Origin of the sequence: Streptomyces odontomachicola (genome assembly GCF_039605595.1) — a bacterium.
GTDB lineage: Bacteria > Actinomycetota > Actinomycetes > Streptomycetales > Streptomycetaceae > Streptomyces.
Map to the genome: position 1 here is coordinate 171,028 of NZ_JBCFOK010000009.1, position 114,340 is coordinate 285,367.

General features: G+C 72.6%; 98 protein-coding genes and 1 tRNA gene (1 of these 99 cut by a window edge). 38 read left to right on the forward strand and 61 right to left on the reverse strand.

Annotated elements, in window-relative coordinates; genetic code table 11:
• Nucleotides 1-41 precede the first annotated feature (41 nt).
• The gene (locus ABEE00_RS18530) at nt 42-341 is read right to left on the reverse strand and encodes a hypothetical protein (RefSeq protein WP_345746639.1); all 300 of its coding nucleotides are present in this window, start codon (nt 339-341) and stop codon (nt 42-44) included.
• Nucleotides 342-572: 231 nt separating this feature from the next.
• Here ABEE00_RS18530 and rpsF point away from each other — a divergent pair, with 231 nt between their 5' ends.
• The 4 genes from rpsF to rplI all read left to right on the forward strand — a co-directional run bounded on the left by rpsF (nt 573) and on the right by rplI (nt 2,308).
• Nucleotides 573-863, forward strand: a complete 291-nt coding sequence (gene rpsF / locus ABEE00_RS18535; RefSeq protein WP_345746640.1) for a 30S ribosomal protein S6 — start codon at nt 573-575, stop codon at nt 861-863.
• Between the two features lie 98 nt (nt 864-961).
• Nucleotides 962-1,534, forward strand: coding sequence for a single-stranded DNA-binding protein (locus tag ABEE00_RS18540; protein WP_345746641.1), 573 nt, complete (start codon nt 962-964; stop codon nt 1,532-1,534).
• A gap of 72 nt (nt 1,535-1,606) precedes the next feature.
• On the forward strand, nt 1,607-1,843 hold the full coding sequence (gene rpsR / locus ABEE00_RS18545) for a 30S ribosomal protein S18 (RefSeq protein ID WP_003978893.1): 237 nt from the start codon (nt 1,607-1,609) through the stop codon (nt 1,841-1,843).
• A gap of 18 nt (nt 1,844-1,861) precedes the next feature.
• Nucleotides 1,862-2,308: a 50S ribosomal protein L9 gene (gene rplI, locus ABEE00_RS18550; protein ID WP_345746642.1), complete on the forward strand. Its 447-nt coding sequence runs from the start codon at nt 1,862-1,864 to the stop codon at nt 2,306-2,308.
• A 188-nt stretch (nt 2,309-2,496) separates the two neighbouring features.
• On the opposite strand, the gene ABEE00_RS18555 is transcribed toward rplI, so the two are convergent.
• A complete protein-coding gene (locus ABEE00_RS18555; protein ID WP_345746765.1) occupies nt 2,497-3,807 on the reverse strand; it encodes an MATE family efflux transporter in 1,311 nt (436 codons plus the stop codon).
• 605 nt (nt 3,808-4,412) lie between these two features.
• Between ABEE00_RS18555 and dnaB the strand changes: the two genes are divergently transcribed.
• Complete coding sequence (gene dnaB / locus ABEE00_RS18560; protein ID WP_345746643.1) at nt 4,413-5,960, forward strand: replicative DNA helicase; 1,548 nt, start codon at nt 4,413-4,415, stop codon at nt 5,958-5,960.
• Nucleotides 5,961-6,049: 89 nt separating this feature from the next.
• Here the strand turns inward: dnaB and ABEE00_RS18565 are convergent, their stop codons facing one another.
• The 6 genes from ABEE00_RS18565 to ABEE00_RS18590 all read right to left on the reverse strand — a co-directional run bounded on the left by ABEE00_RS18565 (nt 6,050) and on the right by ABEE00_RS18590 (nt 11,151).
• Nucleotides 6,050-7,063, reverse strand: coding sequence for an NADPH:quinone reductase (locus ABEE00_RS18565; protein WP_345746644.1), 1,014 nt, complete (start codon nt 7,061-7,063; stop codon nt 6,050-6,052).
• 138 nt (nt 7,064-7,201) lie between these two features.
• Nucleotides 7,202-7,876: a nitroreductase gene (locus ABEE00_RS18570; RefSeq protein WP_345746766.1), complete on the reverse strand. Its 675-nt coding sequence runs from the start codon at nt 7,874-7,876 to the stop codon at nt 7,202-7,204.
• 94 nt (nt 7,877-7,970) lie between these two features.
• Nucleotides 7,971-8,705 carry a dienelactone hydrolase family protein gene (locus ABEE00_RS18575; RefSeq protein WP_345746645.1) on the reverse strand — a complete coding sequence of 245 codons (735 nt, stop codon included), beginning with the start codon at nt 8,703-8,705 and terminating at the stop codon, nt 7,971-7,973.
• A 131-nt stretch (nt 8,706-8,836) separates the two neighbouring features.
• Nucleotides 8,837-9,946, reverse strand: coding sequence for a restriction endonuclease (locus ABEE00_RS18580; RefSeq protein WP_345746646.1), 1,110 nt, complete (start codon nt 9,944-9,946; stop codon nt 8,837-8,839).
• Nucleotides 9,947-10,130: 184 nt separating this feature from the next.
• On the reverse strand, nt 10,131-10,526 hold the full coding sequence (locus ABEE00_RS18585) for a GNAT family N-acetyltransferase (protein ID WP_345746767.1): 396 nt from the start codon (nt 10,524-10,526) through the stop codon (nt 10,131-10,133).
• A gap of 175 nt (nt 10,527-10,701) precedes the next feature.
• Nucleotides 10,702-11,151, reverse strand: coding sequence for a MarR family winged helix-turn-helix transcriptional regulator (locus ABEE00_RS18590; protein ID WP_345746647.1), 450 nt, complete (start codon nt 11,149-11,151; stop codon nt 10,702-10,704).
• Between the two features lie 556 nt (nt 11,152-11,707).
• Here ABEE00_RS18590 and ABEE00_RS18595 point away from each other — a divergent pair.
• The gene (locus tag ABEE00_RS18595; RefSeq protein WP_345746648.1) at nt 11,708-13,141 is read left to right on the forward strand and encodes a globin domain-containing protein; all 1,434 of its coding nucleotides are present in this window, start codon (nt 11,708-11,710) and stop codon (nt 13,139-13,141) included.
• Nucleotides 13,142-13,322: 181 nt separating this feature from the next.
• Complete coding sequence (locus ABEE00_RS18600; protein WP_345746768.1) at nt 13,323-14,294, forward strand: pyridoxamine 5'-phosphate oxidase family protein; 972 nt, start codon at nt 13,323-13,325, stop codon at nt 14,292-14,294.
• A 49-nt stretch (nt 14,295-14,343) separates the two neighbouring features.
• Here the strand turns inward: ABEE00_RS18600 and ABEE00_RS18605 are convergent, their stop codons facing one another.
• The 3 genes from ABEE00_RS18605 to thiC all read right to left on the reverse strand — a co-directional run bounded on the left by ABEE00_RS18605 (nt 14,344) and on the right by thiC (nt 18,103).
• On the reverse strand, nt 14,344-14,874 hold the full coding sequence (locus tag ABEE00_RS18605) for an NUDIX hydrolase (protein ID WP_345746649.1): 531 nt from the start codon (nt 14,872-14,874) through the stop codon (nt 14,344-14,346).
• A gap of 164 nt (nt 14,875-15,038) precedes the next feature.
• Nucleotides 15,039-15,992 (reverse strand): LysR family transcriptional regulator, encoded by a 954-nt coding sequence (locus tag ABEE00_RS18610; RefSeq protein ID WP_345746650.1) that lies wholly within the window; start codon nt 15,990-15,992, stop codon nt 15,039-15,041.
• A 290-nt stretch (nt 15,993-16,282) separates the two neighbouring features.
• Nucleotides 16,283-18,103: a phosphomethylpyrimidine synthase ThiC gene (gene thiC, locus ABEE00_RS18615; RefSeq protein ID WP_345746651.1), complete on the reverse strand. Its 1,821-nt coding sequence runs from the start codon at nt 18,101-18,103 to the stop codon at nt 16,283-16,285.
• Between the two features lie 169 nt (nt 18,104-18,272).
• Here thiC and ABEE00_RS18620 point away from each other — a divergent pair, with 169 nt between their 5' ends.
• Nucleotides 18,273-20,117, forward strand: coding sequence for a YibE/F family protein (locus ABEE00_RS18620; RefSeq protein WP_451918615.1), 1,845 nt, complete (start codon nt 18,273-18,275; stop codon nt 20,115-20,117).
• Here the strand turns inward: ABEE00_RS18620 and ABEE00_RS18625 are convergent.
• Entirely contained in the window at nt 20,077-20,301 is a 225-nt protein-coding gene (locus ABEE00_RS18625; protein ID WP_345746652.1) for a DUF5326 family protein, read from the reverse strand. The genes ABEE00_RS18620 and ABEE00_RS18625 overlap by 41 nt on opposite strands.
• 182 nt (nt 20,302-20,483) lie before the next feature.
• Nucleotides 20,484-20,801 carry a cupin domain-containing protein gene (locus ABEE00_RS18630; RefSeq protein ID WP_345746653.1) on the reverse strand — a complete coding sequence of 106 codons (318 nt, stop codon included), beginning with the start codon at nt 20,799-20,801 and terminating at the stop codon, nt 20,484-20,486.
• Nucleotides 20,802-20,911: 110 nt separating this feature from the next.
• Between ABEE00_RS18630 and ABEE00_RS18635 the strand changes: the two genes are divergently transcribed.
• The 4 genes from ABEE00_RS18635 (at nt 20,912) to ABEE00_RS18650 (ending at nt 24,110) form a co-directional block, all read left to right on the forward strand.
• A complete protein-coding gene (locus ABEE00_RS18635; protein ID WP_345746654.1) occupies nt 20,912-21,289 on the forward strand; it encodes a phage holin family protein in 378 nt (125 codons plus the stop codon).
• Nucleotides 21,290-21,366: 77 nt separating this feature from the next.
• Complete coding sequence (locus tag ABEE00_RS18640; protein WP_345746655.1) at nt 21,367-21,885, forward strand: low molecular weight protein-tyrosine-phosphatase; 519 nt, start codon at nt 21,367-21,369, stop codon at nt 21,883-21,885.
• A complete protein-coding gene (locus ABEE00_RS18645; protein WP_345746656.1) occupies nt 21,885-22,811 on the forward strand; it encodes a fructosamine kinase family protein in 927 nt (308 codons plus the stop codon). The genes ABEE00_RS18640 and ABEE00_RS18645 overlap by 1 nt, the downstream gene beginning before the upstream one ends.
• A 126-nt stretch (nt 22,812-22,937) precedes the next feature.
• The gene (locus ABEE00_RS18650; protein ID WP_345746657.1) at nt 22,938-24,110 is read left to right on the forward strand and encodes a cystathionine gamma-lyase; all 1,173 of its coding nucleotides are present in this window, start codon (nt 22,938-22,940) and stop codon (nt 24,108-24,110) included.
• Nucleotides 24,111-24,217: 107 nt separating this feature from the next.
• On the opposite strand, the gene ABEE00_RS18655 is transcribed toward ABEE00_RS18650, so the two are convergent.
• The 3 genes from ABEE00_RS18655 to ABEE00_RS18665 form a co-directional block, all read right to left on the reverse strand.
• Nucleotides 24,218-25,198, reverse strand: a complete 981-nt coding sequence (locus ABEE00_RS18655) for a hypothetical protein (RefSeq protein ID WP_345746658.1) — start codon at nt 25,196-25,198, stop codon at nt 24,218-24,220.
• A gap of 255 nt (nt 25,199-25,453) precedes the next feature.
• Nucleotides 25,454-26,518 (reverse strand): metallophosphoesterase, encoded by a 1,065-nt coding sequence (locus ABEE00_RS18660; RefSeq protein ID WP_451918621.1) that lies wholly within the window; start codon nt 26,516-26,518, stop codon nt 25,454-25,456.
• A 634-nt stretch (nt 26,519-27,152) separates the two neighbouring features.
• On the reverse strand, nt 27,153-28,304 hold the full coding sequence (locus tag ABEE00_RS18665; RefSeq protein WP_345746659.1) for a LacI family DNA-binding transcriptional regulator: 1,152 nt from the start codon (nt 28,302-28,304) through the stop codon (nt 27,153-27,155).
• 343 nt (nt 28,305-28,647) lie between these two features.
• Here ABEE00_RS18665 and hisC point away from each other — a divergent pair, with 343 nt between their 5' ends.
• From hisC to ABEE00_RS18690, 5 genes are all read left to right on the forward strand, one after another.
• Complete coding sequence (hisC, locus tag ABEE00_RS18670) at nt 28,648-29,736, forward strand: histidinol-phosphate transaminase (protein WP_345746660.1); 1,089 nt, start codon at nt 28,648-28,650, stop codon at nt 29,734-29,736.
• Nucleotides 29,737-29,926: 190 nt separating this feature from the next.
• Nucleotides 29,927-31,447: a cytochrome ubiquinol oxidase subunit I gene (locus tag ABEE00_RS18675; protein WP_345746661.1), complete on the forward strand. Its 1,521-nt coding sequence runs from the start codon at nt 29,927-29,929 to the stop codon at nt 31,445-31,447.
• Nucleotides 31,448-31,472: 25 nt separating this feature from the next.
• Nucleotides 31,473-32,480, forward strand: coding sequence for a cytochrome d ubiquinol oxidase subunit II (gene cydB / locus ABEE00_RS18680; protein WP_345746662.1), 1,008 nt, complete (start codon nt 31,473-31,475; stop codon nt 32,478-32,480).
• Nucleotides 32,481-32,512: 32 nt separating this feature from the next.
• The gene (cydD, locus tag ABEE00_RS18685) at nt 32,513-36,082 is read left to right on the forward strand and encodes a thiol reductant ABC exporter subunit CydD (RefSeq protein ID WP_345746663.1); all 3,570 of its coding nucleotides are present in this window, start codon (nt 32,513-32,515) and stop codon (nt 36,080-36,082) included.
• 104 nt (nt 36,083-36,186) lie between these two features.
• Nucleotides 36,187-38,055 (forward strand): GAF domain-containing sensor histidine kinase, encoded by a 1,869-nt coding sequence (locus tag ABEE00_RS18690; protein ID WP_345746664.1) that lies wholly within the window; start codon nt 36,187-36,189, stop codon nt 38,053-38,055.
• A gap of 30 nt (nt 38,056-38,085) precedes the next feature.
• Here ABEE00_RS18690 and ABEE00_RS18695 read toward each other — a convergent pair whose 3' ends face one another.
• On the reverse strand, nt 38,086-38,985 hold the full coding sequence (locus tag ABEE00_RS18695) for an HAD hydrolase family protein (protein WP_345746665.1): 900 nt from the start codon (nt 38,983-38,985) through the stop codon (nt 38,086-38,088).
• Nucleotides 38,986-39,156: 171 nt separating this feature from the next.
• On the opposite strand from ABEE00_RS18695, the gene htpX reads away from it, so the two are divergent.
• The gene (gene htpX / locus ABEE00_RS18700; RefSeq protein WP_345746666.1) at nt 39,157-40,062 is read left to right on the forward strand and encodes a zinc metalloprotease HtpX; all 906 of its coding nucleotides are present in this window, start codon (nt 39,157-39,159) and stop codon (nt 40,060-40,062) included.
• Between the two features lie 3 nt (nt 40,063-40,065).
• Nucleotides 40,066-40,665 (forward strand): PspA-associated protein PspAB, encoded by a 600-nt coding sequence (gene pspAB, locus ABEE00_RS18705; RefSeq protein ID WP_345746667.1) that lies wholly within the window; start codon nt 40,066-40,068, stop codon nt 40,663-40,665.
• A 10-nt stretch (nt 40,666-40,675) separates the two neighbouring features.
• Here pspAB and ABEE00_RS18710 read toward each other — a convergent pair whose 3' ends face one another.
• The 3 genes from ABEE00_RS18710 to ABEE00_RS18720 all read right to left on the reverse strand — a co-directional run bounded on the left by ABEE00_RS18710 (nt 40,676) and on the right by ABEE00_RS18720 (nt 44,608).
• Nucleotides 40,676-41,743 carry a MerR family transcriptional regulator gene (locus ABEE00_RS18710; protein ID WP_345746668.1) on the reverse strand — a complete coding sequence of 356 codons (1,068 nt, stop codon included), beginning with the start codon at nt 41,741-41,743 and terminating at the stop codon, nt 40,676-40,678.
• Between the two features lie 196 nt (nt 41,744-41,939).
• Nucleotides 41,940-43,757 (reverse strand): SDR family oxidoreductase, encoded by a 1,818-nt coding sequence (locus tag ABEE00_RS18715; RefSeq protein ID WP_345746669.1) that lies wholly within the window; start codon nt 43,755-43,757, stop codon nt 41,940-41,942.
• Nucleotides 43,754-44,608 carry a M24 family metallopeptidase gene (locus tag ABEE00_RS18720; RefSeq protein ID WP_345746670.1) on the reverse strand — a complete coding sequence of 285 codons (855 nt, stop codon included), beginning with the start codon at nt 44,606-44,608 and terminating at the stop codon, nt 43,754-43,756. Before ABEE00_RS18720 ends, ABEE00_RS18715 begins: the two co-directional genes overlap by 4 nt.
• Before the next feature lie 218 nt (nt 44,609-44,826).
• On the opposite strand from ABEE00_RS18720, the gene ABEE00_RS18725 reads away from it, so the two are divergent.
• The 8 genes from ABEE00_RS18725 to ABEE00_RS18760 all read left to right on the forward strand — a co-directional run bounded on the left by ABEE00_RS18725 (nt 44,827) and on the right by ABEE00_RS18760 (nt 52,860).
• Complete coding sequence (locus ABEE00_RS18725) at nt 44,827-45,888, forward strand: ABC transporter ATP-binding protein (RefSeq protein ID WP_345746671.1); 1,062 nt, start codon at nt 44,827-44,829, stop codon at nt 45,886-45,888.
• A complete protein-coding gene (locus tag ABEE00_RS18730) occupies nt 45,878-46,792 on the forward strand; it encodes an ABC transporter permease (RefSeq protein WP_345746672.1) in 915 nt (304 codons plus the stop codon). The genes ABEE00_RS18725 and ABEE00_RS18730 overlap by 11 nt, the downstream gene beginning before the upstream one ends.
• A gap of 5 nt (nt 46,793-46,797) precedes the next feature.
• Nucleotides 46,798-47,715, forward strand: a complete 918-nt coding sequence (locus tag ABEE00_RS18735) for an ABC transporter ATP-binding protein (RefSeq protein WP_345746673.1) — start codon at nt 46,798-46,800, stop codon at nt 47,713-47,715.
• A 13-nt stretch (nt 47,716-47,728) separates the two neighbouring features.
• Complete coding sequence (locus ABEE00_RS18740) at nt 47,729-48,451, forward strand: ABC transporter permease subunit (RefSeq protein WP_345746674.1); 723 nt, start codon at nt 47,729-47,731, stop codon at nt 48,449-48,451.
• A 141-nt stretch (nt 48,452-48,592) separates the two neighbouring features.
• Entirely contained in the window at nt 48,593-49,522 is a 930-nt protein-coding gene (gene pheA, locus ABEE00_RS18745) for a prephenate dehydratase (protein ID WP_345746675.1), read from the forward strand.
• Between the two features lie 677 nt (nt 49,523-50,199).
• Nucleotides 50,200-51,477 (forward strand): serine--tRNA ligase, encoded by a 1,278-nt coding sequence (serS, locus tag ABEE00_RS18750; RefSeq protein WP_345746676.1) that lies wholly within the window; start codon nt 50,200-50,202, stop codon nt 51,475-51,477.
• A complete protein-coding gene (locus tag ABEE00_RS18755) occupies nt 51,474-52,319 on the forward strand; it encodes an HAD family hydrolase (protein ID WP_345746677.1) in 846 nt (281 codons plus the stop codon). The genes serS and ABEE00_RS18755 overlap by 4 nt, the downstream gene beginning before the upstream one ends.
• 25 nt (nt 52,320-52,344) lie before the next feature.
• Nucleotides 52,345-52,860: a MarR family winged helix-turn-helix transcriptional regulator gene (locus ABEE00_RS18760; protein WP_345746678.1), complete on the forward strand. Its 516-nt coding sequence runs from the start codon at nt 52,345-52,347 to the stop codon at nt 52,858-52,860.
• A gap of 28 nt (nt 52,861-52,888) precedes the next feature.
• On the opposite strand, the gene ABEE00_RS18765 is transcribed toward ABEE00_RS18760, so the two are convergent.
• Nucleotides 52,889-53,911 (reverse strand): helix-turn-helix transcriptional regulator, encoded by a 1,023-nt coding sequence (locus ABEE00_RS18765; RefSeq protein WP_345746679.1) that lies wholly within the window; start codon nt 53,909-53,911, stop codon nt 52,889-52,891.
• Between the two features lie 107 nt (nt 53,912-54,018).
• On the opposite strand from ABEE00_RS18765, the gene ABEE00_RS18770 reads away from it, so the two are divergent.
• Entirely contained in the window at nt 54,019-54,651 is a 633-nt protein-coding gene (locus ABEE00_RS18770; RefSeq protein ID WP_345746680.1) for a TIGR03086 family metal-binding protein, read from the forward strand.
• Nucleotides 54,652-54,707: 56 nt separating this feature from the next.
• Here the strand turns inward: ABEE00_RS18770 and ABEE00_RS18775 are convergent, their stop codons facing one another.
• From ABEE00_RS18775 to ABEE00_RS18805, 7 genes are all read right to left on the reverse strand, one after another.
• Nucleotides 54,708-54,983, reverse strand: a complete 276-nt coding sequence (locus tag ABEE00_RS18775) for a YciI family protein (RefSeq protein ID WP_345746681.1) — start codon at nt 54,981-54,983, stop codon at nt 54,708-54,710.
• A 70-nt stretch (nt 54,984-55,053) separates the two neighbouring features.
• A complete protein-coding gene (gene efeB / locus ABEE00_RS18780; protein ID WP_345746682.1) occupies nt 55,054-56,307 on the reverse strand; it encodes an iron uptake transporter deferrochelatase/peroxidase subunit in 1,254 nt (417 codons plus the stop codon).
• A gap of 64 nt (nt 56,308-56,371) precedes the next feature.
• The gene (locus tag ABEE00_RS18785) at nt 56,372-58,531 is read right to left on the reverse strand and encodes a copper resistance protein CopC (protein WP_451918616.1); all 2,160 of its coding nucleotides are present in this window, start codon (nt 58,529-58,531) and stop codon (nt 56,372-56,374) included.
• A gap of 7 nt (nt 58,532-58,538) precedes the next feature.
• Entirely contained in the window at nt 58,539-59,018 is a 480-nt protein-coding gene (locus tag ABEE00_RS18790; protein ID WP_345746683.1) for a copper chaperone PCu(A)C, read from the reverse strand.
• Complete coding sequence (locus ABEE00_RS18795) at nt 59,015-59,707, reverse strand: SCO family protein (RefSeq protein ID WP_345746684.1); 693 nt, start codon at nt 59,705-59,707, stop codon at nt 59,015-59,017. The genes ABEE00_RS18790 and ABEE00_RS18795 overlap by 4 nt, the downstream gene beginning before the upstream one ends.
• A gap of 142 nt (nt 59,708-59,849) precedes the next feature.
• Nucleotides 59,850-60,578: a YcnI family copper-binding membrane protein gene (locus tag ABEE00_RS18800; protein WP_345746685.1), complete on the reverse strand. Its 729-nt coding sequence runs from the start codon at nt 60,576-60,578 to the stop codon at nt 59,850-59,852.
• Between the two features lie 248 nt (nt 60,579-60,826).
• Nucleotides 60,827-61,705 carry a hypothetical protein gene (locus ABEE00_RS18805; RefSeq protein ID WP_345746686.1) on the reverse strand — a complete coding sequence of 293 codons (879 nt, stop codon included), beginning with the start codon at nt 61,703-61,705 and terminating at the stop codon, nt 60,827-60,829.
• A 229-nt stretch (nt 61,706-61,934) separates the two neighbouring features.
• On the opposite strand from ABEE00_RS18805, the gene ABEE00_RS18810 reads away from it, so the two are divergent.
• Nucleotides 61,935-62,417, forward strand: a complete 483-nt coding sequence (locus ABEE00_RS18810) for an ATP-binding protein (protein ID WP_345746687.1) — start codon at nt 61,935-61,937, stop codon at nt 62,415-62,417.
• A gap of 13 nt (nt 62,418-62,430) precedes the next feature.
• Here the strand turns inward: ABEE00_RS18810 and ABEE00_RS18815 are convergent, their stop codons facing one another.
• The 3 genes from ABEE00_RS18815 to ABEE00_RS18825 all read right to left on the reverse strand — a co-directional run bounded on the left by ABEE00_RS18815 (nt 62,431) and on the right by ABEE00_RS18825 (nt 66,780).
• Nucleotides 62,431-63,438, reverse strand: coding sequence for a PP2C family protein-serine/threonine phosphatase (locus ABEE00_RS18815; RefSeq protein WP_345746771.1), 1,008 nt, complete (start codon nt 63,436-63,438; stop codon nt 62,431-62,433).
• A 116-nt stretch (nt 63,439-63,554) separates the two neighbouring features.
• Nucleotides 63,555-64,994, reverse strand: a complete 1,440-nt coding sequence (locus tag ABEE00_RS18820) for an aminopeptidase P family protein (RefSeq protein WP_345746688.1) — start codon at nt 64,992-64,994, stop codon at nt 63,555-63,557.
• Nucleotides 64,995-65,184: 190 nt separating this feature from the next.
• Nucleotides 65,185-66,780 (reverse strand): PP2C family protein-serine/threonine phosphatase, encoded by a 1,596-nt coding sequence (locus ABEE00_RS18825; protein WP_345746689.1) that lies wholly within the window; start codon nt 66,778-66,780, stop codon nt 65,185-65,187.
• A gap of 456 nt (nt 66,781-67,236) precedes the next feature.
• On the opposite strand from ABEE00_RS18825, the gene ABEE00_RS18830 reads away from it, so the two are divergent.
• Nucleotides 67,237-67,980 (forward strand): bifunctional DNA primase/polymerase, encoded by a 744-nt coding sequence (locus ABEE00_RS18830; protein ID WP_345746690.1) that lies wholly within the window; start codon nt 67,237-67,239, stop codon nt 67,978-67,980.
• Nucleotides 67,981-68,173: 193 nt separating this feature from the next.
• Entirely contained in the window at nt 68,174-68,920 is a 747-nt protein-coding gene (locus ABEE00_RS18835; protein ID WP_345746691.1) for a hypothetical protein, read from the forward strand.
• A gap of 234 nt (nt 68,921-69,154) precedes the next feature.
• On the opposite strand, the gene ABEE00_RS18840 is transcribed toward ABEE00_RS18835, so the two are convergent.
• The 3 genes from ABEE00_RS18840 to ABEE00_RS18850 all read right to left on the reverse strand — a co-directional run bounded on the left by ABEE00_RS18840 (nt 69,155) and on the right by ABEE00_RS18850 (nt 72,023).
• The gene (locus ABEE00_RS18840) at nt 69,155-70,123 is read right to left on the reverse strand and encodes a DUF5926 family protein (RefSeq protein ID WP_345746692.1); all 969 of its coding nucleotides are present in this window, start codon (nt 70,121-70,123) and stop codon (nt 69,155-69,157) included.
• A gap of 229 nt (nt 70,124-70,352) precedes the next feature.
• Nucleotides 70,353-71,006 (reverse strand): ATP-binding protein, encoded by a 654-nt coding sequence (locus tag ABEE00_RS18845; RefSeq protein ID WP_451918617.1) that lies wholly within the window; start codon nt 71,004-71,006, stop codon nt 70,353-70,355.
• Nucleotides 71,007-71,123: 117 nt separating this feature from the next.
• Nucleotides 71,124-72,023, reverse strand: coding sequence for a glycerophosphodiester phosphodiesterase (locus tag ABEE00_RS18850; RefSeq protein WP_345746694.1), 900 nt, complete (start codon nt 72,021-72,023; stop codon nt 71,124-71,126).
• A gap of 201 nt (nt 72,024-72,224) precedes the next feature.
• On the opposite strand from ABEE00_RS18850, the gene ABEE00_RS18855 reads away from it, so the two are divergent.
• Complete coding sequence (locus ABEE00_RS18855; RefSeq protein ID WP_345746695.1) at nt 72,225-73,814, forward strand: S1C family serine protease; 1,590 nt, start codon at nt 72,225-72,227, stop codon at nt 73,812-73,814.
• Nucleotides 73,815-73,883: 69 nt separating this feature from the next.
• Nucleotides 73,884-73,970 (forward strand) — tRNA-Ser (locus ABEE00_RS18860).
• Between the two features lie 142 nt (nt 73,971-74,112).
• On the opposite strand, the gene ABEE00_RS18865 is transcribed toward ABEE00_RS18860, so the two are convergent.
• From ABEE00_RS18865 to rimP, 10 genes are all read right to left on the reverse strand, one after another.
• The gene (locus ABEE00_RS18865) at nt 74,113-75,522 is read right to left on the reverse strand and encodes a tyrosine-type recombinase/integrase (protein WP_345746696.1); all 1,410 of its coding nucleotides are present in this window, start codon (nt 75,520-75,522) and stop codon (nt 74,113-74,115) included.
• A gap of 380 nt (nt 75,523-75,902) precedes the next feature.
• Complete coding sequence (locus ABEE00_RS18870) at nt 75,903-76,874, reverse strand: bifunctional riboflavin kinase/FAD synthetase (protein ID WP_345746697.1); 972 nt, start codon at nt 76,872-76,874, stop codon at nt 75,903-75,905.
• A gap of 123 nt (nt 76,875-76,997) precedes the next feature.
• Nucleotides 76,998-80,831 (reverse strand): trypsin-like peptidase domain-containing protein, encoded by a 3,834-nt coding sequence (locus ABEE00_RS18875; RefSeq protein WP_345746698.1) that lies wholly within the window; start codon nt 80,829-80,831, stop codon nt 76,998-77,000.
• A gap of 330 nt (nt 80,832-81,161) precedes the next feature.
• Nucleotides 81,162-82,082: a tRNA pseudouridine(55) synthase TruB gene (gene truB / locus ABEE00_RS18880; protein ID WP_345746699.1), complete on the reverse strand. Its 921-nt coding sequence runs from the start codon at nt 82,080-82,082 to the stop codon at nt 81,162-81,164.
• A gap of 3 nt (nt 82,083-82,085) precedes the next feature.
• Complete coding sequence (gene rbfA, locus ABEE00_RS18885) at nt 82,086-82,592, reverse strand: 30S ribosome-binding factor RbfA (RefSeq protein WP_345746700.1); 507 nt, start codon at nt 82,590-82,592, stop codon at nt 82,086-82,088.
• A gap of 51 nt (nt 82,593-82,643) precedes the next feature.
• The gene (locus ABEE00_RS18890; protein WP_345746701.1) at nt 82,644-82,940 is read right to left on the reverse strand and encodes a DUF503 domain-containing protein; all 297 of its coding nucleotides are present in this window, start codon (nt 82,938-82,940) and stop codon (nt 82,644-82,646) included.
• An 80-nt stretch (nt 82,941-83,020) separates the two neighbouring features.
• Nucleotides 83,021-86,161, reverse strand: coding sequence for a translation initiation factor IF-2 (infB, locus tag ABEE00_RS18895; protein ID WP_345746702.1), 3,141 nt, complete (start codon nt 86,159-86,161; stop codon nt 83,021-83,023).
• 156 nt (nt 86,162-86,317) lie between these two features.
• Nucleotides 86,318-86,605, reverse strand: coding sequence for a YlxR family protein (locus ABEE00_RS18900; protein ID WP_345746703.1), 288 nt, complete (start codon nt 86,603-86,605; stop codon nt 86,318-86,320).
• A 62-nt stretch (nt 86,606-86,667) separates the two neighbouring features.
• The gene (nusA, locus tag ABEE00_RS18905; RefSeq protein ID WP_345746704.1) at nt 86,668-87,696 is read right to left on the reverse strand and encodes a transcription termination factor NusA; all 1,029 of its coding nucleotides are present in this window, start codon (nt 87,694-87,696) and stop codon (nt 86,668-86,670) included.
• A gap of 2 nt (nt 87,697-87,698) precedes the next feature.
• Nucleotides 87,699-88,247 carry a ribosome maturation factor RimP gene (gene rimP / locus ABEE00_RS18910; RefSeq protein WP_345746705.1) on the reverse strand — a complete coding sequence of 183 codons (549 nt, stop codon included), beginning with the start codon at nt 88,245-88,247 and terminating at the stop codon, nt 87,699-87,701.
• 311 nt (nt 88,248-88,558) lie between these two features.
• Between rimP and ABEE00_RS18915 the strand changes: the two genes are divergently transcribed.
• From ABEE00_RS18915 to ABEE00_RS18925, 3 genes are all read left to right on the forward strand, one after another.
• The gene (locus ABEE00_RS18915; protein ID WP_345746706.1) at nt 88,559-89,155 is read left to right on the forward strand and encodes a hypothetical protein; all 597 of its coding nucleotides are present in this window, start codon (nt 88,559-88,561) and stop codon (nt 89,153-89,155) included.
• Nucleotides 89,152-89,625 carry a ferritin-like domain-containing protein gene (locus ABEE00_RS18920; RefSeq protein ID WP_345746707.1) on the forward strand — a complete coding sequence of 158 codons (474 nt, stop codon included), beginning with the start codon at nt 89,152-89,154 and terminating at the stop codon, nt 89,623-89,625. The genes ABEE00_RS18915 and ABEE00_RS18920 overlap by 4 nt, the downstream gene beginning before the upstream one ends.
• Before the next feature lie 121 nt (nt 89,626-89,746).
• Entirely contained in the window at nt 89,747-90,703 is a 957-nt protein-coding gene (locus ABEE00_RS18925) for an aminoglycoside phosphotransferase family protein (protein ID WP_345746708.1), read from the forward strand.
• A gap of 91 nt (nt 90,704-90,794) precedes the next feature.
• On the opposite strand, the gene ABEE00_RS18930 is transcribed toward ABEE00_RS18925, so the two are convergent.
• From ABEE00_RS18930 to ABEE00_RS18990, 13 genes are all read right to left on the reverse strand, one after another.
• Nucleotides 90,795-92,501 (reverse strand): proline--tRNA ligase, encoded by a 1,707-nt coding sequence (locus ABEE00_RS18930; RefSeq protein ID WP_345746709.1) that lies wholly within the window; start codon nt 92,499-92,501, stop codon nt 90,795-90,797.
• A 119-nt stretch (nt 92,502-92,620) separates the two neighbouring features.
• Complete coding sequence (locus ABEE00_RS18935) at nt 92,621-93,187, reverse strand: GNAT family N-acetyltransferase (protein WP_345746710.1); 567 nt, start codon at nt 93,185-93,187, stop codon at nt 92,621-92,623.
• 111 nt (nt 93,188-93,298) lie between these two features.
• Complete coding sequence (locus ABEE00_RS18940) at nt 93,299-94,144, reverse strand: GNAT family N-acetyltransferase (RefSeq protein WP_345746711.1); 846 nt, start codon at nt 94,142-94,144, stop codon at nt 93,299-93,301.
• Nucleotides 94,145-94,316: 172 nt separating this feature from the next.
• On the reverse strand, nt 94,317-95,474 hold the full coding sequence (gene ispG / locus ABEE00_RS18945) for a flavodoxin-dependent (E)-4-hydroxy-3-methylbut-2-enyl-diphosphate synthase (RefSeq protein WP_345746712.1): 1,158 nt from the start codon (nt 95,472-95,474) through the stop codon (nt 94,317-94,319).
• Nucleotides 95,475-95,721: 247 nt separating this feature from the next.
• Nucleotides 95,722-97,026, reverse strand: coding sequence for a M50 family metallopeptidase (locus tag ABEE00_RS18950; RefSeq protein ID WP_345746713.1), 1,305 nt, complete (start codon nt 97,024-97,026; stop codon nt 95,722-95,724).
• Nucleotides 97,023-98,273, reverse strand: coding sequence for a 1-deoxy-D-xylulose-5-phosphate reductoisomerase (gene dxr / locus ABEE00_RS18955; RefSeq protein ID WP_345746714.1), 1,251 nt, complete (start codon nt 98,271-98,273; stop codon nt 97,023-97,025). Before dxr ends, ABEE00_RS18950 begins: the two co-directional genes overlap by 4 nt.
• A 165-nt stretch (nt 98,274-98,438) precedes the next feature.
• Nucleotides 98,439-100,355, reverse strand: a complete 1,917-nt coding sequence (locus ABEE00_RS18960; protein ID WP_345746715.1) for an acyl-CoA dehydrogenase family protein — start codon at nt 100,353-100,355, stop codon at nt 98,439-98,441.
• 258 nt (nt 100,356-100,613) lie between these two features.
• A complete protein-coding gene (locus tag ABEE00_RS18965; RefSeq protein WP_345746716.1) occupies nt 100,614-101,510 on the reverse strand; it encodes a phosphotriesterase family protein in 897 nt (298 codons plus the stop codon).
• Entirely contained in the window at nt 101,507-102,136 is a 630-nt protein-coding gene (locus ABEE00_RS18970) for a TetR/AcrR family transcriptional regulator (RefSeq protein ID WP_345746717.1), read from the reverse strand. Before ABEE00_RS18970 ends, ABEE00_RS18965 begins: the two co-directional genes overlap by 4 nt.
• 134 nt (nt 102,137-102,270) lie before the next feature.
• Nucleotides 102,271-102,444, reverse strand: coding sequence for a 50S ribosomal protein L32 (gene rpmF, locus ABEE00_RS18975; protein WP_345746718.1), 174 nt, complete (start codon nt 102,442-102,444; stop codon nt 102,271-102,273).
• 71 nt (nt 102,445-102,515) lie between these two features.
• Nucleotides 102,516-103,970 carry an aldehyde dehydrogenase family protein gene (locus ABEE00_RS18980; protein WP_345746719.1) on the reverse strand — a complete coding sequence of 485 codons (1,455 nt, stop codon included), beginning with the start codon at nt 103,968-103,970 and terminating at the stop codon, nt 102,516-102,518.
• 295 nt (nt 103,971-104,265) lie between these two features.
• Nucleotides 104,266-105,978, reverse strand: coding sequence for a PucR family transcriptional regulator (locus tag ABEE00_RS18985; protein WP_345746720.1), 1,713 nt, complete (start codon nt 105,976-105,978; stop codon nt 104,266-104,268).
• A 74-nt stretch (nt 105,979-106,052) separates the two neighbouring features.
• Nucleotides 106,053-108,401 (reverse strand): ATP-binding protein, encoded by a 2,349-nt coding sequence (locus ABEE00_RS18990; protein ID WP_345746721.1) that lies wholly within the window; start codon nt 108,399-108,401, stop codon nt 106,053-106,055.
• A gap of 366 nt (nt 108,402-108,767) precedes the next feature.
• On the opposite strand from ABEE00_RS18990, the gene gabT reads away from it, so the two are divergent.
• Together gabT and ABEE00_RS19000 are read left to right on the forward strand one after the other, a co-directional pair.
• The gene (gene gabT / locus ABEE00_RS18995; RefSeq protein ID WP_345746772.1) at nt 108,768-110,117 is read left to right on the forward strand and encodes a 4-aminobutyrate--2-oxoglutarate transaminase; all 1,350 of its coding nucleotides are present in this window, start codon (nt 108,768-108,770) and stop codon (nt 110,115-110,117) included.
• 408 nt (nt 110,118-110,525) lie between these two features.
• Nucleotides 110,526-111,104 (forward strand): phosphatase PAP2 family protein, encoded by a 579-nt coding sequence (locus tag ABEE00_RS19000; protein ID WP_345746722.1) that lies wholly within the window; start codon nt 110,526-110,528, stop codon nt 111,102-111,104.
• On the opposite strand, the gene ABEE00_RS19005 is transcribed toward ABEE00_RS19000, so the two are convergent.
• From ABEE00_RS19005 to ABEE00_RS19020, 4 genes are all read right to left on the reverse strand, one after another.
• Nucleotides 111,095-111,577 (reverse strand): hypothetical protein, encoded by a 483-nt coding sequence (locus tag ABEE00_RS19005; RefSeq protein ID WP_345746723.1) that lies wholly within the window; start codon nt 111,575-111,577, stop codon nt 111,095-111,097. The genes ABEE00_RS19000 and ABEE00_RS19005 overlap by 10 nt on opposite strands.
• A gap of 160 nt (nt 111,578-111,737) precedes the next feature.
• Entirely contained in the window at nt 111,738-113,207 is a 1,470-nt protein-coding gene (locus tag ABEE00_RS19010) for an NAD(P)/FAD-dependent oxidoreductase (protein WP_345746773.1), read from the reverse strand.
• Between the two features lie 23 nt (nt 113,208-113,230).
• Nucleotides 113,231-114,049 (reverse strand): ABC transporter permease, encoded by an 819-nt coding sequence (locus tag ABEE00_RS19015; RefSeq protein ID WP_345746724.1) that lies wholly within the window; start codon nt 114,047-114,049, stop codon nt 113,231-113,233.
• Nucleotides 114,049-114,340, reverse strand: the 3' portion of a protein-coding gene (locus tag ABEE00_RS19020; protein ID WP_345746725.1) for an ABC transporter permease. Its footprint extends 647 nt past the window's final position; only the last 292 of its 939 coding nucleotides appear in the window; its start codon lies off the right edge, out of view; it ends in the stop codon at nt 114,049-114,051. Before ABEE00_RS19020 ends, ABEE00_RS19015 begins: the two co-directional genes overlap by 1 nt.

Genomic DNA, 114,340 nt, shown 5'->3' on the forward strand with positions numbered 1-114,340 from the left:
AGCGGGGCTCCGACGGGAGCGCGGTGCGGACCGCGGGCGGCTCAGCCGAACAGGCCGCCGTGCGCCATGCCCAGGTAGAAGCCCACCGCCGCGGCTCCGAGCCCGATGATCAGCACGAAGCGCTCCGCCGTCGTCGCCGAGATGAACTGGCCCCAGGCGCCCGTCACGATCCCGACGAGGCCGATCCACGAGGCCATGATGTTGAGGTCGGGGACGAACCCCGTGACGAAGGCCACCAGGCCCAGCACGATGGTCGCCGCGGCGAGCGAGTTCTCCAGGGGATGAGCCTTGCCGTCGCTGTTGAGCAGGGAGAGGGGGCTGTGCCGTACTGCCTGTGCCATGGCGGCACCTCCTGACAGAGGGCGCGAAGTGTATGCGCCGGTCGGACCCGATGTGCCCAGATTGCGGGCCTCAGCGGACGGATTTCAACCGGAAGCCGCGTCACGGGTACTCTGTACCGTCTGCGTCCTGCGCCGTCTCCACTCGGGAGGGGCCCGCGACGCGGAACGCATCACGACCCTCCTGCCACGGAACGACCGTGGCCGCCGAGTCCAGAGGAGGTGGGTTCACACATGCGTCACTACGAGGTGATGGTGATCCTCGACCCCGACGTCGAGGAGCGCGCTGTCTCCCCCCTGATCGAGGGGTTCCTTTCCGTCGTCCGTGAGGCCGAGGGCAAGGTCGAGAAGGTCGACACCTGGGGCCGTCGCCGGCTCTCGTACGAGATCAACAAGAAGCCCGAGGGCATCTACTCGGTCATCGATCTCCAGGCCACGCCGGAGATCGTCAAGGAGCTCGACCGCCAGATGAACCTGAACGAGTCGGTTCTCCGGACCAAGGTCCTCCGTCCCTCCACCCACTGAGCAGGCGGCTCTCACGAGCCCGCTGCCTCAGTGAGCGGCAGGGACCCGAGTAGCAGTACGCCACAGCAGCCAAGCAGCACCCCGCCGAGAGGTTCCCCATGGCAGGCGAGACCGTCATCACCGTCGTCGGCAACCTGACCGACGACCCCGAGCTGCGCTTCACACCGTCCGGTGCGGCCGTCGCGAACTTCACGATCGCGTCGACCCCGCGGATCTTCGACCGCCAGACGAACGAGTGGAAGGACGGCGACCCGCTGTTCATGCGCTCCTCGATCTGGAGGCAGGCCGCGGAGAACGTCGCCGAGTCGCTGACCAAGGGCATGCGCGTCATCGCCCAGGGCCGGCTCAAGCAGCGTTCCTTCGAGACCCAGCAGGGCGAGAAGCGGACCGTGGTGGAGCTCGACGTGGACGAGATCGGTCCCGCGCTGCGCTACGCCACCGCGAAGGTCACCAAGACCGGCGGCGGCGGACGCGGCGGCCAGGGCGGCGGCTTCGGCGGCGGTGGCGGCGGCCAGCAGGGCGGCTGGGGCGGCGGCCCCGGCGGCCAGCAGGGCGGCGCCCCCGCGGGCGACCCGTGGGCCACTGGCGCTCCGGCCGGAGGCGGCCAGGGCGGCGGTGGCGGCTGGGGCGGCGGCTCCGGCGGCGGCTACTCGGACGAGCCCCCCTTCTGACAGGCCCTCGCGGCCTGACGGACGGATGCGGCTCGATAGCTGCACACTTCTTGAAACTCATTGGAGAGAGACATGGCGAAGCCGCCTGCTCGCAAGCCTAAGAAGAAGGTTTGCGTGTTCTGCAAGGAGAAGATCTCCTACGTCGACTACAAGGACACGAACCTGCTGCGGAAGTTCATTTCCGACCGCGGCAAGATCCGTGCCCGCCGGGTCACCGGCAACTGCACCCAGCACCAGCGTGACGTCGCCACGGCCGTCAAGAACAGCCGTGAGATGGCGCTGCTGCCCTACACCTCGACCGCTCGCTAAGGAAAGGGTGACCGACTGATGAAGATCATCCTGACCAACGAGGTCTCCGGCCTCGGCGCGGCGGGCGACGTCGTGGAGGTCCGCGACGGTTACGCCCGCAACTACCTGGTCCCGCGCGGCTTCGCCATCCGCTGGACCAAGGGTGGCGAGAAGGACGTCGAGCAGATCCGCCGCGCCCGCAAGATCCGCGAGATCGCCACGATCGAGCAGGCCAACGAGATCAAGGCCCAGCTCGAGGGCTTGAAGGTGCGCCTGACCGTGCGCGCCGGCGACCAGGGCCGCCTGTTCGGCTCGGTCACCCCCGCGGACATCGCCGGTGCCGTCAAGGCCGCCGGCGGCCCGGAGGTGGACAAGCGCCGCATCGAGGTGGGCTCGCCCATCAAGACGCTCGGCGCCCACCAGGTCAGCGCGAAGCTGCACCCCGAGGTCTCCGCGAAGGTCGACGTCGAGGTCGTCGCCGGCTGAATGCCGAGCACGGCCTGAGCCGGTCCGCGTGACCGCGCTCGACGCGTGAGGGCCGCGCCTTTCCCTTCGGGGAGGGCGCGGCCCTTTTGCGTGTGCGGGTTTGCGCCTGCGGATGTGCGCGTGTGCGCTCGCCTCGTACGTACGGGGTCGTCGCGTACGTACGAGGCGTACGGGAGCGTGGCGGAGGGTCAGGCGCGTACCGCGCCCGTGACCACCCAGCGGCCCGAGCGGGCGCGCAGCCACAGGGTGATCATGCGGACGGTCATCATCAGGCCGGCGACCGTCCACCACAGGGCCGTGAGCCGGCCTCCCAGCACCGGGACCAGCAGGGCCACGGGGGCGAACACGGCGAGCGTGGCCAGCATCGCCCAGGCCAAATACGGGCCGTCGCCCGCGCCCATCAGGACCCCGTCCAGCACGAAGACGACGCCCGCGATGGGCTGCGTCACCGCGACCACCAGGAGTACGGGAGTGAGCTGGTCGATCACCGTCGGGTCCGTGGTGAACAGCGGCATGAACAGCGGCCGCACCAGGGCCACCGCTGCCCCCAGGACCAGCCCCGAGACGATGCCCCACTGCACCATGCGGCGGCATGCGGCCCGCGCACCCGCCTCGTCGCCGGCGCCGAGGTACCTGCCGATGATCGCCTGCCCCGCGATCGCGATCGCGTCCAGCGCGAAGGCCAGCAGCGACCAGAGGGTGAGGGTGATCTGATGCGCCGCGATGTCCGCGTCGCCGAGCCGCGCCGCGACCGCCGTGGCGATCATCAGGACCGCGCGCAGCGAGAGCGTACGGACCAGCAGCGGGACGCCCGCCTGCGCGCTGGCCCTGATGCCCGCGGCGTCCGGGCGCAGCGAGGCGCCGTGCCTGCGGGCGCCGCGCACGACCACGGTCAGGTACACCGCGGCCATCCCGCACTGCGCGATCACCGTGCCCCACGCAGAACCCGCGATGCCGAGCCCGAACCCGTACACCAGGAGGACGTTGAGCAGGCCGTTCGCGGTGAAGCCGCCGACCGCCACGTACAGCGGGGTGCGGGTGTTCTGGAGGCCGCGCAGGACGCCCGTCGCGGCGAGCACCACGAGCATGGCGGGGATGCCGAGCGCGCTGACGCGCAGATAGGTCACCGCGTACGGGGCAGCCGTGTCGGAGGCGCCGAAGACGCTCACGAGCCAGGGCGCCATCGGCATCGCGGCGGCCGTCACGGCGGCGCCGAGCAGCAGCGCGAGCCAGATGCCGTCCATGCCCTGGCGGATCGCGGAGGGCAGGTCGTCGGCGCCGACGCGGCGCGCGACGGCCGCGGTCGTCGCGTACGCGAGGAACACGAAGACGTTCACGCAGGTCTGCAGCAGGGCCGCCGCGACGCCCAGGCCCGCGAGTTGGGGCGTGCCGAGGTGGCCGACGATGGCGCTGTCGGCCATGACGAAGAGCGGTTCCGCGACGAGGGCGCCGAAGGCGGGGAGGGCGAGCGCGACGATCTCGCGGTCGTGCCGGCGCATGGCGGCGCGGGTCGGCTTCCCGGAGTTTCCGGGGTTCCCGGACGCGTTCCCGGCCGTCCGGGGTCCGGTCGCGGAGGTATCAGGCATGGTTCCGATCCAAGCATCCACAAGTAATGAGTGCAATGGTATAGCGACTATTACGTGCGAGTCGGGGGCGGTGGCGGGGGCGGCCCCCGGGTCGCTCTGCCGGTGCATGTGAGTGAAGACCGCCGAAGAAATTTTCCCGCACAGGGCGTGGATGTTGTTTTCGCAGGTCAGGGCCGTGGCCCGGGAGGCGGTACGGGGTAATCCACAGCGCCGTCCCCCGGTCCGTGCACAGTTGGAGCGCTGTTCTCCACAGGAAGCGGTGTTCTTTCCACAGCACTCCACACCTGCCTGTGGATAACAAGATTGGCGTACCCACGTCCCGGCCATACCGTGGTCCAGCGCCTGCCCTCCGTTCCTCTCTTCTTCACCGCGTTCTCGGTGCCGCGTAAAGCCGCGCGCCGCTGCGCCGGACGGGGCGGGGCCACGGCGCGACTGTCAGTGCCGTGCCGTAGGAAAGAGGGGCACAGCGGCGAGAGGTCCGGTCGAGCGCCATGCCGGACGGGAGGAGGTGGCCGGGTGTGACTCAGCAGCCCGAACACATCGAGAGCCCACCCCCGGAGTTCGCCGAGGAGGAGCACTGGCTGCCGCCGGACTTCGGCCCGGGGCAGGGCCCCGGCGGTCCCGGAGGCCCCGGTGGATCCGGCTCGGGCGGCGGTTTCCCGTCCAGGCAGCGCCGCAACGGCGGCAGCGGCTACGGCGGTGACCAGCCGCAGCACGAGCGCGGCATGGACGGCCCCGGCGGCTTCGAGCGGGTGCCTCCGCAGGACCTGGAGGCCGAGCAGTCCGTGCTCGGCGGCATGCTGCTGTCCAAGGACGCCATCGCCGACGTGGTCGAGGTGCTCCAGGGCAAGGACTTCTACCGCCCGGCGCACGAGACCGTCTATCAGGCGATCCTCGACCTGTATGCCAAGGGCGAGCCGGCCGACCCCATCACCATCACCGCCGAGCTGACCAAGCGCGGCGAGATCGGCAGGGTGGGCGGCCCCGGCTATGTGCAGTCGCTGGTCCAGATGGTGCCGACGGCCGCCAACGCGGAGTATTACGCCGAGATCGTCCACGAGCGCGCCGTGCTGCGGCGCCTCGTCGAGGCCGGCACGCGGATCACGCAGATGGGATACGCGGCGGACGGCGAGGTCGACGACATCGTCAACTCCGCGCAGGCCGAGATCTACGCGGTCACCGAGGCGCGCACCACCGAGGACTATCTGCCGCTCGGCGACATCATGGAGGGCGCGCTCGACGAGATCGAGGCGATCGGTTCGCGCAGCGGCCAGATGACCGGCGTGCCCACGGGCTTCACCGACCTGGACGCGCTGACCAACGGCCTGCACCCGGGCCAGATGATCGTCATCGCGGCGCGGCCCGCGATGGGTAAGTCCACCCTCGCGCTGGACTTCGCGCGGGCGTGCTCGATCAAGAACGCGATGCCGAGCGTCATCTTCTCGCTGGAGATGGGCCGCAACGAGATCGCGATGCGTCTGCTGTCGGCCGAGGCACGCGTGGCGCTGCACCACATGCGGTCGGGCTCGATGACGGACGACGACTGGACGCGGCTGGCCCGCCAGATGCCGGGCGTCACCGACGCCCCGCTCTACATCGACGACTCGCCCAACCTGTCGATGATGGAGATCCGCGCCAAGTGCCGGCGCCTCAAGCAGCGCAACGACCTCCAGCTGATCGTGATCGACTATCTGCAGCTGATGCAGACGGGTGGCTCGCGGAAGCCGGAGAGCCGTCAGCAGGAGGTCTCCGAGATGTCCCGTAACCTCAAGCTCCTCGCCAAGGAGCTCGAGGTCCCCGTGATCGCGCTCTCCCAGCTCAACCGCGGTCCCGAGCAGCGCACCGACAAGAAGCCGATGGTCTCCGACCTGCGTGAGTCGGGCTCCATCGAGCAGGACGCTGACATGGTCATCCTGCTGCACCGCGAGGACGCGTACGAGAAGGAGTCCCCGCGCGCGGGCGAGGCCGACCTGATCGTGGCCAAGCACCGCAACGGTCCGACCGCGACGATCACGGTGGCGTTCCAGGGCCACTATTCGCGGTTCGTGGACATGGCACAGACGTAGGGCTGCTTTCGTACGTCTGGGCCGTGGGCCCACGAGGGCGGTCCCCGGTCACGGGTCCGCGGTCGTGGGCTCATGGGTCCGGCGGCCGGTCACGGGATGTCGAGCAGGATCTTTCCGACGACGCCCGCTTCGAGCGCGGCATGGGCGTCCGCCGCGCGCTCCAGCGGGAAGCGGTGCAGCGGCAGTCCCGCGTCCTCGCCCACGCGCAGCGCGCCGGCTTCCACGGCCGCCGCGACATCGGTGACCGCCTGCCGCTTCGCCGCGGGCCGCACGGTGTAGACGAAGACGCTCTGCCAGCGGAGGTTCGCCGGCAGCGAGGCGAGCACCGGTACGGAGAGGTGCTCGTCCTCGCCGCCCGCGTAGTAGGCCACCACGGCGCCCGGCGCGGTCACCGCGGCGTCGAGGGCCGCGTTGGCTCCCGGCGCGACCTCCACGACGATGTCGACGCCCTCGGGGGCGAAGGCCCGGATCTCCGCCTCCGCGTCCTGCGCGCGGTAGTCGACCACCCGGTGCGCTCCGGCCGCGTGCGCCAGCGTGGCCTTGGCGGGGCCGCTGACCGTGGTGACCACGCGCGCCCCGGCCCACCGGGCGAGCTGGACGGCCGCATTGCCGACCGCGCCCGCACCGCCCGCCACCAGCACCGTCGCGTCCCGCAGAGCGCCGGGCCCGATGCGCCCCGTACCGCCCTCGTGCACGGTCAGCGCGCGATGGGCGGTCAGCGCCGGGATGCCCAGCGCCGCGCCGAGGTCGTACGGGGCGTGGCCGGGCAGCGCGACGGCCTGGCGGTGGGGGACGAGCGTGTACTGCTGCGCCGTACCCCAGGGCCGCTGCCACGCGGCCTCCCAGACCCACACGCGCTCTCCGGCCCGCGCCGGGTCGACCCCGGGACCGACGGCGTCGATCACGCCGGCGCCGTCCTGGTGGGGAACCTGCTCGCCCATGCCGGGCGGCAGCGCGCGCCTGCGGCTGCGCCAGTCGGTGGGGTTGACGCCCGACACATGCACCCGGACCCGCACCTCGCCAGGCCCGGGCTCCGGCACCGCCCGCTCGACGAGCCGCAGGACCTCAGGCCCGCCGGCGCCCTCCCGGATGACGGACTGCATCACTCACCTGCTCTTCCACTAGTGCCCCACACGGAGACGAACTCCCCGCACGGGGCGAACTCCCCCGTACGAGCCCGGTATTCCGCTTGCGCGGCGCGCGCTCGGTGGGGGATCCGCGGGGTTGCACGGCCCGCTCGGTCAGGAGTCGGTGCCGCCGAGGAAGGTCACGGTCTCGGCGAGGGGCGCGCGGGTTGTGCGAGCGGGTCTTGCCGAGGGGTCCTCGAAGCCCATCGACAGGCCGCCGAACAGGATCAGCCCCTCCGGCGGCGACACGACGTCGGCGACGGTCCGGTGGTACACCGACCAGGCCATCTGCGGGCAACTGTGCAGGCCCTCGTACCGGAGCAGCAACATCACGGTCTGCAGATACATTCCGAGGTCGACCCACTGCGCTGAGCCCAGGCCGCGGTCGATGTAGGCGAGCAGCAGGGCGGGGGCGCCGAAGCACTGCCAGTTCGCGGCGACGGCCTCCGCGCGTTTCCCGGCGTCCTCGCGGCGGATCCCGAGTGCGTCGAACCGCTGCGCAGCGGTGGCGGAACGCCGTTCGCGGTACGGGGAGGCCAGGTCCGGCGGATACATCCGGTACTCCCGTTCGTCACCGGGGTCTTCGGCCTCCGCGCGCTCGGCGACGCGCTTCTTGAGCCCCGCCAGGGGCGCGTCGGACAGCACGTAGATGCTCCACGGCTGGATGTTCGCGCCAGACGGCGCCCTGGCGGCGGTGGTCAGAACGCGTTCGAGCGTCGGTCGCGGGACCGGCTCGTCCGTGAAATCGCGTACCGCCCGTCGGGTCGTCACGGCCTGATAGACGTCCACCGGCATGCTCTCCCTCCGCTCCTGGGGCCTCCACCGTGACGACGGCCTGCGTACGGGAAACGTGACAGGAGGCGCGGAAGGCGGGCTCGACCCCTCAGTCGGTGGCAGCCGTCATCGGTACGCACTCCTCGAGCAGGGCCAGGATGTCGTGCCAGGCGCGGTGGGCGTGTTGTGGATGGTGGGCCACTCCGGGGAGGGTCTCGCCGCCCACCTGGGGGTGGTGGAAGGCGTGTTGGGCGCCGCCGTACACGACCAGGCGCCAGTCGACGCCTGCTTCCTGCATCTCGGCCGTGAAGGCCGCGCGGTGGCTCTCGTCCATGATCGGGTCCTCGGAGCCGACTCCGGCCCACACGGGGCAGCGGATGTGCGCGGCCTCGCCCGGGCGGCCCGTGATGAGCCCGTTGACCGTGGCGATCGCGCGCAGGTCGGCGCCGTCGCGCCCGAGTTCCAGGGCGATCGCGCCGCCGGTGCCGTAGCCGATGGCGGCGATGCGGGCGGGGTCGGTACGCGGTTCGGCGCGCAGCACGTCGAGTGCCGCGTGGCCGATGTCCCGCTGCCGGTCGGGGTCGGCGAGCAGCGGGTTCACGTACGCCAGCATCTCCTGGGGGTCGGTGAACCACCGCCCGCCGTTGATGTCGAAGGCCAGGGCCACGTACCCCAGCTCGGCGAGCGCGTCGGCGCGGCGGCGCTGGAAGTCGTTCAGGCCGGGCCCCTCGGGCCCGATCAGGACCGCCGGGCGGCGGTCGGAACCGGCGGGCAGCGCGAGGTGGCTGACCATCGTCAGGCCGTCGGCCGGGTACGTGACGGTGCGCGTGGTGACAGGCGTCATGGGGCTGGACGTTAGCGGCGTAAGGGCCCGGCGGGTACGGGACTTCACCGCTGGCGGAAAGCCTCCTCCGGTGGCGAACAGCCCTTGTGCGTACGGAAGTTGGCGGGTCGGAGGGTGGGGGCCTCGGGGGTTCAGGCGAGGGCCTGGAGGCGGGCGCCGTTGTTCCAGGATTCCAGGAGGCCGCGGTGCACGGCGGTGATGTCGTGGTGCGAGGCGAGCAGCAGCGCGTCGCGGTTGAACGGCGCCGTGGACACGAGCAGCGCCGCGTCGGTGCGCTGCTCCATGCGGGCCGCGTCGTGGAAGGTCTGTACGTCGCTGCTGGTGATGGTCGCGGCGGGTGCCCGGTGTTTGCAGTGGACGACGAGGCGGCGGCCGTCGGCGGTGAAGCCGAGCACGGCACCGCCGGAGACGGTGACGCCCGTACAGCCGTCGCGGCGGCAGAGCCAGGCGATGTGCTCGGCGAACTGCCGCCCGTCCATGGCGTCGAGGGACGCGAGCGAGCCCGCGGCCTCGCGCTCCCACAGCACGCGGTTGAGCCGGGTGATCTCCTCGTGGTGGTCGGTGACGCGGAGGTGGAGCTCGGTGTCGCGGCGCACGGCCTCGTTCAGCAGCGGCAGCACGGCGGTGCCGAGGACCTCGCGGACGGTGGCCTCGGCGATCTCGCGTACCCGCGCCGCGTCGAGCTCCGTGGCCGCCGCCGTGCGGTCGAGGTGGTCGGCGACGGTGCGCTGGATCTCCTGCGAGAGCCAGGCGAGGAGGTCGTGCGCGACGGTGCCTGTGGACGGCGCCGCGGGGGCGTCGGCGGAGTTATCCACAGGGCTGTGGGGAGCGGCGGGGCCCTCTTCCGTACGGCTGCGAGCCTCGGTGTCGAGGAGGTGGGACCGCACCTGACGTGCGACGACGCTGTCGCGGAGCAGCAGCGCGACGTTGAGGACGGTGCGGCGGGTGAAGACGGCCACGTGGCGGCCTGCGTGCTTGTCGAGGGAACTAAGTTCCTTGAAAGCCCTTAGTTCGTCGGCACTCAGGAGCCGGTAGCCGTTGGATTCGACCTCGGAGCGGTGGTCCTTGACGAGCGACTTGATCGCCTCGATGTCGACCTCGAAATACGTCGCGACCATCCGCGTCGTGACATGCACACCGTCCGGCAGCAGCGTCAGCGCCTTGACCTTGTCGAGCACGTCGTGGCGCTCGGCCATGGTGGAGCGGAGGCTGCGGGACTCCAGGAGCACGGTCTCGTTCATGGGTGTTCTCCCTCAAATGTCCGCCGGCGCCCGCGAGTTGGGGCAGCCGTCAAACAGGAGAACGATTCCGGCGCGGGCGAAGGCACGAACAGGTGAAGTGCGGCGAACCGCCGCGCGCCCCCGTGACAGAAGCGGCCGATGTGTCAGGTCCGAGGTGCCGGAGCCGATGTCCGGAACGGGTGTGTCAGAGCAGCATCTTGAAGCCCAGGTGGCTGGCCTCGAAGCCCAGGCGCTCGTAGAAGCGGTGGGCGTCGACGCGGGTGGCGTCGGAGGTCAGCTGGAGGACGGTGCAGCCCAGGCGGCGCGACTCGGTGACGGCCCACTCGATGAGCTGGGTGCCCAGCCCCGTACCGCGCGCGTCGGCGTGGATGCGCACCGCCTCGATGAGGCCGCGGGACGCGCCGCGGCGCGAGAGGCCGGGGATCACGGTGAGCTGGAGCGTGCCGATCACCGCGCCCTCGCGCTCGGCGACGACGAGGTGCTGGTTGGGGTCGGCGGCGATGCGGTCGTACGCGGGCCGGTACGCCTCGGGGCTGTCCGGCGCCTCGCGGCCGGCGCCGAGGTGGTCGTCGGCCAGCATGCCGACGATGGCGGGCAGGTCGCCGGGGGCCGCGGGGCGCACCGTGAGCGGCGCTTCCGCCGCGTCCGGCGCAGGCTGCGGTGCGGACTGCCGTGCGGGCTGGGAGGAGGACGCTGTGCTCATGATCGGCAGCCTACGCCCCGGACCGCCGGGTGTGGCGGGCCCGGGGCGACTGTCATGCGGCCGGTTCGATGGCGCGTACGGCGGCGACCAACGGGGCGAGTTCCGCGCGCTGTTCGGCGGCGTCGAGCGCCTCGCGGAGCGCCTTGTCGTGCGTCGGGCGCGCGGTGTCCAGCAGGGTGCGCCCGGCGGCGGTGACGTCGGTGTAGATGCCGCGGCGGTCGTCGGGGCACAGGTAGCGCGTGAGCAGTCCGCGCTCCTCCAGGCGGTTGACCAGGCGGGTGGTGGCGCTCTGGCTGAGGACGACGGCGTCGGCGAGCTGGTTCATGCGGAAGTGGCCGCCGGTGTCGTCGTGTTGTTCGCTGAGCACGTCGAGCACGGAGAACTCGCGCACGCTGATGCCGTGTTGGGCCTGGAGGGCGCGTTCGATGTGGGCCTCGATGCGTCCGTGCAGGGCCGAGAGCGCGCACCAGCCCTGGGCGAGTGCGGGGTCCGGTCGGGTCATGGCCTCCTCCTCGATGCCGTCGGTGACCAGGGTAGAGCAGTGCTGAAATATCCCGCCTCTGCACGTATTGCGCGTGTGCAACTATTGTCGGGCTTGTTGGATGCATGTGCAAGTACCCAGGTGGGAGGGCTGTTCTCCCCTCGGGGCGGGGTCCTGGCGAGGATGGGCCAGTGGTCAGTGCAGTGGCCAGTGGCCAGTGGTCGAGTGGCCACTCGCCCTGGTCGCTCGGGAGCGGTGTCTCCGCGGCATTCCTGGATAGCGGGCGCCGGGAATTGTGCGCAGGGGAATTCGGGTGCCAGCGGACTTGTCTGTAACGGGCGGTAATTTCCCGCTCGCTGAACCTTCAGTGGCCAGAATCACTGAATTCCACGGAACCACGGACGGGGCTTGTGCAGTGGTGCCATAACGGTATGGTCGAGCGCGCATCGCAGCGTGCGGTATGGGATTCCGCGGCCGATGCCATCAGGGGGTCTGAATAACCGACACGTTCCGATAGCGGAACTGCGCAGAGTGTTCGTGCGCTGAGCTTCCGTGAGAGTTTGAGGCGAGGCAGACCATGACCACCATGTCGTCCGGCAACGGGGGATCCGCGGGCAGCGGCAGCAGCGGAAGCGACGGCGACTGGGGCTGGTTCACCCCGGGGGCAGGGGGCGGATCAGGAGAGGAAGCCGGGGACGAGAGCGTTCCCGCGCAGCGTGTGCCCCCTGAGGGGATACCGGGCGCGGCACGGCCCACCCTCCCCGTAGGGGAAGGGGGTCAGGAAGCGGCGTACGAACACCCCGAGCCCCTGTCAGGGACCACCCCGTCAGGGCAAACCCCGTCAGGGTCCCCCGGAGGCAGCGCCCCCGCGTCGCCCGACGCCGTCCTCATCCGCCGCACCATGGAGGAGATCGAGCCGCAGGCCGACGCGGCCACCGCGTACTTCTACGCGCTGCTCTTCGTCCAGTACCCGCAGCTCCGCGAGCTGTTCCCGGCCTCCATGGGCGAGCAGCGCGACCGGCTGTTCCGCGCGCTGCTCACCGCCGTGAGCCTGGCCGACGACATGGACCGGCTCACCGAGTACCTGTCGGCGCTGGGCCGCGGGCACCGCAAGTACGGCACGCTGCCCGAGCACTATCCGGCCGTCGGCGAGTGCCTGCTCGCCGCGCTGGCGCAGTACGCCAAGCGCACCTGGAGCCCGGAGACCGAGGCCGCCTGGGTACGCGCGTACACGCTGATCTCCCAGGTGATGATCGACGCGGCGGCCGCCGACGCGCGCAGGGCCCCTGCCTGGTGGAACGCCGAGGTGGTCGCGCACCAGCAGCGCACCCCCGACATCGCGGTGCTCACCGTGCGGCCCGACGCCCCCTATCCGTTCCTCGCCGGGCAGTACGCGGGCATCGAGACGCCCTGGTGGCCGCGGGTGTGGCGGCACTACTCCTTCGCCGGGGCACCGCGCTCCGACGGGCTGCTCACCTTCCACGTCAAGGCCGTTCCGGCCGGCTGGGTCTCCACCGCGCTGGTGCACCGCGCGCGGCCCGGCGACGTGCTGCGGCTCGGGCCGCCGGCGGGCTCGATGACCGTCGACCACGGCGCGGGCGGCAACGGGCTGCTGTGCGTGGGCGGCGGCACCGGCATCGCGCCGATCAAGGCACTGATCGAGGACGTCGCCGAGCACGGCGGGGGACGGCCCGTCGAGGTGCTCTACGGGGCGCGGCACGACCACGACCTCTACGACCTGCGGACCATGCTGGACTTGGAGCAGCGGCACGGCTGGCTGAAACTGCACCCCGTGGTCTCCTACGGGCCAGGCCCCTCCGGGGTACGCGTGCTGGAGGGCGAACTCCCGGACGCGGTACGGATGCTGGGCCCCTGGGAGTCCTTCGACGGGTACCTCTCGGGCCCGCCGGGGCTGCTCCGCAGCGGCAGGAACGCACTGGTGGGGTCGGGGATTCCGGAGGACAGAATCCGGCACGACGCGCTGGAGGAACTCGCCGGGCCCGGCGCCTGAGACCGAGGACGACCCGACCCGTACGGGGAGGGGGCGACCCGTACGGGGGCGGGCGCCGGCGTCCCGTAAGGGCGGGCATCGGGCCCGCACGCCGAGCGCGGGCATCGCGTACGACACCCACCGACACCTACCGACCGGGACCTAGGAAGCAGGAGAGAGCGGCGTGGCTGATGTGGACGGAATGCCGCCCGAGGGGTGGCGGCCCGGCAGTGCGGGGGAGCACGAACTCCAGCGGACTTTGGGAACGGAGGGGCGTGCCGACCGCTTCTACGACGAACAGGTGCTGAACCATCTCAACGCGCGGATGCGGGAGTTCGTCGCGCGGCAGGAGATGTTCTTCCTCGCGACGTCGGACGGCAAGGGGGAGTGCGACAGCAGCTTCCGTGCCGGGCCCGCGGGGTTTATCCGCGTGCTGGACGAGCGGACCCTGGTGTATCCCGAGTACCGGGGCAACGGGGTGCACGCCAGCCTCGGCAACATCCAGGAGAACCCTCATCTGGGAATGCTGCTCGTGGACTTCACGGGCGCGCGCATCGGACTGCACATCAACGGCAGTGCCGAACTGGTGGAGGACGCCGAACTGCGGGCCGAGCACGACGACCTGCCGCACGACCCGGTGCCGGGGCGGCGGGCGCAGCTCTGGGTGCGGGTGACCGTGGAGGAGGCGTACATCCACTGCGCCAAGCACATACCGCACCTCCAGAAGGCGCCGAAGCGCACGGCGCGTGACTGGGGGACGGACGACTACAAGCGCAAGGGCGGCGACTTCTTCGGTGCCGCCAGGGCGCGCAAGGAGCAGCGGGCGCAGGAGGAGCAGGAGCCCGTTCCTGCCGAGCCCGTTCCTGCAGAGCCCGCACCCGTAGGGGGACTGCCGGGGCAGTGGTCGGGGCCGCCGTCAGGGGCGCCCGTTCCGGAGCGCGAGCCGGAGGCCGCGCCGCACGCCGCGCCGGAGCCCGAGCCGACTCCCGTACCGGAGCCCGCTCCCGTACCCGAGCCTGCCCCCGTACCCGCTCCGGTGCCCGCGCTCGCGCAGCGCGGGGCCCTGCCGGACGATCCCGCCGCCTGGCGGCAGCGGGCCGAGCAGGCGCTCGCCGAGGCGCAGCGGCGGGGTTCGGCGGGCGAACAGACCGCGTTCCAGGGCTGGTTCGGCTGACGGGCCTGGCTGCCGAGGGCCCCTGGGGGACTCAGGTCCCCCAGGGCCCTTAGGTGAGGTCGGGGGCGAGCAGGGTGAGGACACCCTCGATGTTGGCCCGCAGGTAGTCCCGCAGGGTGGGCGGTACGAGGTCGACCGAGTCGATCCCTTCGCGCGTGAAGGGGATCCGCACGATCTCGTACTCGCCCTCGGGCTCCTCCACCTCGGGCCCGTGTCTGCGCGAGGGGTCCATGGAGGCGAGCCGGCACACGAAGAAGTGCTGCACCTTCGCGCCGTGCCGCGGGTCGTTGGGGAAGCGGGAGTTGTGCACGGTGTCGACGAACGCGGGGACCACGTCGGTGACCTTGGCGCCCAGCTCCTCGTCCATCTCGCGGTGCAGCGCGTCCACGACGGTCTCGTCCACGCCCGGCTCGAAGCCGCCGCCCGGGGTGATCCAGTAGGGGTCGTGTCCGGGCTTGGTGCGCTTGATGAGCAGCATCTCGGGCGGATGCGGTGCGTGCGGGCCGATCGGCGCTCCGTCCAGGAGGATGCCGCGAGCGGTGCGCTTGACCACCGTGACCTGGGGACTTACTGGGGTCATGGAGGAGGTTTCGCCCGTGGAGGTGCGGGTCAAACCCCTGCGGGGCGAAGCGACTCGCGCACCGCCCGCCCTACCTCCCCTGCCTGGGGGCTCCCCCGTACCGCACGGCCTTCCCCGCGCGCCCCTCACACCCGCCCCGGACCTCCCCCGACCGGTGTCCGGGCTCACCACTCCGCCGCGGCGCGCAGCAGCCACTCGTGGGCGCGGGCGATGTGCGGATGGGAGAGGGTGCCGGTGCGCACGGAGAGGAAGTAGGTGCGCAGGGGCGGTACGGACGGCTCGTACAGAGGCACCGCGCGCCCCTCGTGCAGCGCTCCGGCGGCGAGATAGCGCGGTACCACTCCCATGCCCGCCCCCGCGGTGATGCACTCCAGCACGGCGCGCAGGTCGGGCGCGATGACCGCGCCCGCGTGGGTGGGGGAGCTGTCGAAGACGGCGTTCCAGTAGCGCGTGGCCAGCGGCATCGTCTCGTGCACGGAGACCACGGGGATGCGCTGGAGCAGCCCCGCGACATGGCGGCGGGCCCCGCCGGACGGTGGGGCGGCATCGCCTTCGCCCTCGCCCCTCTCCGTACGCAGGGGCACGGGGCCGCCGAGGCGTTCGAGCCAGCGGGGGGCCGCGAGCAGTACGTGCTCCTCGTCGCAGAGCGGGGTGGTGGTGAGCAGGTCGCCGCGCGGGCGGTGGGTGCTCAGGGCGATGTCGTAGTGCCCGGCGAGCAGACCGGCGAGGCTCTCCTCGGCGGCGCCGAAGGCGACGCGGAACTGCATGCCGTGCTCGACCAGCGGCGCCAGCGCGGGCAGGGCGCGCTGGGAGAGGAACTCGGGCGGCCCGGTCAGATGCACCGTACGGGCGGCCGAGTCCTCCTCGTCCGGTGAGGTCTCGACGATCTCCACCAGGGCGTCCAGGTGCGGCGCGACCTTGTGCGCGAGCTCCTGGCCGACCGTGGTGGGGGTGACGCCGCGCGGCCTGCGCAGGAAGAGCGGGCGGCCCAACTGGTCCTCCAGCGCCCGGATCTGGCCGGTGACGGCGGGCTGGGAGAGGCCCAGCAGCGCGGCGGCGCGGGTGAAGGAGCCGGCCCGGTGCACGGCGAGGAACGTGCGGAGCAAGGCCAGGTCCATGCTGCCTCCGACGCGTGGCGTGCTGCCTCCGGCGGCCTGTCACCGACCGGGCTGCAACGATAAATATCCCGATAGGTACACGTCGATACAGTGATTGGACACTGACGCAGGGTCAACTAGCCTTGTCTGCGCGGTTCTTCATGCGGAGCGTGAGGTGAGGGGCCGAGGGTGGTTCGGGGCCCGAGGGGGGAGCTTCGAAGGCCCGTGTTCACACGGGGACGACGGAGGCCCGGCGCCGCGACGGGGGGTCGTGACGACGGGCCTCCGGTGTGGCCGGGGTCAGTGCGAGGTCAGTCGGCCATCGGCAGATAGACCTTGTTGCCCGCCGCCGCGAACTCCTTCGACTTGGCGAGCATGCCCTCCCTGATCTCGTCCTCGCTCAGGGTGCCGTCCTGGTCGGAGCCGAACTGCTCGGTGATGCTGTGACTGATCTTCATCGAGCAGAACTTGGGCCCGCACATGGAGCAGAAGTGCGCCGTCTTGGCGGGCTCGGCGGGCAGCGTCTCGTCGTGGTACGCGCGCGCCGTGTCCGGGTCGAGTGCCAGGTTGAACTGGTCCTCCCAGCGGAACTCGAACCGCGCGTCGGACAGCGCGTCGTCCCAGTCCTGCGCCCCCGGGTGCCCCTTGGCCAGGTCGGCCGCGTGCGCCGCGATCTTGTACGTGATGACGCCGGTCTTCACATCGTCGCGGTCGGGAAGACCCAGGTGCTCCTTCGGCGTGACGTAGCAGAGCATCGCGGTGCCCCACCAGCCGATCATCGCGGCGCCGATCCCCGAGGTGATGTGGTCGTACGCCGGGGCGATGTCGGTGGTGAGCGGGCCCAGCGTGTAGAAGGGCGCCTCCTCGCAGACCTCCTGCTGGCGGTCCACGTTCTCCTTGATCTTGTGCATGGGTACGTGGCCCGGGCCCTCGATCATGGTCTGCACGTCGTGGGCCTTGGCGATCCTGTTGAGCTCGCCGAGGGTGTCGAGCTCCGCCATCTGCGCCTCGTCGTTCGCGTCCGCGATCGAACCGGGGCGCAGCCCGTCACCGAGCGAGAAGGTGACGTCGTACGTCCGCAGGATCTCGCACAGCTCGGAGAAGTGCGTGTAGAGGAAGCTCTCCTGGTGGTGCGCGAGGCACCAGGCCGCCATGATCGAACCGCCGCGGGAGACGATGCCCGTCTTGCGGCGCGCGGTGAGCGGCACATAGCGCAGCAGCACGCCGGCGTGCACGGTCATGTAGTCCACGCCCTGCTCGCACTGCTCGATGACGGTGTCCTTGTACACCTCCCAACTCAGCTTCTCCGCCTGCCCGTCCACCTTCTCCAGCGCCTGGTAGAGGGGAACGGTGCCGATGGGGACGGGGGAGTTGCGCAGCACCCATTCGCGGGTGGTGTGGATGTTGCGTCCCGTGGAGAGGTCCATGACCGTGTCGGTGCCCCAGCGGGTCGCCCAGGTCATCTTCTCCACCTCCTCCTCGATGGAGGAGGTGACGGCCGAGTTGCCGATGTTGGCGTTGACCTTCACCAGGAAGTTCTTGCCGATGATCATCGGCTCGATCTCCGGGTGGTTCACGTTCGCCGGCAGGACGGCGCGGCCCGCGGCGATCTCGTCGCGCACGAACTCAGGCGAGCACCGCTCGCGCACCGCCACGTACTCCATCTCCGGTGTGACCAGCCCGCGCTTGGCGTACGCGAGTTGGGAGACGGACAGCCGCTGCCCGTCGTCGCCGATGCGGCCGCGGCGCGGCTGCCGCGGGCGTCCGGGGAACACCGCGTCCAGGTTCTTCAGGCCGCCGCGGGGGCTGGTGTGCTTGAGCCCGTCGTCCTCGGGGCGCAGCTCACGGCCCGCGTACTCCTCGGTGTCGCCTCGTTCGATGATCCAGTTCTGCCGCAGCGGGGTGAGCCCGCGGCGGACGTCGGTTTCGATGTTGGGGTCGGTGTACGGACCGGACGTGTCATAGAGCGTCACGTCCTTCCCGTTGGTGAGGTGCACCTGGCGGACCGGCACCCGGATGTCCGGGCGCGAACCGCTCACATAGCCCTTGTGCCAGCCGATTTGGCGGGTGTTCTCGCCGTTTGTGCCCTCATCGGAGGCATGCTGGGGCGTGCGTGCATCCTGCGTGGTCATGTGACCCACTCCCTACGCCGGCATTACCCGGTAACAGGTTCTGCGGTCGACGCAGCCTTCTCCGCGGCCTTCTTGGCCCTTCTGCGGAGGTCAGCGCCCTCTCAGCCCCGTGCTCGGAGCTCCCGCGATGTGCAAAGACGTCTGCAACGCTAGCGGCACACGGGGTGCGATGAACAGGGGGCCCCGGCGTTCTTGCGATGATCTGGCGGTGACCCCGACACCAGAGCCCCCCGCCCACGGCCGGGAGCCCGGCCCCGCCCCGGGAGCGCCCCGCGGCGGAAGGACCCCACCCCACGGAGGCCACACCCAACCGCCCGGAGGCCAGGGGCCAGGACACCCCGCGCAGGCCGGAGCACCAGGCCAGGGCCACGGCCCCGCGTACGGAGGAGCCCCCGGCCCCCCGCAACCCCCGGGCCACGGCCACCCGCAGGGCCCCGCACCCAGCGGAGCCCACGCGCAGGGCAGCCACGGCGGCCACCCCCACGGAGCCCCCGCGCAACAGCCCGCCGCCCACGCACAGGGCAGTCACGCGCACGGCGGCCACGCGCAGAGCCACCCCCACGCACACGGCGCCCCGCAAGGCCACGCGCACGGCAGCGCACACGACACCCCCGCCCCCGCCCCGGGCGGCTCACACGGCCACACCCACTCCCACTCCCACGGCCCCCCGACCCCCGTCTCCCGCCATCTGCGGAAGGTCATCGCCGCGGTGCTCATCCCCTTCGCCGTGGCGGTGCTCGCGGGGCTGGTGGCGCTGTGGCCCGGTGGCACCCCGGCGGGGCATCAGCAGCACACCGGCGTGGGCTTCGACCGGCCCACCTTCCCCGCGCAGGTCACCGAGCTGGAGAAGGTCGACTGCTCCGACGTGAACGCCCAGCAGCCGCCGAGCCAGCCGGGCGCGGGCGGCCCGTCGGGGCAGCCGGGACAGCAGCCGGGGTCAGGGAAGGGCGACGCCTCCTGCCAGAAGGCCCATGTGAAGGTGACCGGCGGGAAGGACACGGGGCACACCTTCACCGAGGTCGTCACGCCCGACGCCACCCGCACCTACACGGAGGGGCAGAAGGTGGTGGCCGCCTACGCGGAGAAGGCGCCCCGCCAACTCCAATACAGCGTGGTGGATGTGGACCGCGACGTGCCGCTGCTGCTGCTCGCGGGGATCTTCGCGCTCGCCGTGGTGGTGGTCGGCCGGATGCGCGGGGTGCTCGCGCTGGCCGGCCTGGTGCTGAGCTTCGCGGTGCTGACTCTCTTCATCCTGCCCGCGATCCTCCAGGGCTCCAATCCGTTGCTGGTGGCGGTCATCGGGGGCAGCGCCATCATGCTGGCGACGCTCTATCTGTGCCACGGCCTGTCGGCCCGCACCTCCGTCGCGGTGCTCGGCACCCTGACCTCACTGCTGCTGATCGGGCTGCTGGGCTCCCTCTTCATCGACTGGACGCAGCTCACCGGCAACACCGACGATCAGACGGGACTGGTGCACAGCCTCTACCCCGGCATCGAGGTGCGCGGGCTGCTGCTGGCCGGGGTGCTGATCGGGTCGCTGGGCGTGCTGGACGATGTGACCGTCACCCAGACCGCCGCGGTCTGGGAGCTCAAGGAGGCCGATCCCGGGGCGAGTTGGCGGAAGGTCTACGGCGCGGCGATGCGGATCGGGCGGGACCACATCGCCTCCGTGGTGAACACCCTGGTGCTGGCCTACGCGGGCGCGGCGCTCCCGCTGATGCTGCTCTTCACCATCGCGCGCAGCAGCGTCTCCATGGTCGCCACCAGCGAGGTGGTGGCCGAGGAGATCGTGCGTACCCTCGTCGGCTCCATCGGGCTCGTGGCCTCGGTGCCGGTGACGACGCTGCTGGCGGCCCTGGTGGTCTCGGCGGACCGGCGGTCCCCCGCTGCGGCAGGCGGGGAGCCCGGCGGAGATCCCGGCGGGGTGCCTGGCGGCGAGCCCGGAGCGGAGGCCGCCGCCGGGCCCGCGCCGGTCACCAGTCGCCGTGGCGGGAGGAGGAGGAAGAAGAAGTGAACTTCTTCACCACGAAGACGAGTCCGCCGACGAGGGCGACGAACAACAGCACCTTCACCAGCAGCCCCACGAGGAAGCCGACGAGGCTGCCGATCAGGCCGCCGAAGACCACCAGCGCGATCACGGGTATCGCGATCCACTTCACCCACCAGGGCAGTCCGGCGAGAAAACCCTTGCTGTCCATGTGCGTTGCCCCTCTTCCCAGTTGATGTTGCCGGTAGCCGTCCGGCGGTCGGGCGTGCTGTCCGCCGTCGCTGCCCTATGACCTCAAGGCTAGGCAACCGGGGAGCCCGCCGGGAGGGTGTCCAGCCCCCGTTGAACCCTGATCTGTCCCCTAGGGGATCCGGGGCCCCGGGCCCCTCCGTCTCAGCCCTCGGGGGGAGAGAAGACCACCATGACCCGCAGGTCCTCGGAGATGTGGTGGAACCTGTGCGGCGTACGGGCCGGCACGTACACCACGCTGCCCCGGGCGACGCTGGTCGTCTCCTCGCCGACGGTGATCCAGCCGCGGCCGCTCATGACGAGGTAGATCTCGTCCTGCGCGTGCGGCTTCTGCGGGTCGGTGCTGCCCGCGTCGAGCGCATAGAGCCCGGCCGACATGTTGCGCTCCCGCACGAACTGCAGATAGGCGCCGTCGTTGGCCGAACGCTGCGCCTCCAGATCCTCCAGCCTGAACGCCTTCACGAGTCAGGTCCCCACCCTCTCACCGCCGGATTCCGCGCCCCGGCGTGCGTGCTCCCGGTTCGCGGTGACCGCGTTTCCTGCGCTCTCCGATTTCCTGCGACGATCGCAGCATGACGAATTTTCTCATCAAGACCGTCGCCAACGCCGCGGCCCTCGCGGTCGCGATCTGGCTGGTCGGTGACATCACGCTGACCGGTGGCAGCACCGGTCAGCAGGTGCTCACCCTGGTGCTCGTCGCGCTGATCTTCGGCCTGGTCAACGTCGTGGTCAAGCCGATCGTGAAGCTGTTCTCGCTCCCGCTGCTGGTGCTCACGCTCGGCCTGTTCACGCTGGTGATCAATGCGCTGATGCTGCTGCTCACCTCGTGGCTCTCCGACAAGGTGGACCTCAGCTTCCACGTGGAGGGCTTCTGGACCGCCGTGCTCGGCGGCCTGATCATCTCCATCGTGTCCTGGGCGCTCAACATGATCCTCCCCGAGAGCGACTGAGCCCGGGACCGGGGCCCGCAGCGAGCGACCCCCGCCGACCCCCGACCCCCACCACCCCTCCGTACGAGATGGAAAGCATGTACAGCGTCTGTTTCGTCTGCACCGGCAACATCTGCCGCTCCCCCATGGCCGAGGCCGTCTTCCGCGCGCGCGTCGCGGACGCGGGCCTGGACGGGCTCGTCGAGACCTCCAGCGCCGGGACCGGCAGCTGGCACATCGGCGACCCCGCCGACCCGCGCACCAGCGCGGTCCTCGGCGCGGCCGGCTATGAACTCGACCACACGGCGCGGCAGTTCGGGCCCGACGACTTCGCGCGGCACGACCTGGTGATCGCGCTGGACGAGGGCCACGAGCGGGAGCTGCGCGGCATGGCCCCCACCGAGCAGGACGCGGCGAAGGTGCGTCTGCTGCGTTCGTACGACCCCGACGCCTCGGCCGACGGCCGCTGCGGCCTGGAGGTCCCCGACCCGTACTACGGCGGCACGGCGGCCTTCGACGAGGCGCTGGAGCTGGTCGAGTCGGCCGTTCCCGGGCTGGTCGCCGAGGTCGCGGCCGAGATGGAGGAGCGCGAGCAGCTCGTCGAGGGGTCCGGCTGATGGCCGCCGGGACCGGGCTCGCCGCGCGGGTGGCCCGGCTCGCCGGCGCGCGGGAGCCCGCCGGCGGGGCGCGGCCCGTGAGCGGCGGCGACATCTGCGACGCGTACGTGGTCGAGGTGGACGGCGTACGCGGCGAAGCGGCCGGAGAGGGCGGCGCGCGGCGGGTGTTCGCGAAGACGCGGGACGGCGCGCCAGACGACTTCTTCGCTGCCGAGGCCGCGGGACTGGCCCGGCTCGCGGGGACCGGCGCGGTCGCGGTGCCCGAGGTGCTGGCCGCCGAGCCCGACATGCTCGTACTGGAGTGGATCGAGCCCGGGTCCCCCTCCCCCGGGCAGGCCGAGCGCCTGGGCAGGGAGCTCGCCGCGCTGCACGACAGCACGGCGGAGCCGTACGGGACGCCCGGGCAGCCCTGCTACCTGGGCCCCTTGCCGCTGCCCTCGCCCGAGGAGCCGGTCACCGAGCCCGCGCAGTGGCCCGCCTTCCACGCGGCGTACCGGCTCCTCCCGTTCCTGAAGCAGGCAGCCGACCGCGGCGCGATCACCGGCGCCGACGCCCGCGACGTGGAGCGGCTCTGCGAGGAGCTGGACGCGGGCGGCGGCGGGCTCACCGGCCCTCCGCAGCCGCCCGCGGTGATCCACGGCGACCTGTGGGCCGGCAACGTGCACTGGGCCGCCGACGGCCGCGCCCGGCTGATCGACCCCGCCGCGCAGGGCGGCCACCCGGAGACCGATCTCGCGCTGCTCCAGCTCTTCGGCTGCCCGCAGCTCTCCCGTATCCTCGCCGCGTACGACGAGGTACGCCCGGTGCCGGGGCGTGCCGATCGTGTTCCCCTCCACCAGCTCCAGCATCTGCTGCTGCACGCCGCGCTGTTCGGGCCGGGGTACGGAGCGCAGTGCGGGGCCGCGGCCCGGGCCGCACTGGGCTGAGCGCCGGAAGGCACCGGTAAGCGCTGGTAGGTGCCGGTAGGCACCGGTAGGCACCGGTAGGCACCGGTAAGCGCTGGCAAGTACCGGTAAGCACCGGCCCGCACACCGCAAGCACTGGAGCACGACATGAGCACCGAGAACCCCGAGAGCCCCGTGAACGCCCCAGGTCCGGGCCGGGACAGCGACGCGACCCGGGTCGTGCGCGCCGGCCTCCCGGAGGAGGAGGCGTACGCGCCGCCGCTCCCCGGTCCCGTCTTCGCGGCGCACTTCCATCTGCCGGGCGACCCCGCGGGCGCCCCGTACGCCTACGGCCGGGACTCCAACCCGACCTGGACCGGCCTGGAGAAGGCCATCGGCGAGCTGGAGGCGCCCGGCGACGAGGACGTCGAGACCGTCACCTTCGCCTCCGGCATGGGCGCGATCTCCGCCGTGCTGTTCTCCTTCGCCAAGCCGGGCCAGACGGTCGTGCTGCCCAACGACGGCTACAACCTCCTGATCCCCCTCCGCGAGCGCCTGGAGGGCCTGGGCGTCGAGGTGCGCACGGCGCCGACCGCGAAGGACGCCCAGCTCGACGTGCTGGACGGCGCCTCGCTGCTGTGGATCGAGACGCCCTCCAACCCGGGGCTCGACGTGTGCGACATCCGCCGGCTCGCGGACGCGGCACACGAGCGCGGCGCCCTGGTCGCGGTGGACAACACGCTGGCCACCCCGCTCGGGCAGCGGCCGCTTGAGCTGGGCGCCGACTTCGCGGTGGCCAGCGGTACGAAGGCGCTGACCGGCCACGGCGACGTCCTCCTCGGCTATGTGGCCTGCCGCAACGCGGAGCTGGCCGCCTCCGTCCGGCACTGGCGCAAGATCGTCGGCGCGATCCCGGGGCCCATGGAGGCCTGGCTCGCGCACCGTTCGCTGGCCACACTCGACCTGCGCACCGCGCGCCAGGCGGAGAACGCCGTCGCGGTCGCGCAGGTCCTGAGCGAGCGCCCCGAGGTCACCGACGTGCGCCACCCCGGGCTGCCGGGCGACCCCGCGCACGAGCTCGCGGTGCGGCAGATGCGGCGCTTCGGGTGCGTGGTCTCCTTCACGCTGCCGGACAAGGACTTCGCCGAGCGCTTCATGGAGGAGCTGCGGCTCGCGGGCAACGCCACCAGCTTCGGCGGCGTACGGACGACCGCGGAGCGGCGCGGGCGCTGGGGCGGCGACGCGGTGCCTGACGGCTTCATCCGGCTGTCCCTCGGCGCGGAGGACCCCGCCGACCTGGTGGCCGACCTGCGCAGGTCCCTGGACGCGGCGGCGGGCTGAGCAGCGCGGACACGCTGAACGACCGCACCGCGCAGGGCAGTTGAAGCAGCGAACCCCCTAGGGGCTCCCGGGGGCGTGCGTACGCCTCCCCGCGAGCCCCCCGGGGGTCAGTGCTCGGGACCCCCGTAGTCCGGGCTGCTGTAGTCCGGGCTGGAGAAGCGCGGGCGGGCCCCGTCGTGCGCGGGGCCCGGCTCGGACGACGGGTGGCTGGAGAAGTCCGGGTGCGAATAGCCGAGCCGGGGAGTGCGCTGGACCTCCTCGTCGGGCTCAGGCTGCGGCGGCACATAGGCCACCGGGGCCTGCCCTGGACCCTTCGGGTCGGCGAGCGCCTCGCGCAGGAACGGCAGGATGCCCCGCTCCAGCAGCGCCTCGCGCCATGCGGCGCGCGCCTCGTCGACGGCGTCCGCTGGGCCCTCGGCCGCCGCGTCGTCGTCGGCGCCGCGCGGCGCCCGTATCGAACTCGCCCCGTTCCGCACCGCGGTGATCAGCAGCGCGAACATGCCGAGCACGACCCCGGCCAGCGCCAGCAGCGCGAAGACCCAGCCGATGCTGCGCATCGGCGCGGCCACCGTCGGCTCGGGCGTCATGATGTGCAGCAGGTAGCCGAGGGTCAGGAAGATCGCCGCCGCCGTGCCGGCGAGCACCGGCGCGAGCACCGAGACGATCGCGAGCAGCCCGGCGCCCCCCGCCTCGGCCAGTCCCTCGCCCATCGCGCCGGCCAGGCCGCCGACGCCGCCGCGTCCTTCGCCGCCCGCCTCGGCGCCCTCGGACGGACCGGCGAGCGAGGCCTCGGCCGGACCGACCGCGACCGGGGGCGCGTGCCCGTCGCCGCCGCCGGGGTCGGGGAGGGGTACGGGGCGCCGTGTCTCGTCGCGCAGTCGCACGAACCTGTCGTACTCGGCGGCCGCGCACGCGCAGATCGCCGTCGCCGCGCTCAGTGCCATCGTGCGCAGCTGTTCCGTATTGAGCCGCTGTCCAATCGCCGCCAGATCGCTCCGGCGGTGTGCGGTACGCAGAGCTTCATCGAGGACCCGCTCGAACTCGGGCCGGTCTTCGAGGAGCAGATGCGGAGCGCTGTTCATGTGCATCCCCCGATGCTCCGTAGGGCCGTATGGGGTCTCCTCCGGCTCGAACGGGATCGAGAACCGGAGGAAGGCCGGTCGACGGGCGGGGCGGTATCACGACAGACATCGGACACCCGTTGTGGCAGGACCGATGGTAGAGGGCGTCCGGCGCTCCGTGACAGGTGAATTCGGCAAATCGCTCTCCCCCCTGCGCCTGACCGGACTCCGCATCCCGCGCGCCACTTCCGTACGCCGTGGGTACGCCTGCCCCCGGAACGGCTATTCAGCCAGGGGAAGTTGGGTGACAAGGAGTTTTCCGGCCATCGTCACGCCCCCGTCCATGGCGACGGCGAGCCCGTCCGCGTACACCATCGGGCCGTTGACCTCGGGCGGCGTCTCCTCACCGTTCTCGTCCTCGCTGCCGACCTCGCCGAGCAGATACGGAATCGGGCTGTGACCGTGCACGATGCGCTCGCCGCCGAAGGCGTCCAGCAGCTCGCGCGCGGTCCGCGCGCCCGCCGCCTCGTCGCGGAAGGCGAACCGCTTGGTGAACTTGCGGAACAGGTCCCAGGTCTCGTCCGCGTCGTTGCGCTGCAGCGCCTCGGTCACCGCGTCGTTGACGGCGTCGATGGTGTCGCCGTACTCCCGATAGCAGGTGGCGTCCGAGTGCACCAGCAGATGGCCGTCGGTGAGCGCCATCGCGTCCAGCCGGGAGATCCACTGGACGTGGTGGTCCTCCAGGCGCTCCATGTCGCTGCGCTGCCCGCCGTTGAGCAGCCAGGCCGCCTGGAACGAGGCGGTGCCCGCGCCGGAGTGGACCGGGGTGTCCCCGAACCGCTTGGCGCCCAGCAGCAGCAGCTCGTGATTGCCCATCAGCGCCTTGCAGTAGCCGCCCGCGGCCGCGGCCTCGGCGGAGAGCCGCATGACGAGGTCGATGACGCCGATCCCGTCGGGCCCGCGGTCGGTGAAGTCGCCCAGGAACCACAGCCGCGAGGTGCCCGCGATCCAGGCGTCCTCCGCGTCGATGATCCCGGCCTCGCGCAGCGCGGCGCGCAGCTCGTCGAGATAGCCGTGCACATCGCCCACGACGACCAGCGGCCCGTCGCCCTCCTCCTGCGCCGCGGCGGGCGAGGGGGTGTCCACGAGGGTCGGCTCGGGCTCTGTCGCGCCCTCGCCGAGCACCGGGAGATCGCGCTGCGTCGGCGTGTATCCGTCCTGCTCCGGGGCCTGTTGAGGCTCCTCGGCCGCCTCGCCCGCCTCGTGGGCTCCGTGCGCCTCGTGTCCGCCGGGGACGCCCTCGTCCTCGCCGGAGAGCAGGGGCGCCGCGTGCTGGTCTTCGGGCATCTGCTCGCGCACCGCCTCCGGCTTCTGTACGTGCTCGGAACCGTCCCCCGACATGTCGGGCCACGGCAGCCTGGGCCACGCCATCCGCTCGCCCTGCTCCCGTCCCTGCTCCCGCGCCCGGGTCCGCTCCCGCCCCCGCTCCTGGACCTGTCCCCGCGCCTGCTCCTGCGTCCGTTCCCGTACGTGCTCCCGCGCCTGCTCCTGCGGTTGCTCCGGCGCCTGCTCCCGTGCGGTCTCCGCCGCGGGTACGTCCTGCTGGCGCGGCACCAGTGCGCGGGGCACCGGCGCCGTGGGCATCTCGTCCGGCGGCGGCTTCCTGTCGGCAGCGTGGAGCACGGGGATGGACTGCGGATGTCCCGTACCGGTCCCGGCGGTGGTCCGCACTTCGCCGTCCCGTGCACCGGGTCCCTGACCGGCCCCCTGAGTCATCGACCCCTCCACCATCACCGTCACGCGCCGCCGTGCACCTGCCGGGCCGGCACTGGTCGTAGGCGGGCCCCGGTGCGTTCGCCCATCATAGGAATGCCGGTCGCGGCTTGTGACGCACCTGGGGGTGGCAATTGCGGCCGGGCCCCCACCGGGCGGGTATTTCTCCTGTTTTCTGCGGTTACTCGCCCGGCCCGATCGCCGCCGCTCAGCCCCCCGGCCGGTCGGCGTGCGGAGCGGAACGGGGCGCGTTGACCTTCGCGGGCGCCGGTGAACGCTGCGATGAGGTACGGACGATGAGGTCGGTCGGCATCACCTGCTGGGTCGGCATGCCGTTGTCGATGCCCTCGATGGCGTCGATGAGGAGCTGGATGACGGTGTTGCCGATCCGGCCCGGTTTGAGGGAGAGGGTCGTGATGGGCGGTTCGGTGCTGGCGTACACGCTGGACTCGCTGCAGCAGACCAGCAGCAGGTCGTCGGGGACCCGCAGGCCGTAGCGCCGGGCGGCGGCGAGCAGGTCGGTGCCGTTCGGGTCGAAGAGTCCGTACACCGCGTCCGGGCGGTCAGGACGGGCCAGCAGCCGGTCGGCGGCCACGGCGCCCGCGCACGGGTCGTGCGCGGGGTAGGTCTCGTACACAGGGTCCTGTCCCGCGCGTTCGCACCAGTCGAGATAGGCCGTCGTGGACAGCCGCGTGTAGGTGTCGGTGCTGGTCCCGGTGAGCAGTCCGATGCGGCGCGCGCCGGACTCGGCGAGGTGGTCGAGCAGTCCCGTGACGGCCTCCTGGTGGTCGTTGTCCACCCAGGCGGTCACCGGCAGCTTGCCGCTGGGCCGCCCGTCGGAGACCACCGGGAGTCCGGAGCGCACGAGCTCGGAGACGACCGGGTCCTCGTCGGAGGGGTCGATGACCACGGTGCCGTCCAGCGCGACGTTGGACCACACGTCGAACGGGCTGTGCCGGGAGGTCGCGGGGAGGATCACCAGGGCGTACCCGCGGGCGAGCGCGGCCGAGGTGGCGGCACGGACCATCTCGGCGAAATACGCGAACTCGGTGAAGGTGAACGGTTCTTCGCCATAGGTGGTGACCGTGAGGCCGATCAGCCCGGACTTCCCCGTGCGCAGGGTCCGGGCCGCCGCCGAGGGGCGGTAGCCGAGGCGCTCGGCGACCTCGCGGACGTGCCGGCGGGTGGCGTCGGGCAGTCTGCCCTTGCCGTTGAGGGCGTCGGAGACAGTCGTGATGGAGACGCCGGCCGCCGCGGCGACGTCGCGGATGCCCGCGCGCCCGTTGAGCCGGCTTCCCCCTCGCCTCGCGTGGGGGGACGGCGTTGTCCGGCCCACCTGATGCTTCTCTGCTGCTGTCATGGCGAACCGATCGTAGGCCCGCGAAAGGGGCGCGGCAGGCCGGTCGCGGAGCCCGTTGAAGGGTACGTTTCTGCATGAACATCGGCCACCAACGACCATGGAAACACTGGAAGTTGGCCGGTCAGGCGGGTGCGGCATGTGCCACGAGCGCGTGCCTTCCCGAAGGATCAGGGAGAGCGGAAAGTGGTCTCAAGTCACCTTCACGAGCGATGCGCGCCACCGCTTCCGCCACCAGCGTGAAGGTGCGCCGGGGGCGTGGGTGCTTTCTCTGTACGCCCCTGACGGCATTCCTCTTAGGGTGTGCAGTATTGGAGCCCACGGGACGGTCATAGGAGGACCAGCGGTGAGCGAGAACACCCCGAAGCCGAAGCTGCGCAGCACCCTCGACGGTATCCCGGCGTATGTGCCGGGCAAGCCCGCGGCCGCCGGCGGCCCGGTCGCCTACAAGCTGTCCTCCAACGAGAACCCGTACCCGCCGCTGCCCGGCGTGCTGGAGTCGGTGACCGGCGCGGCCGGGAGCTTCAACCGCTATCCGGATATGGCCTGCACCGTTCTCCTGGACGAGCTGTCCCGGCACTTCGGGGTCCCGCGCGAGCACCTGGCCACCGGCACGGGGTCCGTGGGCGTCGCCCAGCAGCTGCTGCAGTCCACCGCGGGTCCGGGCGACGAAGTGATCTACGCCTGGCGGTCCTTCGAGGCGTACCCGATCATCGCGCAGATCTCCGGGGCCACCTCGGTGCGGGTGCCGCTGACCGAGGGCGAGGAGCACGACCTCGACGCGATGGCGGACGCGGTCACCGAGCGCACCCGGCTGATCTTCGTGTGCAACCCCAACAACCCGACGGGCGTGGCGATTCCGCGCGCCGACCTGGAGCGGTTCCTCGACCGGGTGCCGGACGACGTGCTGGTGGTGCTGGACGAGGCGTACCGCGAGTTCGTACGGGACGAAGACGTGGTGGACGGTCTGGAGCTGTACCGGGACCGGCCCAACGTGTGCGTCCTGCGCACCTTCTCCAAGGCGTACGGGCTCGCGGGGCTGCGGGTCGGCTTCGCCGTCGCGCACGAGCCGGTGGCCGCCGCGCTGCGCAAGACCGCGGTGCCCTTCGGCGTGAGCCAGCTCGCGCAGGAGGCGGCGGTCGCCTCGCTGCGCGCCGAGGACGCGCTGCTGGAGCGGGTCGAGCACCTGGTGGTCGAGCGTGACCGGGTGAGCAGGGAGCTGACCTCGCAGGGATGGACGGTCCCGGTCTCGCACGCCAACTTCGTGTGGCTGCGGCTGGGGGAGCGCACCGGGGAGTTCGCCGAGGCGTGCGAGCAGGCGGGCGTCACGGTGCGCCCCTTCCAGGACGAGGGCGTGCGGGTCTCCATCGGCGAGACCGAGGCCAACGACATCTTCCTGGAGACCGCCGCGTCCTTCCGCAAGACCATGAGCTGATCCGCGCGGCGTCCAATATCAGGTGACCGGCCTCCCTCGGTAGAGGGGGGCCGGTCCTTTCTTGCGACAAGTGGTCTGCCATCATCTCTTGTGAATGTGAACGCATTCACGACCGCTGTTGCGGTTGGGGACTTAGCCGGACAAAACCGGCACAGTACACGGGAGCACGGCGCGGCCTAAGGAGAGTCACGTGGACCTAGCTCTGGCGCCGGAGACACTGGCGCGCTGGCAGTTCGGCATCACGACCGTCTACCACTTCCTGTTCGTGCCCCTGACGATCTCGCTCTCGGCAATCGTGGCCGGACTGCAGACGGCGTGGGTGCGGACCAACGACGAGAAGTACCTCAGGGCCACGAAGTTCTGGGGCAAGCTCTTTCTGATCAACATCGCCATGGGGGTCGTCACCGGCATCCTCCAGGAGTTCCAGTTCGGCATGAACTGGTCGGACTACTCCCGGTTCGTCGGTGACATCTTCGGGGCGCCGCTCGCCTTCGAGGCGCTGATCGCCTTCTTCTTCGAGTCCACCTTCATCGGGCTGTGGATCTTCGGCTGGGACAAGCTGCCCCAGCGGATCCACCTGGCCTGCATCTGGATGGTCTCGATCGGCACGATCCTGTCGGCCTACTTCATCCTGGCCGCCAACTCCTGGATGCAGCACCCGGTCGGCTACCGCATCAACGAGAAGGCGGGCCGCGCCGAGCTCACCGACTTCTGGAAGGTGCTGACGCAGAACACCGCGCTGGCCCAGTTCTTCCACACCATGACCGCGGCGGCCATCGTGGGCGGCGCCTTCGTGGTCGGCATCGCGGCGTACCACCTGAAGCGGAAGAAGCACGTGCCGGTGATGCGGACCTCGCTGCGGATGGGGCTGGTCACGCTGGTGATCGGCGGTCTGCTGACGGTGGTCAGCGGGGACCGGATCGGCAAGATCATGTACGACCAGCAGCCCATGAAGATGGCCTCGGCCGAGGCGCTGTGGGACACCCAGGCGCCGGCGCCGTTCTCGATCTTCTCGTACGGGGACGTCGCGAAGGGGCACAACAAGGTCGCCATCGAGGTCCCCGGCGTGCTCTCGTTCCTGGCGCACGACAACTTCCACGAGGCCGTGCCCGGGATCAACGACACCAACAAGGCGCTCAAGGAGAAGTACAAGGACACCGTCGGGCTCGACGACTACCGGCCCAACATCCCCGTCGCGTACTGGGGCTTCCGGTGGATGATCGGCTTCGGGATGGCATCCACCGCGATCGGCGTGGTCGGGCTCTACCTGACCCGCAGGAAGCTGTGGCTCTCCGAGCGGCTGCGCACCGGGCCCGAGGACGTGCCGCGGCTCGCCCTCACCAAGGACCGCGAGCTGAGCGCCCGTTGGGGCAAGTGGTACTGGCGTGCCGCGGTGTGGACCATCCCGTTCCCGCTGATCGCGAACTCCTGGGGCTGGATCTTCACCGAGATGGGCCGCCAGCCGTGGGTGGTGTACGGCGTGCTGCCCACCTCCTCGGCCGTCTCCCCCTCGGTCTCCCAGGGCGAGGTGCTGACCTCGATGATCGTCTACACCGCGCTCTACGCCGTGCTGGCCGTGGTCGAGGTGAAGCTGCTCGCCAAGTACGTGAAGGCGGGCCCGCCCGAGCTGACCGAGTCCGACCTCAACCCGCCCACGAAGATCGGCGGCGACGACCGCGATCCCGACAAGCCGATGGCGTTCTCGTACTGAGGCGTACGGGACTGAGGAGTGCGTGATGGAACTGCATGACGTCTGGTTCGTCATCATCGCCGTGCTGTGGACCGGCTACTTCTTCCTGGAGGGCTTCGACTTCGGCGTCGGCGTGCTCACCAGGCTGCTGGCCCGCAATCGGCCCGAGCGGCGTGTACTGATCAACACCATCGGGCCGGTCTGGGACGGGAACGAGGTGTGGCTGCTCAGCGCGGGCGGCGCGACCTTCGCGGCGTTCCCCGAGTGGTACGCCACCCTGTTCTCCGGCTTCTACCTGCCGCTGCTGCTGATCCTGGTGTGCCTGATCGTGCGCGGCGTGGCCTTCGAGTACCGGGTCAAGCGCGAGGAGGACGCCTGGCAGACCCGCTGGGAGTGGGCGATCTTCATCTGCTCGCTGCTCCCCGCGTTCCTGTGGGGCGTGGCCTTCGGCAACATCGCGTACGGCGTGAAGATCGACGCGAACATGGAGTACGCGGGGACCTTCCTCGACCTGCTCAACCCGTACGCGATCCTCGGCGGGCTGGTGACGCTGAGCCTCTTCACCTTCCACGGCGCGGTGTTCACGGCGCTGAAGACGCTCGGGGAGATCCGCACCAGGGCGCGGAAGCTGGCCACCGTGCTCGGGCTCGCCACGGCGGTGCTGGCGGTGGTCTTCCTGGTCTGGACGCAGGCGCACACCGGCGGCACCGGCAGCCTGGTCGCGCTGGTCGTGGCCGTGGTCGCGCTGCTCGCGGCGCTGGGCATGAACCTCGCGGGGCGCGAGGGCTGGTCGTTCGCCTTCTCCGGGGTGACCATCGCGGCGGCCGTCGCGATGCTCTTCCTGGCGATGTTCCCGGATGTGATGCCCTCCTCGCTCAACCCCGAGTGGAGCCTCACGGTGTCCAACGCCTCGTCCACTCCGTACACGTTGAAGATCATGACCTGGTGCGCGTGCATCGCGGCGCCGCTCGTCATGCTCTACCAGGGCTGGACGTACTGGGTGTTCCGCAAGCGGATCGGCACCCAGCACCTCGCCCAGACCCCCTCGCACTGAGGGCTCGCGGGAAACCGAGGAGGCCGTTTCACGTGAAACCCGTCGATCCGAGGCTGCTGCGGCACGCGCGCGCCACCCGTGGATTCCTGGTGGCGTCCGTCGTGCTCGGACTGATCGGGGCCTGCCTGGTCATCGGGCAGGCGATGCTCATCGCGGAGATCGTGACCGGGGCGTTCCAGCGGGGCGCCTCGGCCGCCGACCTGCGCACACCGCTGCTGCTGCTCGCGGCGGTCGCGGTCGGCAGAGCGCTGGTCTCCTGGCTGACCGAACTCGCCGCGCACCGCAGCAGCGCGGCGGTCAAGTCCGAGCTGCGTACGAGCCTGCTGGAGCACGCCGGACGGCTCGGGCCCTCGTGGCTGGCCGGCCAGCGCACCGGCGAGCTGGCGAATCTGGCCACCCGCGGCATCGACGCGCTGGACGGCTACTTCGCGCGCTACCTCCCGCAGTTGGGGCTCGCCGTGGTGGTGCCTGTGGCGGTGCTGGCCCGCATCGTCACCGCTGACTGGGCCTCGGCGCTGATCATCGTGATCACGCTGCCGCTGATCCCGCTGTTCATGGCGCTGATCGGCTGGGCCACGCAGAGCCACATGGACCGCCAGTGGCGGCTGCTCTCGCAGCTCTCCGGCCACTTCCTGGACGTGGTGTCCGGGCTGCCGACGCTCAAGGTGTTCGGCCGGGCCAAGGCGCAGGCCGAGAACATCCGGAAGATCACCGCCGAGTACCGGAGGGCCACGCTGCGCACGCTGCGCATCGCGTTCCTCTCCTCTTTCGCGCTGGAGCTGCTGGCCACCATCTCCGTCGCGCTGGTCGCGGTGACCATCGGCATGAGCCTGGTGTACGGGAAGCTCGACCTCTACACGGGCCTGGTCGTGCTGATCCTCGCGCCCGAGGCGTACTGGCCGCTGCGGCAGGTGGGCGCGCAGTACCACGCGGCGGCCGAGGGCCTGTCCGCCGCCGAGGAGGTCTTCGCCGTGCTGGAGACCCCGGCGCGCGCCGAGGGCGGCGAGCCCGTGCCGGCCGTGCGGGACGGCGCGGAGATCGCTCTGGAGGGCGTGCGGGTACGCCACGAGGGCCGGGCCCGCGACTCGCTGCCGGAGACCACGCTCACGCTCCGGCCCGGCGAGACGGTGGTGCTCACCGGCCCCTCCGGGGTGGGCAAGTCCACGCTGCTGCGCGCGGTGCTGGGCTTCGAGCGGCCCGACGAGGGGCGGGTGCGGGTCGGTCCGGCCGACCTCGCCGAAGCCGACCTCGCGAGCTGGCACCGGCAGGTCGCGTGGGTGCCGCAGCACCCGCACCTGTTCGCGGGGACCGTGGCCGACAACGTACGGCTGGCCGCTCCGGACGCGTCCGACGCGGCCGTACGGGAGGCGCTGGACGCGGCGGCTGCGCACGAGATCGACGCCGGTACGGAACTGGGCGAGGGCGGTTCAGGGCTCTCCGCGGGCCAGGGCCAGCGCATCGCCCTGGCCCGAGCGTTCCTGGCCGACCGCCCCGTACTCCTCCTCGACGAGCCGACCGCGGCCTTGGACGGCGCGACGGAGGAGGCGGTGGTCGAGGCGGTACGGAGGCTGACGCGGGGGCGGACGGTCCTCTTGGTGGCCCACCGACCAGCACTTTTCGCGGCAGCGGACAGGGTGGTCACGCTCGCCGAGACTAGTTGTGGGCGTTCGTTCCGTCGGGGCGGAACGGGCGGGCACAACGGCGTGCACTCGCCAGCGCAGCGCACCCCCGCACCCGCCCAGGCGCAGGCGGCGCCAGCCGCCCCCGCCCCCGAGCCGGAGGCTCAAGAGACGCAGGCTCAAGAAGCGGAAGCTCAAAAAGCAGGCGCAACCAGCATGTTGGCCCGCGTCCGCGCCACCGGACGCCCCCTCTACGCCCGCTTCGCCCTCGCCCTCACCCTCGGCGCCCTCGCCCTGGGCAGCGCCGTCGGCCTCATGGCCACCTCCGGCTGGCTGATCTCCCGCGCCTCCCAGCACCCACCCGTGCTCTACCTCCTGGTCGCCGTCACCGCGACCCGCGCCTTCGGCATCGGCCGCGCCGTCTTCCGCTACGCCGAGCGCCTGGTCTCGCACGACGCCGTACTCCGGGTACTCGCCGGCCTGCGCGTCTCGGTCTACACGCGCCTGGAGCGCCTGGCGCCCGCCGGCCTGCGGCGTACCCGGCGCGGCGACCTCCTCTCCCGGCTGGTCTCGGACGTGGACACCCTGCAGGACTACTTCCTGCGCTGGCTGCTGCCCGTCGCCGTGGCCCTCGCGGTCGGCCTCGGCTCGGTCGGCTTCACCGCGTGGCTGCTCCCCGAGGCGGGCGCGGCCCTCGCGGCGGGACTGCTCTTCGCGGGCGTCGCGGTGCCCGCGCTCACCTCCGTACTGGCCCGCCGCACGGAGCGCCGTCTCGCGCCCGCGCGGGGCCTGCTGGCGACCCGTACCGTCGATCTGCTCACCGGCACGGGCGAGTTGACCGTGGCCGGGGCGCTGCCCGCGCGGACCGCGCGCGCCGGGGAGGCCGACGCGGCGCTGACCGGGATCGCCACCCGTTCCGCCGCGGCCACCGCGCTCGCGGCGGGGCTGACCGCGCTGGCCTCGGGGCTGACCGTGGCCCTCGCGGCGTGGGCCGGAGTGCTCGCGGTGCACGACGGGCGGCTGCACGGCGTGGCCCTCGCGGTCGTGGTGCTCACACCGCTCGCCGCGTTCGAGGCGGTCAACGACCTGCCGACCGCGGTGCAGCACAGGCAGCGGGTGCGCCGCTCCGCGGAGCGCGTGCACGAGGTGCTGGACTCCCCCGAGCCGGTCGCCGAGCCCGAACACCCGCGTACCGCTCCGGAGTCGCCGTTTCCCGTGAAACTGCGCGGGCTCACCGTCCGGCACCCGGGGCAGACCGGGGCGCCCGCGCTGGACGGCTTCGACCTGGAGCTGGAGCGGGGCCGCCGGGTCGCCGTCGTCGGGGTGTCCGGCGCGGGCAAGTCGACGCTGGCGCAGGCGATGCTGCGCTTCCTGGACCCGGAGTCGGGCGCGTACGAGCTCGGCGGCGTACCGGCGCGCGAGCTCGACTCGGACGCGGTGCGCGAGGCCGTCGGTTTGTGCGCGCAGGACGCGCACGTCTTCGACAGCTCGCTGCGCGAGAACCTGCTGCTCGCGCGCAAGGGCGCCGACGAGGAGGAGCTGCGCGCCGCGCTCGCCTCGGCCCGCCTGGAGGAGTGGGTGGACTCGCTGCCCGAGGGCCTGGACACCCGCGTCGGCGAGCACGGCGCGCGGATGTCCGGCGGCCAGCGGCAGCGGCTCGCGCTGGCCCGCGCGCTGCTCGCCGGCTTCCCCGTCCTCGTACTGGACGAGCCGGCCGAGCACCTGGACCTGCCGACCGCCGACGCGCTGACCGGCGATCTGCTGGCCGCGACCGAGGGGCGTACGACGGTGCTGATCACGCACCGGCTGGCCGGTCTCGACGCGGTGGACGAGGTGATCGTGCTGGACGGCGGGCGAGTGGCCGAGCGCGGGTCGTACGAGGTGCTGGCCGCGGCGGACGGGCCGTTCGCGCGGATGCTGGAGCGGGAGCGCGCGGTGGCCGGAGCGGTGCCGGGGTCGGTGGAGCTGCGGGCCGGGGCGTAGCCGCGGACCCCGGAGGTCCCTCGGGGGCGGTCGGCGGCTCGGTCGGCGGCTCGCTCGGATTCGCCGACTTTCTCCCGCAAACCGGACCTTTTAGGCTCGCCAGCATGTCCCCCAGCTCAGGCCGCGTACGCAGTACGGGGCCCGCCGACGCGCAGGCGGCCGACCGTGCGGCGGTCACCGCGACCACCGAGCTGGCCAGCCTGTCGCTGGACTCGGCAGCCCGGCTGCCCCGGCTGCTGGAGGCCATGGTCAGCATCGGTACGGGGCCCGAACTGCACAGCACCCTGGACCGGATCGTGGAGACCGCGGCCCGGCTCGGCGACTGCCGCTACGCGGCGCTCGGGGTGCTGGCCGACGACCCGGACGACGGGCTCAAGGACTTCGTGACCTGCGGGATGTCCGAGGAGCAGGTCTCCCGCATCGAGCACTACCCGGACGGCAAGCACGGGCTGCTCGCGGTGGTCATCGAGCAGGAGGAGCCGCTGCGGCTGCACGATCTGATGGCCGATCCGCGCTCGTGCGGCTTCCCGGCGAACCATCCGCCGATGCACAGCTTCCTCGGCCTGCAGGTCAAGGTCGGCGACGAGGTGTTCGGCAACCTCTATCTGACCGAGAAGCGCGGCGGGGACTTCACGGCGAACGACGTACAGCTCCTGCGGGTCCTCGCCACCCAGGCGGGCATCGCCATCGGGAACGCCCGGCTGTACGAGGCCGCGCGGCAGCGCGAGCGCTGGATCGACGGCAACGCGGCGATCACCACCTCGCTGCTGGCCGGCGACGGCGACGACGCGCTGGCCGTGATCGCCGAGCAGGCCAGGACGCTGGCGGAGGCGGACGGCGGTCTGGTGCTGCTTCCCACGGAGGAGGACGCGGAGGGGGAGCCGGGCGCCGACTCCGCTTCCGGCTCCGGCTCCGGCGGGGAGGGCGCGAAGCGCGGGCAGCAGGTGGTCGCCGCCTCGGCCGACCGCGCGCAGGGCCTGATCGGCACGGTGGTGCCGGCGGACAACGAGCTGCTGGGGACGCTGGAGTGCGGCGAACCGGTCTACCTGGACGACGCGGCGAGCGACCCGCGCATCCAGACCGGCGCGGGCCGTAGGTACGGCCCGGTCATGATGCTCCCGCTGCGCAGCGGGAGCCGGGTGCGGGGCGTGCTGGCGGTGGGCAGGGAGCGCGGCGGCAAGCCGTTCAGCGAGGCGGAGAAGGAGCTGGCCGCGCAGTTCGCCGCGCAGGCCGCGCTCGCCCTCGTACTGCTGGAGGCGCAGCGCGACAGGGAGCGGCTCGCGGTGTACGAGGACCGCGACCGGATCGCCCGTGACCTGCACGATCTGGTGATCCAGCGGCTGTTCGCGACCGGGCTGCGGCTGGAGAGCGCGCAGCGCAGGACGGTGGTGCCGCAGGTTGCCGAGGACGTCGCCAAGGCGGTCGACGAGCTGGACGCCACCATCGCCGAGATCCGCACCGCGATCTTCGCGCTGCGCCAGCACCCCGAGGAGGCGCCCTCGGGGCTGCGTACGCGGGTGCTGCGGGAGGTCGGGCTGGCCGCCGTACCGCTCGGCTTCAGGCCCTCCGCCTCCTTCGACGGCGCGGTGGACGCGCTGGTGCCGGAGCACATCGCGAAGGAGCTGGTCGCGGCCCTGCGCGAGGCGCTGTCCAACGCGCACCGGCACGCCGGGGCCTCCCGCATCGAGGTCGCCGTCGACGGCACCGCCGAACTCCCCGGCGGCCGCCCGGCCGTCCGCCTCACCGTCGCCGACGACGGCCGCGGCATGCCGGAGGGCGGCCGCCGCAGCGGCCTGCGCAACATCGCCCGGCGGGCGGAGAGCCTGGGCGGGGAGACGCATTGGGGGCCGGGTCTGGGCGGCAGTGGTACGAGCGGCGGCGGTACGGGTGGTGGCGGTGCTGGTGGCGGCGGTACGAGCGGTGCCGGCACCACGGTGAGCTGGACGGTCCCGCTGGACGGCGCGGCGGGGTGAGCCGCCGCGCGGTGCCCGGCGGCCGGCCGGTCAGCCGTTCAGCAGCCGCTCGATGACCGCGGCGACGCCGTCGTCCTCGTTCGAGGCGGTGCGGTGGGTGGTGGCGCCCAGCACCTCGGGGTGCGCGTTGGCCATCGCGTACGAGGTGCCGGCCCAGCCCAGCATCTCCAGGTCGTTGGGCATGTCGCCGAAGGCCACCACCTCGTCCGGCGCGATGCCCCGCTCCTCGCAGCAGCGCGCCAGCGTGCTGGCCTTGCTCACGCCGCGGCCGCTGATCTCCAGCAGCGCGCTGGGGCTGGAGCGGGTGAACTGCGCGTACGCGCCCGCCACTTCGCGCCCCAGCCGCAGGAACGCGTCGGGGTCCATCTCCGGGTGGTGGGCGAGCAGCTTCAGCACCGGCTGCTCGGCGATGCCCGCCTGGCCGGGGCCGGTCAGGCAGGGGACGTCGGAGAGCAGCTTCTCCGCCGCGGCGACCATCGCGCCGGGGTCGTGGTGGAAGGGCGGGTACGTCGGCTCGTAGTGGATCCCGCCGGTGCGCTCGACGGCGAAGCTGACGCCGGGGGCGGCGAGCCGCAGCGCGCGGACCACCTCCAGCGCGTCCGCGCGCTCCAGGGGCCTGAGGTCCACCACCTGGCGCCCCCTGTGCAGGTCCACCACGGCGGCGCCGTTGGCGCAGATGGCGAGGCCGTGGCCGTGTACGTGATCACTGACCACCCCCATCCAGCGCGCCGGGCGTCCCGTCACGAAGAACACCTCGATGCCCGCGACCTCGGCCGCGGCGAGCGCGGCGACCGTGCGCCGGGACACGGACTTGTCCGAGCGGAGGAGGGTTCCGTCGAGGTCCGTGGCGATCAGTCGCGGTTCCGGTCGCGGTCTCGGTCTCGGGGAGGCCGGGGGGTCCGGCGGCGTCGTCGCGGTCACGCGCACCATCTTCCCGCATATGCCGGAACAGGCGTGCGAAAGGGTGCCCCGATGAGCGCGCGCGCCGCACTTTGGCGCAATCGCGGCGTGCGTCGGCGCGCTCCGGGTTGGTGCGATCCAGGTCTGGGCGGGAGCGCCTCTTTACGCCGCATTCAGCCGGGAAGGTGGACAATCGGAGGCATGGCACCGGCACGTACGCGCTTCGCCCCCGACCGCGGCCTGACGACCCGCATGGTGACCACCATGTTCCTCATCGGGCTGCTGTACGTGGTGTTCGTGGGGGTCCTCTTCGTCGTGATGGGCAAGGCCTGGCCGCTGGTCGTGGTGATCGCGGGGGCGCTGTTCATCGCCCAGTTCTGGTTCAGCGACAAGATCGCGGCGTTCAGCATGGGCGCCCGCGAGGTCACTCCCGAGCAGGCGCCCGAGCTGCACGGCGCGGTGGACCGGCTGTGCGCGCTGGCCGACATGCCCAAGCCGCGGGTGGCCATCGCCGACACCGATGTGCCCAACGCCTTCGCCACGGGCCGCAACCGCAACAACTCCCTGGTCTGCGCGACCACGGGCCTGATGCGCCGACTGGAGCCCGAGGAGCTGGAGGGGGTGCTCTCGCACGAGCTGTCCCATGTCGCGCACCGCGACGTCGCCGTGATGACCATCGCCTCCTTCCTCGGCGTGCTGGCCGGGATGCTGACCCGGATGGCCCTGTGGGGCGGCCTCGGCAGGGTCGGCCGGCAGAACAACCAGGCCGGTCTCATCCTGATCCTCGTCCCCATCGTCAGCGCGGTGGTGTACGCGATCAGCTTCCTGCTCACCCGCCTGCTGTCCCGCTACCGCGAGCTGTCGGCCGACCGGGCCGGCGCCCTGCTGACCGGCCGCCCCTCGGCGCTCGCCTCGGCCCTCACCAAGATCAGCGGTGAGATGTCCCGCATCCCGACGAAGGACCTGCGCAAGCAGGAGGCGTTCAACGCCTTCTTCTTCGCCCCCGCGCTCTCCGGCGAGAGCATGGCGACGCTGTTCTCCTCGCACCCGCCGCTGGAGAAGCGGCTCGCGCAACTCGACCGCATCTCAGGCCAGTTGGGAAGGTGAAACGTGGGCTTCCTGGACACGCTGCTCGGCCGCAGCAAACCCGTACGCCCCGACCTCGACCGCCTCTTCGCGCTGCCCGCCGCGGCGGTGACGCTCCAGGCGGCTGAGGGGTACGTGCCGACCGGCGCGGGCTCCGTCTGCTTCGCGAGCGTGGAGGGCGGCGCGTTCGCCCGGCTCCAGAAGGAGGTGCGGGAGCTGCTGGACGCGGACGCCGGGTCGGACGCGCCCGTGGAGTTCAGCCAGGACGGCTACGGCTACACCTGGCTGCTCGCGCGGCAGCCGGACGGCGGCCTGTCCGCGCTGGTCAACGACCTGCACGCGGTCAACACCCTGCTCCAGGACGCGGGCTTCGGGCCCCAGCTCCTGTGCTCCCTGGTGGGCTTCCGCCCGGAGGAGGACGACGGCACCGGGAAACAGCCCCCGCTCGCCCTCGTCTACCTCTACAAGCGCGGCACCTTCTACCCCTTCGCCCCCGTGCCCGGCGCCTCGGAACAGCGCGACAACGCGCGCGAACTCCGCGTCCGCGGCCTGCTCTCCGACGACCTCCGGGTGGAGGAGGACCTCTCGCGCTGGTTCCCGGTGTGGGGGGCGCCGGGGCTCTGAGCGCCTGTTCTCAACTCCCGTGTGCGGGGCTGCTGTTGGGCCCGATGGCGGGCCCGCTGTTGGGTCCGCTGTTGGGCCCCGACGCCAGGCGGTCCATGGTGCGGGCCCGCACCTCGCGCTCGACGGCGGCGGCGATGAACTCCGCGATCCTCTCCTCGTCTTGGGCTTCGGCGCTGGCTTCGGCATCTGCCTCGGCGCCGTGCCCGCCCACCAGCTCGCGTACGGCCGCGACGGTGTCGGCGGGGAGGCGGACGCGGGTGTGCGCGGGGTCCTCCCCCGCCTCGTCGAGTACGTCGTCCCGTACGCCCTGACCTGCGGAATCGGTAACGGAGGCGACCGTACGCAGGTGGTCGCGGAGGTTGCGGGTGGCCAGGGTCCGCATGGCGCGGGCGAGTTCGGCGTCGACCGTCTGCTGGGCCAGCGGGCGCAGTCTGCGCACCAGGTCGGCGGCCTCGTCGGCGTCCTCGTCCGAGGGGCGCTGGCCGAGATAGCGCACGAAGACGTGCTCGTTGGTGAAGTCCACGAAGCGGGCCGCGATGTGCTCCACCTGGGACCGCAGCTCGCGCAGGTGCTCCGTGACGGCCAGCAGCGGCACCCCCGCGCGGTGCAGCTCGACGGCGACCTCCAGCTCCTGCGGGCTCGGCACCAGGAACTCGTCCGGCTTCCCCGCGCGCGGCACCAGCACCCCGAGGGCGACCGCCTCGGCGACGGCCTCCTCGTCCTGCGCGCCGCCGAACAGCCCCGACAGCTCCTCGCGGGTCAGCCGCCCGGCCTCCTCGTCCGTCCAGGGACCGTCCACCTCGGCCACGAGCCCGAGCACGCCGCCCAGCCCGCGGCCCTCGTCCCATGCCTGGAGCAGCTCCTTGATGGAGGCCAGGGTGTAACCGCGGTCCAGGAGCCCGGCGATCTGGCGCAGCCGCGCCAGGTGACCGTCGTCGTACACGTTGGCCCGGCCGCGCCGCTCCGGCCTGGGCAGCAGGCCGCGGTCCTGGTAGGCGCGGATCGTGCGCACCGTGGCACCGCTGTGGTGCGCCAGGTCCTCGATCCGGTACTCGGATCCGTACGGGGACAGGGACATCGCGGCTTCCTCCACTCCGTGCGCTGCGGGGCCCGCGACCGGCCGCGCCCCTGCGGCGACTCCACCGCCCTGTGCGGCGAACCCACCCGCGAAGGATGGTACGAGCGCCGGAAGCCGCACCACATCGCGGCTCCCGGCACGGGGTCGGGCGGCGCCGGACCCCGCAGGACCCGGCGCCGGCACCCCGCCGATGTCCTCACACCGGCGGCTTCACCCGGGCCAGCGCCCGCAGCGCGCGCGGGGCGAGGCGCGAGAGCAGGTGCGCGCCGCGGGCCTCCGGGGTCACCGGCACCACCGCCCTGTTGCGCACCACGGCGCGCAGCACGGCGTCGGCGACCTTCTCCGGCGGGTAGTTGCGCATCCCGTACATCCGGGAGGCGCGCTCCCTGTGGCGGCTCTGCTCCTGCTCGTCCGCGCCCGTGAAGCGGGTCGTCTTGGTGATGTTGGTGTTGACCAGCCCGGGGCAGACGGCGGAGACGCCGATGCCGCTGCTCGCCAGCTCGGCGCGCAGGCACTCGCTGAGCATCAGCACCCCGGCCTTGGACGTGGCGTACGCGGACATCGCCCGCGATGGCTGGAAGGCCGCGGCCGAGGCGGTGTTGACGATGTGGCCGCCCTGCCCGCGCTCGGCCATCCGCCGCCCGAACTGCCGGCACCCGTGGATGACGCCCCACAGATTGACGTCCAGCGTGCGCCGCCAGTCCTCGGCCGAGGTGTCCAGGAAGGAGCCGGATATGCCGATGCCCGCGTTGTTGACCAGGACGTCGACCGTGCCGTACTCCGTGGTCACCTTGTCGGCGAGCTTCTCCATGGCCTGCTCGTCGCTCACGTCGACGGCCTCGGCCCACGCCTCGGGCGCGCCCACCAGCCGCGCCATGTCGGCGGTGCGCGCCGCCGCCTCGGCGTCCAGGTCGACGGCGACGACCCGGGCGCCCGCCTCGGCGAAGGAGAACGCGGTCGCGCGCCCGATCCCGCTCCCGGCGCCGGTGACCAGCACGAGCTGCCCGGCGAACCGGTCCGCGTAGGGACCTGAGGGCGCCGTCTCCTCGCGCGCCGGTATCCCGTCCACGTGCGAGGACACGAACTCGCCGATCCACGCCACGAGTTGGTCGGGCCGGGTGCGCGGTATCCAGTGCTTGGCCGGAAGGGTGCGGCGGGTCAACTGCGGGGCCCACAGCTCCAGGTCGTCATAGAGCCGCTCGCTCAGGAAGACGTCGCCGGTCGGCGTGATGAGCTGCACCGGCGTGTGCGCATAGCAGTCGGTGCGCGGGCGGGTCAGCCGGGAGCGGACGTTGTCCCGATAGAGCCAGGCGCCGTGTGCCGCGTCCTGGGGCAGCGAGGCGGTCGGATATCCGGAGGAGGGCGGCAGCTTCTCCACGCGCTCCAGCATCTTCGGCCAGCGCTTGCCGAGCGGTCCCTTCCAGGCGAGCTCGGGCAGCACGGGGGTGTGCAGTGCGTACACATACCAGGAGCGGGCGCCCTGGCCCGCGGCCTGGGCGAGCCTGCGCGGGGTGGGCCGGGAGACGCGCTTCTTGATCCAGTGGCCGAAGTGGTCCAGGGAGGGGCCCGACATGGAGGTGAAGGAGGCGATGCGGCCCTCGGTCTCGCGCACCGTCGCGAACTCCCAGCCCTGCACCGAGCCCCAGTCGTGGCCGACCAGGTGCACCGGCTCGTCCGGCGAGACCGCGTCCGCGACCGCGAGGAAGTCGGCGGTCAGCTTCTCCAGCGTGAAGCCGCCGCGCAGCGGCTTGGGCGCGGTGGATCTGCCGTGCCCGCGCACGTCGTACAGCACCACGTGGAAGCGGTCCGCCAGGCCGCGCGCGACCTCGGACCACACCTCCTTGCTGTCCGGATAGCCGTGCACCAGCACGACCGTCGGCCGCCGCGCGTCGCCGAGCTCGGCCACGCACAGCTCGATGCCCTCCCGCGTGCGGACCCGGCTCTCCCGCGCCTCCGCCAGTCCGGCGAGCCCCGCGGGGCCCTCGCCCGGCCGGCCCTCGGTCTCCGTGCTCATGCGGCCTTCGCCTCCTCACGCCAGCGCCGCACATGCGGCAGATCGTCATCCAGCCAGAAGGCGCTCTCCTCGGGGTCCCGGGAGTCGGTGACGACCAGGATCTCCTCGAACTTCGCGCCGGTGCCGCGGAATCCCAGATGCGGCTCGACCGCCCACAGCCCGGGCCGCGGCGGGTGGTCGGAGAACCTGTACGGCGACCAGAGCGGGGACCAGCCGTCCCTGTGCCCGTGCAGCGCGTCCTTGGCCAGGCCCTTCAGCGAGTTGGTGCCGAACCCGAAGACGGTCGGCGACCAGCGGCGCTCGGCGACCCGGTCCACCTTGTGCGCGATCACGCCGAAGGGATAGGCGCGGTGCCTGTTGGCATACCCCTGGCGGACCATGAGCCGTTCGACGTCCTCGTAGATCGTGCGCAGCGTGCGGCGCTCGCGCACCCCGCGCAGGATCAGCTCGCGGTGCGCCTCCAGGTCGGAGAGCAGCCGGTCGTGCACGCGGTTGGGGCCGAGGCATCCGGAATAGCCGATGTCCGCGGTGTGCCCCTTGTATATGGGGGCCATGTCCAGGATGAAGGGCATCCCGGGCTCCAGCCTCCTGTTGGTCGGGAAGAACTGGAGCGGCACCTTGAACCCCGTGAACGCCGTGCGGTCCCCGAACCACGCGAAGGGCAGGTGGAACCAGTCCCGCACCCCGCGCTCGCGCAGCCACTCGCGCTGCATCCGCGCCGCGTCCCGCTCGGTCACCCCGGGCCGCAGCTGCGCGGCCACCGCCTCGGCGCACGCGTAACTGAGCTGCTGCACTTCCCTGAATCCGGCCAGCTCAGCGGAGAGCCGCCGGTCGTTCGCTGCTACGGGCATCGCCAACCGTCCGTCCCAGAGCGCAACTTGACACTGATGAATGTGACAACGCCGCGTGGCGGAGTCAAGGGGTGCGCAAAACCTGTGGATACCCGGGGTAACGCGCCCGTCCTCCGCCGCTGGGCCCACCCCCTAGGGGTTCGTAGCCCCTGGGACGGATGCGGATCCGGCCCCGGGGGCTGACGTGAACGCGGCGGGTCGGCACTAGCGTCGGGGGTGTGACTGTCATCGCTACCGAAAGCCTGACCAAGCGGTACCCACGGGTGACCGCGCTGGACCGGCTCTCCGTGGACATCACACCGGGCGTGACCGGCCTGGTGGGTGCCAACGGGGCCGGGAAATCGACCCTGATCAAGATCCTGCTGGGGCTGTCCCCGGCCAGCGAGGGCAGCGCCTCCGTCCTCGGCATGGACGTGGCCAGGGACGGCCTCGCCATCCGCGAGCGCGTCGGCTACATGCCGGAGCACGACTGCCTCCCGCCGGACGTGTCCGCGACGGAGTTCGTGGTCCACATGGCCCGGATGTCCGGGCTGCCGCCGACCGCCGCGCGCGAGCGGACCGCCGACACGCTGCGCCACGTCGGCCTCTACGAGGAGCGGTACCGCCCCATGGGCGGCTACTCCACCGGCATGAAGCAGCGCGTGAAGCTGGCGCAGGCCCTTGTCCACGACCCGAAGCTGGTGCTCCTGGACGAGCCGACCAACGGGCTCGACCCGGTCGGCAGGGACGAGATGCTCGCCCTGATCCGCCGTGTGCACACCGACTTCGGCATCTCCGTGCTGGTCACCTCGCACCTGCTCGGCGAGCTGGAACGTACCTGCGACCACGTCGTCGTGATCGACGGCGGCAAGCTGCTGCGCTCCTCCGCCACCGCCGAGTTCACCCGCGGCAGCTCCGTGCTGGCCGTCGAGGTCACCGACTCCGAGCGGCACCCGGACGGCACCGAGGCGCTGCGCACGGCCCTGACCAGTGCCGGAGTCCCCGTACTCCCGCCGCAGCAGCCCGGCGCCCCCGGCGAGGCCGCTCCCGGAGCAGGCCACGTGCTGCTGATCGAGGCCGCCGACGAGGACGCGCTGGGCGGCGCGCTGGACGCCGTACGGGACACCGTCGCCGACCTGGGCCTCGGCCTCGTCCGCATGGAACAGCGCAAGCACCGCATCGCCGAGGTCTTCCACGACGACGGCGCGGTCCAGGGCGCCACGCAGGGCGCGGCCCCGCAGCAGATGGCCGCGCAGCACACGGCGCCCGGCACGAACGAGGGGAGCGGCGATGCCGTCTGAGTCCCGTACGGGGGCAGCCCTGACCGCCCCTGATGAGAACGTGATCCACAACATCGGCTACCGCGGCTACGACGGGCCCCGCCTCGGCCGCGGCTACGCGCGCCGCTCGCTGTTCGTGCAGTCGCTGCGCGGCGCGTACGGGATCGGCAGGTCGGCCAAGTCCAAGGTCCTGCCCATGCTGCTGTTCGGCGTGGCCTGCGTGCCGGCGGCGATCGTGGTGGCGGTCGCCGTGTTCACCAAGGCCAAGCAGCTGCCGGTCGACTCCAGTTCCTACGTGCTGACGCTGCAGCCGGTGATCGGGATCTTCCTGGCGGCCGCCGCGCCCCAACTGGTCTCGCTCGACCTGCGGTTCCGCACCGTTCCGCTGTACTTCTCGCGCTCCATCACGCACGCCGACTACGTCCAGGCGAAGCTGGCCGCGCTGTGGGCCGCGCTGATGATCTTCATCGCGACGCCGGTGCTGATCCTGTACGTGGGCTCGCTGCTCGCGAAGATGGAATTCGGCGCGCAGACGGAGGAGTTCGGCCAGGCGCTCGCGTTCTGCCTGCTCTTCTCGCTGCTGCACGCGGGCGTCGCGCTGGCCGTCGCCGCGCTCACGCCCCGCCGCGGCTTCGGCGTGGCCGCCGTGATCGCGGTGCTCACCATCCCGTACATGCTGGCCCAGTCCCTGCAGGGGATCGCCGTCGTGCAGGGCCACGAGGGCGCGGCCGGCTGGCTCGGGCTGGTCTCGCCCGGGACGCTGATGGACGGGATCCAGTTCACCTTCCTCGGGGGCGACTCCAACTTCCCGAACAACGTGGAGCTCGCAGGCGGCCAGGCGCCGTTCTACCTCCTGCTGTTCGCCGCGCTCGTGGCCGGCGCCTACGCGCTCCTGCTGCGCCGCTACCGAAAGGCCGGGCTGTAACCACCATGACCACGCTGCACATCGACCACGCCTCCCGCTGGTTCGGGAACGTCGTGGCGGTCAACGACATCACCATGAACATCGGCCCGGGCGTCACCGGCCTGCTCGGCCCCAACGGCGCGGGCAAGTCCACGCTGATCAACATGATGGCGGGCTTCCTCGCGCCCTCCACCGGCACGGTGACCCTGGACGGCACCCGCATCTGGCGGAACGAGGAGAGCTACCGGCACATCGGCCTGGTCCCCGAGCGCGAGGCCATGTACGACTTCCTCACGGGGTGGGAGTTCGTGCTGGCCAACGCCGAGCTGCACAAGCTGCCGGACCCGCGGGCCGCGGCCCAACGGGCCCTGGCCACCGTGGAGATGGAGCAGGCCCAGGGCCGCAAGATCTCCACGTACAGCAAGGGCATGCGGCAGCGCGTGAAGATGGCGTCCGCGCTGGTGCACGACCCCTCCGTGCTGCTGCTCGACGAGCCCTTCAACGGCATGGACCCGCGCCAGCGCATGCACCTCATGGAGCTGCTGCGGCGGATGGGGGCCGAGGGACGCACGGTGCTCTTCTCCTCGCACATCCTGGAGGAGGTCGAGCAGCTCGCCGCGCACATCGAGGTGATCGTCGCGGGGCGGCACGCGGCCAGCGGCGACTTCCGCAAGATCCGCCGGCTGATGACCGACCGGCCGCACCAGTACCTCGTGCGCTCCAGCGACGACCGCAGGCTGGCCGCCGCCCTGATCGCGGATGCCAGTACCGCGGGCATCAGGCTCGACTGGTCCGACCGCGCCCTGCGCGTCGAGGCGATCGACTTCGCCCGCTTCACCGAACTGCTCCCGCGCACCGCCCGCGAGCACGGCATCAGGCTCTACACGGTCTCGCCCTCGGACGAGTCCCTGGAGAGCGTCTTCTCCTACCTCGTCGCGGCCTGAAGGGAGCACGGGAATGTACGACAAAACAGTCGCGCGGCTCACCTACCGGGCACTGCTGGGCAGGAAGCGCGCCCTGCTGCTGAGCGCGCTGCCGGTGCTGCTCGTGGTGGTCGCCGCCGCGGTGCGCGCCATGACCGGCATGGACGACTCGGTCGCCACCCAGCTCCTGGGCGGCTTCGCGCTGGCCACGATGGTCCCGCTGATCGGCGTGATCGCCGGGACCGGCGCCATCGGCCCGGAGATCGACGACGGCTCGGTGGTGTATCTGCTGGCCAAGCCTCTGAAGCGGCCGACGATCATCGTGACCAAGCTGCTGGTGGCCATAGGCGTGACGGTGGTCTTCTCCGCCGTGCCCACGCTGATCGCCGGGTATCTGCTCAACGGCAACAGCCAGCAGATCGCGATCGCCTACGCCGCCGCCGCTGCCGTCGCCTCGGTCGCCTACAGCGCGCTCTTCCTGCTGCTGGGCACCGTCTCGCGGCACGCCGTGGTGTTCGGCCTGGTGTACGCGCTGATCTGGGAGGCCCTGGTGGGCAGCCTCGTGCCGGGCGCCAGGACCCTCTCCGTACAGCAGTGGTCGCTGGCGCTCGCCGAGAAGATCGCGGGCGGCGGCGCGCAGATCACCTCCGAGGTGGGGCTGCCGGTCGCGGTGGTGCTGCTGCTGGTCGTGACGGTGGGCGGCACGTGGTTCGCGGGCCAGAAGCTGCGCTCCATGACGCTCGCGGGCGAGGAGTGAGCGCACCCGCCTGAGCCGGAGGGCCCGTGCACCGCGCCTGGGCCCGGAGGGGCTGCGCACGGGGCCGATGACCGGGTACGAGGGGCGCCCGCTGGATGAGACGGCGGGCGCCCCCGGTGCGCTCGCGACTACCGTGGCGGCATGTCGTCTGCGAGCCGCTACACCTATCTCGGTCCCGAGGGGACCTTCACCGAGGCCGCCATCCGCACCCTCCCCGAGTCCGCCACGCGCGAGCTGGTCCCGATGGTCTCGGTGCCCGCGGCCCTGGACGCGGTGCGGGGCGGGGAGGCCGCCGCCGCGCTGGTCCCGATCGAGAACTCGGTGGAGGGCGGCGTCACCGCGACCCTCGACGAGCTGGCGCGCGGCCAGCAGTTGATGATCTACCGCGAGGTGCTGCTGCCCATCGCCTTCGCGCTCCTGGTGCGCCCCGGCACCGCGCTGTCCGACGTGAAGACGGTGACCGGGCACCCGGTCGCGCAGCCGCAGGTGCGCAAGTGGCTGGCCGAGCATCTCCCGGACGCAGCCTGGGAGTCGGCCGCCTCCAACGCGGACGGCGCGCGGCTCGTGCAGGAGGGCCGCTTCGACGCGGCCTTCGCGGGGGAGTTCGCGGCGGCCACGTACGGTCTTGAGCCGCTGGTCACCGACATCCACGACGCGGAGAACGCGGCCACGCGCTTCGTCCTCGCCGGCCGCCCGGCGCGCCCGGCCGCGCCCACGGGCGCCGACAAGACCTCCGTCGTCTTCTGGCTGCGCGACGACCATCCGGGCGCGCTGCTGGAGGTGCTCCAGGAGTACGCCTCGCGCGGCGTGAACATGATGCGCATCGAGTCCCGCCCCACCGGCGAGGGCATCGGCCGGTACTGCTTCTCCGTGGACTGCGAGGGCCACGTCTCCGACCGCCGCGTCGGCGACGTGCTGATGGGGCTCAAGCGGGCCTGCCGCAACGTGCGGTTCCTCGGCTCGTACCCGCGCGCCGACGAGGTGCAGCCGACCCTGCGCTCCGGCACGAGCGACGAGGACTTCCTGGAGGCGGCGGACTGGCTGACCCGCTGCCTCGACGGCCGCGGCTGAGACCGCCGTGGCCGGGAAGCGACGTCCCCAGGGGCCCGGTTGTCCACAAAGTTATCCACAGGCTCCGGTGTCTGACTGTGCACGGCTGGGGACAGCGAGCGGTCAGTGTCGACAAAACCGCATGATGACCTCCGCGCCGTCCACAGAGCTCCGGGGCCCCTCTCGTCACCCCAATTCCCTTGATCAACACTTTGGCGTGAAGCAATCCCGCTCGAATGAGTGGGTATTGGGGGTTTGGGCAGGGAATTCCCCGTGGATCAGAATTCCGTTCGGAGCCTGTGGCTCCGACTTCCACAGGGGGTTCCGCGAGCCTGTGGAAAACTCTGTGAACGGCTCCCCGGTTGTGGATAAGTCCGTGACCCGAGCTTCCCAACTCCCGCCGCTCAGCGGCCTGATCGGTCCATCTCCGGACAGCGGACGCACCCTTGCGTGGGGCCGGGGAATTCCGCTTGACGCGCCTCACGATACGCTGCATTGAGTTGCAAATCGGGCATAAGGGTTCTCGCGTCGCCCCGTTTCCGAGCTGCCTCGGGCACGTACGGGAAAGCCCCCGGAGAAGATCATCCACCGGTCCCGGAAGAAGCCGGAGAAGATCATCGGCGGGCCGCCGCGCGCCGTCCCCGCCCCCGCCGGGAACGGAGTCGAGCCGTGCGCCGCCCGCCCGGTACCCTTGCCGCGTGATTGACCTTCGCCTGCTTCGTGAGGACCCCGACCGTGTGCGCGCCTCCCAGCGCGCCCGTGGAGAGGACGTCGACGTCGTCGACAAGCTGCTCTCCGCCGACGAGCGGCGCAGGTCGTCCGGTGTCCGCTTCGACGAGCTGCGCTCCGAGCAGAAGCAGCTCGGCAAGCAGATCCCCAAGGCCGAGGGCGACGAGAAGGCCGAACTCCTCAAGCGCGCGGGCGAGCTGTCCGCAGCGGTGAAGGAGGCCGACGCCGCGCAGAACGAGGCCGAGGCGGAGACCGAGGAGCTGCTCCGGCAGCTCGGCAACCTCGTGCACCCCGAGGTCCCGGTCGGCGGTGAAGAGGACTTCACCGTGCGCGAGACGGTCGGCGAGATCCGCGACTTCGCCGCCGAGGGCTTCGAGCCCAAGGACCACCTGGAGCTCGGCCAGCTCCTCGGCGCCATCGACACCGAGCGCGGCGCCAAGGTCTCCGGGTCGCGCTTCTACTACCTCACCGGCGTCGGCGCGCTGCTCGAACTCGCCCTGGTGAACGCCGCGATCGCGCAGGCCACCGCGGCGGGCTTCACGCCCATGCTGACACCCGCGCTGGTCAAGCCGCAGGCCATGGAGGGCACAGGCTTCCTCGGTCAGGCCGCGCAGGACGTGTACCACCTGGAGAAGGACGACTTCTACCTCGTCGGCACCTCCGAAGTCCCGCTCGCCGCCTACCACATGGACGAGATCATCGAGGCGGACAGGCTGCCGCTGCGGTATGCCGCGTTCTCGCCCTGCTTCCGCCGCGAGGCCGGTTCGTACGGCAAGGACACCCGGGGCATCTTCCGGGTCCACCAGTTCGACAAGGTCGAGATGTTCTCCTACGTCGCGCCGGAGGAGTCCGAGGCCGAGCACCTGCGCCTGCTGGAGTGGGAGAAGCAGTGGCTGACCAGCCTGGAGCTTCCGTACCAGGTGATCGACGTGGCCACCGGCGACCTCGGCTCCTCGGCCGCGCGGAAGTACGACTGCGAGGCGTGGATCCCCACCCAGGGCAAGTACCGCGAGCTGACCTCGACTTCGGACTGCACCGAGTTCCAGTCCCGGCGCCTGTCGGTGCGGATGCGCGAGGGCAAGAAGGTCCGGCCTCTCGCCACCCTGAACGGCACGCTCTGCGCCGTGCCCCGCACCATCGTCGCGCTGCTGGAGAACCACCAGCAGGCCGACGGATCGGTCCGGGTCCCCGAGATCCTGCGGCCGTATCTGGGCGGGCGCGAGGTGCTGGAGCCGGTCGCCAAGTGACCGCCGCCGCCCCGACGACGGAAGCCGTCACGCCGCTCCCGCCCTTCCCGTACAAGCTGGTCGCCACCGACCTGGACGGCACGCTGCTGCGTAGCGACGACACCGTCTCCGGTCGTACGAGGGACGCGCTGGCCGCCGCCACGGCGCGCGGCGCCGCGCACATCGTGGTGACGGGGCGCGCCGTGCCCTGGACCAAGAGCGTGCTCGCCGACCTCGGTTACCAGGGGCTCGCGGTGTGCGGCCAGGGCGCCCAGGTGTACGACGCGGGCGAGGGCCGGCTGCTCACCTCCCTGACGCTGGACCGCCGTGTCGCGACCCACGCGGTGGCCGCACTGGAGGCGGAGACCGGCCCGCTCATGCTGGCCGCCTCGCGCGACGGGGTGGACGGCGCGGTGCTGGTCGAGCGCGGTTACCGGGTGCAGGAGGGGCCGCTTCCCGTGGTCCCGGCGCACGACCGTTCCGACCTGTGGGCCGAGCCGCTCAACAAGCTCTACATCCAGCATCCCGAGCTGGGCGACGACCAGTTGACGAAGATCGCGCAGGCCGTCGTCGGCGACGCGGTGGGCGTGACGATGGCCGGCGAGGGCGTGGTCGAGCTGCTGCCGCTGGGGCTCAGCAAGGCCAGGGGCCTGGCGCTGGCGGCCAGGCGGCTCGGGGTGCGCGGCGCGGACACGATCGCCTTCGGCGACATGCCGAACGACATCCCGATGCTCGGCTGGGCGGCGTACGGCGTCGCGATGGCCGACGCGCACGAGGAACTCCTCGCGGTCGCCGACGAGGTGACGGCCTCGAACGACGAGGACGGCATCGCCCTGGTGCTGGAGCGCCTCCTCTCCGCATGACGGCCCCGGCTCGTACGCTGGCCGCATGAGCGGGACGAGCGGCAGCGCGGTGGGCGGCGGCGCGGCGAGTGGCGGCGCCGCGCGCTGGCTGGACGAGGAGGAGCAGGCGACCTGGCGGGCCTTCCTGGGCGCTTCGCAGCGTGTACGGGAGGCGCTGGACCGCCAGTTGCAGCGGGACGCGGGCATGCCGCACGCGTACTACCTGATCCTGGCGATGCTCTCGGAGACCGAGGGCCGCACCCTCACCATGACCGAGCTTGCCCGGCGCACCCGCTCCTCGCCGAGCCGGCTCTCGCACGCGGTCTCGCGCCTGGAGGCCAAGGGCTGGGTGCGGCGCGGGCGGCACGAGGACGACCAGCGCACCACCCTGGCCACGCTCACCGACGCGGGGATGACGGAGCTGGAGGGCACCGCGCCGGGGCATGTGGAGCAGGCCAGACAGGCGCTCTTCGACCACCTCAGCCGGGAGCAGGTGGAGCAGCTCCACGCCATCTGCCGGGCGGTGCTTGAGGGGTCGGAGGACGGGCCGCTCCCGACCTAGGCCGGCGCTGGGCTAGTCCGGTGCCCGGCTAGTCCGGTGGCGGGGGCTTCGAGGGTTCGCCGTACATCTCGGCCAACTGCCGGGCGGCGCGCGCCAGTTCCTCCCGCGCCTCCGCCGGCTCCAATGCCTCCGCGTCGGCGCCGAACTGGAGGAGCTGGCGCACGGCGGGCAGCGCGGGGAACGCCAGCCGCACGGTGACCCACTTCCCGGCCGCCTCGGCCGAGTCGTCGCAGGCGGCCTGTGGCGGCGGCCCGTCCAGCGCCCAGGACATTATCCGCAGGAACATGTCGAGCCTCCCGCGCCTGACCCGCGCGGTGACCCGTACGACGGCCGGGCGCTCCTCGACGCGGCGGCGCAACTGCTCCCACACGTCCGCGAGTTCCACACCGTCGCGCCTGTGCACGGGTGCGTCGGTGACGGTGGCCGCGGCGATCCTGTCGGCGCGGAAGAGCCGGGGAGCGCCGCGCCGGTCGGCGACGAGATACCAGACGCCCGCCTTGGCGACGAGGCCGTAGGGGTCGACCGTGTACTGCCGCTCCGTGGTCGCTCCGCCGTGCCGATACCGTATGCGCAGCCTGCGGTCGGCGAACACGGCGGTGTTCAGCACGTCCAGGTCGACCGCGGCGCGGGGTCCGGCCCGCCACCTGTCGGGGTCCACGAGGATGCGCCTGCTGGTCAGCTCCGCCGCCGGGCGGTGCGCCGCGGGCAGCGCGGCCATGATCTTGCGCAGCGCCGAGCCGAACTCCTCCCCGAGCCCGAGCGCCGAGTGCGCCGACTGGATGGAGTGCGCACCCTGCGCGGCCAGCACGAACAGGGCCCGCGCCTCGCGCGAGGTCAGCCCCGTGACATCGGTGCGGAAGCCGGGCAGCAGGGCGATGCCGCCGCGCCGCCCGCGCTCGGCGTATACGGGGACGCCGGTGGTGGAGAGCGCTTCGATGTCCCGGTAGATGGTGCGGACCGAGACTTCCAGGCGGCGGGCCAGCTCCTCGGCCGAGACCCGGTCACGGGTCTGGAGGAGCAGCAGGATCGAGAGCAGGCGGTCGGACTTCACTTTCTCGATGATGCGGGAAAACCTGACGGCAGACGTCAGGTTTTTGCGGGATTCTCCTTCTCGCCGGGGGCGCGGGGCCTCCGGGACCGACTTCGGGAGGACCCGTCATGACCGCTGAGAAGACGATCGGGGAAGCCACCGTTGCCGCCGTCGCCGCCGACCCGCGGCCTCAACTCGCGCGTGCGGTCCGGCAGATGGCCGAGGTCGTCGCCGGGGTGCGCGCGGAGGATCTGGGGCGGCCGACGCCGTGTGCGGAGTACGACGTGCGGGGGCTGCTGGCGCACATCATCGGCGGCACCCACGCGTGGGCCGAGCTCGGCGAGACCGGCCGGGACAAGGAGATCGCGCACGAGGGGTATGAGCAGGAGCCGGAGGGCGGCTGGGCCGGGGCATACGAGGAGGCGTATGCGCGCTTCGAGGCCGCCTGGGCGGACGACGCGAAGCTGGACCGCGTCGTGGTGGTGCCCTGGGGCACGATGCCGGGGCGGGCGGCGCTCGCCGGCGACCTGATGGAGATCGTCACGCACTCCTGGGACCTGGCGCGCTCCATAGGCCACACCGGCGCGCTCGACCAGGAGCTCGGCGAGGCGGCGCTGAGCGCGGCCCGGCGCGCGCTTCCCACCGAGCGCCGCGGCGAGGGCGTGCCCTTCGACGCCGCGCGCACGGCCCCCGAGGGCGCCGACGCGTACGGCAGGCTGGCCGCCTGGCTGGGGCGCCCGGCGGACTGGACCGCGGCGTGACCGCACCGCGGCGTGACCGCACCGCGGCGTGACCGCACCGGGGAGGTGAGGCTCGCTCAGGGAGTGACGACCGTCCAGGGGCGGACGGTCCACTCCTCCACCACGCCGTTGAGGACGTAGGGGTCGTTCTCGGCGAAGCGCTCGACCGTGCCGCGCTCCTCCGTGTTCCAGATCAGCAGCCCGCGGTCGACCGGCTCGGCGAGGGCGCCCGCGAGGAGGAGTTCGCCGCGCGCGTGCGCCTCGCGGATCAGCCCCAGGTGCTCCTCGCGGTAGGGGGCACGGCGCTCCACGACGTCCTCCGGATACCGGTATTCGAGTACGAAGTACGGCACACCGCTCCCCTTTCCCTCGACCCTCTGCTGCTCAACAGACCTCTGTCGAAAGGAGGTTAACCCTGGAACGTCAACCCTCGAACAGCGCCTGACCCACGTACTCCCCCTTCTTCGGGCCACCCGGCACCGCGAAGAGCGCGCTCGCCTCGTGCCGGATGAACTTCGACAGCGCGTCGCCGCGGTCGAGCCGCCGCTGCACCGGTACGAAGCCGCGCAGCGGGTCGGCCTGCCAGGCGATGAACAGCAGGCCCGCGTCCGGCGCCCCGTCCTCGCGGAAGCCGTCGTGGAAGGAGAAGGGCCGCCGCAGCATGGCCGCGCCGCCGTTGCTGTCCGGCGAGGTGATCCGTACGTGCGCGTCCTCGGCGATCACCGGGGTGACCCCGTCGGAACGGGTCTTCTCCAGGTCGGGGTCGGTCTGTTCGGTGCCGCCGGTCAGCGGGGCGCCGTCGGACTTGCGGCGGCCGATGACCTTCTCCTGCTTCTCCAGCGACTGCTTCTCCCAGTCGTCGAGCAGCATGCGGATGCGGCGGACGACGGCGTACGAGCCGTTCGCCATCCATCCGGGGCTGCCGTCGGAGGGGACCCAGATCCGCTGGTCGAAGTTCTTCTCGGAGGGCTTGGGGTTGTTGCTGCCGTCGACCTGGCCCATCAGGTTGCGCACCGTCATGGGGTGGGAGGTGGCGCCCGGTGAGCGGTTGAAGCCGTTCATCTGCCAGCGCAGCCGTGCCGCGTCACCCGCCTCGCGCTGCAGCGCGCGCAGCGCGTGGAAGGCGACGAGGCCGTCGTCGGCGCCGATCTGGATCCACAGGTCGCCGCCGGAGCGCTCCTTGTCCAGGTGGTCCGAGGAGAACTCCGGCAACGGGTCGAGCTGTGTGGGCAGTTGATCCTTCAGCCCGGTCTTGCCGAAGAGGCTGCGGCCGAAGCCGAAGGTGACGGTGAGCGAGCAGGGCCCGGCGTCCAGCGCGATGCCGGTGTCGTGTTCGGGCGACTGCGGCGCCCTGCCCTCCATCAGTTGCCGCGCGGTGTCCGACCAGCGCCGCAGCAGCGCGGCGGCCTCCTTGCGCCCCGCGCCGGGCGCGAGGTCGAAGGCGATCAGGTGCCCGTGCGCCTGCTGGTGCGTGGTGATCCCCGCCTGGTGGGTGCCGTGGAAGGGCACCCGGTCCGAGCCCAGCGTGGTCAGCGCGGTGGGCGGGTCGTCCGCCGCGGCGTAGCCCGCGGCGCCGCCCACCGCGCCCAGCGCGAGGCCCCCGGCGCCCGCCGCGCCGACGGTGCCGAGCAGCCTGCGGCGGCTGACGGTGTGCGGTTCGTGGTCGTGCTGCGTCATGTTCTGCCTCTGTGGCTGTGACTGTGGCTGGGGCTGTGACTGGGGCTGTGACTGGGGCTGGGGGTCAGGGGAGCCGCACCGTCTTGTTCACGGTCACCTGGTCGATGTCGGAGGTACGGATGGTGAAGGCGACGCGCCAGGTGCCGGGCATGGGGAGCTGCACCCCGTTCGCCTCCCAACGGCCGCCCGGGGAAGCGGACTTGCCCTCGCTTCCCTTGCCGTCCTTGCCGCTCGCGTCCTCGCCCTTGCCTGGCTTGACCGGCTTCGGGCTCACGTTCAGCGGGCCGATCTTCTGCGCGGGCAGGGTGAAGGCGACCTTGACCTCGGGGGCGTCCACGGGCTTGCCCGAGGGGTCGGTCGCGGTGACCCGCAGCGTGTTGTCGCTGCCCGAGCGCCCGGGCGAGAGCCGCAGCTTCGCGGTTCCCTTGCCGCCCGAACCTCCGGTGTCGAAGGGGATCTTGAGCTGTACGGGACCGCTCTGCGCGGGCGCCTCCGAGCCCCCGCCGGCGCGGGTGGCCGCCTCGGTGCGGGCCGGTTCGGTGCCGGTGAGCACCGTGGTGACGGCGAGGAGGACGACGGCGATGCCGGCTTCGGCGAGTACGGAACGGCGGAGCCCGCTGCGTTCCGGGTCGGCGTCCCTGTCCCGCTTGCGCCGCGCGGTCTCCACCGCGGCGCGCTGGCGGGCGAGTTGGGCGGCGCGTTCGGGGTCCTCCCCCGCGCCGGAGCCCTCGTACGAGGCGGCGCCCGCGACCGCTATCGCGGGTTCCCGCTCCGTACGGGGTGCGGGTTCGGCGGCCTCGGCGGACGTACCGCTCGCGGCGCCCCGCTCGGGTTCCGCCAGCCGGGACGTCCAGCGGCGGGATATCCAGGCGACGCCGACCAGCAGCGCGACCAGCGCCACCTTCACGATGAGCAGTTGGCCGTACGCGGTGTCCGCGAGGGCGCCCCAGGAGCCGACCTGCCGCCAGGACTGGTAGATCCCGGTCCCGGCGAGCACCAGCACGCTCCCGAACGCCATCCGTGAGAACCGCCGCACCGCCGAGCGTGGCACCCCGCCCTCGGGCCCCTTGTAGAGGGACGTCAGCAGCGCGGCCAGACCGCCCAGCCAGCCGGCGACGGCGAGCAGATGGAGCACGTCCACCGGCATGGCCAGCGCGGTCTGGATGCCCGTCGAGGCGTGCTCGGCCATGGCCCAGGTCGCCGCGAGCCCGGCGGCCACCACACCGCCGCCGAGCGACAGCCCGTACAGCAGGTCACGCCGCCGCGTGGGATCACCGGCGCCGCCGCCGTCCTCGCGCTCCGGGGCCGACTCGCCGTCCTCGGAGCCCTGCTGGCCGCCGCCCCGCTCACGCGCGCCATCCCGCTCACGCTCGCCGCCCCCCTCCCGCTCGCCGGCCACCTTCGCGTACGTACCGAAGAGCACGGAGACGAAGAGGGCCGCCGCGCCGAGCAGCAGGAGGCGGGAGACCAGGGCGGTGCCCGGCTTGGTGCCCACGGCCGCCTTGAGCGCGGACAGGTCGAAGACGTCGGCCAGTTGGCCCGAGCCCGTGTAGGGGCCGCGCAACAACAACATGGCGAGCGTCGAGACCGTCAGCGTCAGCCATCCAGCGGCCACGAGGCGCTGCACGGAACGCTGCCGCGCCCCGCCGGGCCAGCAGGCCAGCACGAAGGCCGCGCCGCCGACGAGCAGGACGAAGCCCGCGTATGCCGCGTATCTGCCGATGCCGTAGAGCGCGCCGACCACGCCGCCGCCCGCGTTCTCGTCCTGCTGCGGCACCTGCGCCGTGGTCTTGGAGGGCGCCCCGATGGAGAACGTGAAGGCCCCCGAGACCGGGTGGCTGTCGGCTGACACGCCCTGCCAGGCGACCGTGTAGGTGCCCTTGCCCAGTCCCGGCTTGAGTGCGACGGAGCGCGCGGTCTCGCCCTTCTCGCGGACGGGACCGTGGTCGGCGCGTTCGCCGCGCGGCCCGAGCACACGTACCGACCCCTCGGACATCGCGATGCCCTCGGAGAAGCGCAGCGTGACCTCCCGCGGCGCGCTGTCCACCACCGCGCCCTTGGCCGGATCGCTGCCGGTCAGCGCGGCGTGCGCGGAGGCGGGCGCGGCGCCGCCGAGCACGCACAGCAGCCCGCCGAGCGCGGTGGCCAGCGCCGAGGCGAGCAGCCGCGCGGGCCCGCTGCGGCCCGCGCGGGGCGAGCCCATGGGGTACGCGGTCGCCGTCACCGGTACCTCATTTCCCCTGCCCGGGCGCGAAGTTGGCGGCCTCGACCGGGACCGTCACCTTCACCGGGTCGGACTTCTCGAAGTGCAGGGTCAGCGACACCTTGTCGCCCTTGACGGGCTTGCGCTTCAGGTCGTGCAGCATCAGGTGGTTTCCGCCGCGGTCGAGCTTGAGCTCGCCGTTCGCGGGCACGGTGAGGGACTTCACCGGCTCCATCCGGCCGCCCTTGGTGCGGTGCATCTGCACCTGCTTGGCGAGCGGGCTGCTCACGGAGGTCAGCTTGTCCGCCTCGTCCCCGGTGTTCTTCACGGTCAGGAAGCCCCCGGCCATGCTGTCCATCGCGGGCTGCGGCACGTAGCCGTCGCTGACCTTGAGCTCGGGGCCGCCGGAACCGCATCCGGCCAGCCCGAGGGCGAGCGCCCCGGCGATCGCCGCGGTGGCCGTGGCGGTGCGGCGCCTGGCGCTGATCAGGGGGTGGCGGCGGGTCACGGGGTCTCTCCCTTGATGAGCTTCGGCAGGTCCTTGGAGAGGACCTCGGCGGTGGCGTTCTTGTCGTCGGTGTAGAGGTAGTGCGCCTTGTCGTCCTTGGGCGAGAAGGCCAGGAGCTGCTTGCCGTGCGAGGAGACGACGTCCCCGTTCTTCTTCTTGTACGAGGGCTCGATGCCGATGCCCACGCTCTTCGCGGCGGCCTGGATCGTGTCGAAGTCGCCGGTCAGGCCGGTGACTCCGGTGCCCTGCGCCTTGAGCCACTTGCCCAGGTGCTCGGGGGTGTCCCGCTTCGGGTCGGTGGTCACGAAGACGACCTGGAGCTTCTTCTGCTCGCTCTTCGGCAGCTTCCGCTTCGCCAGATCGATGTTGCTCATGATCAGCGGGCAGGCGTCGGGGCAGTTCGAGTAGCCGAAGTACAGCAGCGTCGGCTTGCCCTTGGTCTCCTTGACCAGGTCGTACTTCTCGCCCTTCGTGTCGGTCAGCGTCAGGTCCGGCTTCACGAAGGGGTTGTCGAGCTTCACGCCGCTCTTCTGCTGCGGCGCGTCGGACGCCTTGGGCGCGTCCACGACCGCCGCGTCGCTGTCGCTGTCCCCCGAGGAGCAGGCGGACAGCACGAGCGCGGACGCCGCGGTGAGGGCCGCGGCGGTGAGGCGTACGGAGCGGCGGCGGTTGTTCTTCACGGTGTGCATGGGGTTCCGGTCTTCCCAACGGTGCGGGCGGCGCGGCCCCGCCGGGACACGGCGTACGCACGCGGTTCGCGTACGCGTGCCGTGTCCCGGACGGGAACCGCACCGCGGGTCGTCAACGGACGCGTCGTCGGACGGTCCTGGCTCAGGAGGAGCGGCGGCGCCCGGCGAGCACCCCGAAGGCCACTCCCGCGACGCCCACGACGATCCCGACGACCCCGAGCACCCGCGCGGTGTTGTCGGTGCCGTCCGAATCGCCGCTCGCCGCCTGGCTTCCTGCGGCCTGCGTGTTCTTGCCGTCCTGCGCGCCGGCCCCGTGTCCGCCCGCGGCGGCCGGGGTCAGCTTGAGCGTCGGGGCCGGGTTCTCCGGTTCCGGCTGGCCCTTCTGCTGCGGCTCGATCCAGCGCACGACGTCGCCGTTGTCGTACGTCTGGAGCGCCTTGAAGACGAGCTGGTCCTGGCCCTTCGGCAGCTCGCCCATGTTCACGGGGAACTGCTGGAACCGGCCGGGCTCGATCTTCCCGCCGGACCAAGTGATCTTCGTGACGGCTTCCTTGATCTTCTCGCCGTGCATCTCGATCGGCTTGTCCAGCTTCTTCTTGCTGATCTTGATCTTCCAGCCGGGCACCGGCTCGGGCATCACCGTGGCGAGCGGGTGGTCCGTGGGGAAGTTGACCTCGACCTTGCTGGTGGAGGCGTCGTCCTTCTCGTTGGGGACCTTGAAGTCGACGGTGCTGAAGCCGCCCTGCTCGGCCTCCTCCGGATCGACGGTGACGTGCGCGAACGCGGGCGCGGCTGCCAGCAGCACGGCCGCGGCGCCCACGGCGCCGACGGTTCCGGCGCGCCGCGCACTCTGCTTGCGAGGGGTCTTCATCTGGGGTTCTGCTCCCGACAGACGGCACGGACCGGCCACGGCCCGTGCGACGGATGACAACAGGAACGGACAAGGAACGAGGGACCGCGAGGCGTCCGCTGCACGCGGGACAGCACCTCGCGGACACGCACGCACACGCCGTTCCGCCGTCGCCGCCAGTACGGGAGGCCGGCACGGGCTCCGTGCGGGAGACCGGCACGGGAGATCCGTACGGAAGACCCGTACGGGAGAGGGGACCGGAGTGTGCGTCAGACCGCGAGCACGAGCTCGCCGGCGGACCGCGGCGGTCCCCGTCTGCGCACGGAGTGGTCGAGCAGCACCGAGGGCGGATGCGCGGAGTCCTCGTACGAGAGCGCCCTGGTGACCCTGGCAGGGGCGCGCGGCAACAGACCGGCGCGCAGCGCCCGTTCATAGCCGAGCGCGGCGCGCAGCGCGCGCCCCGGCAGCAGCCGGTGCACGGGCAGAACGGGCAGCTCGGCCAGCGCGGACAGCCGCACGAGCCGCCACAGCGCGGCCTCTCCGCAGCGCAGCAGCACCCCGAGGGCCAGCGCGGCGAGCAGGTGCCCGAGCAGCATCGGCCCGTCCATCAGCGAGAGCGCCGTGCGCGCGGCTTGGCGCAGGCACTCCACGACCGGGCCGCCGGCGGCGTCGTGCGCGGCCTGGGCGGCGCCGGCTCCGGCTCCGGCCCCGTGGCCGCCGTGTGCGGCCCGGCCGGTCAGCGCCGCGGCCTGGTCGGGGGAGATCCCCGCGTCGGAGACCACCTGGTGCGCGCGCGCCTCGGTGAGCGGACCCGAGGCGTGCTTGCTGCAGAGCATCCGCGCCGCGAGTTCCATGACGGGGCTCTGCCCTGTACCCCGTACGGGGCGTGCCTGCCCGGCGCCTCCGGCGGAGAACAGCAGGTGCAGGCCGAGCTGGCCGACGGTCAGGAGCGCCGCGATGCCCGGCAGCGAACGTTCGCGCCCGGCCAGCGGCGCGGCCACCGCGAACACCATCGCGAATCCGGCGCCCAGCGCCCACGGCGCGATGCCGCAGCCGCCCGCGACCGCGTGCCCGGCGGCGGACAGCGCGACGCAGGCCGCGGTGAACACCGCGGCCCGCAGCAGTCTGAGGTCCGCCCCTGCAGTCATGGCCGCGCCATCATCTCACCGGCCGCGGCGCGCACTTCCGGCAGGGGGCGGGACACATGTCCGCTTTGAGTGGTGAGCGCCCGGTTCTCCGCCGTGGGCCGAACGAGCGTCATCCCCGAAGTGACGCGCGTAGCGCGCGGCGCCGCAGGCAATACGTATCGGTAGCGCGCGCCGGACCCTGCCCGGCGCCGTGCGGCGAGCCGACGCCGAGACCCCTGGAGGTCGGAGCATGAGCGTGTGGTGGTCACTTCAGCTACGGCGCGAGGCTGCGAGCGTGCCGCTGGCCCGGCGACTGCTGCTGGGGGCTCTGGAGTCGGCGGGGGTCGACGACGAGATCGCCTACGAGCTCTCCGTCGCGCTCACCGAGGCGTGCGCGAACGCCGTGGAGCACGGCGCCCGCGTCTCCGACGGCTCCCAGGACGCCTTCCGCGTCACCGCCTACCTGCACGGCGACCGCTGCCGCATCGAGGTCGCCGACTCGGGGCCCGGCTTCCGCGGGAGACCCTCGCGCCTGGCGCGCAGGGCCCGCGCCCTGCTGCCGGCCGACCGCTCGCGCGAGGCGGAGTGCGGCCGCGGCCTCTACATGATCGAGTCACTCACCGACCACGTGCGCACCCACGACCGCCCGGGCAGGGGCGGCGCGGTGGTCAGCTTCGACAAGACCCTGAAGTGGCAGGAGAACGGCGACCGTTCCCTGCTCAAGGCGGGCTGACCCCCTCAGAGGCTCACCCGTCCCGATACCGCAGCAGCAACATCGCGGCATCGTCGTGCAGCCGCTCCCCGCCCACGTACTGCTTCAGGTCCTGGCGCACCGCGTCGAGCGCGGTCTCCGGGTCCGGGTCCTTGAGCAGGTGGCCGCGGTCCTCCAGCGGATAGAACTCGCCCGCGCGGTCGCGGGCCTCGCTGACCCCGTCGGTATAGAAGAGAAGCTGGTCACCGGGCACGAACGGCACCCGGTGCGGAGTCGGCGCAGGGCCGCCGTGCAGCGCCAGCAGACCCAGCGGCAGGGCGCGCTCCGGCGGCTCCGCGTAGTCCACCGAACCGTCCGGCCTGATCACCATCGGCGCCGGATGCCCGTAGTTGAGCAGTACGGCGCGATCGCGCTCGCGCACTTCGGCCAGCACCGCGGTCACGAACTTCTCGCCCAGCAGATGCCGGTCCAGCGCCCGCTCGAGCCGGTCGCCGACCGCCACCAGATCCGGTTCGTCGTACGCGGCCTCGCGGAAGGTGCCGAGCACCACCGCCGCGGTCTCCACCGCTTCGAGACCCTTGCCCTGCACGTCGCCGACCAGCACCCGCACACCCGCCGGCGAGACCACGACCTCGTACAGATCGCCGCCGATCCGCGCGTCCGCGACCGCCGAGGTGTACGAGACGGCCGCGCGCAGATGTCCGGCGCTGCGCGGCACCGGGCGCAGCAGCACGCGCTGCGCCGCCTCGGCGATGGAGCGGACGCTGGCCAGCTCCTCCTCGCGCCGCTGCCGCATCACGGTCGCCGCGAGCCCGGCCACGGCGACCCCGGCGACGGAGATCAGGGTGGCCCAGCCGCGCCGCTCCCCGTACTGCCCGTTGTAGAGGATCAGCACATAGGAGAGCAGCAGCGCGAGGGCGCCGATCAGCGCGGTGCGGCGCAGATCGGCGACGAGCCCGGCGAAGGCGGGACCGAGCGCGAGCATGGGGGTGAGCCCCATGCCCGCGCCGGCGAGCATGTCGGCCAGGACGATGGCGCCCATCGCGAGGAAGGGGAAGGCGGACAGCAGTCCTGGCCGGAACAACCGGGTGACCAACGTGTGCTCTTTCCCTCTTCCTCGGCGGGAGCTCCGGCGCCGGCCGGCGCCGGAGCCGGGGCTCAGCCCTTCAGCCCCGCCATCCATGCTTCGACGTCCGCGCTCGAACGGGGCAGCGCCGAGGACAGGTTCCGGTTGCCGTCCTCGGTGACCAGGATGTCGTCCTCGATGCGGACGCCGATGCCGCGGTACTCCTCCGGCACCGTCAGGTCGTCGGCCTGGAAGTACAGGCCCGGCTCCACGGTCAGGCACATGCCCGGCTCCAGGGTGCCCTCGGCGTAGGTCTCGCGGCGCGCGACCGCGCAGTCGTGCACGTCCATGCCGAGCATGTGGCCGGTGCCGTGCAGGGTCCAGCGGCGCTGGAGGCCGAGCTCCAGGACCTTCTCCACGTCGTAGTCGAGCAGGCCCCACTCCACCAGCTTGGTGGCCAGGACGCGCTGCGCCGCGTGGTGGAAGTCGAGGTAGTCGGCGCCCGGCTTGACCGCCGCGATGCCCGCCTCCTGGGCCTCGTACACCGCGTCGTAGATCTTCCGCTGGAAGTCGGTGAAGCGGCCGTTGATCGGCAGGGTGCGGGTCACGTCCGCGGTGTAGAGCGTGTGGGTCTCCACGCCCGCGTCGAGCAGCAGCAGGTCGCCGGAGCGCACAGCGCCGTCGTTGCGCACCCAGTGCAGCGTGGTCGCGTGCGGGCCCGCGGCGCAGATGGAGCCGTAGCCGACATCGTTGCCCTCGACGCGGGCGCGCAGGAAGAAGGTGCCCTCGATGTACCGCTCGGAGGTGGCCTCGGCCTTGTCCAGGGACTTCACGACGTCCTCGAAGCCGCGCACCGTGGAGTCCACGGCCTTCTGCAGCTCGCCGACCTCGAAGGCGTCCTTGACCAGGCGCATTTCGGAGAGCACCGAGCGCAGCTCCTCGTCGCGCTCGGCGGTGACCTTGTCGGTCAGCGCCTTCTCCACGCCCGCGTCGGAGCCGCGCACGACGCGCACCGGGCCGCCCTTGGAGCGCAGCACGTCGGTGACGGTGCGCACGTCCTCGCAGGGCAGGCCGTAGCGCTTCGCGCCCTCGTCCAGGCTGTCGCGGCGGCCGACCCACAGCTCGCCCTGGCTGTCGAGCCAGAACTCGCCGTTCTCACGGTCGGAGCGGGGGAGCAGGTAGAGCGTGGCGTCGTGCCCGCCGCTCTCCTTGGGCTCCATGACCAGGACGCCGTCCTCGGTCTGGTTGCCGGTGAGGTAGGCGTACTCCACGGAGCTGCGGAAGGGGTACTCGGTGTCGTTGGAGCGGGTCTTGAGGTTGCCCGCAGGGATCACCAGGCGCTCGCCGGGGAACCGCTCCGAAAGCCGCGCCCTGCGCTGTGCCGTCTCCGCGGCCTGCGCCACGGGCTCGAGGTCGTGCAGCTCGGTGTCGGCCCAGCCGGTCCGCATGTTCTCGGCGAGCTCGTCGGAGACACCGGCGTACAGACCGTTCTTGCGCTGCTTGATCGGCTGTTCCTCAGCGGCGTCCGCCACGTGTGCCTCCTCAGTTGTGTAAGACCGTCCTCCATCGTATGGCCGCGTGTAAGCAGGAAGACAGTCACACACCTGTGACATTTCCGGCTTCGGCCGCCGGAACGGCTGGAGAGGGGGCAGACGGTACGGGAGGCCCGCTAAAACCGGCGTCAGCGCCGACGCCGATGCAAGCGCCGGTTCCCGACGCCGGTCAGAACTTCGCGGCCAGCAGCACGACGTCCTCGGGGTGGTCCTGCGCTGTCGCCTTGCCGTCCGGCAGCAGGGTGCGCAGTACGTGGTCGACCAGCGCCTCGGGTTCCGAGCGGGTGGCGGGCGGCGCCGTCGCGACCGCCGAGTGCAGCCGCGAGAAGCCGCGCTCCAGCTCGCCGCCCGCGCGGTGCAGCAGCCCGTCGCTGTAGAGCAGCAACGTTTCACCTTCGCCGAGCGCGAGCTCCACGCTGGGCGCCTCCCAGCACGCGAGCATGCCGAGCGGAGCGGACAGCGTGGTCTCCACGAACTCGGTGCGCTCGGGCCCCGTCACCAGCGGCGGGCAGTGTCCTGCCCCCGCGATGGTGATCTTGCGCTGGGCCGGCTCCGCGTAGCCGAACAGCGCCGTCGCCGACCTGGCCGGCTCGGTCAGCCGCAGCAGCAGCTCCAAGTCGGAGAGCACCGCGACCGGGTCCTCGCCCTCCATCACCGCGTAGGCCCGCAGTGACGCGCGTAGTCTGCCCATCGCCGCGATCGCGCTCGGTCCGCTGCCGGTGACCCCGCCGACCGAGAGCCCGAGCGCGCCCTCGGGGAGCGGCAGCACGTCGTACCAGTCGCCGCCGCCCTGCGGCCCGGCGCTGTGCCGCACGGCGAGCTGCACCCCGGGCACCCGGGGCAGCCGCGCGGGCAGCAGGTCCTCGCGCAGCTCGGCCAAGTCCTCGCGGGCGCGAGTGAGTTCCAGCATCCGCGTGATGTGCTCGGCGGCGTGCCCGATGTACATCCCCAGCAGCCTGCGCTGCCGCTCGCTGGGCTCGGCCGGCTCGTCGTAGAGCCAGACGGCCGCGGCGATCCGGCGCGCGTCGGGGGTGCTCAGCGGTACGGCGTAGCTGGCGGCGTAGCCGAGCCGGGCCGCCACCTCGCGGTGCCGGGGGTCGAGGGTGTCGTCGGTGGCGATGTCGGGGTACGAGATCTCCGGCGGCGGGCCCTGCGCGTTCGGCTCGTTCTCGTCGCCCGCCTCGTCCTTTTCCTCCGCCTCCGCCTCGTACGTGCCCGGCTCGGGGAGGCCGTCGAGGAGGCGGGTGTAGGCGGCGGAACCGCGCGGGACGGTCTCGATGTGACCGATGTCGGCGCGCCCGAGGCCGAGGCCCACGGTGCGCTCGGGCCCCCTGCCGTCGGCCGGCTCCAGGGCGACGAGACCGCGCTGCGCGCCGACCAGGGTGGCCCCGGCCCGCAGCAGTTCGTGCAGCGCATCGTCCAGGGTGGAGGTCCGGGTCAGCCGGTCGAAGAGCTCCTGCAGCGAGCTGAGGTCGGTGATCCACTCGGCCATCCGGTCATGGGTGGCCTCGGGGTGCGCCGCCGTCTGCCCGGCGTGCTGCTCGGGGGACTGCTCCGCGCGGGACTCGGGGGAAGCGGGCGCAGTTTGTTGCGGAGGGGAAATGGCAGGTTTGATTCCGGCCACTTTCTGCGGCCTACGGGAGCTCATGGGCGCGGGCCTTCGTTGCGGTTCATAACCCTCAATAGCATCGCAAACCCCCATGTCATGCTGCTCCGCTACCAGTGCTTCCAGATGTACACGCCCTGATGAGGCCATGTCCAGCATCGTTCGGGCGCGACAAATGGTGTCGACGGTGCTGCGGTGACTGCACGCGGGCAGGCCGGTTCAACGCAAAGTTGGCGCAAAATGTTCCCCGGGAAGCGGGAGTTGCTGTCGACTGGGGCCATTCCGCAAACCCGCGTGCAACGGGCTGCCCGCGGTGACTCCGGGGAGCGTTGGCGCGGCTCTCGCGGGTACGGAACCCGGTGGGAGGCCTCAGCGTCCATAGATGAGGCGGCCCCGCCCCACTCCCGTAACCGCGGAATGCACCAAGCAAGCAGGGTGGCAGAACGACGTAGCGCAAGCGCCATATGCGCGCCACCCTCCGCCATGTTCCACGCTCGGCCTGCGGCATGATGCGCTGCTCTGTACGCGCAGTGATGAAAGATCAACGTGGTGTGATGGGCTAGACGATCTCGGACGAGACGATCCGTTGGCGTTTACGGAAAGGAACGAGCGCATATGCGCGAGATCCTCGGAAGGCGACGCATGACCCGGTCATCGCTGCGCGATGCGGCGCTCACCTGTGCCACCCGCTGGCAGTGGCCCGTCGTACCCGGCGCGGCCCTGGCGGCCTCCCCCGCATCCGCCGACGCACCGCAGCCGCAGTCCAAACGCCGTTCCCGCAAGGGGAGTCGGGGCGCGGGCTCGGCGGCGCCCCGACCGGCGGCGCCGGCCTGCTCCTGCCCCGATCCGGGGTGCGTGGTGCCGGGCGCCCACCCCTTCGACCCGGTGCTGCTCGCGGCGACCACCGACGCGCGGATGGTGCGCTGGTGGTGGACCAACAGGCCGCAGGCGCCGGTGATCCTGGCCACCGGCGGCAGCGCGCCGTGCGCCCTCAGCCTGCCGGCGGTGGCGGGCGCGCGGGCACTGGCCGAATTCGACCGGCTCGGCGTGCGCACGGGCCCGGTCGTGGCGACGCCGACCCGCTTCTCGCTGCTCGTCGCGCCGTACCGTCTTGAGGAGCTCGGCGACCTCCTCTACGCCTGCGACTGGGTGCCCAGCTCGCTGCGCTTCCACGGCACCGGCGGCTACGTCGCGCTGCCGCCCTCGCAGACGGGTCCCGGACAGGTCCGCTGGGAGCGGCAGCCGGCCGTGAGCCGCGAGACCGGCGGGAAGCCCTTCCTGCCGCGCATGGAGAGCCTGTTGGAGACCCTGGTCGAGGCCAGCGCGACCGCGCCCGACCCGGAGACCCTCAGCTACTGAACGCCCCCGCTCCCGGGGGCGCGGGGGCGCACCGCGATGCTGCGGTGCGCCTCGCTCGTACGGGTGGAGACCGCCGGAGTTGTACGGGAAACGGGCGGTGGTGTGCGCGGAACGCGGCGTTCCTGCCGATAGGTTCGCCCCACTCCGTCCCCCTCGCGCACTCGCGCGCCTTCCGCTCCCCGAGGGTCCCGCCATGCCCCAGCCGCAGCAGCCCCCTTCCCCAACGGCGACCGGTTCCAGGATCCGGCTGATCGCCCTCTCCGGGGCCGTCGTGCTCGCCGTCGCGCTGCCGCTGGCCGCCGCCGTAGCAGGACCCTCCTCGCCGACGTCCCCGTCCTCCGACGCGGCGCGCTCTCCCCGCCCCTCGCCGGCGCCCTCCTCCACCAGGCCGCTGCTCGCCGCGGGCGGCCCCGAGGCGCCGCACGGCCACCACGAGCCGGGCAAGGGGGACGCGGGGAAGAACGGCGCCGACCCCGGCGAGCTGCTCTCGGACGTGGGCTCGCAGTTGCCCGACGGCGTCGCGGGCGACGGTCGCCCCGTGACCTCCTGCGGTCCCGAACTCACCGCTCCCCAGGGCGTGCAGGCGCAGACCTGCGTGCTCAGCGAGGGCGGCAGGACATGGGCGCGCGCGTACTACAGGAACGCCACCGACGACCCGCTGCACGCCGTCCTCACGCTGATGCGCCCCGACGGCCACACCCTCCAGGCGTACTGCGAGCTGCCGGTCAGCGGCGGGCCCGGCACCTGCGAGACGCCGCGCAGGACGACGGTGGGCGGGGGCGTGCTCTCGCCGGACAAGGGAAAGCCGGGGTATTCCGCGGTGCTGGAGATCGCGGACCGGGATCAGGAGAAGATGCTGCTGCGGGTGGGCAGCAACTCCAAGAGCGCGGGAAATGGCGGGGGCGCGGGAAGTAACGCGGTCAACCACCGGCAGCGCTGAGGAAGTTGGACGGGAGTATAGGCTTCCGGCCATGAAGAAACCCGGTCGCTGGCGACGGGGGATGCACCAGCGACCGGGCACTTAGAAAGGTAACAAGAGATCTGCCGTTCGCAAATTCGATCGCGCAGATCCGGACGCCGATTCTCTTGCCAGAGAGGCAAGTTGGCGACCCCGTGTGACCGGGGTCACCGCCTTGATTCTCCACAGAAACGTTGCCGAATCGCCCGATAACGCTCAGCTCAGCGTCACCTGTCGGTTGGTGAGACCACTGCGCGCCCTGCGCTCGTCGGCGGTAAGCGGCGCGGCTGATTCCAGGGCCTCGGCGAGCCGCTCGGCGAAGGCCGCCGCGGGCTTCTCGCACTCCTCCGCCGTCATTTCGCTCGGCAGGTCCCACACCGGAACGGTCAGGCCGTGCGCCCGGAACGAGCCCACCAGGCGGGTCTCGCCGCCCAGCGAGGAGGCCCCGGACGCGTGCAGCCTGGCCAGCGCGTCGAGCAGCTTCTCCTCGGGGTGGTCCATCACCCACCGCAGGTGGTTCTTCTCCGGCGTCTCGCACCAGTAGGCGCCGCTCACCCCGGAGAGCCTGGCGGTCGGAACAGCGGCCGAATTCGCACGCTCCAGGGAGGCCGCGACCTCGCCCGTCGCCTGCTCCGCGTCCTCCAGCCAGAACTCGAAGCCGCTGTGCACGTCCGGCACCAGCGGCGCCTGCGGGTCCAGCAGGTCCTGGAGCCGCGGCCCGTCGGGCGCGGGGCGCCCGGCGTCCACCGGGTTGCCCGGCGCGGTCTCCAGCGCGCGCTGGAGGGTGTTCGCGAGGTCGCGGCTGATGTCGCCGGACGGGGTGTCGTTCTGGATGCCGAGCAGCACCTCGCCGCTGTCCCTGCGCAGCGCGGGCCACGCCATCGGCAGCACCGTGGCGAGGGTCACCGAGGGCACGCCCTCCGGCAGCCCGTCCTTGAGGGTGAGCTCGGCGGTCGCTGCGGGCACCAGCTCCCGCATCGCGACCCAGTCGCACTCGCCGGGCAGTCCCTCGAAGGGACGGTGCACCAGCTCGGTGACGGCGTGCGCGGCGGCCCGGCCGTGACATGCCTTGTACCGGCGGCCCGAGCCGCACGGGCAGGGCTCCCGCGCCCCGACGACGGGCACCTCGCCGTCGGTGTACTGCGGTGCGGCGGCCTTGGTCTGGGGACGGCGCTTCTTGGCCATGGCGTGCGGCTCTCCCGGTGTGCGGGGCGAGTTGCCCTCGGTTGCATAGGTCTCGCCGTGAGCGTAGTCGCTGCGCGGGCGCTCTCCCGCGCCGCGACGGGATCCGCGTGTATCAGGGGGCCGACACCGTGACCCGGGCCCCGTACGCCGTTACGTGGCGACCGCCCGCTGCCGCGGGGTGCTCAGCGCGGCGTTCAGCGGGGCGTTCAGCGGGCGCTCAGCGAGGTGCTCAGCGCAGGTCCAGGTCCTCCACCGCTGCCAGGTCGAAGGGGAGGCGGGCCGGCGAGTGCAGGGTGCCGGTGAGGTCCGTGCCGTTCGCGTGCTCGGGCCCCGCGGGGGCCAGCACCGCCCAGACCGTCACGCCCTTGGTGTCCGTACCGGGATCGGCCGCGCCGAACTGCCGTACGTCACGGACGTCTTCCTCCACGCCCCACTCACGGGCGAGCGCCGTGATGATGGCGAGCCCCCGGCCGCCGCGCGCGGTGACCGAGGGTGTGGCCGGAAGCGGACGGGTCGGGCCGCCGCCGTCCGTGACCGAAATCCTTAGACCGCCGTTTGTCTCGCGCCGCCATGTGGCCCGTATTGACCGGTCGTCGCTCAACGGGCGCGCATGTCTGCACGAATTGCTGAGCAGTTCCGACAGAATCAGAACGGCGTCGTCGACGAGCGCCTCCGGGGCGCCGGCGGAGAGCAGCTCCCCGCGCATCCTGCGCCGTGCCTCTCCCACACCGGCCGGACCATGGGGCACGGCCATGGTCGATGAAGCAGGCACCTCCTGTGCCACCACCAACGCCACCCCCGAGACCTCCTTTGCCCCACGCCAGGGGATGAATGCCCCAGGGACATGGAAGGGAAACCGGCCATGCACGGTCTCTTGACGCACTCGCAACGATCGACTGCGAACCGAATGCGCCGGTGCACCCCAGGTATGTGCGCTACGCGTCTCCGTATCGCACACGCGTGAAGTGCCAAGGAAAAGGGGCTCATTCGGGCAGCATTGTCAGAACGGCCCGCCCGGCCCCCGGCCCTGATCCTCCTGACCCTGGTCCTCCCCGCCCCCCGACATCCGCTCCCGCACCCGCCGCGGCCTGTTGGTGATCACCGCGTCCACCCCCAGCCGCAGGCACAGGTCGATGTCCTCGGGCTCGTTCACCGTCCATACGTGCACCTCGTGACCTGCCCGGTGCGCGCGCTCCACATACTCGGGGTGGGCCCGCAGAATCCGGATTCCGGGCCCTGCCACGCTCACACCCGCCGGCAGCCGCCCCTCGCGGTGCCTGGGGAGCAGGAGCTGCATCAGAAACACCGTCGGAATGTCCGGCGCCGCCAGCTGCACCCGGCGCAGCGACCGTGCGGAGAAACTCATGATCCGTACGGGTGTGTGGCGGGACGGCAGCTCGTACTTCCGCAGCAGCGCGAGCAGGCGTTCCTCGACCCGGCCCGCCCAGCGCGTCGGGTGCTTCGTCTCGATGGCCAGGCCGACGGGCCGCGGGGCCTCGGCGACCAGCCGGAGCAGCCGCTCAAGGGTCAGTACGGAGGTGCGCTCGGGATCGCCGGGACCGCCCGCGTCGTGTTCGAGGTCCGGGGACTCGTACGGGTCGGCGTCCGGCCACTCCTTCCAGGAGCCGAAGTCCAGCGCCGCCAACTCGGCGAGTTCCAGCGCCGATACGGCACCGTGCCCGTTGGACGTGCGGTCCACCCTGCGGTCGTGCACGCAGACCAGATGGCCGTCGGCCGTGAGCCGTACGTCGCACTCCAGGGTGTCGGCGCCGTCCTCGATGGCCTTGCGGTAGGCGCTGAGGGTGTGCTCGGGAGCGTCGTCGGAGGCGCCGCGGTGCGCGATGACGGCGGCGCGTCCCGCTGGGGCGGTCTCCGACCCGGCGCGGATCTCATAGCTCACCGGGTTATCGTGCCACCGGGCCCCGGATGGACGCTCCCGAGAGCCACAGCGGATGCGGCCGTTCTGCACGGCATAAAGGATGGCTGCCCACGGACGCACGGCGGTTTACGCCCGTCTGACAGGCCATGGGGGAGGCTGTACATGCGAACCCGACTACATGAACGCCTGTCCCTGCCGTGTCGTGTACCTGAGGAGAGAGTTGTGAGCACCGAGAACGAGGGCGCTGCCGCCAATCCGGCGACACCGGAGGAGCCCACGTCGCCTGCGGTGCCGGAGTCCGGTGCGTCGGACGAGCGGGCGCGGGAGTCGCAGCGGGAGCCGCAGCAGCAGTCGCAGGCGCAGTCGCACGTGCCGCAGTCGGACGAGCCGCAGGAGCCTTCGCGGACCGGCTCCGGTCCCGGTCCCGACCTCGGCAAGCAGACGCCCGGTACGCCTCCGCCGCCTCCGCAGGAGCCGCCGCATCAGCCCGGTGCGGGTGCGGGCGCCGGTGCGGGTGCCGGCGCTGGGGAGACTGCGCAGTGGGGCGCGTTCGGCTCGGGTCCCGCCGGTCCCGCCGGCCCCGGGCCCGGTCCCGGCGGTCCGTACGGGCACGGTGGTCCGTACGGCGGTGGCCCCGGTGGCCCCGGCGTGCCGCACGACCCGTGGGCCGCGCCGCCGCCCGGGCCGCAGCCCCGGCGCGGCCGCCGCGGCGGGCTGGTCGCGGCCGCGGTCGTGGTGGCCTTGGTCGCGGGCGGCATCGGCGGCGGCGTCGGCTATCTCGCGGCCGAGCGCGGCGACGGCGGCAGCACCACCATCTCCGCCGGCGGCTCCGACCCCCAGGCGCTCAACCGCTCCCCCAAGTCCGTCTCCGGCATAGCGGCGAAGGCGCTGCCCAGCGTCGTCACCATCAAGAGCGCGGGCAGCAGCGAGGAGGGCACAGGCACCGGCTTCGTCTACGACAAGCAGGGCCACATCGTCACGAACAACCACGTCGTCGCCGGCGCCTCGAACGGCGGACGGCTGACCGCCACCTTCTCCGACGGCAAGAAGTACGACGCCGAGGTGGTCGGCAAGGCCCAGGGCTACGACATCGCCGTGATCAAGCTCAAGAACCCGGACGGCCACAAGCTGGACCCGCTGCCGCTCGGCAAGTCCGACAACGTGCGGGTCGGCGACGCCACGATCGCCATCGGCGCCCCGTACGGCCTGTCCGGCACGGTCACCACCGGCATCGTCAGCGCCAAGAACCGCCCCGTGGCCTCCAGCGACGGCCAGGGCGCCAGCGCCTCGTACATGAACGCGCTGCAGACCGACGCCTCCATCAACCCCGGCAACTCCGGCGGCCCCCTGCTGAACTCCCAGGGCGCGGTCATCGGCGTCAACTCCGCGATCCAGTCGGCCGGCGGCGACACCCTCGGACAGTCCCAGTCCGGCAGCATCGGCCTGGGCTTCGCCATCCCGGTGAGCCAGGCGCAGCGGGTCGCGGCCCAGCTGATCAAGACCGGTACGCCGGTGTATCCGGTCATCGGCGCCACGGTGACCATGGAGGAGAAGGGGCAGGGCGCCACGATCGCGCAGACCGGGCAGGGCGGCAGCGAGCCGGTCACCCGCGGCGGTCCGGCGGACAAGGCCGGCCTCAAGCCGGGCGACGTGATCACCAAGCTGGACGACACGACGATCGACAGCGGCCCGACCCTGATCGGCACGATCTGGACCCACCAGCCGGGCGACAAGGTCAAGTTGACCTACCAGCGCGGCGGCGAGGAGCACACCACCGACGTCACGCTGGGCGCCCGCAAGGGCGACCAGTGATCCGAACCGTTCCCGCACCAGCCGCCACAGCAGCTAGGCTGTCCCCGCGTCACTCCGCGAGTGACGCGGGGAGGTGTGCCCGAGCGGCCTAAGGGAACGGTCTTGAAAACCGTCGTGGTGTCAAAACCACCGTGGGTTCAAATCCCACCGCCTCCGCCGAGGCCAGCGAACCAGCAGGTCAGCAGGGCCGCCCCTCTGGGAGGGGCGGCCCTTCGGCGTTCACGGTGTCTCACCCCGTTCCGCGTCTATCCCGGCTTTGACCAGTGCGTGTGGGCCATCTGTGGGCCAGGATCGGCGCTCAGCTCTCCGCCTCCAGCTCCTTCGCAATGAGCTGGTTGGAGCGGGACTGGTTGCCCCGGAGGATCTTGGCGTAGAAGCGGAACAGCACCGCGATGCTGTGGCCCGCACGCCGCGCTACCTCTACGGGGTCCACTCCCGCCTTGATCCACAGGGAGACTCCGGCGGCTCGCGCTGAGTACGGCACGTCGGCAAGAGGTGTGGCTGCCTCTTCCTTCGTCAGTACCTTGCTCCGGGCCTCGTCCCAGAGGTCGCAATACTCGTTCGAAGTGACGCGGCCCCCGTTGGCTCCCCGGAAAAGGCGGCCGTCCGACGCTGTGCCGTACCGGGCGATGTGCGCTCGCAGCATGCGCACCAGGACCGGCGGGATGGGAACGGAGCGGGTGGCGCCGCGCGCTCGCCGCTTCAGGCCCCGGGTGTCGTACGACGAGCCGTCGTCGGTCCACCCGCCGCCCACCTCCGGACGGCTCTCCCCGAGCAGCAACTCCCCCCATTCGTCTGCCGATTCCTCGTCGTCCGGCGGCAGGAGGCAGTCGGCTTCCTTCAACGAGGCGGCTTCCGCCGGCCGCATCGCGGCGTAGTACAGGCAGCCGAAGAAGGCTTCCAGGTGCTCACCGCGGGGCCCTATCGCGCGCACGGCGGCGATGAGCGAGCGGGCAAGCTCAGGGCCGGGGACCCAGCGGAAGTCGATCTCGTCGTCGACCTCCGGCGGAGTCCAGTCGATGCGGCGCAGAGGGTTGGTGGACAGGAGTCCCTTCTCCTCGACCGTGTAGCGCAGGAAGTTGCTGAGGACCATGCGCTTCCTGCGGGCGGTGTTCTCCGCAGCGGGCTTGCCGTTCTTCAGCAGCGACAGGGCGTCGAGCGCAGGCCGCAGCAGCTCGGGCTGCTCCAGCGCGTTGACCTTCATGGAGTTCTCCGCGAGCCACGTCAGGGCGGCACGGATGTCGGCCGGCGGTTCTTCGGCCTGGTGGCGGGGGACGAGTTCGCCGGACTCCTGCCTGACCGCGCGGAACGCCCACTGGTAGAGAGCGTCCCGCATCACCTGGCGGTCCGGCGCCCCACGGGTGCTTGTGACCAGCGTCGGCACCACGATGGCGAGCGCTTCGGCGATCCCCGCCCGGTGCTTGGCGGCATGGCGCGGCCACTTCATCAGCACGTACGCGGTCGCATGCTCGAACCAGGTGGGGGAGCTGAGCGCAGCCAGCTCCTTCGCGGGGAGGCCGGACTCCTCGTCGAACTGCTCGCCTTCCCGCAGAGCAGTCATCAGCTCAGAACGGCGCCCGTCGGCTTGAGGCTTGAGCTTGTAGCTCCTCGAATGCGAGCGCTCACCGACGCGCCAGCGCAGTTCCCACGGCTTCGGCCTGCCGCTCCTCTTCCGAATCGTCCAGACGTCAACGTCGTACGTGAGCATGCCTCTCCTAGAGAAGGGGGGGGGCCGGGCGGCGGGCGCCGCGCGGGGGGGTTTGGGTGTTTGTGTTGGGGGGGGCGGGGGGCGCCCCCGGCCCCCCCCACCGCCCCCGCGGGTGGGGTGCACGGCGGGTGGGGGGTGGGGGGGGTGGGGGTGTGTTGTGGGGGGGGCCGCGGGGGGGCTCGGGATTGCCCCCGCCGGGCCCGCCGGGTCCCCAGCCCCCCCGGCCGGGGGGGGGGCCGCGCCCCCCCCTGTCGGGGGCGCCGGCGGGGTCGGGCGGCACACCGGGGGGGGGCCGGGCGGGACTTCCACACCCCGCCCGGCCCCCGGCCGTTGTCATGAGCGAACGCGCACGAGCAAACGCCGGCGCGCATACGCGGCCGCTACTCCGCCGCGTTGATCAGCGCCCGCGCCTCGTCCACGTCCTGCCCGATCCGCACGAGCAGCGCGTCGAGGGAGTCGAACTTCTCCTGGCCCCGGATGTACGCGAGGAAGTCCACCGCCGCGTGCATCCCGTACAGATCGAGGCCCACGCGGTCGATGGCGTACGCCTCGACGGTGCGGTCCGTGCCGTCGAACTGCGGGTTCGTGCCCACCGAGACGGCGGCCGGCATGGCCTCGCTCGCCGCGGCGCCCTCGCCGGTGTCCCACACCGTCAGCCAGCCCGCGTACACGCCGTCGGCAGGGACCGCGGTGTGCGGCAGGGTCTCCACGTTCGCGGTGGGGAAGCCCAGTTCGCGGCCGCGCTGCGCGCCGCGCACCACGGTGCCCTCGACCCGGTGCGGCCGCCCCAGCACCTCGGCGACGCCGGTCATGTCGCCCGCCGACACCAGCCGCCTGGCCAGCGTGGAGGAGAAGGGCTCGCCGTCCCCGGCCTGGCCACGCTCGTACAGGTCGACCACGATCACGTCGTAGTCGTACGTCTCCCCCTGCTCGGCGAGGAAGGCGACGTCGCCCGCGGCCTTGTGCCCGAAGCGGAAGTTGGGGCCCTCCACGACGCTGCGCGCGTGCAGCTTGTCGACCAGCACCTTCACCACGAAGTCGGCCGGCGACAGCTTCGAGAACTCCTCCGTGAACGGCAGCACCAGCACCGCGTCCACGCCCAGCTCGCCCATCAGCTCGGCGCGCCGCTGGTGTGAGGCCAGCAGGGGTGGGTGGCTGCCGGGCCGTACGACCTCGCTCGGGTGCGGGTCGAAGGTGACGACCACTGCCGGTACGCCCAGTTCGCGGGCCCGCTGCACCGTCCTGCCGATGATGAGCTGGTGCCCGCGGTGCACCCCGTCGTACGAGCCGATGGTGACGACGCTGCGCCCCCACCCCTCCGGGATGTCCTCCAAGCCACGCCAGCGCTGCACGTCTGCTCCTCGCCGATGCCGATATTCGCCGGTCCAAGGGTGCCATGCCGCGGCGCCGCGCTCTGCACGGACCCGGGGTGCGCCGACCCGTACGCCGCCCCCGGCCCGCCACGGAGGTGACCGCTAGCCGCGCCCCTCCCCCGGCACCGCCCCGGCCAGGTTCTCGCACATGCGCCGGGCGCTCGGGCCGACCACCGCGGTCCACTCGTCCGGCGCGCTCTCGGTCCATTCGCGCATCGCACCCGCGAAGCCCGGCACCTCGCGCGCGAGCCCCACCAGCCGCCGGTCGAAGAACGCGGCGCCCTCGGCCGTACGCGTCATCAGCAGCCCGATCCGGCGCACGAGCTCCCCCTCTCCGACGCCCTCCGGTTCCCGCCGCACGGCGGCGGACAGGGCCGCGTCCAGTACGGAGGGTTCGCGCTCGGTCGCGAGCAGCGTCTCCAGCAGTTCGTCGCGCAGCGCGCCGGCGCCGCCGCCCAGCGCCCCCGCCAGCCCGGCGCGCAGCTCGGCGTGGCGGCCGTTGAGCAGGTCGGACACCAGCGGATGCAGCACGGCGCGCGCGGTGGCCCCGTGCGCGAGCCTGCGCCGCAGGTAACCGGCGACGGCCTCGCCCGCGGTGTCCGGGCTCAGCTCCGCGTACTCGCGCACCAGCAGGGCCGCGCGCCGCGCTATCGCGGGCGTGCGCACCTCGGCGAGCACCCGCAGCACCTCGCGGGCCGCGCGGTCGTCCCCCTCCCCCGGTCCCGCGCTCCGCGCACAGCCGTGCAGCCGCGCCTGGAACGCGCCGAGCACCGCCTCGGGGTGAGTCGCGAGCGCGGCGCCGAGCGCCCCTGCGAGCTCCCGCGTGCCGCCCGCGGTGAACTCCCGTACGGCGGCGTCCAGATACCCGTTCCTGCTCTCCGGGTCCCGCACCAGCACCGCGAGCGCCGAACCGCGCAGCGGGCCGCCGTGCCGCAGCAGGGCGAGCGCCGCGTTCCGCAGCAGCGCGCGGTCGGCGTCCGTGGCCACGTGCCGGGCCGTACGCACGCCGAACGCCGCGGCGGCCGCCCGCCGTTCGCCCTGCGCGTCGTGCGCCCACCGGTCGACGGCGCGGCTCATCGCGGAGGGCTCGTCGTGCGCGAGCTCGGCCAGCAGCTCGTCGGCGCGCGGGTGCGCCGCCGCCACCAGCGCCTCGGTGAGCTCGTCGGGCGCCCGGCGCCGGTGCGTGTGCAGCAGCGCCTGCGCCGCCTCCGCGACGGTCGGCGCCCGGCAGCCGTCCCCCGCCTCCTCCCGCCACAGCGGCCGCAGGTCGCCCAGCCACCCGCAGAGCAGCGGCTGTACGAGGACGGGCTCGGCCGCCAGCAGGTCGCCCGCGGCGTCCAGGAAACGGTCACCGCGGCCGTCACCGCGCCCGCCCGCGCCGTCGGCGGGGAGCAGCCGCCGCAGGAGCTCCAGCCGGTCGGCGACGGGCAGCGGCAGACGCCGCCAGAACCACGGCCCGAACTCGCCCGGTATGCCCACGCATCGGCCCTCCCCGGCCCCGGCCGATGCGGCGAGCCGCTCGGCCAGCACCAGCAGGACCCGCCGGTACGGGCGCGCGTCCGGCACCCGCAGCAGGGTCTCCCCCAGCAGGTGGGCGGCCCACCACTCGGCCTCACCCTCCGGGCCCCCGGCGCCGGGGCCCTCGCCGCCCGGTCCCTCGTCCACCGGGCCCTCACCGCCCGCGCTCCCGCCGCGCGCGCCCTCACCACCCGGGGCCTCACCACCCGGGGCCTCACCGCCCGCGTCCTCACCGCTCGGGATCCCACCCCCCGCTCCCGCGCCGCACACCCGGGCCAGCGACCGCAGCCGCCGCTCCAGTTCCTCCGCGCCCTCGCGCCGTCCGCAGATCAGCAGGGCCTGCACCACGGGTCCGATCCGGTGCCGGGGCACCTCGGCGCCCGCGCGGCCCGCCACCCGCTCGTGCACCAGCGAGTCCAGCGCGGCGTCCAGCTCCAGGTGCTGCCCCTGCAACCAGTCGGCGAACTCCTCGTCGGCGAAGCGGTACCCCTCCCCCGCGGGCACCAGCAGTCCCTCGGCCAGCGCCGCCGAGGCCCAGCCGCCGGCCCACGGGAAGACCTCCTCGAACGCCGCCCTGCTCAACTGCCCCTCGCCGGGCCCGAGACAGCGCCGCGCGGCCTCGTGCACCTGCCCCGCGACCCGCGCGGCCAGCCGCCGCACCGCGCCGGCCCGGGTGACCGGCTGCCCCGTCGCCGCGAGCCGCACCGCGATCCGCAGGCAGGCGAGGTCGAGATGCGCGGAGAACACCTCCGTACGAGACGGCGGGGCAGCAGCATCCGCCTCGTCCACGCCATCGGCCGCCGGACCCGCGCCGACCGACCCCACACCGCACGGACCCCCGCCGTCAGCCCCCTCCCGCACCTCCGACAGCATCCGCAGCACCAGCGGATGCCCCGCGTCGGCCGGGCTCAACTCGCCCTCGGCCAGGCCGTACTGGCCGCGCGCCCGCGCCGCCTGCCCCGGGAGCAGATCGCCCATCCGCACGCACGGCGGCAGCAGCCCCGCGCCGTCCAGCTCGCCCCCGGCCGCCCCGTACAGCATGTCCCGCGGGAACAGCGCGCCCGCCAGCTCCCAGAACTCCGGCCTGCACGCGAGCGCCAGCCGCGCCCCCGCTGCGCGCAGCCAGCTCGCGGTGCCAGCGGCCCAGCGGCGCAATGCGTCAGGGGTACGGTGCGGGATCTCCTCGGGGGCGTCCACGAGCACCAGCAAGGGGCGCCCGGCGTCCCGCGCGAGCCGGGCGACCACGTCGGGGTTCACCTCGCGCGGATCACCGACAAGGGCGGCAGTCCTGACCCCCGCAGGCCCCTCGGCAGCCCCCTCGGCGGGCGCTCCCTCCGCCGGCTCGCCGCCCGACGCGGCCACCACCCGCCCGGCCTCCTCCAGGGCCCGCGCGACCGCGTCCCGTACGCCGTCGTCCCCCGCGCACAGGTCGGCGCCGCGCAGCCACACCGTCGGCGCGGGCTCGGCGCCGCGCGCCCGCCGCGCGGCCAGCGACGCCAGCTCCGTCGTACGGCCCGTCCCCGGCTCTCCGACCAGCGCGGCCACCGAGGCTCCGCTCGCGCCGAAGTCCCGCAGCGCGTCCGCCACTTCGGGGCGCGGCACGGGCCGCCCGGCCCGCTCGACGGCGCCGGCCACCGAGGTCGCGGTGAGCTGGAGCGCTCCGGCGAGGTTCAGGTCGGCGCCGAATCCGGGGACGGTCGCCCCGTTGCGCGCAAACGGCCCCGCCAGCGGCCCGTCCGGCTCCCACAGCGCCGCGGCCCGCAGCGGCACCGCATACCCGGCCCCGCCACCGCCCCCGGCGCGCTCCCCACGCTCCGCCCGCTCCCCCCGCTCCGCATGCAGCGCCGTGCCCAGCACGCCCAGCACCGCGCCGCTCTCCGCGTCCAGCACGGGGGTGCCCGACGCCGTCCTGCTGAGCCGGAGCTGGACCGCGAGCGCCTGGGGCAGCGCCAGCTCCAGTACGTCCTCCAGCGGGTGGTAGCGCTCCGTCGAGGTGTAGGTGACGCGGGCCGTGCCGGCCAGCCGCGCGTCCAGCCACTCGCCCTCCCACAGCCGCACCGGCGTACCCCCTGGCCGCGCCCGCTCGGCGCCCAGCACCAGCGGCTCGGGGCACAGCCCCTCCGTACGCAGCACCGCCAGGTCCCAGCCGGGCAGCACGGTGATGTCGCTGGCCTCGGCCAGCCAGGAGAGCACGCCCTCGCGGGGCCCCTCGGCGCCGTACGCCCCGTCCTGACCCGTACGCCCGTCGGCCCCCGACGCGGGAGCGGGCGCGTGCACGACGGCACGGCTCAGTCCGTCCACCGCCTCATGACTGGTGATCACGGTGCCCGCCGAGTCGGCGAAGAAGCCCATCCCGCGCGCTCTGCCCGCCAGGTCGCAGATCCGTACCAGCGTGGGCTCCCCACGCACCGCCCTCATCGACGCAACCCTCCGTGCCCGTACCGCCCTCAGACGGTACGGCGGAGTTGATCAGCGGGGACAGCCCGTCGGACGAACGCGCCCCCGTCCGCGCCCGGTCCTCACTCCGAGCGCCTGCACGATGGGGTGAAACCGCGTCACCTCCTGGACAGACACATCAACGCGAGGAGGGGAGCCGTGGGGCACGTCCTGCGTCCGTCCCACGGCGCACAGGTGAAGAGCCCGGGTGCCGCGCGGCAATCACCGCACGGCACCCGGGCTCTCAGCTCTCCGGGACTCTCAGCTCTCGGGGAATCGGCCTCCGCTCGGGGAGCGCAGCCTCCGCACCGCTCAGGCGAAGACGGCGAGGCTCCTGGCCTTGCCCTGCTTCTCCTCCACCAGCGCGAGGAAGCGGTCCTCGGGGCCGAAGACGGCCACCGGGCCGTCCCCGACGGACGACGGCATGCGGAGCTGCACGCCGTTGCCCAGCAGCCGCGCGCGCTCCGCGTCCACGGTCCAGCGCGGGAACGCCGCGGCCGCCGCCTCGCCCAGCGGCAGCAGGGACACCCCGTCGCCGTCGGCCTCGGCCTGGAGCTGCTCCAGCGTGCGCGCCTGGTCCAGCTTGTACGGGCCGACCCGGGTGCGCCGCAGCGCCGTCAGATGGCCGCCGGTGCCCAGCGCCCCGCCCACGTCCCGCGCGAGCGCCCGTACGTAGGTGCCCGAGGAGCACACGACGGATACCAGCAGGTCGGTGACCTGCGTACCGTCCTCGGCCGTCTCCTCGCGCACGTCGTGCACGGCGAACGAGGACACCGTCACCGGGCGCGGCTCGGGCTCCACGTCCTCGCCCTCGCGCACCCGCTTGTAGGAGCGCACCCCGTCGATCTTCACGGCGCTGACCTTGGAGGGCGCCTGCATGATGTCGCCGGTCTGCTCCGCGACCGCCGCGTCGACGGCCGCGCGGTCAAGGCCCGAGGCGCCGCGGCTGGCGGTGAGCTCGCCCTCCGCGTCCTCGGTGACCGTGTCCTGCCCGAGCCGGATCGTCGCGACGTACTCCTTCTCGGTCAGCGCGAGGTGGCCGAGCAGCCGTGTCGCCTTCTCGACGCCGATGACCAGCACGCCGGTGGCCATCGGGTCCAGCGTCCCGGCGTGCCCGACCCTGCGGGTGCGGGCCATGCCGCGCAGCTTGGCGACCACGTCGTGCGAGGTGAACCCGGCGGGCTTGTCGACGATGAGCAGCCCGCCGGGGCCGTTGTCCTTCTTCTTCGCCACGGGTCAGGCGTCCCCGCCGCGCGTCTCCCCGGACTGCCCGGACTCCCCGGACTGCTCCGAGTCCTCCGCGGCCTCGCCCTCCTCGTCCTCGGCGGGCTTGCGGTACGGGTCGGAGCCCGCCGCGTAGTCCGCGCCGGACGACGCCTTGCGCACCTCCTCGTCCGAGGCGCGCGCCTTGGCGAGCAGGTCGTCGATGGTCCTGGCGTTCTCGGGCAGCGCGTCCGGTACGAAGGTGAGGCTCGGGGTGTGCTTCACCCCTGCCGCGGCCCCCACGGCGGAACGGAGCACGCCCTTGGCGCTCTCCAGCCCCGCGGCGGCCGCGGTCCGCTCCTCGTCGTCGCCGTAGACCGTGTAGAAGACCGTCGCCTCCCGCAGGTCGCCGGTGACCCGGGTGTCCGTGATGGTCACGTGCGAGCCGACCCGGGGATCCTTGATCCCCCGGTGCAGCTTCTCCGCGACCACCTCACGGATGAGGTCCGCCAGCCTCTTGGCCCGTGCGTTGTCGGCCACTGGTCCGCTCCTTGCTCCATGCCATAGCGGGCCGTCCTCCGCGAGGAGGCCCTATTCGTCTTCGTCGGTGTGGAACCGCCGCCGCACCGACAGCAGCTCCACCTCGGGCCGGGCGGCCACCAGCCGCTCGCACCGGTCCAGTACATCGGTCACATGCCCCGGGTTCCCGGAAACCGCCGCGAGTCCGATGGTGGCGCGGCGGTACAGATCCTGCTCGCCGGTCTCCGCCACGCTCACCGCGTACTTCCGCTGGAGCTCGGCGACAATCGGGCGCACGACGGACCTCTTCTGCTTGAGCGAATGGACGTCGCCCAGGAGCAGGTCGAAGGAAAGAGTCCCTACATACACCCGGAGATCGTACGAGAGACGGCCGGGGCCGATCGACGGAGTTTTCCCCCTCCGCCGACCGGCCCCGGCCGGGTGCTGGATCAGCCGCGCGGCTTCTCCCGCATCTCGTACGTGGCGATCGTGTCGTCGATCTTGATGTCGTTGTAGCTGCCGAGGTTGATACCGCCCTCGAAGCCCTCACGGATCTCGGTCACGTCGTCCTTGAAGCGGCGCAGGCCCTCGATGTTGAGGTTCTCCGCCACGACCTTGCCGTCCCGGATGAGGCGGGCCTTGGTGTTCCGCTTGACCTCGCCGGAGCGGATCATGACACCGGCGATGTTGCCGAGCTTGGAGGAGCGGAAGATCTCGCGGATCTCGGCGGTGCCGAGCTCCACCTCCTCGTACTCCGGCTTCAGCATGCCCTTCAGTGCCGCCTCGATCTCCTCGATGACCTGGTAGATCACCGAGTAGTAGCGGACGTCCACGCCCTCGCGCTCGGCCATCTGCGTCGCGCGCCCCTCGGCGCGGACGTTGAAGCCGATGACGATGGCGTCCGAGCCGGTCGCCAGGTCGATGTCGGTCTCGGTGACCGCACCCACACCGCGGTGCAGGATGCGCAGGTCGACCTCTTCGCCGACGTCGAGCTGCATCAGCGAGGACTCCAGCGCCTCGACCGAGCCGGACGCGTCGCCCTTGATGATGAGGTTGAGCTGCTGCACCTCGCCGGCCTTGAGCACCTTGTCCAGGTCCTCCAGCGAGACCCGGCGGGTCCGCTTGGCGAACGCGGCGTTGCGCTCACGCGCGGCGCGCTTCTCGGCGATCTGACGGGCCGTACGGTCCTCGTCCACCACCAGGAAGTTGTCGCCGGCGCCCGGGACGTTGGTGAGACCCAGCACCAGGACGGGGGTCGAGGGACCCGCCTCCTTGATGTTCTCGCCCTTGTCGTCGAGCATCGCGCGGACCCTGCCGTAGGCGTCGCCCACGACCATGGTGTCGCCGACCCTGAGCGTGCCGCGCTGGACCAGCACGGTCGCCACGGCGCCGCGCCCGCGGTCGAGGTGGGCCTCGATCGCGATGCCCTGCGCGTCCTGCTCCGGGTTGGCCCGCAGGTCGAGCGCCGCGTCCGCGGTGAGGACCACGGCCTCCAGCACGGACTCGATGTTCTCGCCCTGCTTCGCGGAGATGTCGACGAACATCGTGTCGCCGCCGTACTCCTCAGCGACCAGGCCGTACTCGGTCAGCTGACCGCGCACCTTGGTCGGGTCGGCGCCCTCGACGTCGATCTTGTTGACCGCGACCACGATCGGGACCTCGGCCGCCTTGGCGTGGTTCAGCGCCTCGACCGTCTGCGGCATGACGCCGTCGTTGGCCGCGACCACCAGGATCGCGATGTCGGTCGACTTGGCACCGCGCGCACGCATGGCGGTGAAGGCCTCGTGACCCGGGGTGTCGATGAAGGTGAGCTTGCGCTCCTCGCCGTTCACCTCGGTCGCGGCCTGGTACGCACCGATGTGCTGGGTGATGCCGCCGGCCTCACCCTCGATGACGTTGGTCTTGCGGATCGCGTCCAGCAGGCGGGTCTTGCCGTGGTCGACGTGACCCATGACGGTCACGACCGGGGGCCGCGGCATGAGGGCCTGCTCGCCGCCCTCGTTCTCGCCGAACTCGATGTCGAAGGACTCGAGCAGCTCCTTGTCCTCCTCCTCGGGGCTGACGATCTGAACCGAGTAGTTCATCTCGTCGCCGAGCAGGTGGAGCGTCTCGTCGGAGACCGACTGGGTCGCGGTGACCATCTCGCCCAGGTTGAACATGACCTGGACCAGCGACGCCGGGTTGGCGTTGATCTTCTCGGCGAAGTCGGTGAGCGAGGCACCGCGGGAGAGGCGCACGACCTCGCCCTTGCCGCGCGGCAGCATCACGCCGCCGACCGACGGCGCCTGCATCTGCTCGTACTCCTGGCGCCTCTGCCGCTTCGACTTGCGGCCACGGCGGGCCGGACCGCCGGGACGGCCGAACGCGCCCTGCGTGCCGCCGCGGCCACCGGGACCGCCGGGACGACCGCCGAATCCGGGACGGCCGCCACCGCCGCCGCCCGGACGGCCGGCGAAGCCGCCGCCGCCACCGGGACGGCCACCGCCGCCACCGCCGGGACGGCCCTGGAAGCCGCCGCCACCGGGACGACCGCCGCCGCCGGGACGGCCACCGCCGCCGGGACGACCGCCGCCGCCACCGCCGGGACCGGGGCGCGGGCCCGCGGCCGGACGCTGCGGCATCATGCCCGGGTTCGGGCGGTTGCCGCCGCCGGGGCGCGGACCGCCCTGGCCCTGGCCCTGACCCTGGCCGCCGCCCTGCGGACGCGGCATGTTGCCCGGGGACGGACGACCGCCGCCCGGCGCCTGCGGACGCGGGCCGCCCTGGCCCTGACCGCCCTGGCCCTGGCCGCCGCCCTGCTGCGGACCCGGCTTCGGGCCCTGGCCCGGCTTCGGCGCACCGCCCGGCTTGGGCGACTGCGGGCGCGCCATGCCGGTCGAACCGCCGGAGGTGAAGGGGTTGTTACCGGGGCGCGGGCCCTGCCCGCGGCCGCCCGGCTTGGGCGCCTGACCCGGCTTCGGGGCCTGGCCGCCGCGGCCGCCCTGGCCCTGGCCGCCCTGGCCCTGACCCTGGCCGCCCTGCTGCTGCGGACCCGGCTTGGGGCCCTGGCCGCCCGGCTTCGGCGCACCCGGCTTCGGGGCCTGCTGCCCCGGCTTGGGGGCCTGGCCCGGCTTCGGCGCGGCCTCGGAGGAGGCGGCCGGCGCGGTGAACTCGGGCTTCGCGGGGCCCGGCTTGGGCGCCTGCGGACCCGGCTTCGGCGCGGCCGGGGTCACCGGGCCGCCCTCCTCGCCGGAGTCGCCCTTGGCAGCCGGGGCCTCGGGGCCCGGCTTGGGAGTGGGTGCCTGGCCCGGCTTGGGAGCCTGGCCGGGCTTCGGGGCCTCCTGCCCCGGCTTCGGTGCCGCGCCGTCACCCGGCTTGGGTGCGGCGGGCTTGGCGGCGCTCTTCTTCGGCGCCGCGGGCTTGGCGGCGGACTTCTTGGCACCGTTGGTGCCGCCCGCCTCCAGCGCGTCGGTCAACTTGCGGACAACCGGCGCCTCGATCGTCGAGGACGCCGAACGGACGAATTCCCCAAGTTCCTGGAGCTTGGCCATGACGACCTTGCTCTCGACCCCAAGCTCCTTGGCGAGCTCGTATACCCGGACCTTAGCCACTTCGCTCCTTACGGCCCGGGGGATCGTCCGCCGGACCTTCGCTACTTATGCATGGGCGTACTCATCGCGTACTCATCGAGTGCTCATCGCAATCTCGACCTACTTCCGACTCGCGAGGTACCTGCTCTCCCGCACGGGGATTCCGAGCGGGCTGTCTTACGGTGTTGCCTGTCCGATCCGCTGCATGTGCTCGCGCAGCTCCACGGTGTCGAACGGCCCCGGGCCCCGGAAGGCCCGGTTGAACGCCCGACGGCGCACGGCCTGCTCGACACAGGCCGCGTCGGGGTGCAGATACGCACCCCGGCCGGGCAGCGTACCGCGAAGATCGGGGACAATTCGCCCCCCGGTCAGCACTACCCGCAGCAGATCGCGTTTGCCCGAGCGTTCCCGGCACCCCACACACGTGCGCTCGGGGCATGCTCGGTCGCGCGTCCGGTCAGACACTGCTTAAGTCTACCTCCCCGAGCGCCCGAACCCCTTGGGGGGTAAGGGCCCTACCGGAATTTTCAGCCCTGTTCCGCGATGTGACCCTGCGCTCCTCCGGCGTCCGGCGCCGCGGCGTCCGCGGTGTCGGGGCGGATGTCGATCCGCCAGCCGGTCAGCCGCGCGGCCAGCCGGGCGTTCTGCCCTTCCTTCCCGATGGCCAGCGAGAGCTGGTAGTCGGGAACGGTCACGCGCGCCGAACGGGCGGCCAGGTCGATGATCTCGACCTCGCTGACCCGGGCCGGCGAGAGCGCGTTGGCCACCAGCTCGGCCGGGTCCTCCGACCAGTCCACGATGTCGATCTTCTCGCCGTTGAGCTCGGCCATCACGTTGCGCACCCGGCCGCCCATCGGGCCGATGCACGCGCCCTTGGCGTTGAGGCCCGAACGCGCCGAGCGCACCGCGATCTTGGTGCGGTGGCCGGCCTCGCGGGCGATCGCGGAGATCTCGACCGAACCGTCGGCGATCTCCGGGACCTCCAGCTCGAAGAGCTTCTTGACCAGATTCGGGTGGGTGCGCGAGAGCGTCACGGACGGACCGCGCACGCCCTTCACCACCCGCACCACGTAGGTGCGCAGGCGGGTGCCGTGCTTGTACTCCTCACCCGGGACCTGCTCCTGCGGGGGCAGGATGGCCTCCAGGCGGCCGATGTCCACCAGCACGCTCTTGGGGTCCTTGCCCTGCTGCACCTGGCCCGCGACGATGTCGCCCTCGCGGCCCTGGTACTCGCCGAAGGTGACCTCCTCCTCGGCGTCCCGCAGGCGCTGCAGGATGACCTGCTTCGCGGTGGTGGCCGCGATCCGGCCGAAACCGGTCGGGGTGTCGTCGAACTCGCGCGGCTCCGCGCCCTCTTCGAGGTCCTCGCGGCCCTCCCTGGCCCACACCGTCACGTGACCGGTCTTGCGGTCCAGCTCGACCCGCGCGTCGCGGTGGCTGCCGTCGGTGCGGTGGTATGCGATCAGGAGGGCCGATTCGATCGCCTCGACCAGAAGATCGAGGGAGATCTCCTTCTCCCTTACCAGCCCGCGCAGGGCGGTCATGTCGATGTCCACGGCTACGCCTCCTTCGTGCTCTCGTCATCGGCGGCCGCGGACTCGTCGCGCTGCGCCTGCTGCGCGGCCTTCGGGTTGAACTCGATCTCCACGCGCGCCTTCGCGATCCCGCCGAACGGGAGGCGGCGCCGCGTGGGCTTGCGCCCCTTGACCCCGGGCACCTCGAGGTCGAGTCCCTCGTCGTCCACCGACACGATGCGGGCGGTCAGCTCGCCGCCGCCCTCCTCCTCGGTGAGCTGCGCCTTCATCAGCCGCCCGACGGCGCGGCGGTAGTGCCGCTGCTCGGTGAGCGGGCGCTCGGCGCCGGGAGAGGTCACCTCGAGCACGTACGGAGCGCCGCCCATGACGTCGGACTCGTCCAGCGCGGCGGACAGCTCGCGGCTGACCTCGGCGCAGGTGTCGAGCTGAACTCCCTCGTCGGAGTCGACGACGACGCGGAGAACTCGCCGCTTGCCTGCGGGGGTCACTTCGATCTCTTCGAGATCCAGCCCCCTCTCGCCGACAAGCGGTTCCAGCAGTCCGCGCAGCCTCTCGCTCTGGGTGGTGCTCATCCGGGTGACTCCTCGGCCGCGTGTGCTGTTGTAGGGGACCTGAAACTCGGGGGGCGGTGTCTGCGGGGGCGCAGGGCGCCGGGGCGTGCCCCGTCAAGACTATCGTCTGCCGCGGGCGCCGCCGACCAGACCGGGGTATCCGTCGCATGTGCCCGTGATGTGTGGGACGTACGGGTATGAGCGCAGGTCGGCTGGGGTGGCCCGTGGGGCGGCGCGCGGCCGCACCGGTACGCTCACCGGGCGGTGATCACCGCCACACGTGGACTTCGCTACGCCCGGGCTGAGCAGCCCGAGTTCAGGAGCTCAGCAGCATGCGACCGTCGCCCGCACCGCCGCCGACGCCAGAGCGGGCAACGCCCGTGCCCGCCGCGTACGAGGGTCACGAGGGCGCCGACGCGGCGCACGGGACCGCGCGGCCGCGCCGCCGCTCGCTGTTCGCCGCCGCGGGTGCCGTGACCGCTCCGCTCCTGCTGGCCGGGTGCAGCGGCGGCGGGGACGCGGACGACGAGAGCTCCCCCGAGGCCGCGCGGATGAGGGAAGCAGCCGCCCGCCGCAGCCGCGCCCTGCTCGCCCGCTACGACGCGACGCTGGAGCGGCACGAAGGCCTGGCGGAGCGGCTGCGCCCGCTGCGCGCCGCGGTCGCCCAGCACGCCGGGGCCTTCGGCGGCCGTACGGAGAAGGGCGGCGCCAAGGGCGAGAAGCCGCCCGAGGTGCCGGAGGATCCGGACAAGGCGCTGGAGGCGCTGGTCAAGGCCGAGCGCGCCACAGCCGACGCGCACACCAAGGCGCTCGTGGACGCGCCGCCCGAGCTGGCGCGGCTGCTCGCCTCGGTGGCCGCGGCGGGCGCCGCGCACGGGTACCTGCTGGGCGAGGCGGGCCGGAGCGGGGACGGAGGAGAGGCGGCGTGAGCAGCGAACTCGATGCGGCCGAGGCCGCGTTGGCCGCCGAGCACGCGGCGGTGTACGGCTACGGCGTGGTCGGCGCGCGGGTGGAGAAGGACCGGGCAGGACAGGCGCGGGAGGGCTACGACGCGCACCGGGCACGCCGCGACGCGCTGCGCAGGATGGTGCGGGAGCTGGGCGGTGAGCCCGCGCCTGCGGCCGCCGCGTACGCGCTGCCCTTCGCGGTGCCCGACGGCGCGGCCGCGATGCGTCTGGCGGCCGAGCTGGAGGACCGGGTGGCCGTGGTGTACGCGGACCTCGTACGGGCCGGGAGCGCGCGTCACCGGCGGGACGCGGCGGCGGCGCTGCGCGAGGCGGCGGTCCGGTCGGTGCGGTGGAAGGGCGGCGGCGTAGCCTTCCCTGGGCTCACCGAACGAGGCGGCGCCGGCTCTCCGGGCCCGACCGGGTCGGGTACTCCGCGCACCGGCTCGTTCTGACCCGCACCCGTTCCCGACCCGCGCCCGCCTCGGCCCGCGGCCCCGACGACAGACCGCACGCCCCCTCACCGGAATCGGAAGCACCGCACGAACCCTCGCTGGGAAAGGCCCCGTTGACCGCATGACCTCCGCACTCTCCTCCGAACCCCCGCAGCGGCTCGTGCGCTCCCTGGGGGCGCTGGGGCGCCAGGCCGGCGCGGACGTGGCGCGCGCGGGCGACGACTGGCTGGGCGCGCTGCCCGGACTGCTGGAGCGGTCGCTGGAGCGCTGGGACCTGACCGCCGAGCGGTTGGTCTCGCCCGGCGGGCGCAGCAGCCTGGTCGCGCTGGTGCGGCAACCCGACGGCACCCAGGCCGCGCTGAAGCTGCTGGCGCCGGGCCTCGAACCGGCCGACGCCCGCGCACGGCGCGAGGCCGCGGCGCTGACCTGCTGGAACGGCTTCGGCGCCGCGCGGCTCCTGGATTCGGAGCCCGAGGACGGCGCGCTGCTGCTGGAGCGGCTGCACGGCGAGATGTCCCTGCGCTCGCTGCCCGAGGCGAAGGCGATGCTGGAGGCGGTCTCCGCGGCGCGGCGGCTGTGGGTGCCGCCGGGGGAGAACGCGGCCGAGCACATCGAGACGGTCGCCGGGCACACCGAGGCCGAGGCCGGCTTCATCCGCTCGGCCGCGCCCGAGGAGGCGCTGCCGCTGGTGGACGAGGCGCTGGAGCTGCGCGGCGCGCTGGTCGCCGACGAGCCCGAACGGGTGCTGCTGCACGGCGACTTCCGGCAGGGCGCGGTGCTCGCCGCCGACGCCGAGCGCGCGCGGTGGCTGACGGTGGGGCCCGAGCCGCTGGTGGGCGAGCGGGCCTTCGACCTGGCGAGACTCGTACGGGACAGACTGCACGACCTGGTGGCCTCGCCGGGCGGCCCGGCCGCGACCCGCCGCCGCCTCACCAAGCTCGCCGACTCGCTGGACGTGGACCGCGAGCGGCTGCGCGGCTGGACGCTGTACCGCGCGGTGGAGTCCGGCGTACGGCAGCTCGCGGGCGGAGCACAGCGGGACGGCGAGCTGCTGCTGGAGTTCGCGGGCTGGCTCTGAGGGGCGGCGCCGCACACCACGTACGCAGAAACACGTACTCAGCACACACGAAGGGCCGGGGCGAACCCCGGCCCTTCTCACCTCTCGTGCCTCAGCCGACGAGGCGGGCGATCGCCTCGTCGACCGGCAGCTCCTCGCGCTCGCCGGTGCGGCGGTCCTTGAGCTCCAGCAGGCCGTCCTTGACGCCGCGGCCCGCGACCAGGATCTTCGGCACGCCGATGAGCTCGGCGTCGGTGAACTTCACGCCCGGCGAGACCCCGGCGCGGTCGTCCACGATCACGCGCACGCCCGCCTCGCCCAGCTTCTCGGCGACCTCCAGCGCGGCCTCGGTCTGCGCGGCCTTGCCGGCGGCGACCACGTGCACGTCGGCGGGGGCGATCTCCTTCGGCCAGCACAGGCCCTGCTCGTCGGCGGTCTGCTCGGCCAGCGCGGCCACGGCGCGGGAGACGCCGATGCCGTACGAGCCCATGGTGACCCGCACCGGCTTGCCGTCCTGGCCGAGCACGTCGAGCTCGAAGGCGTCGGCGTACTTGCGGCCGAGCTGGAAGATGTGGCCGATCTCGATGGCGCGGTCCAGCACGATGCCGGTGCCGCACTTGGGGCAGGGGTCGCCCTCCTCGACCACGACGACGTCGATGTGGTCGTCGATCTCGAAGTCGCGGCCCGCGACGACGTGCCGGGCGTGCTTGCCCTCCTTGTTGGCGCCGGTGATCCACTCGGTGCCGGGGGCGACGCGCGGGTCGGCGATGTACCGGAAGGACTTGCCGGCCAGTCCGTCCTGCGGGCCGACGTAGCCGCGTACGAGGTCCGGGCGGCCCTCGAAGTCCTCGGCCGTCACCAACTCGACGGTGGCCGGGGAGAGTTGCTCCTCCAGCTTGCCCATGTCGACCTCGCGGTCGCCGGGCACGCCGACGGCGGTGATCTCGCCGTCGACCTTGACCAGCAGGTTCTTGAGGGTGGCCGAGGCGTCGACGCCCAGGTGCGCGGCCAGCGACTCGATGGTCGGGGTGTCCGGGGTGTCCAGCTCCTCCACCGCGGGGTGCCCCTCCAGGGACCGCGGCTTCACGGCGAAGGGGACGGCCTCGGTGTTGGCCGCGTACCCGCAGGAGGGGCACTGCGCGAAGGTGTCCTCGCCCGCGGGCGCCGGGGCCAGGAACTCCTCGGAGGCCGAGCCGCCCATCGCGCCCGAAGTGGCCGAAACGATGCGGTAGTCCAGGCCGAGGCGCTCGAAGATGCGCTGGTACGCGCCGCGGTGCAGGGCGTAGGACTCCATGAGCGCCTCGTCGGAGACGTCGAAGGAGTAGGAGTCCTTCATGGTGAACTCGCGGCCGCGCAGGATGCCGGAGCGGGGGCGGGCCTCGTCCCGGTACTTGGTCTGGATCTGGTAGATCACGACCGGCAGGTCCTTGTAGGACGCGCACTGGTCCTTGACGAGCTGGGTGAAGATCTCCTCGTGCGTGGGACCGAGCAGGTAGTCGCCGCCCTTGCGGTCCTTGAGGCGGAAGAGCTGGTCGCCGTACTCCTCCCAGCGTCCGGTCGCCTCGTACGGCTCCTTGGGCAGCAGGGCGGGGAGCAGGACCTCCTGGGCGCCGATGGCGTCCATCTCCTCGCGCACCACGCGCGTGACGTTCTCCAGCACGGTCTTGCCGAGCGGCAGCCAGGTCCAGATGCCCGCGGCGGTACGGCGCACGTACCCGGCGCGGACGAGCAGCTTGTGGCTGAGCGTCTCGGCGTCCGCCGGGTCGTCGCGCAGCGTCTTCAGCATGGACCGGGACAAGCGCTGCACTCGGGCTGCCATGAGGTACTCCTGCTCGGGACCGCGTCTGTTCGTGGGGCCCCATTAGGTGTTCGTCGGATGTGCTGCCCGAGCTTATCCGGCCCCCGCTGCGCCGCGAAAACGACTTCCGCGCTCCGCGTTCAGCCCCGGCTCAGCGGCAGCGGCGCGCCCATCACCGCGTACGGGCTCGGGGCGCTCGGGAACAGCACCCTGCGGGCCAGGTCCCGGTAGCCGAGCCGGTGGTAGAGGGCGCGGGCCGGGCTGTCGGTGTCGATCGCGGAGAGCAGCGAACGGGGCTCGGCCGCGCCGTCCGTGATGCTGGTGATCAGCTCACGGCCGATGCCGCGCCGCTGGTAGCGCGGGTGCACATGCAGCTCGGTGATCACGAACGAGTCGTCCAGCCAGTCCTCGTGGCCGTTCTGCCGCAGATACGGCTCGACCACCGTGGACCACCACTGGCCGCGGTCGTTGGGCATCCCGTACACGAAGCCCGCCAGCCGTCCCTCGCGGGTGGTGGCGCCCAGCGCGCGGGCGCCGGGCGAGGTGAGGTGCCGCAGCACGATGTGCCGCCGCACGCCGATCTCGTCGTCGGTGAGGCCGAAGGCGAGGGCCTGCACGGCGAGCGCGTCGTCCACCCGCGAGGCGAGATCGAGCGGACCGACGACGACGGACTCCCCGGGGTCGGTGTCCCCGCGCGAATGCAGCATGCGGGGAGGTTACTAGAACGGGGCCGCACGGCCTCCGTAACGGACGTACCGGGAAAGGACGTTCGGGTACGCGGCGCACCGCACCCGGCCCGACCGCTCAGAACGGGCAGCTCAGAACAGCACGCTCATGAAGGCACCGCACTCGCGGAAGCCCACCCGGCTGTAGGCGGCGCGCGCCGCGGTGTTGAAGTCGTTCACATAGAGGCTGACCACGGGCGACACGTCCGCGAGCGCATAGCGCAGCACCGCGGCCATGCCCGCCGTCGACAGGCCCTCGCCGCGCCGGTCGGGGGCGACCCACACGCCCTGGATCTGGCAGGCCTGCGGTATGGCGGCGCCGATCTCCGCCTTGAAGACGACCCGGCCGTCCTCGATGCGCGCGAACGAGCGGCCGGCGCCGACGAGTTCGGCGACCCTGGCCTGGTAGACGAGGCCGCCGTCGCCGGCCAGCGGGGAGACCCCGACCTCCTCGGTGAACATGTCGACGCACGCCGGCATCACCACGTCCAGCTCGTCCTTGCGCACCCGCCGCACCAGCGGGTCGGGGCGCACCTCGGCCGAGGGCCTGTCGGTGATCATCAGCGGCTGCGGTGCGCGCACCTCGCGGGCCGGGCCCCAGTGCGGCTCCAGATACGACCACAGCGCCGCGGTCGGCCCCTCGGGCCCGACGATGGAGGAGCAGCGCCGCCCCTGCCTGCGCGCGCGCTCCGCGAAGGCGCGCACGGCCTCGGGGCCCGCGCAGAGCGGTACGAGGTTGGCGCCCGCGTAGCAGAGGGCTTCGAGGCGGCCGCGGTGATACCAGCCCCACATCTCGCCGCCGAGCCGCCAGGGGTCGAGCCCGGAGACCCGGACGCGGGCGGTGACGAAGGCGTTGTTCACGGGCTCGCGGTGGAGCACCGCGAGGACGTCGTCGAGCTCGGCGGGGTCGACGACGCGGGTGGATGTGGTGGTCAGCACGTTAGGTCTTGCCTCACCGTGACGGGCCCGGTGGCCGGGAGGGAGCAGCTTTTCGCACTGTATCTCCCTCGCCAGGTTTCCACCCGGTCCGCTTTCATGCCGGACGGGGTACGGGGAATGCGTCCCGTACCCCGCCTGACTGAACGGTTCAGCTCATGCGTCGGCGAGAGGGTCAGCCCGCGACGGAGATCGAGGGCTCGCCGGAGGCGACGCCGTCCTTCTCCATCTGCTCGGCGATCTTCTGCGCCTCGTCGATCAGGGTCTCCACGATCTTCGACTCGGGGACGGTCTTGATGACCTCGCCCTTCACGAAGATCTGGCCCTTGCCGTTGCCGGAGGCGACGCCGAGGTCGGCCTCGCGGGCCTCGCCCGGGCCGTTCACGACGCAGCCCATGACGGCGACGCGGAGCGGGACCTCCATGCCGTCCAGGCCCGCGGTCACCTCGTCGGCGAGCTTGTAGACATCCACCTGGGCGCGGCCGCAGGAGGGGCAGGAGACGATCTCCAGGCGGCGCTGGCGCAGGCCCAGCGACTCCAGGATGGAGATGCCGACCTTGCACTCCTCGGCGGGCGGCGCGGAGAGCGAGACCCGGATGGTGTCGCCGATGCCCTCGGAGAGCAGCGCGCCGAAGGCGACGGAGGACTTGATGGTGCCCTGGAAGGCGGGGCCCGCCTCGGTCACGCCGAGGTGCAGCGGGTAGTCGCACTGCGCGGCGAGCTGCCGGTACGCGTTGATCATCACGACCGGGTCGTTGTGCTTGACCGAGATCTTGATGTCGCGGAAGCCGTGCTCCTCGAAGAGGGAGGCCTCCCACAGCGCGGACTCGGCCAGCGCCTCGGGGGTGGCCTTGCCGTACTTCTCCAGCAGGCGCTTGTCGAGGGAGCCCGCGTTCACGCCGATGCGGATGGGGGTCTTCGCCGCGGAGGCCGCCGCGGCGATCTCCTTGACCTTGTCGTCGAAGCTCTTGATGTTGCCCGGGTTGACCCGGACGGCGGCGCAGCCGGCGTCGATGGCCTGGAAGACGTACTTCGGCTGGAAGTGGATGTCCGCGATCACCGGGATCTGGGACTTCCGGGCGATCACCGGGAGCGCGTCGGCGTCGTCCTGGGTCGGGCAGGCGACCCGGACGATCTGGCAGCCGGACGCGGTCAGTTCGGCGATCTGCTGGAGCGTGGAGCCGATGTCCGAGGTGCGGGTCGTGGTCATCGACTGCACGGACACGGGTGCGTCGCCGCCGACGGCCACCGGACCGACCTGGATCTGGCGGCTCTTGCGGCGCTCCGTGAGTTTGGTCGGTACGTCCGGCATTCCGAGCGAAATCGCTGTCATCAGGCGTGCAACCCCATGGTGTGGAACGAGGTCCCGAGATCGACGGGCTCCGGTTGGAGAGGTTACGACACGGCACCCGGTCGCAGCACATCTCGCCTGTGATTTACGGAAGAAGTACGGAAAAGTTGGACGGCCGGTCCGAAAGGGACCGGCCGCCCTTCACTCGGCAACGGGGCCTGACCGTCCGCTTTCGCGCGGTCACACGGGGTTCCCCTCCGCTGGTGGACGTGCTAGCTCATGAGCCGCGCTAGCCCGTCAGCCGTACGGGGTTCACCACGTCCGCCACGAGCACCAACAGCGTGAAGCACACGAAGACCCCGGCGACCACGTACGCCACCGGCATGAGCTTCGCCACGTCGAAGGGGCCCGGATCGGGCCGGCGCACGACCTTGGCGAAGGCGCGGCGCAGCCACTCCCACACGGCGCCCGCCATGTGGCCGCCGTCGAGCGGGAGCAGCGGCAGCATGTTGAAGAGGAACAGCGACAGGTTGAAGCCCGCGACGAGCAGCAGCATCGTCGCGACCCGCTGGGTCGGCGGGATGTCGAGCGCGAACACATCGCCGCCCACCCGCGCGGCGCCGACGACGCCCATCGGGGAGTCCTGCTTGCGCTCGGCGCCGTCGAAGGCGGCGTTCCACAGGTCGGGCACCTTGGAGGGCAGCGCGACCAGCGCCTGGACGCCGTCCGTCATCATGCCGCCCATGCGCTCGGCCGCCTGCGGGAAGGACTGCTGCACGACGCCGCTGGCCGGGGTGAAGCCGAGGAATCCTGCGGTGACGAACTGGCCCTGCTCGTATCCGCCGTGTCCGTCGGACTTGGCGACCTTGTTCTCTATCAGGTCGGCGCTCAGCGTCTTCCGCTCACCGTGCCGGTCGACGGTGATGGTGGCGGCGCCCGTGGTGTCCCGGATCTTCTGCTGGAGCTCGCCCCACTCGGAGACCGGGCGCCCGTCGAAGGCGACGATCTTGTCCCCGGGCTTGAGGCCCGCGGCCTTGGCCGGGGAGTCCTTGGCCTTCGCCGGGCACTTGTCGCTCTGAGCCGAGGCGGGGATCACGCAGTCGGAGACCGAGGAGACCGTGGTGGTCTGGGTGTTGACCCCGAAGGTCATCAGCACCGTGAGGAAGATGACGACCGCCAGCACCAGGTTCATGAAGGGCCCGGCGAACATCACGATCAGCCGCTTCCACGGCGCGCGCGTGTAGAACAGCCGCTTCTCGTCCCCCGGCTGGAGCTCCTCGAAGGCCGCGGCGCGGGCGTCCTCGATCATGCCGCGGAACGGCGAGGTGGAGCGGGCGCGCAGGCTCCCGTCGTCGCCGGGCGGGAACATCCCGATCATGCGGATGTAGCCGCCGAGCGGGACCCACTTCACGCCGTACTCGGTCTCGCCGCGGCGCTTGGAGAACATCGTGGGGCCGAAGCCGACCATGTACTGCGGCACACGGATGCCGAACATCTTCGCCGTGGAGAGGTGGCCCAGCTCGTGCCAGGCGATGGAGAAGAGCAGACCGAAGACGAAGACGACTATCCCGAGGATGGTCATGAGGGTCGTCATGCGCGTGCCTCCGCCGCTGCGGTCGCCAGTTCACGGGCGCGTGCGCGCGCCCAGGTCTCGGCGTCGAGGACATCGGAGAGCGTGAGCCCGGTTCCGTTGGGCGTTCCGTGTTCCTCGACGACAGCGGCAACCGTATCCACGATCCCCGTGAACGGCAGCCGCCCGTCGAGAAAGGCGTCGACGCACTCCTCGTTGGCCGCGTTGAACACGGCCGGAGCCGTCCCGCCCAGCTCGCCGACGTGCGCGGCGAGCGGCACGGACGGGAACGCCTCGGTGTCCAGCGGATAGAAGTCCCAGGACATCGCCGACTGCCAGTCGAAGACAGGACCCGCGTCCCGCACCCTGTCGGGCCAGCCGATGCCCAGCGCGATCGGCAGCCGCATGTCGGGCGGCCCGCACTGCGCCAGGGTCGAACCGTCGGTGAACTCCACCATCGAGTGGACGGCCGACTGCGGGTGCACCACGACCTGGATGCGGTCGAAGGGGATGTCGTAGAGCAGGTGCGCCTCGATGACCTCCAGGCCCTTGTTGACCAGGGTCGCCGAGTTGATCGTGATGACCGGGCCCATGTCCCAGGTGGGGTGCGCGAGGGCGTCCTGCGGGGTGACCTCGGCCAGCTCGTCCCTGCTGCGCCCGCGGAACGGCCCGCCGGACGCGGTGACCAGCAGCTTGCGGACCTCGCGGCGTGTGCCGCCCATCAACGCCTGGAAGAGCGCGGAGTGTTCGGAGTCCACGGGCACGATCTGGCCCGGCTTGGCGAGGGCCTTCACCAGGGGGCCGCCGACGATCAGGGACTCCTTGTTGGCGAGCGCCAGGGTGCGGCCCGCCTCCAGGGCCGCGAGGGTGGGCGCGAGCCCGATGGACCCGGTGATGCCGTTGAGCACGGTGTGGCAGTCGCTCGCCGCGAGCTCGGTGGCCGCGTCGGGCCCGGCCAGCACGTGCGGGATGGGCTCCCCCACGCCGTACTCCGCGCGCAGCGCCTCGCGGAGCTTGATCGCCATGTCCTCGCGGGCCACGGCGACGGTGCGGACCTGGAGCCTGTGCGCCTGCCCGGCGAGCAGCTCCACCCGCCCCCCTGCGGCGGAGAGTCCGGTGACCCGGAAGCGGTCGGGGTTGCTGAGCACGACATCGACCGCCTGGGTGCCGATCGATCCGGTCGAGCCGAGGATGACGATGTCGCGCGGTCCTCCGGGGTCACCGGACGGGCGCAGGTGCGGGTCCGCGAGGGAAGCTGGGCTGTCGGTCATGGACCCATTGTGGCTGCTCGGGTACGCGCTCCCGACCACCCGTTCCGGCTCTCATGCATCTCTCATCTCCGACGCGGGCGCGTACGGGGGTGAGCGCGGATTCCGGGGCGCGTGCCACGTCGCCGGGAGCCGCCGGGGACCGCGCGGCCCCCGGCTCGACTCCGGTCAGCGGATGGGCCGGTGGACGTTCTCCTTCGCGCTGGGCCCCGGGGTGGCCGGCGCGATCCACGGGCCGTCCGTCGAGGGGTCGATGACGCCCTCCTCCAGCCAGGTGTACTGCCCGTCCAGGATGCCGCGCACGACCTTGCCGTCCAGCTCGTCGGTGTTGGTCCACAGCCGCCCGAACAGCTCCTCGACCCTGATGCGGGACTGCCGGCAGAACGCGTGCGCGAGCTGGTAGGCGGCCTGCCCGTCCTCGCCGTCCCTGCGCAGCCGCTCGGCCCGTACGCAGGCGGCGCTCATCGCGAAGAGCTCGGCGCCGATGTCCACGATCCGGCCCAGGAAGCCCTGCTTGGTCTCCATCTTCCCCTGCCACCGCGACATGGCGTAGAAGGTCGAACGGGCCAGCTTGCGGGCCGTGCGCTCCACATAGCGCAGGTGCGGCGCGAGGTCGCCGAACTCGGTGAAGGTGCCCGGCACTTGGCCCGCACCCGCGACCAGGGTGGGCAGCCAGCGCGCGTAGAAGCCGCCCGCCGCGACCGCCGCCTTGCCCTTCTCGCCCATCGACTTCCCGGGGTCGATCAGGTCGCCGGCGACCGAGAGGTGCGCGTCCACGGCCTCGCGGGCGATCAGCAGGTGCATGATCTCCGTCGAGCCCTCGAAGATGCGGTTGATGCGCATGTCGCGCAGCATCTGCTCGGCCGGTACGCCGCGCTCTCCGCGCGCCGCGAGGGACTCGGCCGTCTCGAAGCCGCGGCCGCCGCGGATCTGCACCAGTTCGTCCGCCATCAGCCAGCCCATCTCGCTGCCGAACAGCTTGGCCAGGGCGGCCTCGATGCGGATGTCGTTGCGGTCCTCGTCGGCCATCTGGGAGGCCAGGTCGACGACCGCCTCCAGGGCGAAGGTGGTGGCCGCGATGAAGGCCATCTTCCCGCCGACCGCCTCGTGCTTGGCGACGGGGCGGCCCCACTGGACGCGCTCGGCGCCCCATTCGCGGGCGATCTTCAGGCACCACTTGCCCGCGCCGACGCAGGTCGCCGGGAGGGAGAGGCGGCCGGTGTTGAGGGTGGTCAGCGCGATCTTGAGGCCCGCGCCCTCGGCGCCGATGCGGTGCGCGGCGGGGACCCGCACCCGGTGGAAGCGGGTCACGCCGTTCTCGATGCCGCGCAGCCCCATGAAGGCGTTGCGGTTCTCCACGGTGACGCCCTCGGCGTCGGCCTCGACCACGAAGGCCGTGATCCCGCCCTTGCTCTCCTCCGACTTGGGCACCCGGGCCATCACCACGAGCAGGTCGGCCACGACGCCGTTGGTGGTCCACAGCTTCACGCCGTCGAGCACGTAGTCGTCGCCGTCCCGTACGGCGGTGGTGGCCAGCCGCGCCGGGTCGGAGCCCACGTCGGGCTCGGTGAGCAGGAAGGCGGAGATGTCGGTACGCGCGCAGCGTGGCATGAACCGCTGCTTCTGCTCCTCCGTGCCGAACAGCTTGAGCGGCTGCGGTACGCCGATGGACTGGTGCGCGGAGAGCAGCGCGCCGACGGCGGGGCTGGCCGAGGAGAAGAGGGCCAGCGCCTTGTTGTAGTACACCTGGGTCAGCCCGAGGCCGCCGTACTCGGTGCCGACCTTCATGCCGAGCGCGCCGAGCTCCTTGAGGCCCTTGAGCACGTCGTCCGGGATCCGGGACTCGCGCTCGATCAGCGCGCCGTCGACCCTCGTCTCGCAGAACTCCCGCGCCTTGCGCAGGAATTCCTCGCCGCGCCGTACGTCGTCGGCCGCGGGCACCGGGTGCGGGTGGATCAGGTCGAGCCTGAAGCGGCCGAGGAACAGCTCCTTGGCGAAGCTGGGCTTGCGCCAGTCCTGCTCGCGCGCGGCCTCGGCCACTTCGCGCGCTTCCCGCTCGGAGACGGTGTGCTCGGAGACGGTCATCTCACTCACCTCGCCGCGGTGCGTGTCGGAGAACTACCGATGGGTTCTACTCGCTCGTATCTACCCGATTCACGGGGTGTGTACCAGGCTCCGCGCGGGAAGGGCCGCTTCCACGCGCACTTTGCGCTGTGACCGCCGGGCCGTCTCGTGCGGGGTTGCGTCCCGCTGCGGCGGGATTCGGGTGGGTGGTTGCGGCGGCCTTGCGCCTTGCGACGGCTCCCCGCGACGCTTCGCGCCGCGGTCCGCTGCCGTGGTCTTTTACGGCCTCCAGTCCGCCGCGAAGGCCGCGGACGGGTTGCGGCGCAGGATCTGGTCGGCCGCCTTCGCCCCGAGCCTCCGCTCCAGGTGTGTGCGGAGCGCGCCGGGGAGGTGGCGCAGGCCGTGTTCGCGGTGCGCCTCGTACGTGGTGAGGTCGCCGCCGACGAGGAGCCGGTCGCCGTGGCCGGCCTCCGCGAGCGCGGCCAGGCTGTCCAGCAGCCGCGGCGCCGAGGGGCCGTCGAAGGCCAGCCACGCGCCCGAGCGCGCCGCCTCGCGCTGCGTGCGCGGGTCGGGGCAGCGGCCGAGGTGCCCGAGCAGTACGCGGTGGGGCGGCACGTCCAACTCCCCGCAGAGCAGGGCGAGTACGTCCGTGCCCCCGGTGCCCCGCTCCAGATGTACGGCGATGGGCGCACCCGTCGCGTGGTGGGCGCGGGCCGCGGCACGGTGGGTGCGGCGCGCGTGCGCGTCCAGCCCCTGGGGGCCGTCCGCGACCTTGATCAGCCCGGCACGGGGCGCCTCTCCGCACGCGGCGCCCCGTACACCGCGCGTCAGCTCCCCGGTGAACAGCTCGGCCAGCCCGTCCACGTCCCACGCTGAGCCTTCCGCGTAATGCCGCGCCTGGTGCAGCCCCGTCGCGGCCACGAGGTGCACGCCGGTGCGCCGGGACAGCTCCACCAGCGCGCCGGAGCGGCGGCCCATCCCGTACGGGGTCCACTGCACGACCGTGCCGCCACCCGCCCCGGCGAAGCTCCGCAGCCCGGCCTCGGCATCCTCGAAGCCGTCCAGCTCCTGACCCGGGAGCCGCGGGCTGCTTAGGAAGAGGTGGTTGTGCGCATCGCAGAGGCCCAGGTCAGGGCCGGGGATGTCGCCGAGCACGGTGCGGACGGCGGCGGTCATCCGCGTACACCGGCCGCCGTACGGGCCTCCAGGAGCGCGAGCAGGCCCTCGACCGACTGGCGGAAGGGCGCGGGGTCGGCGGCGGAGCGGGCCAGCACATAGCCGCCCTGGACCACGGCGACGACGGCCGCTGCCGTGCCCTCGGGGTCGAGGCCCGCGTCGAACTCGCCGCCGTCCCGGCCCTCTTGGAGCACCGCGGCGATCCTTCCGCGCAGCCAGGCGAAGGTCTCCTCCAGCGGGCCGCGCAGCGCCGCGTCGGCCACCACGTCGGGGTCCTGCGCGAGGCCGCCGACGCGGCAGCCGAGCAGCGCCTCGCGCTCCCGCAGCAGATAGCGGCGCACCCGCGCGTACGCGCCACCGTCGCCGCCCAGGTCGCCCTCGGCGATCGCGCGCACCCGTTCCGCGCTGCGCAGGACCGCGGCGCGGGCGAGCGCGGGCTTGCCGGTGAAGTGGTGGTACATGCTGCCCTGGCCCACCCCGGCGCGCTGCTGGATGGCCTTGGGGCTGGTGCCCACATAGCCGCGCTCCCAGAGGAGTTCGCAGGTCACTTCGACCAGCCGCTCGGCGGCGCCCGCCAAGTGGCCGGATGCGGGAGGGGTTTCGGGGAGGGGCTGCCTGGGCGTCATGCCGTACATACTAGTTGGTACAGCGAGGGCGCGTACGGGACGCGGAACGCACACGGCCCGGCCGGGGAGACGGGACCGGCCGGGCCGTGGCGGAACGGGGTGGAGATCAGCCCTCGGGACTCAGCCCTCGGGACTCAGTCCCCGGGCGGGGCGATCAGGCCCCGGCGGTAGGCCGGGACCAGTCGCGGCGGCACCTTGATCTCGCGGCCCTCCACCGTGACCGGCACCAACTGGGGCGCGGACGCCTTCCACTGGGAGCGGCGGTGGCGGGTGTTGCTGCGCGACATCTTGCGCTTGGGGACAGCCATGAGGGACCTCCGGGCGGGGACACCGGAAGGCTACATGAAAACGATTGTCGATTGCCAGGGGGTGGCAGACCTCAGAGATCCAGGCCCGCGAGCACCATCACGCGCTCGTACGTGTAGTCCTCCATCGCCGAGCGCACTCCCTCGCGGCCGATGCCGGACTGCTTCACGCCGCCGTACGGCATCTGGTCGGCGCGGTAGGAGGGCACGTCGCCGACGATCACGCCGCCGGTCTCCAGCGCGCGGTGCGCGCGGAAGGCGGCCTGGAGGTCGTGCGTGAACACCCCCGCCTGGAGGCCGTACTTGGAGTCGTTCACCGCGGCGAAAGCGGCCTCCTCGCCGTCCACCCGGGTCAGGGTCATGACCGGCCCAAAGACCTCCTCGCGGCCCAGGTTGGTGCCGGCGGGCACGTCGGCCAGCACGGTCGGCGCGTACGAGGCGCCCTCGCGCTTGCCGCCGGTCAGCAGCGTGGCGCCGGCCGCGACGGCCTCGTCGACCCAGGACTCGACGCGCTCGGCGGCCTGCTGGTGCACGAGCGGGCCGACGTCGGTGGCCGGGTCGGAGGGGTCGCCGGTCCGCAGCGCCTCGACCGCGGCGACGATCCTGGGCACGAGGCGGTCGTACACGGCCTCGTCCGCGATCACCCGCTGGACCGAGACGCAGGACTGCCCCGCCTGGTAGTTGGAGAAGGTCGCGATGCGCTGGGCCGCCCAGTCGAGGTCGGCGTCGGAGGAGTAGTCGCCGAGGACGACCGCGGCGCCGTTGCCGCCGAGTTCGAGGGTGACGTGCTTGCGCGGGACCGAGTCGAGGATGGCGTAGCCGACCGGCTCGGAACCGGTGAAGGAGATCACCGGCAGCCGCTCGTCCTGCACGAGTGCCGCCATCTTCTCGTTCGGCACCGTCAGCACCGACCAGGAGCCCTCGGGCAGGTCGGTCTCGGCCAGCAGCTCGCCGAGCAGCAGCGCGGAGAGCGGGGTGGCCGGGGCGGGCTTGAGGATGATCGGGACGCCCGCCGCGATGGCCGGGGCGACCTTGTGCGCGCACAGGTTGAGCGGGAAGTTGAACGGCGCGATGCCCAGCACCGGGCCGCGCGGGAAGCGGCGGGTGAGGGCGAGGCGGCCTGTGCCGCCCGCGTCGGAGTCCAGGCGCTGCGCCTCGCCGCCGTTGAAGCGGCGCGCCTCGTCGGAGGCCCAGCGGAACACCGAGACGCAGCGGCCGACCTCGCCGCGCGCCCACTTCATGGGCTTGCCGTTCTCGGCGGAGATCAGCTCCGCGATCTCCTCGGCGCGCTCGGTCAGCCGCGCGACGACGTGGTCCAAGGCCGCCGCCCGTATGTGCGCGGGGGTGGCGGAGAACGCCTCGGTCGCGGCGGCGGCAGCGGCCACCGCCTCCTCGACCTGCTCGTCGGTGGACAGGCTCACCGCGCCGACGAGGCGGCCGTCCCACGGCGAGAAGACGTCGAGCGTGTCGTCGCCTGTGGCCTGGCGGCCGGCGAGCCAGAACGCGTGCGGGGAAGTCGCTGTCGTCACTGCGGATCGCCCTTCGGGAATGGGGAGTTCGGTGCTGTGGCGCGGCGGGCGGGGCCGGGCCCCGGAGGACCCGTGGGCGATTCGTACGCCTTGTCGCCCGCCGTCCACAGCAACCGTAGGCGCAGGAAGCGGAACGGCTTCTTATCCGTGGCGGCAGATTCCGCCGGGAGGCATGCGCCGCGGTGTCCCCTTGCCGCGTACGAGGTGTCGGGTACGGGGGCGTCGGCTACCGGGCCGGCCCCCTTGTCCCGTACGTGCAGTCCCGTGCGTGCTCGTCCGTACGAGGCCGAAGGCTCTAGCTCGTGGCCTTGAGGGCGAGCCAGAGCTCCATGCGGACGTCGGGGTCGTCGAGGGAGCGGCCGAGGATCTCCTCCACGCGGCGCATCCGATACCGCAGGGTGTGCCGGTGCACGCCCAGGTCGGCGGCCGCGGCGTCCCACTGGCCGTGCCGCGAGAGCCAGGCGCGCAGCGAGGCCACCAGGTCGCCGCGGCCGTTCGCGTCGTGCTCGCGCAGCGAGCGCAGCAGCCCGTCGGCGAAGGCGCGCACCGCGTCGTCGGAGAGCAGCGGGAGGATGGAGCCGGCCGCCACGTCCTCGTGCTCGACCAGCGGCACCCCGCGCCGTCTGGCGACCGAGAGCGCCTGGTCGGCCTGCTTGAAGGCGACCGCGACCGCGGGCAGTCCGGCCGGCGCCGAGACGCCGACGACCGCGGTCTCCTCGGGTGCCGAGCCCGCTCCCCCGGCGTCGCTCTCGCCGTCCTCGGCGATGGCCGCCGCATACCGGGCGCAGGCGGCGACCGCCGCGCCGCCGTCCGCGGCGAGCACGATGAGCCGCCCGCCGTCCGGCACCACGAGCACCGCCTCGCCGTTGCGCGCGGCGGCCGTCTCCATGGTGTCGGCCAGCGTGTCCAGCGGACCCGCGAGCGGGGTGGAGGGCAGCTCGTCGGGGACCGGGACGCCCAGGCCCTCCGACGTGGTGATCAGCGTGGGCGCCCCGCTCGCCGGATCCCCCGCGACCCGGGCCTGGCCCACGGCGCGGTGCGCGCGGTGTGCCGAGCCGGTCGCGGGCTCCGCGGTGATCACCCGCATCGGGGCGTCCAGCAGCCCGCCGTACAGCCGCCCGGCGACCGCCCTCGCGTGGTCGGCCTCGCCCGCGAGCAGCATCCTCATCACCGCGGCGCCCAGGCGCTGTTCGGCCTCCTGGAGCGCGCGGGAGCGCTCCGTGGTGAGGGTCAGCAGGGCGATGGCGGAGTGCACCGCATACCGCTCGGCCGTGCCAAGCGGCGCCGCGGTGCCGACCGCGAGGACCGCCTTGGCGCGGCGGCCGCTGCCCACCGACTGGAGCTCGACGCGGTCGTCGCCCGCCTCGGTCTCGCTCACCACGGCGCTGGCCGGCGCGGGCCGGTCGCGCAGCCGCTCGGCGTCCGTGACGAAGCGCGCGGCCCGGCGCACCGCCCAGGTGGGGGCGGTGGCGACCACGGCGCCGGACGCGTCATACAGCGCGGCCCACCCGTCCACCTGCGAGGCGAGCCGTGCGAGGAGCGCGGAGGGACCCTCGTGGGAGAGCGCGGCGCGGGTCATCTCGCGCTGCGCGTCGAATCCGGCGGTGACCGCGCGGTACTGCTCGGCCGCGATGTCGGCCGAGACCGCCTTGCTGATGGCGATGAAAGGGGTGCGGCGCGGCACCTCCAGGAGCGGCAGGTCCACCGCGCGGCAGGCGTCGACGAGCGCGTCGGGCACCTTCTCGTAGTTGACGCCGGCGGCGAAGCCGAGGCCCACGACGCCCTTTTCGGCCAGCCGCCGGACGTACCCGTGCATCCCCTCGGTGTCCTCGGCGTCCAGCTTCAGCGCGGTGATCAGGAGCAGCTCGCCGCCGTCCAGATACGGGGTGGGGTCCGTGAGTTCGCTGGCGTGTGCCCAGCGCACGGGGGTGTCCAGCCGGTCATGCCCCGCGAGCACGGAGAGCCGGAGTGCGGAGTGCTGTACGAGCGTGGCAAGAGTCGGTGGCATAACGGTCCTCACCGTACAGGCGCCGAAGCCAAATCGGTCATTTCCGTTGTCACGCTCTCACTTCGTTCACTTCGTCAGTCTCCAAGCCTTGTCAGGATCGGCGGCGTGCGCTCCCCGCGCGCCGTGGTCAGCGAGAGCACCGCGTGCTCGGGGCGCAGTTCGTTCGCCAGCTCCGAGGCGGACCAGCGCTCGCGCTGCTCGCGGCGCACGGTGACCGACTCGGTGGTCGCGCGGACCCCGGTGAACAGGGTCCTGATGCCCCGCACCCAGCGGACGACCAGCCCGCCGTGGAAGGCGGGCGCGTGCGTGACGTCCTCGGTCTCCACCCAGTCGCGGCCCCAGGACTGCGCGAACACCTCGCCGTCCCAGGTGGTGATCCCGGCCAGCGCCAGGCGGCAGCCGACCGCGCCGAGCACCGTCGCGCGCAGTCCCTCCGGCACGTCGCCCAGGGTGCGGAGGCCGAGCACGACGCCCGCGTTCACGGAGCGGAGGCGGCGGATCTGCGCGACCGAGGACTCGGTGAGGGTCTGCGCCGCGTCGTCGAGCGCGAGGCAGGCGAAGAGCGAGCGGTCCTCGCGGGCGAGCGCGGCCGCCGAGAACTGCGCGAGCAGCAGCCGCGCGAGCAGCCTGGACGCCTCGGCGTGCGTGCGCTCCGGGAGGTCGACGCGGATCCTGACGGGCCGGTCGAGGGCGCGCATGGAGAACGGGGCCGGGCCCTGCCGTCCCGTCGGTACGCGGCCGCCCTCGCCGTCACTGCGCACGGCCACCTCGCCCGTCGCACCGTCGGCCGCACCGGGCACCGAGCCTGAGGTCGCGCCGGACGCCGAGCCTGGGGCCGCGCCGGACGCCGGGTCGGCCGCCGAGCCGGATGCCGTGCCCGACGCCGTACCGAAGAACCCCGCGAAGGCGGGCCGGTCCAGCAGCGCGATGCGGTCGGCGAGGAGCGGCCCCGGGTCGCCGGGGCGGCCCGACTGCCGCTCGCGCGCGTCGAGTTCGCGGAGCGCGGCGCCCGCGTGCCGGCTGCCGGCCGCCTCGCACGCCTCGCGCAGCGCGGCGACCGCGGCGGGCACGCCGTCGGCCAGCTCGCGGAGCTCGGGCACCCGGGGGAAGCGGCCGTGCGCGACGCGGAACGGCCCGATGATCTGGGCCAGCACCGTGGCGGCGCGCCGCACGTCCGCCTGCGGGTCGGCGCCGACCAGCGCCTCGGCCAGCAGCGCCGCCGCCTCGTCGGGGTCGGTGGCGCCGCCGTAGAGGTCGAGGTCGTACGCGGACTCCGGGTGGCCCGGCTTGATCACCATGTCGTACGCGCCGTCGGGGCCGAGACCGCCGCCCTCGGCGCCGACGGCCACCACGGCGGCCCGCCCGGTGAGCGCCTGGAGGCAGAACGACTCGACGACGGGGCGCACCACCCTGCTGGTCTTGCCCGCGCCCGAGGGGCCGACCACCAGCAGCGAGGTGCTGAGCACGCCGGGCTCCAGGGCGACGCCGGTGCCGCGGTAGGTGTGCGGGTTGCGTCCCGTGTCGGCCGCCTCGCCGAGCCTGACCTGGCCGGTGAGGAGGTCGTGCCGGGCGCTGCGGTGCGGCAGGTCGCGGGCGCCCGAGAGGTGCGCGCAGGCCGCGGCGCCCTTGCGCAGCACCTCGTCGGTGAACACGGGGCGGCGCTCGGGCCGTTGGCCCACCGACTCCCAGGCGCGGCGGATGCGCGCGTAGTCCACGTCGCTCATCCGGCCCGCGGCCGCCTCGGCGTCCAGCTTCTCGGCCGCGGCGTGCTCGCCCGCGCCGCGCAGCTCCGGCCAGGCGTCCCGGTGCTCCTGCGCGCCCTGCGCCTGCCTGCCCTTCGCTGGCGCGCCCTGGGAGGGCTGCCCGGAGGCGCCGTCCCCGCGCAGCGAGCGGATCCAGGCACGGGGGAACCGCCGCCAGACCTCGGGCCAGCGGCCGGCCCGCGCCGCCACGTACAGGATGAGGGCGAGCGGGATGCCGTACACGATCAGGTAGTTGAAGAGCAGGCTCCCCACCTGGGAGTGGGAGTCGCCGCCCCAGGCCCAGGAGGTGGGGAAGACGCCGTAGATCCAGTCGAGGACCGGGATGTACCCGTTCATGATCAGGGACCAGACCAGCCAGGCCACCAGCAGGGCCAGCAGCGCCCCGCCGAGGAGCTGCCGGGTGCCGACCCTGTCGGGGTCCTCGGGCTCGCGCGGCTCGTGGCCGTACCGCCAGATGCCGGGCTCGGCCTCGGGGCGGCTGCCGCGCAGCCACTCGTCCAGCGGCGGACGGGCCGAGGGCAGATGCGCGGGCCTGGGCGGGACGGGCGGCGCGGACACGCCGTGCCCCTGCCGCTCCCCCGCGCCCGGCTGCTGCCTCCCCTTGTGGAGAAGACCGTCCTCACGGTCGTCCCGCCCGCGGTGCGGAGACCCCTGCTCCATGTGCCGCCTCTGCTCCCTCGCGCTGCGCCTGTGCCCGGCGGCGCCCGGCCGCCCCGCCTGAGGGCGGGGCGCGGGTGCCTGCGCCCAATCTAGCTGCCGGGGACGACAGTTGGGCCCCGGCCACCGGCGGGTATCGCCCCCTGGCATCCGGCGGGCGGCGCGGCGGCCGCGACTCTGTGCCGCCCTGGGCCCGCCGTGTGCCGCGCGGGGCCCGCCGTGGCGGGGCTCCCTGCCAATGTCCGTCGCGGCCAACACGCCGCGGGCACTGCTCCTCAGCGGTAGATGGTTGACCGGCCACCCTGCGCCTAGCCTGCGACAGACGTACCTGCACACCCTCTTTCTCCTGAGGAGAGCGTTATGAGCACGATGACGGAACTGTCCGGAGGGCCCGCCCTTCCCCAGGAGCGCCGCGTCGTCACCGCGATTCCGGGACCGAAGTCCCAGGAGCTGGCGGCCCGCAAGGAGGCCACCGTGGCGGCCGGCGTCGGCGCCGTGCTGCCCGTCTTCGCCCGGCGCGCGGGCGGCGGTGTGCTGGAGGACGTGGACGGCAACTCCTTCATCGACTTCGGCTCCGGCATCGCGGTGACCTCGGTCGGCAACAGCGCCGAGCACGTGGTGCGCCGCGTGACCCAGCAGGTCGCCGACTACACCCACACCTGCGTGATGGTGACCCCGTACGAGCCGTACGTGGAGGTCTGCGAGGAGCTGGCGAAGCTCACCCCCGGCGACCACGCGAAGAAGAGCGCGCTGTTCAACTCCGGCGCCGAGGCGGTGGAGAACGCCGTCAAGATCGCGCGGGTGCACACCGGGCGCCAGGCGGTCGTCGTCTTCGACCACGGCTACCACGGCCGCACCAACCTCACGATGGCGCTGACCAGCAAGAACATGCCCTACAAGCAGGGCTTCGGACCGTTCGCGCCCGAGGTCTACCGGGTGCCGCTTGCCTACCCCTACCGCTGGCTGACCGGTCCCGAAAACTGCGCCGAGGAGGCCTCGGCGCAGGTCATCGACCAGATCACCAAGCAGATCGGCGCCGAGAACGTGGCCGCCATCGTGATCGAACCGGTGCTGGGCGAGGGCGGGTTCATCGAGCCGGCCAAGGGCTTCCTGCCGCGCGTCGCGCAGTTCGCCAAGGACAACGGCATCGTGTTCGTCGCGGACGAGATCCAGTCCGGGTTCTGCCGTACGGGCCAGTGGTTCGCGTGCGAGGACGAGGGCATCGTGCCCGACCTGATCACCACGGCGAAGGGCATCGCGGGCGGCATGCCGCTGGCGGCCGTCACCGGGCGCGCGGAGATCATGGACTCGGCGCACTCCGGCGGCCTGGGCGGCACCTACGGCGGCAACCCGGTCGCCTGCGCCGCGGCGCTCGGCGCGATCGAGACGATGCGCGAGCAGGACCTGAACGCCCGCGCCAAGCGCATCGAGGAGATCATGAAGCCCCGGCTGGAGAAGCTGGCCGGGCAGCACGACGTGATCGGCGACGTGCGCGGCCGCGGCGCGATGCTCGCGATCGAGCTGGTGAAGCCGGGCACCAAGGACCCCAACCCGGAGGCCACGGCGAAGCTGGCCAAGGCGTGCCACCAGAGCGGCCTGCTCGTGCTGACCACCGGCACCTACGGCAACGTGGTGCGCTTCCTGCCCCCGCTGGTCATCGGCGAGGAGCTGCTCAACGAGGGCATCGACGTGCTGGAGAGCGCGCTCGCCGCGCTCTGACGCGCGCCGACCGTACGCCGGCCACGCGCGGGCCGCACGCCGACGCACACCCGCACGCTCCGAGGCGCTCTCCGGCGCCTCGGAGCGCAGCGTGAAGAATGTGTGCGGGGGCCATGTCCGGACCGTAATCCGCCTGTCCGGGTCCGGGCCCCTGCCGTACGGTTTCTCCAGATGCCGGGTAACGGGGGACGGCGTCCCTCACGCCCGGTCCGAGCCGTCTCTCCCCAAGAACGGCCCGGTCGTGCCCTCGCGCACGCTCCTCACCGATCGGAAGGCCGCTTGTTCCACACCCCCCGGGACTCGCGGACCCCCGGTCGCAACGACCGCTCCGGAATTCTCCCCCCTGTTCCGGAGCGGTCGGCTCCTTTCTCCCCTCTTCTGAGCCTGCTCGCCTGGCTCGTCCCGCTCGTGGTGCTCGCGCTGCTGACCTGGCAGGTCGCCGCGCACGGGCCGCTGCGCGCCACCGACGAGCACGCGGGGGCCGCTCTGCGAGGGCACGCCCCGGCCACCGCGTTCGCCGAACTCCTCGCGGACCTCGGCAACATGGCGGTCGCCCTCCCCCTGCTCGCCGCGGCTCTGGCGTACGCGGGACGGCGGACCCGGCGGTGGCTGCTGCCGGCCGCGTACGCGCTCGCCATGGCCGCCGTGCCGGTGCTCGTCTCCCTCCTCAAGCTCTGGATCGACCGCCCGGGACCGCTCGGCGGCACCGGCTACTACCCCTCGGGGCACGCGGCGACCGCGGCCGTCGCCTTCGGCGGCGCGGCGCTGGCGCTCGCGCACGGCGTGCTGGACCGCGTCCGTGCCCGCATCGCGTGGGCCGCCTCCACCGTGCTGACCGCGCTGAACGGCATCGGGCTCGTCTGGCGCGGCTACCACTGGCCGCTGGACGTGCTGGCCAGTTGGTGCCTGGGCTGGCTGCTGCTCGTGGCGGCAACGGCGGTGGTACGCCGGGCACATCGGCGTACCACCACCCGGCGTCAGTCCTGACCCGCGTCGCCGCCCCCGCCCTGTGACGCGATCCGCGCCGCCGCCTCGTGCATGGCGAGTTCGAGGAGCGCCGGGTCGGTGAGGGTGCCCGAGCCGTCCGGCGGGATGAGCCAGCGCACCCCGCCGGTGCCCCGGCCCCCGGGGTAGGGCACCACGATCCAGGTGCCGCGCCCCGCGCAGCGCACGCCGGTGCCGATCCAGCGGGCCGCGGTGCCCGGCGGCACGAAGTAGCCGATGCGGGAGTCCCCGAAGTCGGCGAGTACGGGACCGGGGCGGTCCAGACACCGGGTGAGCACATCGAGGGTGGGATAGCCGAGTTCGCCGCCGACGATGAGCACGTCCCAGCGCCTGCCGGCGGGCAGCAGCGTCACCCCGAGGGGGTTGCGCTCCCACTCCCACCGGCAGGCGTCCGGATCGGGCGCCACCGACGCCAGCCACTCGATCGCGCTCTTGGCCCCCGCGCTGCCGTTCATGGTTGTGCCTCTCCACGCCATCGTGCTGTTCACGGGGGGAGAGAGCCGCGGGACCCGTTCCTTACACGGTTTCTCACAAGTTTTTCGACGACCTGCTTCTCGGGCGCCGAGACAGGAGAGGCACCGGCTACGAGGGCCGCCACCGAGGCCCCGTACGCCGCTAGCTGTCGAAGCCCATGCCCACCTTGTCCAGCGCGCGCAGCCACAGATTGCGGTGTCCCGCGCGGGAGTCGGCGCGCGACAGCGACCACTGGGTGAGGCCGATGCCCGCCCAGCGGACCGGTTCCGGAGGGAAGGGCAGCGGCTTCTTGCGGACCATCTCCAGTTCGGTGCGCTCGGTCCGCTCCCCCGACAGCAGGTCGAGCATCACCTCGGCGCCGAAGCGGGTGGCCCCCACGCCCAGCCCGGTGTAGCCCGCCGCATAGGCGACCCGCCCGCCGTGCGCCGTACCGAAGAACGGCGAGAAACGGGAGCACGTGTCGATGGCCCCGCCCCAGGTGTGCGTGAAGCGCAGGCCCTCCAACTGCGGGAAGCAGCGGAAGAAGTGCCCGGCGAGCTTGCGGAAGGTCTCGGGGCGCTGGTCGTAGTCAGCGGCGAGGCGGCTCCCGTAGTGGTAGAGCACGTCGTAACCGCCCCACAGGATGCGGTCGTCGGCGGTCAGCCGGAAGTAGTGGAAGTGGTTGGCGCTGTCCGAGAGCCCCTGCCGCTGCGCCCAGCCGATCGCCGCGCGCTGCTCACGGCTCAGCGGCTCGGTCATCAGCGCGTAGTCGTACACCGGCACCACGTACGGGCGCACCCGCCGCACCAGGGAGGGGAACGCGTTGGTGCCGAGGGCGACCTGACGGGCCCACACCCGCCCGTACGGGGTGCGCACCGCCATCCCGCGCGGGCCGTCCTGGACGAGCTCGCGGCCCGGGGTGCGCTCGTAGATCCGTACGCCCGCCCCGGCGCAGGCCCGTGCCAGGCCCCAGGCGAGGCGGGCCGGGTTGAGCATGGCGACGCCGTCGCGGTCCCAGAGCCCGGCGAGGAAGGTGGGCGAGTCGACCTGGTCGCGCACCGCGTCGCGGTCGAGGTAGGTCAAGCCCTCGCCCATGCCGAGGCGTTCGGCCTCCTCCGCCTCCTCGCGCAGCTCCTCGGCCTGGTGCGGGGCGGTGGCGACGGCGAGTTCGCCGGTGCGCTCGAAGTCGCAGTCGATGCCGTAGCGCGCGACCGCCTCCTCGATGCCGTCGAGGTTGCGCGCGCCGAGTTCCTCCAGCGCGGTGATCTCCTCGGGCCAGCGCGCGAGCCCGTTCGCGAAGCCGTGGGTGAGGGAGGCCGCGCAGAAGCCGCCGTTGCGGCCCGAGGCGGCCGAGCCGATCGCGTCGCCCTCGATGAGCACCACGTCGCGGCCCGGGTCCCGCTCCTTGGCGAGCAGCGCGGTCCACAGCCCGCTGTAGCCGCCGCCGATCACGAGCAGATCGCAGCGCTCGTCGCCGGCCAGCGCCGAGTGCGGCTCGGGGCGGTGCGCGGGGTCGTCCAGCCAGTACGGGGCGGGCCGCGCGTCGGCGAGGGAGCGCAGGACGGCGGGCGACTCGGCTGAGGCGGGCGCGGAAGCGGGGTCGGAGGAGAGGCCGGAGGCGGAGGTGGACATGGGGGTGGGCGTGTGCATCGGTATCAGCGGCTCCTCTTGGCGCGGCGGGCGGTGGTCAGCCGCCCGGCCAGCACGATGACGACGGCGATCACGAACATCGCCGTACCGATCACGTTGACCTGCACGGGCACTCCGCGCTGCGCCGCTCCCCAGACGAACATCGGGAAGGTGACGGTGGAGGGCCCGGCGTTGAACTGGGTGATGATGAAGTCGTCGAAGGACAGCGCGAAGCTCAGCATCGCACCGGCGGCGATGCCCGGCGCGGCGAGCGGCAGGGTGACCCGCAGGAAGGTCTGCAGCGGCCCCGCGTACAGGTCGCGCGCGGCCTCCTCAAGCCGCGGGTCGAGGCTCATCACCCGCGCCTTGACCGCGACGATCACGAAGCTGAGGCAGAACATGATGTGCGCGATCAGGATCGTCGCGAAGCCGAAGCCGACGCGCATGTTGAGGAACAGGGTGCCCAGCGAGGCGCCCATCACGACCTCGGGCATGGCCATCGGCAGGAAGATCAGCGCGTTGACCCCGCTCTTGCCGCGGAAGCGGTAGCGGCCCAGCGCGAAGGCGGCGAGGGTGCCGAAGGCGGTGGCGGCGAGCGTGGAGAGCAGCGCGATCCGCAGGCTGAGCCCGAGCGAGCCGCACAGGTCGGCGACGCCGCACGGGTCGGTCCACGCGTCGGTGGAGAACATCCGCCACTCGTAGTTGAAGCGCCCCGCGGGCTTGTTGAAGGAGAAGACGGTGACGACGAGGTTCGGCAGCAGCATGTAGCCGAGGGCTGCGAGCCCCGCGAGGACGACGAGGTGGCGGCGCAGCCAGCGCACGGGCCGGGTTTCCAGGACGCCCATCAGACCAGCTCCTCCGTTCCCGCCTTGCGCATGTAGACGCTGACGGCGATCAGGATCAGGGCCATGAGCAGGAAGGACATGGCGGCGGCCGTCGGGTAGTCGAGGATGTTGAGGAACAGCTTCTGGATGGCGTTGCCGACCATCTGCTCGGTCGGCGAGCCCAGGAGCTGCGCGTTGATGTAGTCGCCCGACGCCGGGATGAAGGTGAGCAGGGTGCCGGAGACCACGCCGGGCAGCGACAGCGGGAAGGTCACCTTGCGGAAGGTGGTGGCCGGGGTGGCGTACAGGTCG

Bases quoted from the DNA above. Each gene is read 5' to 3' on its own strand.
- cydB (WP_345746662.1), top strand. From the start codon at position 31,473: ATGGAACTGCATGACGTCTGGTTCGTCATCATCGCCGTGCTGTGGACC.
- ABEE00_RS18655 (WP_345746658.1), bottom strand. From the start codon at position 25,198: ATGCACATGAACAGCGCTCCGCATCTGCTCCTCGAAGACCGGCCCGAG.
- rpsR (WP_003978893.1), top strand. From the start codon at position 1,607: ATGGCGAAGCCGCCTGCTCGCAAGCCTAAGAAGAAGGTTTGCGTGTTC.
- rimP (WP_345746705.1), bottom strand. From the start codon at position 88,247: ATGAGCACCACCCAGAGCGAGAGGCTGCGCGGACTGCTGGAACCGCTT.
- ABEE00_RS18715 (WP_345746669.1), bottom strand. From the start codon at position 43,757: ATGAGCACGGAGACCGAGGGCCGGCCGGGCGAGGGCCCCGCGGGGCTC.
- ABEE00_RS18605 (WP_345746649.1), bottom strand. From the start codon at position 14,874: ATGACCCCAGTAAGTCCCCAGGTCACGGTGGTCAAGCGCACCGCTCGC.
- ABEE00_RS18540 (WP_345746641.1), top strand. From the start codon at position 962: ATGGCAGGCGAGACCGTCATCACCGTCGTCGGCAACCTGACCGACGAC.
- ABEE00_RS18835 (WP_345746691.1), top strand. From the start codon at position 68,174: ATGCCCCAGCCGCAGCAGCCCCCTTCCCCAACGGCGACCGGTTCCAGG.
- ABEE00_RS18530 (WP_345746639.1), bottom strand. From the start codon at position 341: ATGGCACAGGCAGTACGGCACAGCCCCCTCTCCCTGCTCAACAGCGAC.
- ABEE00_RS18810 (WP_345746687.1), top strand. From the start codon at position 61,935: ATGAGCGTGTGGTGGTCACTTCAGCTACGGCGCGAGGCTGCGAGCGTG.
- ABEE00_RS18770 (WP_345746680.1), top strand. From the start codon at position 54,019: ATGACCGCTGAGAAGACGATCGGGGAAGCCACCGTTGCCGCCGTCGCC.
- ABEE00_RS18935 (WP_345746710.1), bottom strand. From the start codon at position 93,187: ATGCTGCATTCGCGCGGGGACACCGACCCCGGGGAGTCCGTCGTCGTC.
- ABEE00_RS18795 (WP_345746684.1), bottom strand. From the start codon at position 59,707: ATGCACACCGTGAAGAACAACCGCCGCCGCTCCGTACGCCTCACCGCC.
- ABEE00_RS18915 (WP_345746706.1), top strand. From the start codon at position 88,559: ATGCGACCGTCGCCCGCACCGCCGCCGACGCCAGAGCGGGCAACGCCC.
- ABEE00_RS18595 (WP_345746648.1), top strand. From the start codon at position 11,708: ATGACCACCATGTCGTCCGGCAACGGGGGATCCGCGGGCAGCGGCAGC.
- ABEE00_RS18805 (WP_345746686.1), bottom strand. From the start codon at position 61,705: ATGACTGCAGGGGCGGACCTCAGACTGCTGCGGGCCGCGGTGTTCACC.
- ABEE00_RS18580 (WP_345746646.1), bottom strand. From the start codon at position 9,946: ATGAACGAGACCGTGCTCCTGGAGTCCCGCAGCCTCCGCTCCACCATG.
- ABEE00_RS18575 (WP_345746645.1), bottom strand. From the start codon at position 8,705: ATGACGCCTGTCACCACGCGCACCGTCACGTACCCGGCCGACGGCCTG.
- pheA (WP_345746675.1), top strand. From the start codon at position 48,593: ATGTCGTCTGCGAGCCGCTACACCTATCTCGGTCCCGAGGGGACCTTC.
- ABEE00_RS18950 (WP_345746713.1), bottom strand. From the start codon at position 97,026: ATGACGACCCTCATGACCATCCTCGGGATAGTCGTCTTCGTCTTCGGT.
- ABEE00_RS18825 (WP_345746689.1), bottom strand. From the start codon at position 66,780: ATGCTGGACATGGCCTCATCAGGGCGTGTACATCTGGAAGCACTGGTA.
- ABEE00_RS18625 (WP_345746652.1), bottom strand. From the start codon at position 20,301: ATGGACAGCAAGGGTTTTCTCGCCGGACTGCCCTGGTGGGTGAAGTGG.
- ABEE00_RS18555 (WP_345746765.1), bottom strand. From the start codon at position 3,807: ATGCGCCGGCACGACCGCGAGATCGTCGCGCTCGCCCTCCCCGCCTTC.
- ABEE00_RS18740 (WP_345746674.1), top strand. From the start codon at position 47,729: ATGTACGACAAAACAGTCGCGCGGCTCACCTACCGGGCACTGCTGGGC.
- ABEE00_RS18620 (WP_451918615.1), top strand. From the start codon at position 18,273: ATGAACAGGGGGCCCCGGCGTTCTTGCGATGATCTGGCGGTGACCCCG.
- ABEE00_RS18720 (WP_345746670.1), bottom strand. From the start codon at position 44,608: ATGCCCGTAGCAGCGAACGACCGGCGGCTCTCCGCTGAGCTGGCCGGA.
- ABEE00_RS18590 (WP_345746647.1), bottom strand. From the start codon at position 11,151: ATGACCCGACCGGACCCCGCACTCGCCCAGGGCTGGTGCGCGCTCTCG.
- ispG (WP_345746712.1), bottom strand. From the start codon at position 95,474: ATGACAGCGATTTCGCTCGGAATGCCGGACGTACCGACCAAACTCACG.
- ABEE00_RS18565 (WP_345746644.1), bottom strand. From the start codon at position 7,063: ATGCAGTCCGTCATCCGGGAGGGCGCCGGCGGGCCTGAGGTCCTGCGG.
- ABEE00_RS18965 (WP_345746716.1), bottom strand. From the start codon at position 101,510: ATGACCGCCGCCGTCCGCACCGTGCTCGGCGACATCCCCGGCCCTGAC.
- ABEE00_RS18695 (WP_345746665.1), bottom strand. From the start codon at position 38,985: ATGGTGCGCGTGACCGCGACGACGCCGCCGGACCCCCCGGCCTCCCCG.
- ABEE00_RS18830 (WP_345746690.1), top strand. From the start codon at position 67,237: ATGCGCGAGATCCTCGGAAGGCGACGCATGACCCGGTCATCGCTGCGC.
- ABEE00_RS18925 (WP_345746708.1), top strand. From the start codon at position 89,747: ATGACCTCCGCACTCTCCTCCGAACCCCCGCAGCGGCTCGTGCGCTCC.
- rpsF (WP_345746640.1), top strand. From the start codon at position 573: ATGCGTCACTACGAGGTGATGGTGATCCTCGACCCCGACGTCGAGGAG.
- ABEE00_RS18930 (WP_345746709.1), bottom strand. From the start codon at position 92,501: ATGGCAGCCCGAGTGCAGCGCTTGTCCCGGTCCATGCTGAAGACGCTG.
- ABEE00_RS18690 (WP_345746664.1), top strand. From the start codon at position 36,187: ATGTCCCCCAGCTCAGGCCGCGTACGCAGTACGGGGCCCGCCGACGCG.
- ABEE00_RS18815 (WP_345746771.1), bottom strand. From the start codon at position 63,438: ATGGGCGCCATCGTCCTGGCCGACATGCTCGCCGGCGCGGGCATGGGG.
- ABEE00_RS18635 (WP_345746654.1), top strand. From the start codon at position 20,912: ATGACGAATTTTCTCATCAAGACCGTCGCCAACGCCGCGGCCCTCGCG.
- ABEE00_RS18610 (WP_345746650.1), bottom strand. From the start codon at position 15,992: ATGGACCTGGCCTTGCTCCGCACGTTCCTCGCCGTGCACCGGGCCGGC.
- ABEE00_RS18730 (WP_345746672.1), top strand. From the start codon at position 45,878: ATGCCGTCTGAGTCCCGTACGGGGGCAGCCCTGACCGCCCCTGATGAG.
- ABEE00_RS18760 (WP_345746678.1), top strand. From the start codon at position 52,345: ATGAGCGGGACGAGCGGCAGCGCGGTGGGCGGCGGCGCGGCGAGTGGC.
- htpX (WP_345746666.1), top strand. From the start codon at position 39,157: ATGGCACCGGCACGTACGCGCTTCGCCCCCGACCGCGGCCTGACGACC.
- ABEE00_RS18600 (WP_345746768.1), top strand. From the start codon at position 13,323: ATGCCGCCCGAGGGGTGGCGGCCCGGCAGTGCGGGGGAGCACGAACTC.
- ABEE00_RS18960 (WP_345746715.1), bottom strand. From the start codon at position 100,355: ATGACCGTCTCCGAGCACACCGTCTCCGAGCGGGAAGCGCGCGAAGTG.
- ABEE00_RS18650 (WP_345746657.1), top strand. From the start codon at position 22,938: ATGAGCACCGAGAACCCCGAGAGCCCCGTGAACGCCCCAGGTCCGGGC.
- rplI (WP_345746642.1), top strand. From the start codon at position 1,862: ATGAAGATCATCCTGACCAACGAGGTCTCCGGCCTCGGCGCGGCGGGC.
- ABEE00_RS18665 (WP_345746659.1), bottom strand. From the start codon at position 28,304: ATGACAGCAGCAGAGAAGCATCAGGTGGGCCGGACAACGCCGTCCCCC.
- ABEE00_RS18875 (WP_345746698.1), bottom strand. From the start codon at position 80,831: ATGAGGGCGGTGCGTGGGGAGCCCACGCTGGTACGGATCTGCGACCTG.
- ABEE00_RS18735 (WP_345746673.1), top strand. From the start codon at position 46,798: ATGACCACGCTGCACATCGACCACGCCTCCCGCTGGTTCGGGAACGTC.
- ABEE00_RS18660 (WP_451918621.1), bottom strand. From the start codon at position 26,518: ATGCCCGAAGACCAGCACGCGGCGCCCCTGCTCTCCGGCGAGGACGAG.
- efeB (WP_345746682.1), bottom strand. From the start codon at position 56,307: ATGACGCAGCACGACCACGAACCGCACACCGTCAGCCGCCGCAGGCTG.
- ABEE00_RS18865 (WP_345746696.1), bottom strand. From the start codon at position 75,522: ATGCTCACGTACGACGTTGACGTCTGGACGATTCGGAAGAGGAGCGGC.
- ABEE00_RS18710 (WP_345746668.1), bottom strand. From the start codon at position 41,743: ATGTCCCTGTCCCCGTACGGATCCGAGTACCGGATCGAGGACCTGGCG.
- ABEE00_RS18970 (WP_345746717.1), bottom strand. From the start codon at position 102,136: ATGACGCCCAGGCAGCCCCTCCCCGAAACCCCTCCCGCATCCGGCCAC.
- ABEE00_RS18990 (WP_345746721.1), bottom strand. From the start codon at position 108,401: ATGGAGCAGGGGTCTCCGCACCGCGGGCGGGACGACCGTGAGGACGGT.
- ABEE00_RS19005 (WP_345746723.1), bottom strand. From the start codon at position 111,577: ATGAACGGCAGCGCGGGGGCCAAGAGCGCGATCGAGTGGCTGGCGTCG.
- ABEE00_RS18640 (WP_345746655.1), top strand. From the start codon at position 21,367: ATGTACAGCGTCTGTTTCGTCTGCACCGGCAACATCTGCCGCTCCCCC.
- ABEE00_RS19010 (WP_345746773.1), bottom strand. From the start codon at position 113,207: ATGTCCACCTCCGCCTCCGGCCTCTCCTCCGACCCCGCTTCCGCGCCC.
- ABEE00_RS18840 (WP_345746692.1), bottom strand. From the start codon at position 70,123: ATGGCCAAGAAGCGCCGTCCCCAGACCAAGGCCGCCGCACCGCAGTAC.
- ABEE00_RS18645 (WP_345746656.1), top strand. From the start codon at position 21,885: ATGGCCGCCGGGACCGGGCTCGCCGCGCGGGTGGCCCGGCTCGCCGGC.
- ABEE00_RS18585 (WP_345746767.1), bottom strand. From the start codon at position 10,526: ATGCTGGCCGACGACCACCTCGGCGCCGGCCGCGAGGCGCCGGACAGC.
- thiC (WP_345746651.1), bottom strand. From the start codon at position 18,103: ATGACCACGCAGGATGCACGCACGCCCCAGCATGCCTCCGATGAGGGC.
- ABEE00_RS18985 (WP_345746720.1), bottom strand. From the start codon at position 105,978: ATGCCACCGACTCTTGCCACGCTCGTACAGCACTCCGCACTCCGGCTC.
- ABEE00_RS18800 (WP_345746685.1), bottom strand. From the start codon at position 60,578: ATGAAGACCCCTCGCAAGCAGAGTGCGCGGCGCGCCGGAACCGTCGGC.
- gabT (WP_345746772.1), top strand. From the start codon at position 108,768: ATGACGGAACTGTCCGGAGGGCCCGCCCTTCCCCAGGAGCGCCGCGTC.
- ABEE00_RS19015 (WP_345746724.1), bottom strand. From the start codon at position 114,049: ATGGGCGTCCTGGAAACCCGGCCCGTGCGCTGGCTGCGCCGCCACCTC.
- dxr (WP_345746714.1), bottom strand. From the start codon at position 98,273: ATGACCGACAGCCCAGCTTCCCTCGCGGACCCGCACCTGCGCCCGTCC.
- rpmF (WP_345746718.1), bottom strand. From the start codon at position 102,444: ATGGCTGTCCCCAAGCGCAAGATGTCGCGCAGCAACACCCGCCACCGC.